A 111833-nucleotide genomic window follows, 5' to 3' on the forward strand; every position below is an offset into this window, starting at 1 on the left:
TAACGTCCTTGCCCTCGCCCGCCATCCAGTCGGTCAGGTTGCGGACCTGCTGGTAGCGCCAGTGGGTGCCGATCAGGTCGGAATCGTTGACCCAGCCGTCATAAAGGTTCTGGCCGGTCTGCATCTGGGTCTGGATCTTCTCGACGACGTCGCCTTCCTGGATGACGTCATGCGTGATCTTGATGCCAGTGATGGCGGTAAAGGCCGGCGCCAGCACCTGCGATTCATACTGGTGGGTGGCGATGGTTTCGGACACGACCTTGATGTCCATGCCGGCGAAAGGCTTCGCGGCATCGATGAACCACTGCATTTCTGCTTCCTGGCCGGCGCGGTCGAGCGTCGACAGCGGGCCGATTTCCTTGTCCAGAAACGCCTTGGCCTCATCCATTCCGGCGTAGGCGTTGCCTACCCCGAGCAACAGGACAAGGGCAGTTGTTGATGTTAAAAATTGCCGTCGCATAGGTTTCCTCCACATTTAGGTTTCAAGTGCGATCTGGAACGGCCGCCGGCACGCGGTCGATCCAACAGTTTCCCCCTCTATACGTAGCGGAACACGCCGACGGCGTAGACCACGGAGAGAGCGAGAGCCCACCACAGGTTGGATCCGACAAGACCCAGCCAAGCGAGATGGATAAAGGCGCTGCCAAGCAGCGACAGAAAAAGACGGTCGCCGCGCGTCGTCTCGAAGCGCAGGATGCCGACGCGCGGATTGCCGCCCGGCGAGGCAAATTCCCAAAACGCCATGCCGCACAGCAGCAGAAGAATGGTGCCGAAGAACGCCGCCGTCGGCCACGTCCACGCCATCCAGGTGAGGTCGAGATTCATGGTGACACCCTCCCCAGGGCAAAGCCCTTGGCGGTAGTGGTGAGGGTGAACCCGTGCTTTTGTTTCATCACACCCTCCCCAGGGCGAAGCCCTTGGCGATGTAGTTGCGGACAAACCAGATGACGAGCGCGCCGGGGATCAGCGTCAGCACGCCGGCGGCAGCGAGCAGGCCCCAATCCATGCCGGCGGCCGAAACGGTGCGGGTCATGGTGGCGGCGATGGGCTTGGCATCGGTGGTCGTCAGCGTGCGAGCGATCAAAAGCTCGACCCATGAGAACATGAAGCAGAAGAAGCAGGCGACACCGATGCCACTGGCGATCAGCGGCATGAATATCCTGACGAAGAAGCGCGGGAAGGAGTAGCCGTCAATATAGGCTGTTTCGTCGATCTCTTTGGGCACGCCCGACATGAAGCCTTCGAGGATCCACACCGCCAGCGGCACGTTGAACAGGCAGTGCGCCAGCGCCACAGCGATGTGGGTGTCGATCAGGCCGAAAGCCGAATAGAGCTGGAAGAACGGCAGCGCGAACACTGCCGGCGGCGCCATGCGGTTGGTCAGCAGCCAGAAGAACAGATGCTTGTCGCCGAGGAAGCGGTAGCGCGAAAAGGCGTAGGCCGCCGGCAGCGCCGCAGCCACGGAAATCACCATGTTCATGACAACATAGGTGATCGAGTTGATGTAGCCCGAATACCAGGACGCATCGGTGAAGATAGTGACGTAGTTGGCGATCGTAGGCTGATGCGGATAGAGCGTCAGCGAGGAGACGATCTCGGCATTGGTCTTGAAGCTCATGTTGATGAGCCAGTAGATCGGCAGCAGAAGCACGATGATGTAGATCGTCGGCACGATCCACCACCAGCGCGATTCCTCGCCGCGCTTGCGCATCAGCCGGGCGACCTGATCCTGCGAAAGCGTGCTCGCCAATTTTCCCGAAGCGGTGGTTTCGCTCACTCTGTCGGCTCTTTCGTTGGCGCCGCTCATCTCAGCGCTCCGCGTCGTAGTTGGTCATCACGGTGTAGAACACCCACGACAACAACAGGATGATCAGGAAGTAGACCAGCGACATGGCGGCCGCCGGACCGAGGTCGAACTGGCCGAGCGCGGTCTTGACGAGGTCGATCGACAGGAAGGTGGTCGAGTTGCCGGGGCCGCCGCCGGTGACGACGAAGGGCTCGGTGTAGATCATGAAGCTATCCATGAAGCGCAACAGCACGGCGATCAAAAGCACACGCTGCATCTTCGGCAGCTGGATATAACGGAACACCGCCCAGCGCGAGGCGCCGTCGATCTTGGCCGCCTGGTAGAAGGCATCCGGGATCGAAACCAGGCCGGCATAGCAGAGCAGCACGACAAGGCTGGTCCAGTGCCAGACGTCCATGATGATGATGGTGACCCAGGCGTCGAACGAATCCTGCACGTAATTGTAGTCGATGCCGAGCGCGTTGACGTAGTAGCCGAGCAGGCCGATGTCGTTGCGGCCGAAGACCTGCCAGATGGTGCCGACGACGTTCCACGGAATGAGCAGCGGCAACGACATAAGCACCAGGCAGACCGGCACGCCCCACCCCTTCTTCGGCATGTTGAGCGCGATGAATATGCCGAGCGGCACTTCGATGGCCAGGATGATGAAGGAGAAGATCAGGTTGCGCACCATCGCTTCCCAGAAGCGGCTGGACGACAGCAGTTCCTCGAACCACTGGGTGCCTGCCCAGAAGAAGACGTTGTTGCCGAAGGTGTCCTGCACCGAATAGTTGACGACCGTCATCAGCGGAATGACGGCCGAGAACGCCACCAGCACCAGCACCGGCAGCACCAGGAACCAGGCCTTGTTGTTCCAGGTCTTTTCCATCTATGCCCCCATCTCGACACGCCCCATCTCAACCAGCCAGGAATCGGCATAGATGTTGATGCCGGCCGGATCGAAGCGAACCTTTGGGTCGGCCGGCACGCTCTCGTCCTCGCCGATGACGGCAGCGATCTCGCGGCCTTCGAGGCTGGCGCGCACCACCTTGTGGCGGCCGAGATCCTCGACCTTGCTGATTTTAACCGCCATGCCGTCACGGCCGAGCCTGACATATTCGGGGCGGATGCCGAGTTCGATGGCGCCGGAGCTCCCAGCGGCGGTCTTTGGCGCGCCGGGCAGCTCGATCCGCTGGCTGCCGATGGTCGCGGTCTTGCCGTCGATCGCCACCGGCATGACGTTCATCCCGGGCGAGCCGATGAAATAACCGACGAAAGTGTGGCGCGGGCGCTCGAACAATTCGGCCGGCGTGCCGATCTGGACGATACCGCCATCATACATGACGACGACCTGGTCGGCGAAGGTCAGCGCTTCAGTCTGGTCATGGGTGACATAGACCATGGTGTAGCCGAAGCGGCGGTGAAGTTGCTTCAATTGCGAGCGCAGCACCCACTTCATATGCGGATCGATGACCGTCAGCGGTTCGTCGAACAGGATGGCATTGACATCCGAGCGCACCAGGCCGCGGCCGAGCGAGATCTTCTGCTTCTGGTCGGCGGTCAGGCCCCTCGCCTTCTTCTTCGCCCACGACGCCAGGTCGATCATCTCCAACGTCTCGCGCACCTTGCGGTCGACATCGGCCTCCGGCACGCCGCGGTTGCGCAGCGGGAAGGCCAGATTGTCGTACACCGTCATGGTGTCGTAGATGACCGGGAATTGGAACACCTGCGCAATATTGCGCTCCTGCGTCGACAGATTGGTGACGTCCTTGCCGTTGAACAGCAACTCACCGTGCGAGGGTTGCAGAAGTCCCGAAATGATGTTGAGCAGCGTGGTCTTGCCGCAACCCGAGGGCCCAAGCAGCGCATAGGCGCCGCCATCCTCGAAAGTGTGGTGCACTTCCCGCAGCGCAAAATCGGCATCCTTCTGCGGGTTGGGCAGGTAGGAGTGCCTGACATGGTTGACGTCGATGCGCGCCATCTCTTCCCCCTCAGGCCGCAAGCTTCGGCGCGGCGACGGCGCTGCCGTTGCTGTCGAAGACCATGATGTGGCGCGGATCGATAAACACCTCGATCTCGGCGTCGGGCTCGAAATCGCGGATGCCGTGGGTCAGCATGACCCAGCGCGCATCGGCAAAATCGAGATGGATGAAGCTTTCCGAGCCGGTGATCTCGGTGATCGTCACCTTGGCGCGCACCGGCACCGCGGCGGCGTTGGGCCGCTCGAGCGACAGATGATGCGGCTGGAAGCCGATCGTGTAGTTGGCGTCGGCAATGCCGGCGAGTTCGGCAGGTACCGGCAGCTTGACGCCGCCCTCGAGAAGGAAATCCGGACCTTTCTTGGCCAGCACGATGGTGTTGAGCGGCGGATCGGCAAAGGTTTTCGCCGTCACCAGGTCGATCGGCTTGCGGAAGACGTCGATGGTCGGCCCGAATTGGGTGATCCGCCCCTCGGACAGCGTCGCCGTATTGCCGCCGAGCAGCAAGGCTTCATGCGGCTCGGTCGTGGCGTAGACGAAAATGGTGCCGGCGGCGGCAAATATCTTGGGCAGCTCGGCGCGCAACTCCTCGCGCAGCTTGTAATCCAGATTGGCGAGCGGCTCGTCGAGCAGCACCAGACTGGCATTCTTGACGATGGCGCGGGCCAGCGCCGTACGCTGCTGCTGGCCGCCGGACAGGCTGAGCGGCGTGCGGTCGAGATAGGGTGTGAGCTTCAAAAGCCCTGCCGCGTTGCGGACTTCCTTGTCGATCTTGGCCTGGTCGGTGCCGGCGACGCGCAACGGCGAGGCGATGTTCTCGTAGACGGTCATCGCGGGGTAGTTGATGAACTGCTGATAGACCATGGCGATCTTGCGCTGCTGCACCGGCATGCCGGTGACATTCTGGCCGTCGAACCAGACTGAACCGGTGGTCGGCACGTCGAGTCCGGCCATCAGCCGCATCAGGCTGGTCTTGCCCGACAGTGTCGGCCCGAGCAAAACGTTGAGCGAGCCGTGCTGAAGCGTCAGCGACACGTCGCGGATATGCTCCACCGCGCCGACCATCTTCGTCACGTTTCTCAGTTCCAGCATGATGCCTCCTCCCAGGCTTTGTGCATCAATCGCCTTCCCTATTCCGCTGCCGCGACATGGCGCCGGCTGATGCCGCGCATGAATTCGTCAAGCGCCGAGGCCTGTTCGCGGCTGAGATGCAGACCCCGCTTGGTGCGACGCCACAATACATCTTCGGCGGTCAGCGCCCATTCGTTTTCGCTGAGGTAGCGTACCTCGGCCTCATAGAGATCGGCGCCGAAATTGCGGCCGAGATCGGCGTTCGACTTGGCAAGGCCGAGCAGCACTTGCGCGCGCGTGCCGTAAAGCCTGGTCAACCGACGCGCCAGGCGCTGGTCGAGGAAAGGATAGGCGCTCTTCAGCTTCGCCACCTGGACGTCGAAACCGGTGGCCGGGAAATCGCCGCCCGGCAAGGGCGCGTTCGCCGTCCACGGCTTGCCGCGCTTGCCGAGAAAACCTTCGACCTTTTCCAGCATCGATTCCGACAACCGGCGGTAGGTGGTGATCTTGCCGCCGAAAGCGTTGACGATCGGCGCCTTGCCCCCGCCGCCATCGGCTTTCAGCACATAGTCGCGGGTCGCTTCCTGCGCCTTCGAAGCGCCGTCGTCATAGAGCGGGCGCACGGCAGAATAGGTCCAGACGATATCGGGACGCGTCACGGCTTCAGCAAAATATTCGCTCGCCGCCGCGCAGAGATAGTCGATCTCGGTGTCGCTGATCTTCACGTCATGCGGATCGCCGGGATAGTCGCGATCGGTGGTGCCGATCAGCGTAAATTCTTCCTCGTAAGGGATGGCGAAGATGATGCGCCCGTCCTTGTTCTGGAAGAAGTAGGCGCGCGGATCATCGAACTTCTTTTTGATGACGATATGACTGCCCTGCACCAGGCGCACATTGTGCACGTCGTTCTGGCCCACAGTGGTCGACAGGACGTGGTCGACCCACGGACCGGCGGCATTGACCAGCAGCCGGGCCTTGACCTCCTCTGCCTCTCCCGTCTGCACGTCTTCCACGCGGATCGCCCACAGATCGCCTTCGCGCCGCGCCCCGACGACTTTCGTGCGGGTGCGGATGGTGGCGCCGCGGTCGGCGGCGTCACGCGCGTTCAATGCCACCAGCCGGGCATCGTTGACCCAGCCGTCCGAGTACTCGAAAGCCTTGTGAAACAGCGGCTTCAGCGGCTTGCCAGCCGGATCCTTGGACATGTCCAGTGTCCGGGTCGCCGGCAGCAATTTGCGGCCACCAATATGATCGTAGAGGAACAGGCCGAGCCGGATCAGCCAGGCCGGGCGCAGGCCCTTGGCGTAGGGCAGCACGAAGCGCATCGGCCAGATGATGTGCGGCGCGTTCTTCCACAGAACCTCGCGCTCCATCAGCGCCTCGCGCACCAGCCGGAACTCGTAGAATTCGAGGTAGCGCAGACCGCCGTGGATCAGCTTGGTCGAGCCGGAGGAGGTTCCGCTGGCAAGATCGTTCATCTCGGCCAGAAATACCGAAAAGCCCCGCCCAACGGCGTCGCGGGCGATGCCGCAGCCATTGATGCCGCCACCGATGACGAAGATGTCACGGACTGCGTCCACAAAGCCCTCCCGCGATTTCGCATTGCAGCATTTTTAGGTTTTTACGAAACCGTAGCGGGATTATTTCGAAATAAGAACGAATGTCAAACGAAATGTAACGGGACCGTGATCGATAGCTTAGCCGAGCGACGTTTCGATCAATTGAACCTCCGCTTCCTCGCAGATCTTGCGCACCGACGGGATGTCGCAACGGTCGGTGATGAAGGTGTTGACTTGCGAGAGATGGCCGATGCGAACCGGCGCGGTGCGTTCGAACTTGGTCTGGTCGGACACCAGGATGACATGCCTGGCATTGGCGATGATGGCTTGCGCCACTTTCACTTCGCGAAAGTCGAAATCGAGCAACGCGCCGTCATGGTCGATGGCCGAGGCGCCGATCACCGCATAGTCGACCTTGAACTGCCTGATGAAATCGACCGCGGCCTCGCCGACAACGCCGCCGTCGGAGCCGCGCACGACGCCGCCGGCGATTACCACCTCGATCGAAGGATAGATGCGCATCCTGTTGGCAACATTGATATTATTGGTGATGACCATGAGCCCGGTATGGTCGAGCAGCGCCTTGCTGACCGACTCGGTCGTGGTGCCGATATTGATGAACAAAGATGCGTTGTCGGGTATCAGCCTGGCCGCCGCGCGGCCGATCGCCTCCTTCTCGTCGGCGGCAATCTTGCGGCGCGCCTCATACTCCATGTTCTCGATGCCGGACGGGAACAAGGCCCCGCCATGAATGCGCGTCAGCAGCCGCTGATCGCAGAGATCGTTGAGGTCCTTGCGGATGGTCTGCGGCGTCACGTTGAAGTGCGTGGCGAGGCCATCGACCAGCACACGGCCATGGTCCTTCGCCATCTGGATGATTTCGGCATGGCGCGGCGACAAATACACTGAGAACCTCCCGTTTTCGTTTTTCTTGTTTGTAGCTGAAAACGAAAGCAATGAAAAGGGAGACGCCGGCTAATGAAATATCGATGATTGCAAAGGCGAACCGGGCAGATACGGCTCAGACCCGCTCCGCCACCTTGCGGGTGACAGCCGCGACTTTACCTGGCGAGCGGATCATCAGGAAATTGCCGGACCAGTATCCCGGGATTCGCCAAGTGCCTTTGATCTCGGTTGCATCACCGTTGATGATGCCGCTGTAGTGAATCGGGTGCGCCTTCAATTGGGCCTTGTCGTATGTCTTGGTAAAGGAGACGGCGTTGCCCTCTCGCTGCCCCTGCAGGCTTGCGTATCTTGCCGTGCTGGTCGCCGCCGGTTCGTGGGTCATCCCCGTCAAGCTGGTTGCCGTCTCGATCAGCGTTGCAACGAAGGAAACCGGCGGCAGTTCGCGCGGATAGAAATAGCGCCCGCTCCAGACGCCCGTCAGATTCTGGCTGACCCCTTCAGCCCTTCCGGCCATATGCTTGCTCGCAAATCCTTGCTGGCTTGCCCCGGCGGCGGCAACCACCCGGGCAATCCCTGTCAGTCCTTCGGGGATCTTGCACACTCGCAGATGACAGTGAAGGCGGTATCGACATCGGCCGCGGTTGTCTCGAACTGGCCTGCCTGGAAGCGGATGGCGACCCGCCCATCGACACGCGTCTGCGTCAGGTAGATACGGCCGTCATTGTTGATGGCGTCGACCAGACGCAGATTGTGCTCGTCGCAGTCAGCGCCGGATGCGGCGCGATGCCGGAACGAGAACAGCGACAGCATCGGCTGGCTGGCGAGCTCGAAATCCTCCTCCTCGGCCAGGCGCGCTGCTATGCCTTCGCTCCAGGCGACGTGATTGCGGATCATGGTGCGCAGCGCCTCAAGGCCATGGGCGCGCAGCAGGAACCACAGCTTCAGCGCCCGGAAGCGACGGCCGAGAGGCACCGACCATTCGGAGTAGTTGATGATGCCGTCATGGCCGCGAGTTTTCAGATAGTCCGGCTTGATCGCCAGCGTGCGCACGAGATCCTCCGGCTGGCGGACGAACTGGATCGAGCAGTCGAATTGCGCGCCCAGCCATTTGTGCGGGTTGAAGACGATCGAGTCCGCGCCCTCGACACCGGTCCAGAAATGCCGGTATTCCGGACAGATCATCGCCGATCCGGCCCAGGCGGCGTCGATATGCAGATAGAGCCCCTGGCGTTTGGCCACCGCGGCCACTTCAGCGATGTCGTCGGTGCCGCCGGTGCTGGTGCCGCCGACGCACGCGATGATGCCGGCCGGCAATAGGCCGGCGGCGCGGTCGGCAACAATCGCCGCTTCCAAAGCCGCGGTATCCATGGCGCGGTAGGTGCCAGCGACGGGAATGCGGACGAGGTTTTCCTCGCCAATGCCGGCGACCCAGATGGCGCGGTCGATCGAGGTGTGCACCTGGTCGGAGGAATAGACGCGCAGCCTGCCCTGCCCGGAAAGACCCTTCTTGTTGCCCTGCCAGTCGAGCGTGCGCTCGCGCATGGTCAACACGGCGGCCAGCGTCGCCGATGATGCGGAGTCCTGGATCACGCCGGAAAAGCCTTCGGGCAGGCCGAGCGCCTGGCGCATCCAGTCGACGATGCGCGTCTCAAGCTCTGTCGCCGCCGGCGAGGTCTGCCACAGCATGCACTGCGCGGCCATCGCAGAGACCAGATATTCGGCCACCACCGAGACGGGTGCTGCATTGGCCGGGAAATAAGCAAAGAAACGCGGATGCTGCCAATGCGTCATGCCGGGCACGATCTTGGCTTCGAAATCGGCGAAGATCGTCTCCATCGATTCCGCGGCCTCCGGCGGAGAAGCTTCGATGCTCCTGAAGATCTCGCCCGGCGCTATGGCAGGTCGCACGGGCCGATCGCGAAGGCCGGCGCGGTAATCAGCGCCCCAGTCGGCGGCGCGCCTCGACCAGTCGCGGAATTGCTCGTTGTCCATGGATCCTCCCGACGCGCCGATCAGCCAGCCGTTTGAATTTTGATTAACATGTTAAATAGAGACAGGCAACCGCGACGAAGGTTCCCGCGCTACCCCGGAAAATCCGGCAGGCTGGCAAAGGCCGTCTTCAACGCGTTCGACCAGCCTTCGGAAATAGCACGATAATATCGATCGTCCTGGCCGATGCGCTTTTTCAAACCCACCGTGAACGTGTCCTCCTCCAGGAACAGCAGGTCGAGAGGCAGGCCGACGGACAGGTTCGATTTCAGCGTCGAATCGAACGACACCAGCAAGAGCTTGACCGTTTCAGCCAGGCTCATCGTCCTTTCATAGGCACGGATGATGATCGGCTTGCCGTATTTGGTCTCGCCGATCTGGAAGAACGGCGTGTCGTCGGTCGATTCGATGAAATTGCCCTCGGGATAGATCATGAACAGCCGTGGCGGGCTGCCCTTGATCTGGCCGCCGAGGATGAAGGAGGCGTTGAAATAGGAATCCGCCTTTTCGCCGGCAGGCGACGAGCTGGCGATGACTTCCTTGACGGTGTCGCCGACCAGCCGAACCGTCTGGTACATGGATGGGGTCTCGAGCAGCGTCGCGTGGCGTTCCGCCACCGCCTTGGTGCGCTCGTCGAGCAGGCTGACCACGGCCTGCGTCGTAGCCAGATTGCCGGCCGACATCAGTACGATGACGCGCTCGCCTGGCTCTTCCCAGACATGCATCTTCTTGAAAGTGGAGATCGAATCCATCCCTGCATTGGTGCGCGTGTCCGACATGAACACGAGTCCACGATCGATCTTGAGGCCGACGCAATAAGTCATGGAATCTCTTCAGGCAGCAATCTTGCCGGAGACTACTGCTCTACCGTGACGGTGACTGCAAGCTGTTCCTCCGCCTGTCCCAGTCGAATTCCCGACACCGGCGAGGCGTCGCGATAATCACGGCCGGTGGCTACCCTGACATAGCGTTCATCGGGGGAAATGCCGTTGGCGGCGTCGAAGGCGACCCAGCCGAGACCCTGAACATGGGCTTCGGCCCAGGCATGGCTTGCCGCCTGCTCGATGGCCGCATCCATCATCAGATAGCCACTGACATAGCGGGCCGGAAAACCCATGACGCGGGCTGCGGTGACAAAGATGTGGCTGTGATCCTGGCAAACGCCGGTCTTCAGCGCCAATGCCTCTTCCGCCGGGGTCGTCACGCTGGTGGTGCCCGGCGTGTAGGCGACGCGCTCGACGATCAGGGCCATCAGCCGATGCAGCCTTTCGATGTCGGTACCTTTGCCGACCGCCGCGGCAAGCTCGCTTATGCCCTCGCCGGGGATGGTCAAAGCTGTCTCCTGGCTGAACAGCCACAGTGGCGCAAAGCCGTGATGCGGACCCGAGACGCCTGCTGTGTCGCGCGTGACAACCTCGCCGGAGGCCTCGACGGTGATGAAGTCGCGCTCGCCATCGACGCTCAACAGCCTGTTATCGTTGCCGAAATGGTCGTTAAAGCGGACTTCCTCGCGCGCGCCCTCGATCTTCAGCGCCCAGGACAAGACGGTCTGCGTCGGTCCGCTGACCGGTAACAGGCGCAGCCGCTGCAACAGATAGTGCACCGGCGCGTCGTAGCGGTATTCGGTACGGTGGGTGATCTTGAGCCGCATGCCTATTTTCCGTTTGTAAGCATGATCTTATCCGAAAACCGGGTCCCACTTGTCGCTAGCGCGGCCCTCCGGTTCGCGATCATGCTCAATTGAACCGGTAATCTTGTGCGATCTCTTCGCCAAGCTTGGTGTTGTCTTGAATGAACCTGGCCAGGAATTCGTGCAGGCCGGCGTCGAATATGTCCTTGATCGACCCTGCCTGCAGCATCGCCTGTGTCCTGTCGACGGTGGCGTGGCAGGCATGACGGTCGCCATAGTCGTCGCCCAGGAACTTCAGATGCTCGGCGAGAAAACGATAACAGAAGGTCAGCGAACGCGGCATGCGCACATTGAGGATCAGATAGTCGGCAATATTGGTCGGTTTGTAGTCGGCCTCATAGACCCAGCGATAGGAACGGTGCGCCGACACCGAGCGCAGGATCGATTCCCATTGGTAGTTGTCGAGGCTCGAGCCGACCCAGGAGATCGACGGCAGCAGCACGTAATATTTCACGTCGAGGATGCGTGCCGTGTTGTCGGCCCGCTCGACATAGGTGCCGAGCTGCGAGAAGTCGAAGATCTCGTTGCGCAGCATCGTGCCGTAGAACGAGCCGCGGATCAGCGCCGTCTCGCGTTTGATGGCGTCGAGCACACTCGGCAGGTCGCGCTCGTCGATCGGCTTTGCCAGCATGCGCTTCAGGGCCATCCAGGCTTCGTTGATGCTCTCCCAGGTCTCGCGCGTCAGCGCGGTGCGCACCATGCGGGCATTGTTGCGAGCGGTCTCGATCGCCGACATCGTGCTCGACGGGTTCGAGGTGTCGCGCAGCAGGAAGTCGGCGACGTTGGCGGCGGTATAGTCCTTGTATTTCTGCGTGAAGGTGACGTCGGAGCCGGCGCTGAGCAGCACCGAATTCCACTCTTCCGACGCGCTCTGGGTGCGGGTCAGAGCCATGCGAAGGCCGGCATCGACCAGACGCGCCATGTTTTCCGCCCGCTCGATATAGCGGTTCATCCAGTAGAGCCCGTTGGCGGTGCGGCCGAGAAGCATGTGAAGTGGCCTTCGGGCTAGTGAGTAGGGAATAGTGAGTAGGGATTAGTAAGCATTTGAATCTCTGTGGAATATGGCATTTCTTGTCCCTCTACTGCCTACTGCCTACTGCCTACCTAATCGTCCAACACCCACGTATCCTTCGTCCCGCCGCCTTGCGAGGAATTCACGACCAACGACCCCTCCTTCAGCGCCACCCGCGTCAAGCCGCCGGGCACGATCTGGATTCGGTCGGAGACCAGAACATAGGGTCGCAAGTCGACATGGCGCGGCGACAGGCCTTTTTCTGTCAGGATCGGGCAGGTCGACAGCGCCAGCGTCGGCTGGGCGATGTAGTTGGAAGGCTTCGCCTGCAGCTTCTTAGCGAAATCCTGGCATTCCTTCTTGGTCGCAGCCGGCCCCACCAGCATGCCGTAGCCGCCGGAGCCGTGCACTTCCTTGATGACCAGCTCATGGATGTGTTCGAGCACGTATTTCAGGCTGTCGGGCTCCGAGCAGCGCCAGGTCGGGATGTTGCCGAGGATGGCTTTGCGGCCGGTGTAGAACTCGACGATGTCGGGCATGTAGGAATAAATCGCCTTGTCGTCGGCGATGCCGGTTCCCGGCGCGTTGGCGATGGTGATGTTGCCGGCGCGGTAGACGTCCATGATGCCGGGCACGCCAAGGGCCGAGTCCGGCCGGAAGGTCAGCGGATCGAGGAAGGAATCGTCGACGCGCCGGTAAAGCACGTCGATCTGCTTGTAGCCTTCGGTCGTGCGCATGGCGACGTGGCCGTCTACAACGCGCAGATCCTGGCCTTCGACCAACTGCACGCCCATCTGGTCAGCGAGGAAGGCATGTTCGAAATAGGCGGAGTTGAAGCTGCCCGGCGTCAGCACGGCAATGGTCGGTGCACCCTTGGTGCTTTGCGGCCGCACTGCCGCCAGCGACTGGCGCAGCAATTGCGGATAATTCTCCACCGGCCGCACCTTGATCTGCTGGAACAGCTCGGGAAATAGCTGCATCATCGTCTCGCGATTCTCCAGCATGTAGGAGACCCCCGACGGCGTGCGCGCATTGTCCTCCAGCACGTAGAACTCGTTCTCCGAGATGCGGACGATATCGACGCCGATAATGTGGGTGTAGACGCCGGCCGGTGGCCGCACTCCGATCATTTCCGGCAGGAACGCCTCGTTCCTGGCGATCAGCTCCCTCGGCACGCGGCCGGCGCGCAGGATTTCCTGGCGGTGGTAAATGTCGTCGAGGAAAGCGTTCAGCGCCTGCACGCGCTGCTCGATGCCTTGCGTCAGCCTTCGCCATTCATTGCCGGAGATGATGCGCGGCACGATGTCGAAGGGGATCAGCCGCTCGGAGGCTTCCTGCTCGCCATAGACGGCGAAGGTAATGCCGGTCTTGCGGAAGACGCGCTCGGCGTCCTGCATCTTTTCGGTAAGCCTGGCCGGGTCCTGCTCCTTCAGCCAGCGGTCGTAAGCCGTATACGGTTGTCTAAGCCCGGAAACTTCCGGAAGCATTTCATCGAACGCTGCCAATCGCATACTCCCCTGTGACGCCATTTCACTGGCGTCGCGGGAGAAAATCAAGCGCAATCGGTGATTTGGAGGATATCGGCGATCAGTATGTTCCGACTGCCCAAAATTCGGGCAGTCGGAACAGGACCTTAATCAGGCTCTGCCTTGTCGCCGGGCAAGTGCCTGATGCGGCCATAGCAGTTCACCGTTTCATGGAAACGGCGACCTGCCATGGCTTTTTGCTTCGACGCAATTCCGGGCGGAAAACCGCTTCACACTTTTCCTGGAATTGCTTTAGAATGCGCGGAAAGTGACGACCGTGAAGGTGTCCTTGATTCCGGGAATAATCTGCACCTTCTCGTTGACGAAGTGGCCGACATCTTCCTCGTCGTCGACGTAGAATTTGGCAAGCAGGTCGTAATTGCCGGCGGTCGAGTAGATTTCCGAGGCGATTTCGGCATCGGCGAGCGCGCTGGCGACCTCATAGGACTTGCCCAGATCGCACTTTATCTGCATGAAAAACGTCTTCATTGCCGGTCCCGATCAAGCTTCAGCACACAAGCGGCCCTTGTGGCAGACTGCCGCCCGGCTTTCAAGCATCAGGCCGAGCGCGCCTTGGCGACGGCTTGTCTCAGTTCGGACACCGGCATGCCGCGCCGATACAAGTTGCCGCCGATGACCAGGGCTGGCGTGCCGCGCAGCTTGAAAGCCGTCGCCTGGGCTTCCGTGCGGACAAGGGCAGCGTCGATGTCGGGTTCACGGATGGCGAGGTCGGCACGCACCATCGCCACATCGACACCGACGGAAGAAAGGATGTCGTTGGTGCGGCGTTCCGAAAGGCCGCGCTGGTTGGTCATCAGCGCATCGACCGCCGCGGCATAGTGTTCGCCGCTCAGCAGCGTCACCCGCGCCGCGTCGCGCGACACGTCGCCGAAGATCGGCCAGTCCTTCATCACAAGCCGAATGCCGCTGTCCTCTTCCATCAACTTCTTCAGCTCGACGAAAACGAGTTTGCAGATCGGGCACTGATAGTCGACGAATTCGGCGATGGTGACATCGCCATCGGGGTTGCCGAGCGCTGGAATGGCGGGGTCGAAGGCGACTTCCGTGACGGTCGGCCCAGTGCTTGCCCAGGCGGGCAAGGGAGCCAAAACTGCGAGGCTTGCCGCGCCCTTCAGCAAAAGGCGCCGGTCGATCGGCTGCTTGAACATGGTCGTCCCCTGGTTGCGCGAACGGGTCCCCACCCGTCCCTACGATGCGCGCCCCGCGTTAAAGGAGGCTTAAGCATGATCTTGTGGCACTTGCGTGGCAAATATTGCGGTTGCTGAAACCGTGAGGCTCCGCCAAGCGTATGGTATGATGCGTCCTGGGACAGGTTTTGTTGAGGACAATGGAGACAGGCCATGCGCCGCATCGCATTCGCAGTCGTTTCATTGCTGTTCGCGTTGTTCGTCTCGGCAGCCCTTGCCGGCGACGCCGAAGTCAAGGCCGGCCAGGCCGTCATCGATGGTCAGTTGAAGGCGCTCATCGCCAATGATGGCGCCAAGGCGTACAGTTTCGCCGCTCCAAATGTGAAGCGCATCTTTCCGACCGTCGACACCTTCATGAACATGGTGACCAACGGCTATCCGCCGGTGCGCCAGCCGCAGAGCTATTCCTTCGGCAAGGTCGAGCAGATGGGGCCAACTTCGATAATCCAGCAAGTGCTGATCGTCGGACCCGACGGCAAGGACTATGAGGCGGTCTACACGCTGGAACAGCAGCCCGACGGCAGCTTTCAGATCACCGGCTGCAGCTTGCGCGCAGCGAATTCGCTCAGTACCTGAGGCCCGGCTACAGCACCGGAATATCACCCCTCGCCCATGCCTCGGAAATCTCAGCCGTGCGCGCCTCAAAGGCCCGGGCCTCGATCGCGGCGCGAATGTCCTGCATCAGCTTCTGATAGTAGGACAGGTTGTTCCAGGTCAGAAGCATCGCCCCCAGCGCCTCTTGCGAGCGCACGAGATGGTGCAGATAGGCGCGTGAGTAGTCGCGCGCGGCCGGGCAGTCGCTCTCCTCATCCAGCGGCCGCGGATCGTCCGCGTGGCGGGCATTCCTGAGATTGACCTTGCCGCGCCTGGTATAAGCCAGGCCATGGCGGCCGGCGCGGGTCGGCATGACGCAGTCGAACATGTCGATGCCGCGCGCCACCGATTTCACGATGTCGTCCGGCGTGCCGACGCCCATGAGATATCGAGGCTTGTCGTCAGGCAATTCCGGACAGGTGATCTCCAGCATATTCAGCATCACCGCTTGCGGCTCGCCGACGGCCAGGCCGCCGACGGCATAGCCCTTCAGCTCCATCGCGCTCAGCGCCTGCGCCGAGCGCACCCTGAGTGCTGCGTTGTCGCCACCCTGGACGATGCCGAACATGGCCTTGCCGGGCTGGTCGCCGAACGCTGTCTTGCAGCGCTCGGCCCAGCGCAGCGACAGCTCCATCGCGCGCTCGATCTCCTTGAGGTCGGCCGGCAGCGCTGTGCATTCGTCAAGCTGCATCTGGATGTCGGAATCGAGCAGGCCCTGGATCTCGATCGAGCGCTCCGGCGACATCTCGTAGGCAGCGCCGTCAATGTGCGAGCGAAAGGTGACGCCCTTCTCGGTCAATTTTCTGAGCTTCGACAGCGACATGACCTGAAAACCGCCACTGTCGGTCAGGATCGGCTGTGGCCAGCGGGCGAACTCATGCAGGCCGCCAAGCCGCGCCACGCGCTCGGCGCCTGGCCGCAGCATAAGATGATAGGTATTGCCCAGAATGACGTCGGCGCCGACGCCGCGCACCTGGTCCATATACATGGCCTTGACCGTGCCGCCGGTGCCGACCGGCATGAAGGCCGGCGTGCGGATTTCGCCGCGCGGCATGTCGATGACACCGCGCCGCGCCTTGCCGTCGGTGGCGAGGATCTTGAAGGTGAATGTCTCAGCCATTGAATTCCTTGTCATGGACAGGCGCGCCTGGCGCCTGCCTGTCGAGCGACTGCCGGTATTGGATGCAGCCGCGCATGAATTTCGGCCATGGCGGCACAGCAATCGATGGATCGGTCTTTTCCGGCAGCAGGTCCCACAGGTTGGGATGATGCCAGCATAAATCATGGCCGGTAGAATCTCGGTGCTGGCGAATGCCGGCACGCAATTTCTTCACTTCAGCGATCAGGCTCTCGCGATCAAAGGCTTGCAGATCATCGTCCATCGCTCATCTCCGCTCGATAAAGCAGGCTTGCGTCTCCATAAGAGTAGAATCTGTAACGGTTCTCGATGGCATGAGCATAGGCCGCACGCATCGTATCTAGGCCGCTGAAGGCCGAAACCAGCATGAACAGCGTCGAACGCGGCAGATGAAAGTTCGTCATCAGCAGGTCGGCGGTCTTGAACCGATAGCCCGGCGTGATGAAGATGTCGGTCGGGCCGGACCAGGCGGTCAGCGAGCCATCAGGCCGTGCCGCGCTCTCCAGCAGGCGCAGCGAGGTCGTGCCGACAGCGATGATACGCCCGCCCCGCGCCTTGGCGCCATTCAGAGCGTCGGCTGTTGCTTCGCTGACCGAGCCGGTCTCGGCATGCATCTTGTGGTCAGCGGTATCGTCCGCCTTGACCGGCAGGAAGGTGCCGGCGCCGACATGCAAGGTGACGAAGCGGCGTTCGATGCCTTTGGCGTCGAGCGCGGCAAACAGCTCCGGCGTGAAATGCAGGCCTGCGGTGGGGGCAGCGACTGCGCCCTCCTCCTTGGCATAGATGGTCTGGTAATCCGTCAGGTCGCGCGCGTCGTCGTTGCGCTTGGAGGCGATATAGGGCGGCAGCGGGATGTGGCCGACGGCGCGCAGCGCTTCGTCGAGAAACGGGCCGGAGAGGTCGAAGCCGAGCAACGCCTCGCCGGCCTCGCCCTTCTCGATCACCGTGGCGTCGAGTTGGCCGAGAAAACAGGAATTGCCGTCATGGCCGAAATGGATGCGGTCGCCGGCGGCGATGCGCTTGCCAGGCCGCATGAAGGCCAGCCAGCGGTCCGGCGCCATGCGCATATGCAGCGTGGCGTCCACCTGCGCCTGCGCTTCGCCGCGCCGCCTGATGCCTCTTAACTGGGCAGGAATGACCTTGGTGTCGTTGAAGACCAGAACATCGCCAGCCCTGAGCAAGGACGGAAGGTCGCCAACCGTGCGATCCGAAAGACCCTCGCCCGGCCTGACCACCAGCATTCTGGCGCTGTCGCGCGGCTCGGCCGGGCGAAGCGCGATGCGCTCCTCAGGCAGGTCGAAGTCGAAGAGGTCGACGCGCATCAGTAGAGCCGGACGAGCAGCGCTCCGGCCAACAGCAGCACCGCGCCGGCGATGCGGCCGAGCGAAATCTCGCGCACCGCCACGCCGAGAAAGCCGACGCGATCGATCAGCATGCCGGCCAGCAACTGGCCGGCAACCAGGAACGCCATCAACGCGGCTGCACCAATGCGCGGCGTAAGAATGGTTGACAGGGTAACATAGAAACCGCCGAGCATGCCGCCGGCGATGAACAGCCAAGGCGCCGGCGCCTTCCAGTCGAGCGAGATGTCCTGCAGCCGCACAACGGCAATGGAGATGATACCAAGCACGATCGCGCCCGACAGGAACGAAAACGCAGCAGCCGCGACCGGGAGCCCCAGGCCGCGCGCCAGCTGCGAGTTGATCGGCGCCTGGACGGCGATGAAGGCGCCTGACAGGATGCCGAGCAGCGACCAGACCACGCCCATCATCTTCGTTTGTCCTTACTTGACGTCGGCCGCGACCTTCAGCGACACGATCTTGTCGGGATCGACCACCGGCTCACCGCGCTTGATCTTGTCGACATTGTCCATGCCTTCGATGACCTGGCCCCAGACCGTGTACTGGCGGTTGAGGAAAGCGGCATCGTCGAAGCAGATGAAGAACTGCGAATTGGCCGAGTTCGGGTTCTGCGAACGGGCCATCGAGCAGGTGCCGCGACCATGGTTGGCGTTGGAGAACTCAGCCTTCAGGTCCGGCTTTTCCGAGCCGCCCATGCCCGCACGCGAAGGCGCGAAGGTCGGCTTCGACGAATTGCCGAACTTCACGTCGCCGGTCTGCGCCATGAAGCCTTCGATGACGCGGTGGAAGACCACGCCGTCATAGGCGCCTTCGCGGGCCAGTTCCTTGATGCGGGCGACGTGGCCGGGAGCCAAATCGGGGAACAGTTCGATGACGACCTTGCCCTTGGTCGTTTCCAGGATGAGCGCGTTCTCGCGGTCCTTGATCTCAGCCATGTCGTATATCCTTTATCTCAGAAAACAGATTGATTTGATTGGTTTACTTGTCGGCGGCGATGCGTACCTTGATCATGCGGTCGGGCTCGCTGACCGTGCCGTTGTCGGCCTCGTCGCCCTTCTTGATCTTGTCCACCAGCTCCATGCCGCTGACGACACTGCCAACGATGGTGTACTGGCCATCGAGGTTCGGCGCCGGCGCGAACATGATGAAGAACTGCGAATTGGCGGAGTTCGGGTCCTGCGAGCGGGCCATGCCGAGCGTGCCGCGCTTGAAATGTTCGCTTTGCGAGAATTCGGCCGGCAGGTCGGGCAGGTCTGAACCGCCGGTGCCGACGGCCTCGGGGCTGAACCCCTTCTTCATGTTGCCGAACTTGACGTCGCCGGTCTGCGCCATAAAGCCGTTGATGACCCGGTGGAATGCGACATCGTTATAAGCGCCTTCACGCACCAGCTTCTTGATCTGCGCGACATGCTTGGGTGCCAGGTCGGGGCGTAGCGCGATGGTGACGTCGCCGTTCTTCAAGGTGATGACCATGGTGTTTTCCGGTTCGGCGGCGAAGGCCGAAACGGATGCGGTCACGAGACCGGCAAGCACGACGAGGAACGAGGCGAGCTTTTTCAGCTGCATAAGGGATCTCCGAAGGTCTTTGTTAGGGTGCATGTCGTTGCCCCAAAAAACCGGCATCCACTTTGGGGCGACATGCACTATTTCGCGAATTTGGCGGTGAGCGCACCGGCAACGGCGGCCGGTACGAAGGGACGGATGTCTCCGCCCATCGAGGCTATCTGGCGCACAAGTGTGGCGGTAATGGTGCGTACCGATGGGCTGGCGGGCAGAAAAACCGTCTGCAGTTCCGGCGCCATGGTCTCGTTCATGCCAGCCATCTGCATCTCGTAATCGAGATCGGTGCCGTCGCGCAGGCCTCGGATCATGATCGAGGCGCCATGCTTGCGGGCCGCGTCGATGACCAGCCCGTCAAAGGCGACAACCCTAATGCGGGCTCCGTCGCGGCCGAATTCGGCGTTCGTCGCGGCCTCGATTAGCTTCACCCGTTCGTCGAAGGAAAACAGCGGCGTCTTGCCGGGATGGGTGCCGATCGCCGCATATACCGTGTCGGCGACAGCCAGCGATGCCTTCAGCACATCGAGATGGCCGTTGGTCAGCGGGTCGAAGGAGCCGGCATAAAGGGCGATGCGATCGGTCATGGGAGGTGCTTCTAGCGGGGCATTGGGCGGAAGGCAAATGCGATTGGGAACATCTGCGTGAACCTTTTCGCAGACATGAACGACAGATGAATGCCTTGATCACGAAGACTTCACGCCGCGTTCGCTAGTTTGCACTTCGGAAGATGAAACCAAAACCCGATCTAACCGTTGGATAGGCGCAGGAGAACACGCACATGCTGATCTACATGCTCGCCACCGCAATGACCGTCGCCATGCTGATCGCCACCGCATTCGGATTGCATAGCGAGGCAGAGCGCGTCCGTGTCCGCACAAAGCGGTTCGAAGGTTTCGGCGCTCGCTGGCCCCACCGTCGCCCCTGATTTATTGCTAGTTTCTTGTTTGCGCCGGCCCATCGGGCCGGCGTTGTTGCTCAAACCTATTCGGTGCTGTCCGGTACGGCATCTCCGGCGCCGGCCTCAATGACACCCTCTTCGACATCCTCGTCGGCCTGCGGCTCCGAAATCCGTTCGACCGAAACGACCTTCTCGCCTTCGGCGGTGTTGAAGATGGTCACGCCCTTGGTGGCGCGGCTGGCGAAACGGATACCGTTGACCGGCACCCGGATGACCGTGCCGCCATCCGAAACCAACATGATCTGGTCGTCATTGCCGACCGGGAAAGTCGCCACCAGCTGGCCGATCTCGGCCACCTTCGACACGTCGGTGGCTCGGATGCCTTTGCCGCCGCGTCCGGTCAGGCGGAAATCGTAGGATGACGAGCGCTTGCCGTAGCCATATTCGGTCACCGTCAGCACATACTGCTCATGCGCCTTGAGCTCTTCGTAACGGCTGTCGGAAAGCTCGGTCTCCTCGCCAATCTCCTCATTGGTGAGTGCAATCTCTTCTTCCTCGCCGGTCACCTCGGCGGCAAGCCGCCGCTCCAGTGCTGCCCGCTTGAGGTAGGCGGAGCGTTCCGCCGGTGAAGCATCGACATGCTCGATCACCGACATGGAGATGATGCGGTCGGTCTCGGCCATGCTTATGCCGCGCACGCCGACCGAATTGCGGCTCTGGAAGACGCGCACATCGCCAACGCGGAAGCGGATGCACTGGCCGGAGCTGGCGGTCAAAAGCACATCGTCATTGTCTGTGCAGGTCTCGACGCCGAGAATCTCGTCGCCCTCCTCCTCCAGCTTCATGGCGATCTTGCCATTGCGGTTGACCTGGACGAATTCGGACAGCTTGTTGCGGCGCACGGTGCCGCGAGTGGTGGCGAACATGACGTCGAGTTCGCCCCAGCTGGTCTCGTCCTCGGGCAGCGGCATGATGGTGGTGATGCGCTCGCCCTGCTCCAGCGGCAGCATGTTGATCAGCGCCTTGCCGCGCGACTGCGGATTGCCGATTGGCAGCCGCCACACCTTTTCCTTGTAGACGATGCCGCGCGAGGAGAAGAACAGCACCGGCGTATGCGTGTTGGCGACGAACAGCCGGGTGACGAAATCCTCTTCCTTGGTCGACATGCCGGAGCGGCCCTTGCCGCCGCGGCGTTGCGCCCGGTAGAGCGACAGCGGCACGCGCTTGATGTAGCCGGAATGGCTGACGGTGACGACCATGTCCTCGCGCTGGATCAGGTCCTCGTCTTCCATGTCGGCGCCGCCGTCGGTGAGCTCGGTGCGGCGCGGCGTGCCGAACTCGTCGCGCACGGCGGCAAGCTCGTCCTTGACGATCTGTTGGATGCGGGCGCGGGACGACAGAATGTCGAGGTAATCCTTGATCTCGTCGCCGATGGTGTTCAGCTCGTCGGCGATTTCGTCACGGCCGAGCGCGGTCAGGCGCTGCAGGCGCAGTTCGAGGATTGCGCGCGCCTGTTCCTCGGAGAGGTTGTAGGTGCCATCCTCATTGATGCGATGGCGCGGATCGTCGATAAGCAGAATCAATGACTCCACGTCCCCGGAGGGCCAGCGCCGCTCCATCAACTGCTCGCGCGCCGTCTGCGGATCGGGCGCGGTGCGGATCAGCTTGATCACTTCGTCGATGTTGGCGACGGCTATGGCGAGGCCGACCAGCACGTGGGCGCGGTCGCGCGCCTTGCGCAGCAGGAATTTCGTGCGCCGGCTAATCACCTCTTCGCGGAAGCTGACAAACGCCTTCAGCATGTCGGTCAGGTTCATCACTTCCGGCTTGCCGCCGTTCAGCGCCACCATATTGGCGCCGAAGGAGGTCTGCAGCGGCGTGAAGCGGTAAAGCTGGTTGAGAATGACGTCGGCGACAGCGTCGCGCTTCAGCTCGATGACGACGCGGTAGCCCTGGCGGTCGCTTTCGTCGCGAATGTCGGAAATGCCTTCGATGCGCTTGTCGCGCACCAGCTCGGCCATTTTCTCGATCATCGAGGCCTTGTTCACCTGGTACGGGACTTCCGTGATGATGATCGATTCACGGTCGTTGCCGCGCTGTTCGACATTGACCTTGCCGCGCATGACGATGGAGCCACGGCCCGTCGCATAGGCGCTGTAGATGCCGGAACGGCCGAGCACGATGCCGCCGGTCGGGAAATCGGGACCCGGAATGATCTCCATCAGCGCCGGCAAATCGATCGCCGGATTGTCGATGATGGCGATGGCGCCGTTGCAGATCTCGGCCAGATTGTGCGGCGGGATGTTGGTGGCCATGCCGACGGCGATGCCGCCGGAACCGTTGACCAGAAGATTGGGGAAGCGGGCCGGCAGCACCTTCGGTTCGGTGTCGGATGCGTCATAAGTCTCCTGGAAATCGACGGTTTCCTTGTCGATGTCCTCCAAGAGTTCATGCGCGACCTTGGTCAGCCGCGATTCGGTGTAGCGCATCGCCGCCGGCGGATCGCCGTCGATGGAGCCGAAATTACCCTGCCCGTCGATCAGCGGAACGCGCAGCGACCAGTCCTGCGCCATGCGCACCAAGGCGTCGTAGATCGAGGCGTCGCCATGCGGATGGTATTTACCCATCACGTCGGCGACCGGGCGGGCCGACTTCACATATTTGCGGTTCCAGTGGTAACCGCTCTCATGCGCCGCATAGAGAATGCGGCGGTGAACCGGCTTCAGGCCGTCGCGTACATCGGGCAGCGCACGGCTGACGATGACGCTCATGGCATAAGAGAGGTAGGAGCTCTGCATCTCCTCGATGATGGAGATGGGCTCGATGCCGGTAGGGCCGCCGTCGGCGCCGCGCGGGGGTTTTTGGTCGGTCAAATCGGATCACAATCTAATCAGGAATCACTGACCGCTTATATAGGAAGCACGGCCGAAACTCCAATATTCGTGGTGCTTTTCCAACGACAATTTTGGCGGCAATTTCAAATGGATACCTCTGATTGCGACGATTTGGCCATAACGCATTTCGCCGCCGCAAGGGCAAAAGCCTGCGATGGACCGTTTTCAAAGCAAAGAGCGTATCAGGAGGCAGGCGGACGCATCAGCGGGTAGCCACCCGCCGGGCGCGATAGTGGCCAGGCGTCTCACCCATGACGCGCCGGAAACGGCGGTTGAACGTCGACAAATCGTTGAAACCGGCCTCGAAGGCGATTGCCGAGATGGCATCGCCTGACATGCGCAGCCGCACCGCCGCGCGGTGCAGCCGGGTTCTCAGCAGAAACTGATAGGGCGTCATGCCGGCGACCTGCCGGAAGGTGCGCAGGAAATGATACGGGCTGGTCGCCGTCGCGCAGGCAAGCTCGGAAAGCGAGACCGGCCTGTCGGCATTGAGCTCGATCTGCCGCACCGCCTCGGCAACCCGTTTCTGGTCGCGGCGGCTCGGCGGTCGAACGCCAGGCACCGCATCGCTGGCCACAGGCAGTGCTGCGCCGGCAACTGCCAGTGCTGCGCCGGCAATTCGCAGGCCAAGCTCCTCAAAGGCGTCGATGTCGACCATCTCGCGCGCCGCTTCCGCCTCGGCCAGCAGCGATGCGAGCGCCGGCAAAGGCGGCATATGCGGCACGCCGAAGGCGAGCTTGCTCGCGCCGGGCACGTCGCTGGCGATGCTGTCGAGATAGGCCGGAGCGAAGTGGAAGGACAGGCAACGGTCGCCGGCGCCATGCTCATGCCCGCATTCATAGCAGGTGCCGACATTGCCGAGCAGGATCGCGCCCGGCGCCAGCATGGCGGCGCCTTGCCTCGTGCGGTAGCGGAAGGTGCCGCTGGTGACAGCGGCAACGCAGAAGGTGTCGTGCGCCTCCTCGAACGGGCGGTCGCCGGCGCCGGCCGTGCACAGCACGTCGGACACATGCCAGCCCTGCCCCGATGCCAGGTTTTGTTCGCTCGTCGTCATGGCTTGAAAGATAGCAATTTTTCCCAAGCGCGACACCCGGTCGGGGCCTATCGCTTGCAGCCTCCTGACACAACGAAGGCAGCAAGTATGATCGGTACATCCTCCTTTGCCGAAGCGCTCCACAGCGACGGCCCCAATCCCGGCCTGGCTGAAAAGCTGGATCTCTACGGCCGCTTCGTCGGCGCCTGGACATTCGATGCCACGCGCCATCTCGAGGACGGCACGGTTCTCACCGGACGCGGCGAGGTGCATTTCGGCTGGGTCCTGGAAGGCAGGGCGATCCAGGATGTATGGATCCGGCCCGCGCGCGATGCCGGCCCCTCGCCCTCGGTCGGCAGATGGACTTTCTATGGCACAACGCTGCGGGCCTATGATCCCGGCTCGGATGCCTGGCACATCTTCTGGAGCGACCCGCGAAACCAATACTACAGCCGCCAGCTTGGTCGCGCCGAAGGCGACACAATTGTGCAGGTCGGCGCCGACGGCACTGGTTCCTCGGTCCGCTGGAGCTTTTCGCGCATCACCAAAGACAGCTTCCGCTGGCTCGGCGAGCGTTCGCACGACGATGGCAAGACATGGCGTCTCGAAGTCGAGTTCCTGGCGCGCCGCGTCGCCCAGGACTGATGACGCAACATATTGCAAAAAAGGTGAAAAAACATGCTTGACCATGTCTCGATCGGTGTCCGCGACACCAACTTTTCGAACCCCTTCTACGATGCCGCGCTAAAGCCGCTCGGTTATTCCTGCCTCAGCCAGTCGCCAGGCTCACTGGGTTATGGTGCGCAAACCGTGGCGCTGTGGGTGAACGATGCGGCGCGGCCAGTGTCATCGGACGAGAAGTCCGGTCTGCATTTCTGCTTTAGCGCGCCGACGAGGCAGAGTGTCGTTGCCTTCCATGCCGCCGCCTTGCGTGCAGGCGGCAGCGACAATGGCGCGCCGGGCCTGCGCGCCGACTATGGCGAGAACTATTACGCTGCCTTCGTCGTCGATCCCGACGGCTATCGTCTGGAGGCCTATTGCAACGCTGCCGCCTAACACTGACGCCGTCTCCGGTATCGCCATGTCAGACGGTTCCCACCGGTCGGGCTTTGCTCTACCACTATGGTGGCGCAGGGGTCCGGCCCGGCGGGAGGGGTCAGCGATGCCGAGTTTCGACAGCCTGTTCAACGCCTTCGTCACCATTCTGGTGACCATCGACCCGCCAGGTCTCGCGCCGCTCTTCCTCGCGGTGACACGCGGCATGAACCGCGAGGAACGTCAGCAGGTTTCGGTGCGCGCCTCGATCATCGGCTTCCTCGTGATGGCGCTGTTTGCGGTGGCCGGGGCGTCCATCCTGTCGGTGTTCGGCATCACGCTGCCGGCTTTCCGTGTCGCCGGCGGGTTTTTGCTGTTCTTCATCGCTTTCGAAATGGTGTTCGAGCGCCGCCAAGATCGCAAGGAGAAGATCGGCGACGTCGCCATCACCAAGGACATGATCCACAACATCGCGGCCTTCCCGCTGGCGATCCCGCTGATCGCCGGCCCCGGTGCGATTTCGGCGACCGTGCTACTGTCGGGCTCGTTTCAGGGTTTTGCAGCACAAGCGGCGCTGGTCGGCATCATCTTCGTCTGCCTTGCCATCACCTATCTGGTGTTCGTGCTGTCGGAGCGCATCGACCGCATCCTCGGCCAGACCGGCCGCTCGATCCTCACCCGCCTGCTCGGCGTCATCCTGGCCGCGCTTGCGGTTCAGTTCGTCGCGGATGGGATCAAGGCGCTGATGGCGGGGTGAACGGCAGCCCCTGCTCCCTGCTCCCTGCTCCCTGCTCCCTGCTCCCTACTCCACCGCCGTATCGACGACCTCGAAATCGTGGGTGATGACAGCCGTCTTGGCCAGCATGGCCGAGGCCGAGCAGTATTTCTCGATCGACAGGTTGATGGCGCGCTGGACCTTGTCGCGCGACAGCGCGTGGCCCGTGACGATGAAATGCATGTGGATGCGGGTGAAGACTTTGGGGTCGGTTTCGGCCCGGTCGGCGTCGAGTTCGACAACACAGTCCTCGATCGCCTCGCGGCCTTTTTCGAGGATGTGGACGACATCATAGGCCGAGCAGCCGCCGGTGCCGATCAGCACCAGTTCCATCGGGCTCGGACCCGGCGTCTTGCCTTCCGGCCCGGAGGCGGTTCCCAGCACAACCTTGTGGCCGCTGCCGGACTCGCCGACGAAGGTGCGCTCCTCGACCCATTTGATCCGTGCTTTCACGGCAATCTTCCTTCAGAAAGCGTCACTGGCCGAAGACGACCGTGTGCATGATCCGCCCCGGCAGCAGCGTGAACACGCCGGCGCCGATCAGGGCGAAAACATACAGCGATATCATGACCCTGCGATGTTTGGCGACCCGATGCATATGCGCGTGCCAGACCGCCAGCGGCACGGCGATCAACACTAAAATCGACAAGAGATGGATCGGGCTGAACGGACCGACGAGGCGTATCTGCTGGATCCAGAAACTGGAGATGGCGACGACCAGCATCAGCGCCGCCCAGGTATAGCCGACGACACGATGACGCGTCGTGCCTTTCGGCAGCGCCAGTTGCGTAGCGCCAATGGCCAGCGCGGCAAGGGCCGCGAAGGCGTGCCATGGAATGGGAGGGCGCGCCGATAGAAGCGGTCCGAGCGACATCGCGCCCTCTCCTCAGATATCGCTGACTACCGTCAGCTCAGAACGGGATTTCGTCGTCCAGTTCGCGCGACGAGCCGCCGCCACCGCCGCCCTTGGAACCGCCGCCACCGCTGTTGCCGCCGCGGTTGAAGCTCTCATTGGGGCCAGACTGGCCGAAATCCGAGCCACGGCTCGCGCTGCCGCCGCCGGCGGCATAGTTGCCGACCTGACCGCCGCCCTCGCCGCGAGAATCGAGCATCTGCAGCTCGCCGCGGAATTTCTGCAACACGACTTCGGTCGTATACTTGTCGGCGCCGGTCTGATCCTGCCATTTGCGTGTCTGCAGCTGGCCTTCGACGTAAACCTTCATGCCCTTCTTCAGGTACTGCTCGGCGACCTTGGCGATCTGGTCATTGAAAATGACCACGTTGTGCCATTCGGTCTTTTCCTTGCGCTCGCCGGAGTTCTTGTCGCGCCAGCTTTCCGACGTGGCGATGCGGATGTTGACGACCGGGTCACCAGAATTCAGGCGGCGGATTTCAGGGTCCGCGCCGAGGTTACCGACCAGAATGACCTTGTTGACGCTACCCGCCATGACAATTCTCCGCGCTCATCCGAAACAAATATCAAGTCGTTCACCTTACAGGCCGCGGACAATCCTGGCTTGCCGCGGCTGGCTTTTCCCACAAGGTTTTTGTTCCCTTTTCGTTCCTATACTGTTACCCACGGATTGTCAAGGAATGGCAGCAATCGCCGACGCGGGCGCGTGGATTTAGCTGACACGCAGGGGCGAGAAGCGGTGTCGTCAGCGCCGTTTTTTAACTGGTGGCAACGGACCGAAAAAGCCGCTCCACTCCATGCCCATGCCATGGGCGCGCTGTGCGATCACGGTTGGCGCCGACATCAGCCCGACTGCAGGTTCAGATTTCAGAGCCGGGTCATTCAGCAATTTCCCGATCGCGCGCCCGTGCCACCACACCTGAGCGACGAGCGCCGCTACCACCGCGATCAGGCCCCAGGTCCCCAATCCTTCGCCGAAGATGTAAATCCCGTATGGCGGGGATAGCGCCGTACCCAGCTTGGCCAACAAGATCACGGCCACGAAACCGATGACGGCGATCGCTCCTATACCGAGTACGAGGCGGCGATAGAGCCTCAGAGCCTCGTTGAGGTTCTCGGCGGACGAAAGATCGACGTTGGAATTCATAAATACTACTCCTGCCTCGCGATGATCGGCCCATCTTGTTCCCCACGGCTTAGAGGCCCGGCAGGATCCAATCAATACGCGGCATTCAAAACACCCCTTGCCAAATCGATAAGTATCGACTTATGCTTTTGCCATGATCGAAGCAGAGATTTTTCGCGCCCTGGCCGACCCGACGCGACGCGCCGTCTACGAGCGGCTGACTTCCGGCGAGATGAGCGTGTCGGAGTTGCGCACCGGCATGAGCGTGTCGCAGCCGGCGGTGTCGCAGCACCTTGCCGTGCTGCGCGGCGCAGGCCTGGTCAGCGAAAGACGCGCCGGCCGCAACGCCTACTATCGCGCCGATCCGCAAGGGCTCGAGCCGCTGCTCGGCTGGATCGAACGCTACCGCGCATTCTGGCCGGAGCGCATCGAAAGACTGAAGGCCGTTTTGAAGGACATGGACCAATGACCGACGAAAAGCAGACGCAGACCGCCAAGGATGCCCTCGCCTTCGAATGCGATCTGCCGGACGCACCGGAAAAAGTGTGGCGGGCACTGACCGTGCCGGACCTCTTGGCGGAATGGATGATGCCGAACGACATCAATCCGGAAACCGGCAGCCGCTTTGCCTTTGCCGGGCCTGAGAAGCCGATCGAGTGCGAAGTGCTCGATGCCGAACCGGGGCGCCTGCTGCGCTATTCCTGGCGCGAGCGTTCTGAAACCGGCGATGCCAATGGGCTGGACAGTATCGTGACCTTCACGCTTGCCCGCACTGTTTCCGGTGGCACGCATTTGCGCATTGTTCATGACGGGTTTGCCGCGGCGGCAACGCCTGCGGTGGCGATGGCGGGCGCCGCCTGCCGGCTCTCGCTGCGCGCATACAAGCCCAAGCCGCCAGTCGCCGCCAACGCGCCGCGCCTGTTGCTGCGCGCTGCCTGAACCGGAAAAATCAAAACGGAGACAATGAGATGAGCGGCTTTGCCAATCTGGTGCCGATGGTGATCGAGCAATCGAGCCGCGGCGAACGCGCCTTCGACATTTTCTCGCGGCTGCTGCGCGAGCGCATCATCTTCGTCAATGGCGAGATCAATGACGGCATGTCGGCGCTGGTCTGCGCCCAGCTCCTGTCGCTGGAATCGGACAATCCCGACAAGGAGATCTCGCTCTACATCAACTCGCCGGGCGGCGTGGTGACCAGCGGTTTCGCCATCTACGACACGATGCAATATGTCAGCTGCCCGGTGTCGACCGTGTGCATGGGCTTTGCCGCGTCGATGGCCTCCTTCCTGCTGATGGCGGGAACGCCGGGGCGGCGCATCGCGCTCCCCAACGCCAGCATCGTGCTGCACCAGCCTTTGGGCGGCTTCCAGGGCCAGGCCTCCGACATCCAGCGCCATGCCGAAGGCATTTTGCGCACCAAACGGCACATGACGGAACTGTATGCGCAGCATTGCGGCCGCACCTATGAAGAGGTCGAACGCACGCTCGACCGTGATTTCTTCATGACCGCCAAGGAGGCCAAGGAGTGGGGCCTCGTCGACCATGTGTTCGACACCCGCAAAAAGGCGGCGGCCTGATCGGCGGATTGAATGCAGGCCGGTGTTCCCTCATTTCAACACCGCTGGTCTGGCCTCGCCTTGAGCGCGGCACTATAGTCTTGCCATGCGCTACCACCTGAACAGACTGACCATAGCCATTGCCATCACGGCGGCGACATCGAGCATGGCATTTGCCGGGGACAGCAGCAGCACGTCGCCGAAAGGCGCCCTGCCCGGCGTGGCCGGCGACTACCGCATCGCCAAGCCCGCGCCGCAGCCGGAGCCGGACGACGCGCTGCCTGCCGGCGAGAACGGCACGTTCAAGATCGGCGACACCGATGTCAGGATTTCCGGCAACATCACTGTCGATGTCGGCACGGGTGGGATCAAGCCGCCGCACCGGTAGCCCCTTCTCCCAGTTATTATACGGGAGAGAAACCCTGCGCCGACGACTTCCTCACAAAAGAACAGCCCCGCCGTTGCTTCCGCTAACGGTCGGGGCTTTTTTTGGATTCCAAATCCAAACTGCCGGTAGTGTTATACCGACTTTGATTTCGGATGCTACGCGGCGTTCAGCCGACGATCCGACTAGCCGTCTCTGATTTTTGTGGGATTCGGCAGGTCACGGTTTGTCGGGTGGTTTGTTGGATTGTCGCGATGCGTCCATTTGGACACATACACTTCAATGCCTCGAAACTACCTGGCACTTATGCCCGCCGCGGCTCCACTAGCAGGTGGAGCCTCAAGGGACTATCCGGTGGCGTCATGCTCCGCTCCTATGTCCGTTGCGACAGGTGTCAATCCGAAGCACAAATCGCAAAAACCTGCGGCGTCTCGCAGGCCGCTATGGGCGGCGAGGCCATCAAAGACGGCCGGCTCCGTTGACTCCGGCAGAGTGCGCCCCCGATTCGACGACGTCAACCTTGAATAGCCGGTTACGGAAAATGTGATCGCCGGGAGCTTGCGTCACGGTCAGTTTCTGAAACACCCTTGTCAGTTTCTGCACAGCTTTGTCAGGAGCGTGTTCGGCCTTTGTTCTTTCCGCTTGCCCCTTCGCGCGAAAGACGGTTAAACGGCCTTGGTCGAGAAGTGTGGCGTCTCTCGACGTGGCGGCAAAAATACCTACATAGGGAATGGCCGGGAAAACCCGCCGATCCCACTGACACCAGACCTGAGGCGGCGACCGGCGATGGCCGACCATAAATACCTTTCCATTCGCGGGGCACGCGAACACAACCTGAAGAATGTCGATCTCGACCTGCCGCGTGACAGCCTGATCGTCATGACCGGCCTGTCGGGCTCCGGCAAATCGTCGCTTGCTTTCGACACCATCTATGCCGAGGGCCAGCGCCGTTACGTCGAGAGCCTGTCGGCTTATGCGCGCCAGTTCCTCGAAATGATGCAGAAGCCGGATGTCGACCAGATCGACGGGCTGTCGCCGGCCATCTCGATCGAGCAGAAGACCACGTCGAAGAACCCACGCTCGACAGTCGGCACCGTCACCGAGATCTACGACTACATGCGCCTGCTGTTCGCGCGCGTCGGCATCCCCTATTCGCCGGCGACCGGCCTGCCGATCGAAAGCCAGACGGTCAGCCAGATGGTCGACCGGGTGCTGGCTGTCGAGGAAGGCACGCGCCTTTTCCTGCTGGCGCCGATCGTGCGCGGCCGCAAGGGCGAATATCGCAAGGAACTGCTGGAGCTGCAGAAGAAGGGCTTTCAGCGCGTCAAGGTCGACGGCGTCTTCTACGAGATCGCCGACGTGCCGGCGCTGGACAAGAAGTACAAGCACGACATCGACGTCGTCGTCGACCGCATCGTCGTGCGCGGCGACCTGGCGACACGGCTTGCCGATTCCATCGAAACGGCGCTGAAGCTCGCCGAAGGGCTGGCGGTGGCCGAGTTCGCCGACCGGCCGCTCGACGCCAGCCAGACCGGCGAGGACTCGGTCAACAAATCGAAGAACGAGACGCATGAGCGCATCCTGTTCTCGGAAAAATTCGCCTGCCCGGTTTCCGGCTTCACCATTCCGGAGATCGAGCCCAGGCTGTTCTCGTTCAACAACCCGTTCGGCGCCTGCCCGACCTGCGACGGCCTCGGCAACCAGCGCGCCATCGACGCCAGCCTGATCGTGCCGGACGAAAACGTCTCGCTGCGCGACGGCGCCGTCAGCCCGTGGGCGAAGTCGACCTCACCCTATTACGCCCAGACGCTGGAAGCGCTGGGCAAAGCCTATGGCTTCAAGCTCGGCGACAAGTTCAAAGACCTGACCGAAGAGGCCAAGGAAGCCGTCCTGCGCGGCACCGGCGAGCGCGAGGTCACCTTCCAATATAATGACGGCCTGCGCTCCTACAAGACCACCAAGACGTTCGAGGGCGTCATTCCCAATCTCGAACGGCGGTGGAAGGAAACCGAATCCGCCTGGATGCGCGAGGAGATCGAGCGCTTCATGTCGGCGACGCCCTGCCCGGTCTGCAAGGGATACCGGCTGAAGCCGGAAGCGCTGGCGGTGAAGATCGCCGGCAAGCATATCGGCGAAGTCACAGAGCTGTCGATCCGCAAGGCCGACCAGTGGATCACCGAACTGCCGCCACATCTCAACGACCAGCAGAACGAGATCGCGGTGCGCGTTCTCAAGGAAATCCGTGACCGCCTGCGCTTCCTCAACGATGTCGGCCTCGACTATCTGACGCTGTCGCGCAATTCCGGCACGCTGTCGGGCGGCGAGAGCCAGCGCATAAGGCTGGCGTCGCAGATCGGCTCCGGCCTCACCGGCGTGCTCTATGTGCTGGACGAGCCGTCGATCGGCCTGCACCAGCGCGACAATGCCCGCCTGCTCGACACGCTCAAGCATCTGCGCGACATCGGCAACACGGTGATCGTCGTCGAGCATGACGAGGACGCCATCCTGCATGCCGATTATGTCGTCGACATGGGTCCGGCCGCCGGCATTCATGGCGGCGAGATCATCGCCCAGGGCACGCCGCAGCAGGTGATGGCCAATCCCAACTCGATCACCGGTAAATATCTGTCGGGCGCGCTCGAAGTCGCCACGCCCGGTGTCAGGCGCGAGGCCAAGAAAAACCGCCGGCTGAGGATCGTCGGCGCGCGCGGCAACAATCTCAAGAACGTCACTGCCGAAATCCCGCTCGGCACTTTTACCGCCGTCACCGGCGTGTCTGGCGGCGGCAAATCGACCTTCCTGATCGAGACGCTGTTCAAGGCGGCGTCGCGCCGCATCATGGGCTCGCGCGAGCATCCGGCCGATCACGACCGCATCGAGGGCCTCGAATTCCTCGACAAGGTCATCGACATCGACCAGTCGCCGATCGGCCGCACACCGCGTTCGAACCCGGCCACCTACACCGGCGCCTTCACACCGATCCGCGACTGGTTCGCCGGTCTGCCCGAAGCCAAGGCCCGCGGCTACCAGCCGGGGCGCTTCTCCTTCAACGTCAAGGGCGGCCGCTGCGAAGCCTGCCAGGGCGACGGCGTCATCAAGATCGAGATGCACTTCCTGCCCGACGTCTACGTCACGTGCGACGTCTGCCACGGCAAGCGCTACAACCGCGAGACGCTCGACGTCCTGTTCAAGGGCAAGTCGATCGCCGACGTCCTGGACATGACGGTCGAGGAAGGCGTCGATTTCTTTGCCGCCGTGCCCGGGGTGCGCGACAAGCTGGAGACGCTGAAGCAGGTCGGCCTCGGCTACATCCATATCGGCCAGCAGGCGACGACGCTGTCGGGCGGCGAGGCGCAGCGCATCAAGCTCGCCAAGGAATTGTCGCGCAAGGCGACCGGCAAGACGCTCTACATCCTCGACGAGCCGACCACCGGCCTGCACTTCCACGACGTCGCCAAGTTGCTGGAAGTGCTTCACGAACTGGTCGACCAGGGCAACACGGTGGTGGTCATCGAGCACAATCTCGAAGTCATCAAGACCGCCGACTGGGTGCTCGACCTCGGCCCCGAAGGCGGCGATGGCGGTGGCGAACTGGTGGCACAGGGCACACCGGAAGCCATCGTGCGCGAAAAGCGCAGCTACACCGGCCAGTTCCTGAAGGAGCTTTTGGAGCGGCGGCCCGGAGGCAAGCGCGAAGCGGCGGAGTAACTGACAGACCGGTCGGGCGCCTGGAGAGCTTTGAATGACAGTCCGACAGGCGCTTGCCGGTGATCTCGACGCAGTCGTCTCGCTGACGCAGACCGCCTATGAGCACTACACGCCCCTGTTAGGCGCGCCGCCGCTCCCAGTCACCGAGGACTATGCGCCACGCATCGAGCGTGGCGAGGTCTGGCTCTTGGAGAGCGGCGCGGAACTCGCCGGGCTGATCGTTATTGAGCGCCATCCCGATCATGCGATGATCTTCAGCGTCGCGGTCTCCCCCGCTTTCCAGGGCAGGAAACTCGGCACCGCGCTGCTCGACTTCGCCCAGGAACAGGCGCGGCTATGGGGGGTGCCGGAGGTGCGGCTCTACACCAATTCGCGCATGGAGCGGAACATCGAGATCTATACGGCCTATGGCTTCCACGAAACGGGCCGCCGAGCCAATCCCCACCGTCCCGGATGGACCGTGGTCGACATGATCAAACCGGTTGGAAAAATAGCCTGACCGCATTTTTAGAACTGGGAGGAAGACGATGATCAGCCAAGGAACAATCCGCGCCGGGATGGGCGGCTGGACTTTCGAACCCTGGGATACGTCCTTCTACCCGGACAAGCTTTCCAAGGCCAAACAGCTGAGTTACGCCACCCGCCAGGTACCGAGCATCGAGGTCAACGGCACCTACTATTCCAGCTTCAAGGAGCCGACCTTCGTCAAATGGGCGGGCGAGGCGCCGGACGGTTTCGTCTATTCGCTGAAGGGCAATCGCTTCGTCACCAACCGCCGCGTGCTTGGCGAAGCCGGCGAGTCCATCACGCGCTTCCTCGGCTCCGGCATTGCCGCGCTGGGCGACAAGCTGGGCCCGATCCTGTGGCAGTTCGCGCCGACGAAAAAGTTCGACGCCGACGATTTCGAGGCCTTCCTGAAGCTGCTGCCGGAAAAGCAGGATGGCGTGGCGCTGCGCCATGCGCTGGAAGTGCGCAACGACAGTTTCAGCGTGCCGGAATTTGTGGGCCTGGCGCGCAAATACAAGGCGGCAATCGTCTATGCCGACCATGCCAAATATCCTGGTATCGCCGACATCACCGGCGATTTTATCTATGCGCGGCTGCAGACCGGCAGCGACGACAATCCGGATTGCTATACGCCGAATGGCTTGGACGAATGGGCAGCGCGGGTGAAGACCTGGGCGCAAGGCAAGCAGCCGGCCGATCTGCGGCGCGCCGATCCGACTTTCGACGCGCCGGTGAAACCGCGCGACGTGTTCGTCTACTTCATCACCGAGGGCAAGGTGCGCGCGCCGTTCGGCGCCATGGCGCTGATGAAGCGGGTGAGCTGATCGGTTAAAGCGCGTCGCGCTGAAACGGATTCATACGGCGCGATTTAAGTCTTTGTCTTGATGCATGCCGTTGTCCCAGAACCGCGGCACACTTCTGGGCGACATGCATTAGGAGCAATTCCAGGAAAAGTGCGGACCGGTTTTCCCGGAAATCCGGGTAGCGCTTTCCCTTGAAAAGGGTTTCAACCCAGAATTGCTACGATCAACCGAAGCGTGATAGCTTATGCGCATCGTAACCTTATCGATACCTCCTTCCTGCATAAATCCGGTGCGGGTCCTTTCTAGAGGCCGGCCGCCGCGCGCAAGGACGAGGGCATGTCGCTCGACTACAGTTCCCTTCTGTTGGCTGTCGGGTTTTCCGCCGCTTGCCTCGGCCTGACGCTGTTCGGCATCTGGCTTACCGCGCGCTCGGAAAAATTCCTGCTGACCTGGGCCGTCAGCGTGCTTCTTATCGTTGCCGACGTCTTCGCCTACCAGGCCTATATCGACGCGCCCGGGCGCCTGCTCGGCCTCGCCAGCTTCACGTTCCTGCTGCTCGGCTTCGCGACCATGCTGGGCGCTGCCCATCAGTTCACGACAGGGAGGTCACCGCTGCCCCGCATTGCTGTCGGCGCCGGCGTCTCGCTGGCAGTCGCCTTGCCGCCGATGGCGCTTGGCTATGACGGGCTGGGCTTCATGCTGGAGAATGCCTTCGCCGCGCTGCTTTTGTTTGCGACGGCCTATGAATACTGGAAGGGCCGCACCGAATTCCCGGCCCCGATCCTCGGCATTGCCGGGCTCTACACAGCCACCGCAATTTCCTTCGTGCTGTGCTCCGGTGCACTTGTCTGGGATGGCAGGCTGGTGCTTGGCCATGCGCCGAGCAACTGGGCCGAGGATTTCAGCCTCATCGTCGTCATCGCGTGCATGACCGGCATCGGCGCGCTCTCGCTGGCGCTCAACCAGGGACGCCTGGCGCAGTATCATCGCCGCGAAGCGCTGACCGATCCGCTGACCGGACTGCTCAACCGGCGCGCTTTGTTCGACCTGCACGGCAAAACACCTGTCCGGTCCTTCACCGCCGTGATCGTGTTCGATCTCGACGGCTTCAAGGCGATAAATGACGAGTTCGGCCATGCCACCGGCGACGAGGTGCTGAAACTGTTCGCCAAGGATTTGACCGCCAATCTCCAGCCGGGCGATGTCGCCGCGCGCATGGGCGGAGAGGAATTTGCATTGGTGCTCGATCGCACCTTGCCTGAAAAGGTGGAATTCATAGCCGAGCGGATCCGGGCCAGTTTTGCCATGCGCCGGATCGATACCGAGACCCGCCTGCTCTCCTGCACCGTCAGCGCCGGCTACGCCTTCGGCAGCGAGGGCGGCACCAAATTCGACAAGGTGCTCAGCGCCGCCGACAAGGCGCTTTACGGCGCCAAGCGCGGCGGCCGCAACCGTGTGCTCGCCTTCCGGCGCGCCGGGTAGGCTGGGCTGATATTCAGCCGGCCTGAACCTCACCACACGTAAAACAACACCCCAAAGCGCGTCGCATGAGGCCGTTCAGGCGCGACGCGCTTTTAGGCCGCTATGACGATCTCGTTGTAAGTGTCGAGGTCGACGTAGAAAACCTTGGTGATTTCGCCGATCAGCTCATCCTGCTGGTAGCCTTGCGAGCGCAGAATGTTGATGGCGGTGATGATGTCGACACGCTCTGTCAGCCGTCGTTTCTGGTGGTCCTCGACGAACCGTTCCATAGCCCTATTCTCCTGGCAAGATTATCTGAACGCATCGACCGACAATCAGAACTGCGAGGGAAGCTAGGGTGGCTTGCTTGCGTGGAACTTGCAGGCTGAGCCAGCATATTCCCTCGATCTGCTACAGAACCAGACTGATACGGAAGCGGCCGACTCACCGAGGCCTAGGAAAGACTAGCATGCAGTATTCGGCGTGCCAGAGGTGGCGGCCTCGGACGAAAGTCCGACGCAACGGGCGCGGATCTTCGCGACTTCATCATCCTTGGGCGTAGCGACCCGAAGCGGAGCGAAGACCCAGGGATCCATGCCGGGACGAAGAAGCGTCATTAACGGTGCAGAATGTGGAATGCCAATGTGCCGCAGAAGCGATCTTGTTCTGCATCGCGGCACTCTTTGGCTGATGTCGCGGCATGGATACTAGGGTCTGCGCGCGTCGCTCCGCTCCTTGGCTCCGCCCTAGAATGACGAAGTGGTTGTGGGCATTTCAGCCAATCTTCGACGTGTACGATCCGTGCAGCCGTCGACCTGCGTTAAACCGTCAGAAACTTCCTGACGTCCGCCCGGTCGAGATCTTCGGCCGGGCCGGTGTGGACGATCTGGCCGCGGTCCATGATGTTGACCTCGTCGGCGAGCTCGCGGCAGAAATCGAGATATTGCTCGACCAGAAGCACCGCAATGCCGGCCTGGTCGCGCAAATAGCGGATGGCGCGGCCGATGTCCTTGATGATCGAGGGCTGGATGCCTTCGGTCGGCTCGTCGAGCACCAGCAGTTTCGGCCGCATGACGAGCGCCCGGCCGATGGCGAGCTGCTGCTGCTGGCCGCCTGAGAGATCGCCGCCGCGCCGCCCCAGCATCTGCTTCAGCACCGGAAACAGTTCGAAGACATGCGCCGGCACGTTGCGGTCGGCGCGCTTCAACGGCGCAAAGCCGGACTCCAGGTTTTCGCGCACCGTCAGCAGCGGAAAGATCTCCCTGCCCTGCGGTACGAATGCGATGCCCGACCGGGCGCGATCATACGCCGCGCTCCGGTCGAGCGCCTTCCCCTCGAAGGCAACGCTTCCGCTCGTCAGCCGGTGGTGGCCGACGATCGATCTCATCAAACTGGTCTTGCCGACGCCGTTGCGGCCGAGCACGCAGGTGATCTTGCCGGCACCCGCCGTCAGCGACACACCGCGCAGCGCCTGAGCAGCGCCGTAATGGAGCGTGGCGTTGGAAACTTCGAGCATGTCAGCGCCTTCTCCAGAAGCGGAGGAACGAAAAGTCGAAGCGATGGAATTGCACCCGCCAGACCATGCTCATCTCCCGAGATAAACTTCGACGACCCGCTCGTCGGCCGAGACGAAATCGAGCGAGCCTTCCGACAGCACCGAGCCCTCATGCAGGCAGGTGACCTTGACGCCGAGTTCGCGCACGAAATGCATGTCGTGCTCGACGACGATGACCGAATGGTCGCGCGCTATGTCCTTGAGCAGCCGCGCGGTTTCCTCGGTCTCGGCATCGGTCATCCCTGCGACCGGCTCGTCAACCAAAAGCAGCTTCGGGTCCTGCGCCAGCAGCATGCCGATCTCCAGCCACTGTTTCTGGCCATGGCTGAGATTGGCTGCCAGATCGTGGCGCTTGTCGCCCAGCCGGATGATGCCGAGGATGTCGTCGATCTGTCTGGCTTCGGCGGCCGAGCGGCGATGGAACAGCGCCGGAAAGATCGAGCGCGGGCCCTTCAGCGCCAGCATCAGATTGTCTTCGACGCTGTGGCTTTCGAAGACGGTCGGCTTCTGGAATTTGCGGCCGATGCCCATCATGGCGATCTCCGCCTCGTCGTGCCGGGTCAGATCGACCTGGCCGTCGAAGAACACTTCGCCCTCGTCGGGCCGGGTCTTGCCGGTGACGATGTCCATCATCGTCGTCTTGCCGGCGCCGTTGGGACCGATGATGGCGCGCATCTCGCCCTTGTCGAGCACCAGCGACAGATTGTTGATGGCGCGGAAACCGTCGAAGGAGACCGAGACGCCGTCGAGATAGAGGATGGTGTTGGACTTCGACATCGCTCTATTCCGCCGGCTGCGGTTCAGGCCCGGACGCGGACCAGGCACCGGGCGTTGTTGCTGCGCTGCGCACGATCTTCAATGGCGGCGCGGCATCAGGGTCTGTGCCCGCTTCCTCTGCAATCGCTGCAGCCCGCATCGCCCGAGCGTTACCGCGCCAGGAATCCCACATGCCGACGATGCCCTTGGGCAGGAACAGGGTTACGGCGACGAACAGGCCGCCGAGCGCAAACAGCCAGAACTCCGGCAGCAGGCCGGTGAACCAGGATTTGCCGGCGTTGACCAGCAGCGCGCCGACGATCGGGCCGACAATGGTGCCGCGCCCACCGACGGCTGCCCAGATCACGACTTCGATGGAATTGGACGGCTCGAATTCGCCGGGATTGATGATACCGACCTGCGGCACATAGAGCGCGCCGGCGATGCCGGCCATGACAGCCGAGACGGTGAAGGCAAACAGCTTCACGTTCTCCGCCCGCCAGCCGAGGAAGCGGGTGCGGCTCTCGGCGTCGCGCACCGCCATCAGCAGCTTGCCGTATTTGGAGCCGACGATCGCCCAGGTGATGAAGACGGCGAGCGCGAGTATGATGGCGCTGGCGGCAAACAGGGCCGAGCGGGTGGCGTCGGCCTGCACGTTGAAGCCCAGAATATCCTTGAAATCGGTCAAGCCGTTGTTGCCGCCGAAACCCATGTCGTTGCGGAAGAAGGCGAGCAGCAGCGCGTAGGTCATCGCCTGGGTGATGATGGAGAGATAGACGCCGGTGACGCGGCTGCGAAAGGCGAACCAGCCGAAGACGAAGGCGAGCAGGCCGGGCACCGCCAGCACCATGATGGCGGCGAACCAGAAGTGGTCGAAACCGGTCCAGAACCAGGGCAATTCCTTGTAGTTCAGGAACACCATGAAATCGGGCAGGATCGGATTGCCGTAAACGCCGCGCGAGCCGATCTGGCGCATGAGGTACATGCCCATCGCATAGCCGCCGAGGGCGAAGAAGGCGCCATGGCCGAGCGAGAGGATGCCGCAATAGCCCCAGACGAGATCGAGCGCCAAGGCAAGCAATGCATAGCAGAGGTACTTGCCCGTCAACGCGACGATGTAGGACGGAATATAGAACGCGCTTTGCGGCGACACTGCGAGGTTGAGCAGCGGCACGATAATGGCGGCCGTCAGCAGGATGAAAATAGTGATGGCGATGCGACGGTCGGCACCCGCGGCGAAGAAGCGTCCCGTGATCATGTTTCCACCGCCCTGCCCTTGAGCGCGAACAGGCCGCGCGGGCGCTTCTGGATGAACAGGATGATCAGCACCAGCACGACGATCTTGCCGAGCACCGCGCCAGCATAGGGTTCGAGAACCTTGTTGACGATGCCGAGCGAGAAGGCGCCGACCAGCGTGCCCCAGAGATTGCCGACGCCGCCGAAGACCACGACCATGAAGCTGTCGATGATGTAGCCGCGGCCGAGATTGGGCGAGACATTGTCGATCTGGCTGAGCGCGACGCCGGCAATGCCGGCAATGCCGGAGCCGAGCGCAAAGGTCAGCGCATCGACCCAAGGCGTCCTGATGCCCATCGAGGCGGCCATGCGGCGGTTGGCGGTGACGGCGCGCATCTGAAGGCCCCAGGGCGTGCGCTTCATAACAAAGAGCAGCACGCCGAAGACGGTGAGCGCGAAGACCAGGATCCAGAGGCGGTTCCAGGTGACGGCGAGTTGGCCGACATCGAACGATCCCGACATCCAGGAGGGGTTGCCGACCTCCTGGTTGGTCGGTCCGAAGATCGAGCGCACCGCCTGCTGCAGGACAAGCGAGACGCCCCAGGTTGCGAGCAGCGTTTCCAGCGGCCGGCCGTAGAGGAAACGGATGACGCCGCGCTCGATGATCAGGCCGACGGAAGCGGCAACCAGGAAGGCGAGCGGCAGCGCGATCACCAGCGACCAGTCGAACAGGCCGGGGAATGAGGTTCGGATCACCTGCTGGACGACGAAGGTGGTGTAGGCGCCGAGCATCACCATCTCGCCATGCGCCATGTTGATGACGCCCATGACGCCGAAGGTGATGGCGAGGCCGATGGCGGCCAGCAGCAGCACCGAGCCAAGCGAGATGCCGTACCATATGTTCTGGCCGGCATCCCACAGCGCCAGGCTCGAATTGATACTGGCGATTGCCGCCGTCGCGGCATCCTTGACCGCGCCTTGCGCATTGGCCTCGACCGCGGTGAGCAGCGAGACCGCGTCGCGGTCGCCGCGCGCGCCGATCAGGGCAATGGCGGCAAGCTTGTCGGCCTCCGGCTTATCGGAGACCAGCACCGATGCCGCGCGCGCCTGTTCGAACAATGCCTTGACCTTGGCGTCGGTCTCGGCGGCGATGGCTGCATCGAGCGGCTCGATATTGGCGGCATCGGGGGTCTTGAACATGGTGTCGGCGGCGGCGATGCGGACAGAAGGATCTTTCGCGCGCAACGTCAGCGTTCCCAGCGCATCTCGGATGACACGGCGCAGCGTGTTGTTGACCTTGATCTTGGTGATGTCGGCCTTGGCGGCGTCGCCGGCTTTCTCGCCGCTCAGCGGGTCGAGCAGCGTGACGCCGTCGGCGGCCTCACTGCCGACGAAGACGGCTGAATCGGCTTTACGAATGTAGAGATTGCCTTCGGCGAGGGCTGCAAGCGGCCGTTCAACCAGCGGATCGCCGGTGGCGGCAAGTTCGCGCACAACAGCCTCAGTGGCGGCAAAGCCCGTGCCCGTGGCGAATTTGGCGACGATGGCGCGCAGATCGGCTTCGGCTGCGTTCGACGGCAATAGGCTTGCCACCAGGAACACCAGCATGAGGCCGAGAGTGCGCAACAGGATCATCCGTTCAGATACTCTTCTGTGGGGAAATTCCGCGCCCGGGCGGGCTGAAGCGCCCGGACGCTTGGCGGTCCCGATCGTGGAGGCGTCCACGATCGGTCAGTCCCAGGAGGGATCAGTTCGTGCCCTTGCCGCCGCATTTGCCGGTGGCAACGTTGAAGTTGCCGCAGGACAGAGGCGCGCGCCAATCCGAAATCAGGTCCTTGGAATCGGGCAGATAGTCGGACCATTCGTCGCCCATCACGAGGCCGGGCGTCTGCGACACGGTCTCGAACTGGCCGTCGGCCTGGATCTCGCCGATCAGCACCGGCTTGGTGATGTGATGGTTCGGCATCATGGTCGAATAGCCGCCGGTGAGGTTCGGCACGGACACGCCGACCATGGCGTCGATGACCTTGTCGGGATCGGTGGTGCCGGCCTTTTCGACCGCCTTCACCCACATGTTGAAGCCGATATAGTGAGCTTCCATCGGGTCGTTGGTGGTGCGCTTGTCATTCTTGATGAACTTGTGCCAGTCGGCGATGAACTTCTTGTTTTCGGGTGTGTCGACGCTCTCGAAATAGTTCCAGGCAGCGAGATGGCCGACCAGCGGCGCGGTATCGAGACCGGCCAGTTCTTCCTCACCGACCGAAAAGGCCATGACCGGGATGTCCTCGGCCTTGATGCCCTGGTTGCCGAGTTCCTTGTAGAACGGAACGTTGGCGTCGCCATTGACGGTCGAGACGACGGCGGTCTTCTTGCCGGCCGAGCCGAATTTCTTGATTGCGGAGACTTCGGTCTGCCAGTCGGAGAAGCCGAACGGCGTGTAGTTGACCATGATGTCTTCGGCGGCGACGCCCTTGGCCTTCAGATAGGCCTCGAGGATTTTGTTGGTGGTTCGGGGATAGACGTAGTCGGTGCCTTCCAGCACCCAGCGCTTCACCGAGCCACCGTCCTCGCTCATGAGATAATCGACGGCAGGAATCGCCTGCTGGTTCGGGGCGGCGCCGGTGTAGAACACGTTGCGCTCGCTTTCCTCGCCCTCATACTGGACGGGGTAGAACAGGATGTTGTCGAGTTCCGAGAACACCGGCAACACCGATTTGCGCGACACCGAGGTCCAGCAGCCGAACACGGCGGCGACCTTGTCCTTGGAGATCAGCTCGCGCGCCTTTTCGGCAAAGAGCGGCCAGTTGGAGGCCGGATCGACAACGACCGCCTCGAGCTTCTTGCCGAGCAGACCGCCCTTGGCATTCTGCTCTTCGATGAGCATCAGCATGGCGTCTTTCAGCGTCGTCTCCGAAATCGCCATGGTCCCCGACAGCGAATGCAGAATGCCGACCTTGATCGTGTCTTCGGCGGCCTGGGCCGGAGACGACATCGACAGGCCGGCGGCGACCACGCCGGCCGAAAACATTTTTGTTATTGTGGAGAAATTACCCCTCATACCGAAGACTCCCAAGCTGTTTGATTGCACCGCGATAATGCAATGCAACTGCCGTGCCAAACGCAAAGGCGCCGCTCACGAAGATGGAATAGCCGAGCGTTATCAGCCGGTTGGTATATTAGCCTCGAGAAAACAGTGGTAGCCGGCGAAAATTGATTGAGGCAAATTTGCGCAGCGCACATGGCTTTTGCCTAATTTTTGCCCAATTGAGACAAATGCCTAGTTTTTGATCTCCGGCCGTGTGTTCCGGGCTAACAATGTTGCGGTACCGCGCGAAAATAGGGCAAGCTCGCCCTTCAAAAGAGTGACGTCATGACATCTCGCACCTCATGCATTTCCGGCATCCTGCTGCTGATGGCAACGAGCGGCGCCGCGCGCGCCGATTTCAGCGAGGGCAAGCTTCCGGACGGCACCTATCATTGCGAGGTCTATTTGCTCGGCGCCTTCCTCAACCTCGGCGACATCACTATCAAGGGCAATGTCTATAGTGGTCCGGTGACATTCGGCACCGCGACGCAAGGCTACAACTATCAGATGAATGCCAATGGCGAGATCACCTGGCTCGGGCCGCTGGGCGGCTATACCACCGGTGGCAACTCCGTCTCCATGACACAGGCAACACTGGACGGCGAGACCGCCCCGTCATTCGACATCATTCTGAAGCAGCCCGACGGCGCCTTCACCGCCTCGACCTGCACCAAGGGCTGAGCGATGCGTAGTGCCGCGCCCAGTTGCGGCAAAACCTTCCTCTTATGTCATGTGAATGTTGCCTAGGCAGACTAGGGCAACGGTGCGCCGTAACATCCACCCTGAGAGGCAGACACCATGGCCAATGCACCGTCTTCATCCTCCCCCGTCATCCGCGAAATCATTGCCGAGCGCGTCTCGCGCCGGTCTCTTTTGAAAGGCAGCCTCGCCTCCGGCGCGCTGATTGCCGGCGGCAGCTTTGTCGGCTCCTTGTTTGCCGGCGAAACGCATGCCGCCACAGCGCAGTCGACGCTCGGCTTTCCCGAGCTGAAACGGGTCTACGGCAAGACCCATGCCGCCGCCGAAGGCTATGAGACGACCATCGTCGCGCGCTGGGGCGACCCGCTTGCAGCCGGCCTCGCCGAATTCGACGGCAACAAGGTCGCGGCGGAGGAACAGGAAAAGCGCTTCGGCTACAATTGCGACTACATCGCCTTCATGCCGCTGCCCAAGGGCACGGTGAATTCCGATCATGGCCTGCTCTGCGTCAACAACGAATACCTCTCGCCCAATGTGATGTTTCCGGGGATGACCGAGGGCGATGCCGGCAAGACGATGACCAGGGAACAGGTCAATCTCGGCATGGCCGCGATGGGCCATTCGATCCTCGAGGTGCAATTGAAGGACGGCAAGTGGGAAACCGTGGCGGACAGCCCGCTCAACCGCCGCATCACCGCCAACACCGAAATGACCGTTTCCGGACCGGTTGCCGGCCATGCGCTGATGAAAACTTCGGCCGACCCGACTGGCACGAAAGTGCTCGGCACCAGCTATAATTGCAGCGGCGGTTTCACCCCCTGGGGTACGGTGCTGACCTGCGAGGAAGGCGTGTCCGACATTTTCGGCGGCGACCCGAAAAAGGCGCCGACTGCCGACCTGCTCGACCGTTACGGCTTCGACGGCTCCGACATCTATGGCCGCGGCCGCTTCCATGACCGCTTCAACCTCGACAAGGAACCGAACGAGGCCAACCGCTTCGACTGGGTGGTCGAGATCGACCCTTACGATCCTCAGTCCAGGCCGGTGAAGCGCACGGCACTTGGCCGCATGTCGCATGAGGCCTCGACCGTGGTCCTCAACAAGGACGGCCGCGTTGTCGTCTATATGGGTGACGACGACTATTTCGAATATATGTACCGCTTCGTCTCGGCCAAGGCCTATGACAAGGCCAACCCGGCCTCCGGCGCCGATCTGCTCGACGATGGCGTGCTGTCGGTCGCCCGCTTCGATGCCGATGGCTCGATGACGTGGCTGCCGTTGGTGCACGGCCAGGGCAAGCTTACCGTCGAGAACGGTTTTGCCGACCAGGCCGAGGTGCTGTTGAAGACGCGGTTTGCGGCAGATGCGCTCGGCGCCACGCCGATGGACCGGCCCGAGGACATCGAGACCAATCCGGTGACCGGCCGCGTCTATGCGGTGATGACCAAGAACAAGAAGCGCGACCAGTCAAAGGTCAATCCGGCCAACACGCGGCCGGAAAATCTCTGGGGCCATATTGTCGAACTGATCCCGCCCGGCGGCCGCGGCGCGGATGCCGACCACACGGCGGAAAAGTATGCCTGGGACCTGTTCGTGCTCTGCGGCAACCCGAAAGATGCCAAGGTCGGCGCCACTTTTCATCCGGACACGTCGGACAATGGCTGGTTCGTCTGCCCCGACAACATCACCTTCGACCCGGCGGGGCGGCTGTGGGTGGCGACGGACGGCGCCAATGATTTCGACCTGCCGGACGGCGTCTATGGCGTCGACACCGAAGGTGCGGCGCGCGGCCTGCCGAAGCTGCTGTTCACCTGCCCGCACGGCGCCGAAGCGACCGGCCCGTGCTTCACGCCGGACGGCACGACTTTGTTCCTGTCGGTGCAGCACCCTGCGGAAGATGCCGAGACGCTCGACAAGGCGCAGACGCTATGGCCCGATTTCAAAGACGGCCAGTTGCCGCGACCTTCCGTCGTCGCCATCCGCCGCAGGGACGGACAGCCGGTCGGCGCATAGTGAGTCCTAGTGAAAAAGGCGGAACGCGCCATGCGCGTTCCGCGTAGCGATCCGGGAGGACGGCTCAGATCGTCTTGGCCGACATTTGCGAAGCGATGTATTCGGCCTGGCGGATAGCCAGCGACACGATCGTCAGCGTCGGATTTTCAGCCGCACCGGTCGTGAACTGGCTGCCGTCCGACACGAACAGGTTCTTGATGTCGTGCGCCTGGCCGTGCTTGTTGACGACGCCGTCTTCCGCCTTTTCGCTCATCCGGTTGGTGCCGAGATTGTGGGTTGAGGGATAGGGCGGCGTCGGGAAGGAGCGCGTCGCGCCGACCGCATCGTAAAGCGCTGTGGCCTGCTTGTAGGCATGGTTGCGCATCGCCGTGTCGTTGGGATGATCATCGAAATGCACGTCGGCGATCGGCATGCCGTGCGCGTCCTTCTCGTCCTTGTGCAGCGTGACGCGGTTTTCCGCGCGCGGCATGTCCTCGCCGACGATCCACAGGCCAGCCATGTGATCATAGTGGTCGAGCGCGGTGGTGAAGGAACGGCCCCAGCCGCCGGGATTGAGGAAGGCGGCCATGAAGGGCAAGCCGAGCGACAGCGTCTCGAATTCATAGCCGCCGACAAAGCCGCGTGAGGGATCGTGCCGCGCCTCGTCGCGGATAATGCCGGCCATGGTGGTGCCGCGATACATTCGCACCGGTTGGTCGAAAATGGCGTAGACCGAACCGGTGGTGTGGCGCATGTAGTTCTTGCCGACCTGCCCCGACGAATTGGCAAGCCCTTGCGGAAACTTCGCTGACTCGGAGTTCAGCAGCAGGCGCGGGCTTTCGATCGAGTTGCCGGCGACGGCAACGATGCGGGCCTTCTGCTCCTGCAGCTTGCCGTCCTTGTCGGCATAGACGACGCCGGTCACTTTTCCGCTAGCGTCATGGTTGATCTTGATCGCCATGGCGTTTGGCCGGACCTCGAGATGGCCGGTCGCCTCACCCTTGGGAATCTCGGTGTAGAGCGTCGACCATTTGGCGCCCCATTTGCAGCCCTGGAAGCAGAAGCCGGTCTGTTGGCAGGAGTTGCGGTCGTCGCGCTCGACCGAATTGATTGCCATGTTGCCGGTATGACATTCCTTATAGCCGAGCTTGTCGGCGCCGGCCTTGAGCACCTTGAAGTTGTTGTTGCCGGGCAGCCGCGGCCAGCCATTGGTGCCGGTGACGCCCATCTTGGCTTCCGCCTTGGCGTAGTAAGGCTCCATCTCGGCCAATGTGACCGGCCAGTCCAGCAGGTTGGCGCCTTCCAGCTTGCCGTAGGTCGAGAGCGTCTTGAACTCATGCTCCTGGAAGCGCAGCGAGGCGCCGGCCCAGTGCGTGGTCGAGCCGCCGACCGATTTGACGATCCAGGCCGGCAAACTGGGGAAATCCTTCGACACCCGCCAGTCGCCTGAGGTTGTGCGCTTGTCCGTCCAGGCGAGCTGGCTGAAGGAACCCCACTCGTCGTTGATGAAATCCTCGTATTCGTGGCGCGCGCCGGCCTCGAGGATGACGACATCGACGCCTTTCTGGGCGAGTTCGTTGCCGAGCGTGCCGCCGCCGGCGCCGGAGCCGATGATCACGACCACGCCGTCGTTGTTGAGATCAAATGAAGCTGCCATGGTTTCCTCCCATGAATTCCTGTTTGCGGGGTTTCAGAACGACGGAAGGGCTCAGAGCCACTCTATGTCGTCGAAACCGCGCGCGATGTAGCCGCCCTTGGAGTAGGATTCGCCCTCGTAGCCGAAAATCGGCCACACCTCCTGCTGGTTGTAGAGGCTGACGACGAGGCCGCCGCGGATGGACTGGAAGAACGGCGTCGCCTCGATCTGCTGCAGCACGGCAACGCGCTGCTCCTCCCAGCCGAGGCCGCGATAGCCGCCCTCGCCCGACTTCTTGTCGAGGTTGGCGATGCCGTCTTCGATCATCGTCTTGTAGGCAGCGTCCTTGCCGGCCTGCTCATCATGCCCTTTTACGGCGATGGCGTAGTATTTGTCGGGCACCTGATCGTGCGGATAGATGTCGCGCGCCATCTGGATCAGCGTTGCCATAGTTTCGGGCTTGAGCGCCGATGTCTCAAGCCCCCAGGCATTTTCAGGGCTGATGACGGCGCTGCCGGAAATGACGAGCAACGCGCCGATGCCGCCGCGTTTGAGAAGTTCACGACGTGAGAGCCTCGCGTCATAGATCGTGACCATTTGTTCCTCCCTGCTTGCTGTTTGCGCCCTTGAACAGCGCCGTTGCTGGCGCCGCGCGGCTGAATGCGGCTGATAATCCCCTACTGGAAGCGCCCTCCACGCTGCAGAACCTCGATCTTGTAGCCGTCGGGGTCCTCGATGAAGAAAAAGCGGGCGATCAGCGATCCGTCGCGGTTGAATTCGACGATCTTCTTGGGGTTGAGGCCGAGCGCGCCGATCCGGTCGTGTTCGCTGTCGAGATCGGACACCGAGACCGCCAGATGGCCGTAACCGTCGCCAAGCCCATAAGGCTCGGTGCGGCCCTTGTTCACGGTGAGTTCGAGCTCGAACCCCGTTTCGGCGTTGGCAAGGTAAATCAGCGTGAATGTCTCGAAATCCAGCCTGTCGGCGACGTCGAGCCCGAAAGCGTTTCTGTAGAAATCGACGGATCTGGCCTCTTGGAGAACCCGGATCATGGAATGGATTGCCTTCGCCAAATCAGTCTCCGCCGCTGCATGTTGGAGGCGATTATGGGCGGCACGCGCGAAAGGTGGTGGCAGCCGGTTACCACGGCTAAATTTGCAATCGCTGCTATGCCAGCGCCTAAAGACGAAAGTCCGATTGCCGATTCGGCCCACAAGGCCGAACATGCAGGGACAACCACAACTTGAAGGCGCGACACGCTGCGCCCAAAACCAACAATATCGGGAGGTAAGGATGTGCAGGGTTTTTGCCGGGCAGGATCCGGAAGGCTATCGACAGATCAACCGGTCGATCCGCATCGACGGTCACTCTACGAGTATCCAGCTTGAAGGAACGTTCTGGGCGCTGCTTGACGAAATTGCCGACAGCCAGGGCCTGACGACGCCGAAGTTCATCTCAAAACTCTATGACGAGGCGATCGAGATCAACGGCGCCATTCCCAACTTCGCGTCGATGCTGCGTACCACCTGCGCGCTCTATCTGCGCGGTCACCGGCCAGACATGGATGAGCTGACGCCGAAGCGCGAAGCGGCCTGAGGAAGCTAGCCTTCCGCCGCAACGTCGAGCCCGAGCCGCGCCATATCGGTGAACAGCGCCTGACGTTCGGAATAGGCAGTCTGTTCGCCGGTCACGATGTTGTCGACGACGGTCAGCAGCGACAGCGCGCGGGCGCCGAAATGCGCCGCGATTCGGTAGAGTGCGCTGGTTTCCATATCGACAGCGAGAGCGCCAAGCGCCTGCGCTTCGGCAAAGCGGTCGCGCCCTACAGGGTGGTAGAAGACGTCGCTGCAGATGGTCAGCCCGGCCTGGTGGTCGATGCCGAGCTGGGCGGCGCAGGCCAAAGCGTGGGCGAACAGGCCGGGATCGGGCCCGGCGGCAGCATCGTAGAGGCCGAAGACCTGGCCGCTTTGGTCGCTTTCGGCGCGCACCGACTGCGAGATCACCAAGGAGCGCAGCGGCACGCGGGGTGTCAGGCCGCCGCAGGTACCTGTGCGGATCAGCGTTTTGACGCCGTGAACATCCAGGAGTTCATGCACATAGACCAGGAAGGACGGGACACCGATGCCGGTGGCCTGGATGCTGATGGGACGGCCGCGATAGAGACCAGTGAAGCCGAGTGCGCCCCGGCGGCGGTTGACGCAGCGCGGTGCCTCAAGAAATGTCTTTGCCATCCACTCGGCGCGTTGCGGATCGCCCGGCAACAGCACCGTTGCGGCATAGTCGCCCCTGGCAGCCTCGTTGTGCGGCGTCACGACATGCTCCCGAATACCCGCCGCCCGTTTCGCCTGCAATCATGGCAGCGTCACGTCATTGCGCAAGCTTTGAATTAGGGCGCCCTAAGACTCCAACACATCCTTGACCACGGTGGCCAGCTGCTTGAGGGAGAACGGCTTCGGCAGGAAGCCGAATTGCGCGTCCGGCGGCAGGTTTCTGGCGAAAGCGTCTTCGGCATAGCCGGACACGAAGACGAACTTGATGTCGGGCTGGCGCTTGCGCAGTTCGCCGAGCAGCGTCGGTCCGTCCATTTCCGGCATCACCACGTCGGACACGACGATATCGACCTTGCCGCCGAGCGCTTCGAAGACTTCCAGCGCCTCGACGCCCGAGGAGGCCTCATGGACGGTATAGCCGCGCGAGGTCAGCGCCCGCGAGCCGCCCATGCGCACGGCGTCTTCGTCCTCGACGAGGAGCACAGTGGCCGAGCCCGACAGGTCCTTGGCGCTGTCGGCGGCTTTCACCGGCGCAGCCGGCGCCTCGCTGACGTCGCCGGGCTTCTTCGCCTCCACGATATGGCGCGGCAAGAAGATGCGGAAGGTCGAGCCCTTGCCGACTTCGGAATCGCAGAAGATGAAACCGCCGGTCTGCTTGATGATGCCATAGACCATCGACAGGCCAAGGCCGGTGCCTTTGCCGACTTCCTTGGTGGTGAAGAACGGCTCAAAAATCTTCTTCAGCACGTCCGGAGCAATGCCCGAGCCGCTATCCTCGACCTCGACCACGACATAGTCGGCAGGCGTGAGCTCGCGGTAGGAGAAGCTCTTGCATTGTTCGGCGGTGACGTTGCGGGTGCGCACGGTGAGGTCGCCGCCGGCCGGCATGGCGTCGCGCGCGTTGACGGCGAGGTTGACCACCACCTGCTCGAACTGGCCGATATCGACCTTGACCGGCCACAAATCGCGGCCGTGGTCGACCTTCAGCTTGATCTCGTTGCCGACCAGGCGGGCAAGCAGCATCCGGAGATCGGCAAGCACGTCGGTCAGGTTCAGCACTTCCGGCCGCAAAGTCTGCTTGCGCGAGAAGGCGAGCAACTGCCGCACCAGCGAGGCCGCCCGGTTGGCATTCTGCTTGATGTTCATGATGTCGGGGAAGGATGGGTCCGACGGACGGTGATTGGTCAGCAAAAGATCCGACGCCATGATGATGGCGGTCAGCACATTGTTGAAGTCGTGGGCGATGCCGCCGGCAAGCTGTCCGACAGCCTGCATCTTCTGGCTCTGCGCCATCTGGCCCTCGAGCGCCTTCTGCTCGGTGGTCTCGACGGCATAGACGATGGCCGATTCGTCGGCGCCCTCGCCGGTGCCGTCGGCGACGGCGTTGACGTAGAAGCGGATGTGACGCTCCTCATTGCCGGGCAGCAGCGTGTCGATCGGCTCGATGTCGGCCTGCCTCAGCCGCGCCTTCTCGAAGGCGGCGGCAAAGGCCGGCCGGTCGCGCTCATGGATCACGGTGTCCAGCCGCACGCGGCGGTCAACCGCGTCGCCGTCGACGACGGAGGAAAACAGCGACAGGAACGGCGCGTTGGTGCGCAGGATGCGGCCGCCATTGTCGACGGCAGCAATGGCCATCGGCGTCGAATTGAAGAAACGGGTGAAGCGCACTTCCGAAGCACGAAGGTCGGCCGATGCGTCCTCGCCCTGGGTGCGGTTGAGCACAATGGTGCGGGTCGGACCGTTGGTCCCCTCTCGGCTGGCCGAGACCCGATGCATGAAGCGCACCGGCACCGCCTCGCCGGTTGTCGTCGTCAGATCGAGATCGATGACGGCGTTGCGGGTGGTGCCGGGATCGGCCTTGACCGAGCGCACCAGCGCCATGCCGTCGCCGGCGACGATTTCCGGGAGTGTCACGGCGCCAGGGGTGAAGCTCGCCAGATCGATGCCCAGCCATTCGGCGAGCGTGGCGTTGATGTAGGTGACACGGCCTTCCTGGTCGGCCGAGAAGAAACCGGCCGGCGCATGGTCGAGATGGTCGATGGCCTTCTGCAAGTCGAGGAAGAAACGCTCCTGCTCGGCCCGTTCCTGCGAGATATCGGCAAGCTGCCAGGCAAGCATCGGCAGGCGCTGACCGGGAACGCTGAAGGTCCGGGCCCGCGCCCGGTACCAGCGCGCGCCGGGTTCGGCGCCCGGCCGGATCGACTGTGCTAGCCGGAACTCACCGTCGCCGGCCTGGCCATCGCGCAAGCCCGAGGCCAGCCGGTATATGGTCACCGAAGCTTCGGGGACATCGGAAAGCAGGCCTTCGACCGTCTTCAGATCGGCGGCCGACGCGGCACCGGTCATCTCGGCGTAGGCCCGGTTGGCGTAGACGACGCGGCCCTTGGTGTCGGTGACGATCAGGCCCTGCGACATCGAATCGACGAAGGCCTTCGACAGTTCGTCCCCGGTCGAACGCGGCGCGATCTGCACGAAGCCGATGGCCGTGGCGAACAGGAAGCCGACGCCGATCATGGCAAGCACGCCCAGCATGCCGAGCAGGAACGGATCGCCAAGACGCTCGCGGAAAATGCCGAAAACGATCGCGGCCCCAGTCAGGACGATGATGAACACGATGAGCCGGGTAACCGCGCCTGGCCGCGTGTTCTGATCGACGATCGGTACCGGATAGAAATCGCCGCGCGTTTCCCTGGCCATATGCCCCCTGCTCGTGAGTTGTCCGACACCGCCCCCGGCCGGTTGAATCACATTCTCCTAATCCGGAAAAGGCCTTGGCGGCAAATGTCGGATAAAAATGACGCGTCGGTGTTTTCAAGCTGTTCACGAAGCGTGAAGGCAACTTGCGGTGGCTGGCCGCAACGGTCTAGTGTCCCTCCACTTCAAAAGCCGATTGGGGGCACCGATGCAGTGGCTGGATAATGTGGCGGGTCCCGGATATGCCGCAGCGCTGCTGTGGACGTTTGCTGCCCTTGTCCTGCTGGTCATCGTGCTCATCATCATCAGGCTGATCCGCAACCTGACCTTCGGCACCTTCGTTGCCGGCGGCAGGAACCGCAAGACACGGCTGGCGGTCATGGACGCCACGGCAGTCGACAGCCACCGCCGGCTGGTGCTCATCCGTCGCGACGACATCGAACACCTGCTTTTGATCGGCGGCCCAACCGACGTTGTCGTCGAGCGCGATATCAGGCTTGCAGCGCCACGCCGTCCGGCATTGACCGGCGATGGCGGTGTTGGCCAGCAGCAACAGGCGCCGCGTCCGCGCGCAGCACAACCCGCTCCGGCCACGCCCGCAAGGCAGGCGCCGCCGCCGCAACCGGTAAGGGCTGCTCCGGCCGCCGTTCCGCCGCGCCAGGCCGCGCCGGCGCCGAAACCGGCTCAAATCTACCAGGCGAGCAATGTGACACCGCTGCCGGCCTATGGCTCCGCCGCCAATACTGCCCGGCAGGCCCCGCCACCGAAGCATGAGTCCATCGACGATACCCTGATGCGGGAGCTCGAGGTCTCGCTCGACGATTCGCACCCCAAACCGGCAAGCAAGCCGGCTGCGAAGGCACCGCAGTCTCTCGACGACGAGATGACCAAGCTGCTCGGCGAACTCGCCAGCCAGAAACGATAAAGCCCGGCGAACCGTCACATCTTGCCGATTCCCGATCGAACGCCGCTTAAGCGTGTCGTCCGTTTCAGCGCGACGCGCTTTAACTTGGGGGCGGACTAAACCCTTCGGCCAAAAACAGAAATGGCCGGGAAACCCGGCCATTTCTGATGAAACAGTCCTGCCTGACGGCAGCGGCTCAATCGTCGCGATAGACCTTCTCGCGGCGTTCGTGGCGCTCCTGCGCTTCGATCGACAAGGTCGCGATCGGACGCGCATCCAGCCGCTTCAGCGCGATCGGCTCGCCGGTTTCCTCGCAATAGCCGTATGTGCCTTCATCGATGCGCTGCAGCGCCGAATCGATCTTTGAAATGAGCTTGCGCTGGCGGTCGCGGGCCCGAAGCTCGATGGCGCGGTCGGTTTCCGAGGAAGCGCGATCGGCGAGATCGGGATGGTTGGCGTTTTCCTGCTGCAGGATTTCGAGGGTTTCGCGCGCTTCGCGCAGTATGTCGGTCTTCCAGGTGACGAGCTTCAGGCGAAAGTAGGATTTCTGCCGTTCGTTCATGAACGGCTCGTCTTCGGAGGGTACGTAATTGGCTGTAACGATATCGTTCATTCGACTCACCCAACAACCCCAAATTTGGCGCCTATATATTCGCGCAGAGAAGGCTGCACAAGCGTAATCCGCGCGCGTTTCACGCAATTGTTAATGCCGCGCGGGCGATCCTCAGCAAAGCCTTCCATAGCAAGGGCGCGGGCGAATTCGCACATGATTCGCTGCGCTTGGGCGTCGCCGCCCATTGTGCCTCAGGCCTTTCTCGTGGCTAATCCAGTTGTGTCATTGGTGGGCAGCACACCATTGGGGGTCCGGTGAGCAGACTGTATCTGTTGAGGCATGCGAAGGCTGGCTGGGCCCTTCCCGGCGTGCGCGACTTCGATCGCCCGCTCGACGCATCCGGCATTGCCGATGCCGAAATGATGGGGACTGCGATGCGTGCCCGCAACTACATCCCCGATATCACGCTCTGCTCCAACGCCAAGCGGGCGCGCCAGACGCTGGAAGGCATCGCCGGCCACACCGATACCGGCCGGGTGCTGTTCTTCGACACGCTCTACAGCGAGGATGCCGCCGGCTACCTCGCCATCATCCGCAGCAATGGCGGCCCCGGCTCGCTGCTGGTCATCGGCCACAATCCGATGACGGAAGACCTTGCCATGGCGGTCTCGGGCGATGGCGACGAGGCCGCGCGGGCCATCATGAACCATGGTTTCCCGACCTCCGGCCTTGCGGTCGTGCGCTTCGACGGTACCCTCACCGACGCCGCGCAAGGTTCGGGCTATCTCGAAGCCTTCCTGACGCCCGCCGATCTCTGAGCGGAAACCGGCCAGGTCCAGGCGCCATTTCAAACTGGAGATGCAAAGCCTATATCGGGCGAACGGAAGCCCCGAGAGAACAGATTTTGGCATCATCGCTGACCACTTTCACCGACGAAGCGAGAATTGCCCTGGATACGCTGTCGGGGCGTGCGAGCGGGCTTTTTTCGCCGTCGCTTCGGCTGGGCGTTACCGGCCTTTCGCGCGCCGGCAAGACAGTGTTCATCTCCGCCCTTGTCCACAATCTCATCCATGGTGGGCGCCTGCCGCTGTTCGAGGCGCAGAAGTCGGGACGGATCGCTCGCGCCTTCCTCGAGGAACAGCCGGACGATGCCGTGCCGCGTTTTCAGTACGAGGACCATATCTCCGCCCTGGTCAACGACCGTGTCTGGCCGGACTCGACGCGCGCCATTTCGGAACTCAGGCTCACCATCGAATATGAGTCTGCCTCCGGTTGGAACCGGATGTTTTCCAGCGGCCGATTGTCGGTCGACATCGTCGACTACCCCGGCGAATGGCTGCTCGACCTGCCGCTGCTCGGCAAATCCTTCGCCGATTTTTCGCGCGAGGCGTTCGAGATGGCGATGCTGCCGGTGCGGGCCGACCTGTCGCAGGACTGGCGGGCGCTGTCGGCGAGGATCGAACCCAATGCCGAAGCCGACGAGATGACGGCGCGGCGCCTCGCCGAGAGTTTTGCCGCCTACCTCAAGGCCTGCAAGCTCGACGAGCGGGCGCTTTCGACCTTGCCGCCCGGCCGTTTCCTGATGCCTGGCGACCTCGAGGGATCGCCGGCGCTGACCTTCGCGCCCTTGCTGCTCAAGGGTGAGAAACGGCCGCGCTCCGGCTCGCTGCAAGCGATGATGGAGCGCCGCTACGAGGCCTACAAGACGCATGTGGTGAAACCGTTCTTCCGCGAACACATCACCCGCCTCGACCGCCAGATCGTGGTGATCGACGCCATGCAGGCGTTGAACGCCGGCCCCGGCGCGATGGCCGACCTGGAACGCGCGGTGACCGAAATCCTCTCCTGTTTCCGTCCTGGCCGAGGCAATTTCCTCACCGACCTGTTTTCACGCCGCATCGACCGCATCCTGGTTGCCGCGACCAAGGCCGACCATTTGCATCACGAAAGCCATGACCGGCTGCAGGCAATCGTGCGGCGGCTTGCCGACCGCGCCGTGGCGCGGGCAAATTTCACCGGCGCCGATGTCGATGTGGTCGCCATGGCGGCGGTGCGCGCGACGCGCGAAGGCACGGTCAAGCAAGGCCGCGACACCCTGCCGGTGATCATCGGCACGCCGCTGAAGGGCGAGAAGATCAACGGCGAAACCTTTGATGGTAAAGCCGAAACCGCCATATTTCCCGGGGACTTGCCGGAGAAAATTGATGCGGTTTTCGACGTTTCGGAAGCCGACCACCGGCAGAGCAGCGACGATCCGGCGATCCGTTTCGTGCGCTTTCGCCCGCCAAAGCTCGAACGCACCGCTGAAGGCGTCACGCTGTCGCTGCCGCATATCAGGCTCGACCGCGCCTTGCAGTTCCTGATCGGAGACCATCTGGCATGACCGCGCCCCGCAGACCGGCAGCTTTCCGCATCGAGCCGGAGGCCGAACCGAAGCAGGAAACGCGCAGCCCCCATGCCGAGCCGCCGCGCAAGCCGCGCACCGTCGTCGTGCCGGCCGAGATCGATGTCTTCGATGAGCCGGACATTGTCGCCGCCGAACCGCCGCCGGCGACCGCGCCGCGCAGGCGCTCGCTGTTTGCCAGCCTGTTTTTCGGCGCGGTCGGCGTGCTGGTTTCGCTCGCCGTCGGCCTGTGGACCGACCAGCTCATCCGCGACCTGTTCGAGCGCGCAGAGTGGCTGGGGTGGCTGGCAGCGGGAATGGCCGCAATTGCCGTGTTGGCCCTCGCAGTCGTGCTGGTGCGCGAATTCCTGGCTATCGCCCGGCTGGCCGAGGTCGAAAAACTGCAAAAGCGGGCGCTCGATGCCGTGGCCCGCGACGATCCGAAGGCTGCAAGGGCCGTCGTCGAAGAGCTTTCGGCCTTTGTCGCTGCGAAACCCGAAACCGCGGCCGGCAGGCGCTCCCTGGCCGAATTGCGCGGCGAGATCATCGATGGCGGCAATCTGGTGCGACTGGCCGAGACCGAAATTCTCGGGCCGCTCGATGCGAGAGCCAAGGTGATGATCCTCGAAGCAGCCAAACGCGTGTCGCTGGTCACCGCCGTCAGCCCCCGCGCACTCGTAGACGTTGCCTATGTCGTGTTCGAGGCCGGGCGCCTGATCCGCCGCTTGTCCGAACTCTACGGCGGCAGGCCGGGCACGCTGGGCTTTTTCCGGCTGGCGCGCAGCGTTCTTGCCCATCTGGCGGTGACCGGCTCGATCGCCGTCGGCGACAGCTTTGTCCAGCAGATCGTCGGCCATGGCCTTGCCGCACGGCTTTCGGCGAAACTCGGCGAAGGCGTGGTCAACGGCATGATGACGGCGCGTATCGGCATTGCTGCCATGGAGACGGCGCGGCCCCTGCCCTTCATTGCCGGCAGGCGGCCGGGTATGGGCGATTTCCTGTCGGCGCTGACCTCGTTTGCGGCCAGAAAAGAGAATGAAGCACCCGCCTCGACCAAGTGAACGCCCTCTCGCGGTCACCAAGCATTAACCAATCTTGTTCATGGTCGTCCAACAACAGCCTCCTTGTTGCCGGGTGTCGTCTATGAAAAGCGTAATCTTGTCCTGCGTCCTGCCCCTGGTCGCGCTTGCAGCACCTCTGGGCCCGACCGGGAAAGCCTTTGCAGCGGAGCCCGACAAGCAGTTCTTCCGCACCGTTGAAGGCAAATGGGTCGGCCCGGGCGAAATCATCGCCGGCAAATACAAGGGCACGAAGTTCACCTGCAGCTTCGACGGCTCGACGCCGGACAACAAGACCGGCATGACGCTCGATGGCGACTGCCGCGTCGGTGTCTTCACCCAGAAAATGTCGGCGACCGTCGAGCGCAAGGGCCGCGACTACAAGGGCAATTTCATGGGCGGCGCCGCGGGGTCGGGCCTGGACATCATCGGCGGCAACGTGGTCGATGCCCGCAAAGTCGTCTTCACCATCAACCGCAACCAGCTGCGCGGCGTCATGCAGGCCCGCATTCCCGACGACAATTCGATGACGGTGACCATCGCCGTGCGCGTCGACCAGCAGCTGGTGCCGGTCATCGGCATGAGCCTCAAGCGCGTCGACGCCGTCGAAGTCGGCTCCATCGCCAAAAACTGACTCTCAAGCGGTTCCCCGAAAAAAGCGCGGAACGGGGTTGCACTGCGCGTTAGCTGAGCTGTTCCGCTCAGCTCGATGTCGGGAAGGACACGCCACCTTGCGGCCAGGTTGGCGCTCCTCAAGCACGGGCCGCTCGGGCGGCACCTTTCTGCCGCGACCGGACATGTGGCGCGCAACCGACGATGTCAGCGTCTCCGATGGCCCAAGCCACAGCAAGGCCAACGTGTCATGGTCCTGTGCGTGCCGGCGGTCCTCCGTGTCAGCGCGATGCGCTTTAAGAACACCAGCAAAAAAGGCGGCGGCTACTCGAGCCACCGCCTTCCTCAATTTCCGAACGAAGAATCAGCCCTTGATGGCGGCCGTCAGATCGTCATAGGCCTTGCAGGCGTCGGCCGGCGTGGTGGCGCCCTGATATTTGGTCGTCACAGCCTGCACCTTGGCGGTCAGGTCGGCGGCCTTGGTCGGATCCTTGGTGATCGCTTCCTGCAGCGCGGCGGTCATTTCCTGCGCCTTCTTGGCCGCGATTTCCTGCGTGCATTCAGGCGCCTTCGAACAGGCCGATGCGGCAAGCATGGCGACACCCACGCCGACGAGCAAAAACTTCTTCATGTCAGTCATTCTCCTCACGAAGGCAGAACTTGATCGTCGCTGCCTTCCAACGGCCGAAGCCTGGCGTCCCATAGCCGCCGATTGCGGCAAAACGCAACGTGTGCGGCGCATAAACCTGTGCAGCGCTGCTGCAACGGCGCGGACGGCCTGATTGAGGCCGCCCGTGTCAGACGAAGCGAGGTTTCAGCCACGAGGCTGCAGCAGCGCCAGTGCGGCCGTCGCCGCGGCAAGGACGGCGGTTAGGGTCAAAGGTCCCGTAGCGCCATAGGTGTCCACGACATAGCCGCCGACAACCGCACCGACGGTGATGGCAACCTGGAAGGAAGTGACCATCAGGCTGCCTGCTGCTTCCAGCGCATCAGGTGCCGCGCGAGACATATTGGTCGGCAGCACCACCGGCGCCATGCCGAAGGCGAAGCCCCACAGCGTAACAAAGCCGAAGGCAACGCCGGTTTGCGCGCCCCAAAGCACCAAAGCGAGTGCCGCAAACGCCATCAACGCGGCGGTAACTGCGAGGGCCATGTGGATGTTGGTGTCGGCCAGGCGGCCACCGGCAATATTGCCGATCACAGCGGCGATGCCGAACCCGAGCAGCGCCAGGGCAATCGGCCCGGTTGTGAGGAGCGTCACCTGTTCGAGGAACGGGCGCACATAGACCGAGCCGGCAAAATGCCCGGTCATCAGCAGAACAATGGCAAGCATGCCGAGTTGGATGCCACGCCGCCGTGTCAGCCGAAAGACGTCTGCAAGGCTGTTGCTTGCCGCCGCAGGCAAGGTCGGCAGGCTGAGAAGCTGCAGCAGCATGGCAAGCGCGGCCAGCCCCGCCGTCATGGCCATCGCGCTGCGCCATCCCAGCCAGTCACTGATCAACGCACCCATCGACGGCGCGGCAATGGTCGCGAGCGAGACGCCGAGGGTCACGATCGCCATGCCGCGACCTGTCGCATTGGCGCCGACCAGCCGCGCCACGACGGCAACGGAAAGTGCCCAGAAAGCGCTAAGAGCGATCCCCAACCCGGCCCGGCCCAGCAACAGCAGCCAGAAATTGGGCGCCAGCGCCGCAAGAATATTGGAACCGACCGCCAGGGCCATGAGGCCAACCAGCACCGCCTTGCGGTTCAATCGGCCGATGAGAACATTGCTCAACATGGCCGTCACGGCGCCAACGGAAGCGGTGGCGGTGACGACCTGTCCGGCAGTTCCCTCGCTGATGCCGAGATCGCGCGCCATCGGCGTCAACAGACCTGCCGGCAAGAACTCGGCTGACACCAGGGCAAAGCTGGTGGCCGCCAATGATAGGACCGCAAACCATGTGGCCGCGCTCCACGCGGCTGGTGCATCGGCATCAAGGCCGATTGCGGCGTCTTCAAGCTGTAATGTTGTGTCCGTCACGGAAAGATCTCCACAGTTGGAGATCTTAGATAGGCGAGTCCGCCCGGATGTTATGTACCTTAAAATCCGAAATTCATATCCATTCGTCCGGGAATTGTGCGACGCACAACGCCTGGCGAGACATTGGTGATGCGCTTGAACGCGCGGGCGAAGGACGCCTCGGAATCATAGCCCAAACGGGTAGCGACTTCGGCAACCGACAAGCCGTTTTGGCCCAGCAATTCGCGGGCAAGCTGCATTCGCAGGCGGGCGAGATAATGTGCGGCACCCTCCCCCAATACCGCGCTGAAGCGCTCGGCGAAAATCGAACGCGATTGGCCTGCCACGCCGGCGAGGCTTCCCAGCGTCCAGTTGTGGCCGGGGTCGCGGTGCATGGCCGCCAGAGCGCGGCCTATATGGGGGTCGCGGATGGCTGCGAGCCAACCGGTGGTCGATGCGCCGTTGCAATTGACCCAGCACCGGATGAGCCTGGCTGTCAGCAAATCCGCCATACGCGACAGGATGGTGGCGCTGCCCATCTGCGGTTGCGCGGCCTCCACCGTCATGGCCGCCAGCAAAGGGCCGACCATCGGGTCATTGCCGGCCACGTCGCAACCCTTGATGAGAGGCGGCATCAACGTGATCAACGGATTGAGCGCATAGGAGCCGAGAGACATGGAGCCGCAGAAAAGGGTGCTTGTCGCGCCCGTTCCCTGCCGTATCACTTCGCAAACGTTGCCGCCCAACTTGATCACCTGGCAGCCCTCGAGCGAATCGCCCACCACGTCCGGCGCACTCGCCAGCCGATGGGCGATGCCTTGCGGCAGCAGCACCAGATCGCCATCGCGCAACTCCTGCCAGCCTTGCGCTTCGGTGTGAATCCAGCATGGACCCTGGCCGACAAAGTGAAAACGAAGCAGTTGTTGTTGCGGAAAGTCTATGCTCCATGGGTGCCGGAGTTCGCAGCGGCCATAGTTGACGCCACTCAAGCGAAAGTCTTGCAGAACTTCGCTGAGCGCATCCATCGGGATATGTGGCAGCGGCGACGGCCGGGACGAATAATCAGGCATTTGTCAGATATAGATACCGGCCGTCCGACAGGCAAGCGCAGACTGTTGTTCCACCGGGGAATCGCTGCCACGGCACCCTACCCATCCTGGCAGGCTTCCCGCCCTTGCCTCCCGCTCCCGGTGCATGCAAGGAGTGCTGTCGGACACAGGGACAAGAGGCATGGCAGCGGAAGCATCGGGCAGCGATCTCATTCAGGTGGTGGCGCTGCTTGCCGCAGGCGTCGTCGCCGTTCCGATCTTCAAACGCATGGGGCTGGGCTCGATCCTAGGCTATCTCGCCGCGGGCGTGGTCATCGGCCCGTTCGGTATTGGCATTTTTTCCGAATCGGAAGCCATCCTGCATGTCGCCGAACTCGGCGTGGTCATGTTCCTGTTCATCATCGGGCTGGAGATGCAGCCGTCGCGGCTATGGGGCCTGCGCCGCGAGATTTTCGGCCTCGGCGCGCTGCAGGTCGGCGTCTGCGCCTTGCTGCTCACCGGTGTTGGTCTCGCCGGCGGCTTTCCGATCGCGCAATCCTTCGTTGCCGGCGCCGGCTTTGTCCTGACCTCGACGGCGATCGTCATGCAGCTTCTGGAAGAGCGTGGCGAGATGGCCAGCCCCAAGGGCCAGCGCATCGTGTCCATCCTGCTGCTCGAGGATCTGGCAATCGTGCCGCTTCTGGCGCTGGTCGCCTTCCTGGCGCCGGGCGGCAGCGAGATGACCCTGCAGCAAAGGCTGACCGAAATCGGCATCGGTCTTGGCGCCATCGTCGGGCTGGTGGTGGCCGGCCGCTATCTGCTCAACCCGTTCTTCCGCATCCTGGCCGACGCCAAGGCGCGCGAAGTCATGACGGCGGCAGCCCTTCTGGTCGTGCTGGGGTCGGCGCTGGTCATGCAGCTTTCCGGCCTCTCGATGGCGATGGGCGCCTTCCTCGCCGGCGTGCTGTTGTCGGAATCGACCTTCCGCCACCAGCTGGAGGCCGACGTCGAGCCATTCCGCGGCATCCTGCTTGGCCTTTTCTTCCTCGCCGTCGGCATGTCGCTCGACCTACATGTGGTGGCCGACAACTGGCGGCTGATCGCCGTCTATGTCGTCGCCTACATGGCGATGAATGCGCTCGGCATCTACCTCGTCGCCCGCTTGCTGAAGAGCGGTCATCGTGAAGCGCTGGAACGCGCCGTGATCATGGCGCAAGGCGGCGAATTCGCCTTCGTCCTCTATTCGGCCGCGGCGGCGGTTGGCATCATCGACAGCCGGGCCAACGCAACGCTGACCGCGATCATCATCATCTCCATGGTGCTGACGCCGCTGGCCATCATTGCGCTCAAATATGTGACGCCGCGCGACGAGCAGTCGCTTGAAGGCGTCGACATCGCCGACGGCCTTACCGGCAGTGTGCTGGTCATCGGCTTCGGCCGTTTCGGCCAGATCGCCAGCCAGCCGCTTTTGTTGCGCGGCATCGACGTGTCGATCATCGACAATGATGTCGAAATGATCCAGGCGGCCGCCGATTTCGGCTTCAAGGTCTATTATGGCGACGGCACGCGGCTCGACATTCTGCGCGCCGCAGGTGCAGGCCGCGCCCGCGCCGTGCTGATCTGCGTCGACAAGCCGGACGCCGCCGTGCGCATGGCGGAACTGATCAAGGCGGAGTTCCCGCTGCTGACTGTCCTGGCGCGTGCCTTCGATCGTGGCACCGCGCTGTCGCTCATCCGCGCCGGGGTCGACTTCCAGCTGCGCGAGACCTTCGAATCGGCCCTCGTCTTCGGCGGTTCCGCGCTCGAGGTTTTGGGCGTCGAGCCGGAAGATGTCGCCGATGTCATCGAGGATGTGCGACGGCGCGACAATGCCCGACTGGAGACGCAGCTGGCCGAAGGCGTCCGCGCCGGGCAACGTTTCCTCAGGGGCAATACCGGCACGCCGATCCCGACGCCGCTGACGCAACCGCGCCGGCCCGGCCAGGCGCTGAACGAAGAGACGGCCGGCGTGCTGCACAAGCCCGAGCCCGCCGATCAGGGGGAAAGCTGATGACCGCATCGGATGAGCGCGCGCTCGCCGTCACCAAATTCTGGCGCGAGGCCGGCGAAGACGCGTGGTTCGAGAAGAACGACGTCTTCGACGCGGATTTCCGCAGCAGGTTTCTCGACCTGCACTTTGCCGCCGCGCGGCGCGAGTGCGACGCATGGTCGGAGCATGCCGAGGGTTCGCTGGCGCTGATGATCCTGCTCGACCAGTTTCCGCGCAACTGCTTTCGCGGCTCAGGCCATATGTACGCCACCGATCCGCTGGCACGGCACTTTGCCGCCAAGGCGATTGCGGCCGGCCATGACCTTTCGCTGGAAGAAAACCTGCGCGTCTTCCTGTACCTGCCCTACGAACATTCGGAACTGCCCGCCGACCAGGACAGATCGGTCGAGCTCACCACCGCCAGGGCGCCGGAGTATGTGAAATACGCCATCGAGCACCGCGACATCATCCAGCGCTTCGGCCGCTTTCCGCACAGGAACAAGATGCTTGGCCGCGAGACGACGGCGGACGAACAGGCATTTCTCGATGGCGGCGGCTTCTCCGGTTAACCCAGCCACCAATCGCGGCCGGAAGCCAGCCGCTCTATGCCTGACGTATCGACGGCGCTGAGCCGCTCGGTCACGCTCCTGCCGCCCACCGCCAGATCCGGCGCGATCTCTGCCAAGGGCGCCAGCACGAAGGCGCGCTCCACCATTCGGGGATGCGGCACCTCCAGCCCGGTTTCGTGGATTGTGCGGTCGCCGAACACCAATATGTCGATGTCGATCAGGCGCGGACCCCAGCGCTCCTCGCGCACCCGCTTCAGCTTGCGCTCGGCCTCGAGGCAGAGGTCGAGCAGCGCCCTTGGCGCCAGCGAGGTCGAGATTTCGGCAGCGGCGTTGAGGAAATCCGGCTGGTCGAGCTTGCCCCAGGGCGGCGTGCGGTAAAGTGAGGAGACGGCGACGACGCGCGTGCTCTCGTCGGCGTCGAGCAGGCGCAGCGCCGCCGCCATCGAGGCCGAGGGATCGCCAAGATTGCCGCCAAGGCTGAGATAGACCGTGTTATTGTTACTCTGGCCAGACAACGGTCACCTCGACATAATCGAGCACGCCGGGCACCGGTGCGTTGGGCTTGCGCACGGTGATCTCGGCCTTCCTGATCTGCGGGAACCGTGAAGTCAGCGCCTTCGCCACTTCGAGCGCCAGCGCCTCGATCAGGAAGCGGCGATGTCCAGTGACGATCTTTTCAATCACCGTGAAGGCGATGCCGTAATTGACGGTGTCCTCGATGGAATCATCCTCCAGCGGGCGGCTGGGCTCGACCGTCAACTCGGCATCGACATAAAAACGCTGGCCAAGCGCCTCTTCCTCATCCAGCACGCCGTGCCGGGCAAAGAAGGCGCAGTTCTTCATGCGGATGACGTACATTTCTTAGTGTCCTGGGCTCAGCGTCCTGGCTTTTCGCGCGCCAGCATAGCATCGGCGACCGCCAGTGCGTCCACGTTGATTGCGACATCGTGGACGCGAAACAGATCGGCGCCCTTCAGCCTCAGAATGACACTGGTGGCTACCGTCCCGGCGGCGCGCGCGCCGGCTTCGCGGCCGGTGACGGTGCCGATGAAGCGTTTTCTGGAGGTGCCGGCCATCAAGGGAAAACCGAGCTCCTTAAGCTCGGAAAACCGCGCCATCAGGTCGAGGTTTTCCTCAGCCGTCTCCTTGGCGAAGCCGAAGCCGGCATCGAGTACGATATGATCGTCCGCAACGCCGCTGCGCCTGGCGACTTCCAGCGAAGCCTTGAGGAACAAAAACTGGTCGGCGATGACGTCGGGCAGTTTTTGCCGCCCGCGCCCGGTATGCATGATGACCAGTCCGGCGCCGGTCTCGGCGGCGACGCGGGCGATGCCGGGTTCACGCTGCAAGCCCCAGACATCGTTGACGATATGCGCGCCGGCGGCGACGGCGAGGCGCGCGGTTTCCTCGCGATAGGTGTCGACCGAAATCAGGGCTTCGCCTGAACTGGCGAGCGCGGCGATGACCGGCAGGATGCGGGCCTGCTCTTCTTCAGGCGTCACGGGCGAGGCGCCGGGGCGCGTCGATTCCCCGCCGATATCGACGACGGCGGCGCCTTCTTCCACCATGCGGTGCGCCTGCGCCACCGCCTGGTCAGGCGTGATGAACAGTCCGCCATCCGAAAAACTGTCGGGCGTGACGTTGAGAATGCCGACCACAATGGCTTTCTCGCCAAGGTCGAGATGGCACTTATGCGCCAGTTGCCATCGCCTTGTCGTCATTGTCCTTCAACCATGTGTCTCATTGGCATGTGGCTCATTGGCATGTGGCTCATCGAGCGCTTGCAATCCATCAACGATGCGTGATCGGTGGAAGATCAATTCGGTTGCGCCGGCAACGGCCGTAAAGCAAGGTGAGTGAAGAGGCAACATGATGAAACGACCCCTGCTCTGCGCCCTGATGCTGGCTTTGACCGTCCTGCCGGCGAATGCTGCCAATCTGGTGAAGACCTACAGCTATTTTGCCATCGGCGGCAGCACGCTCGATGACATCGAGACGCAATTGTCGAAGCATGGACCCGAGGTGAAAAGCACCGGGATGCGGCATCCAGGCGCCACCCAGATGGCGTTCACCACCCGCATCAGCTACGCGCAAACCGCAGACACCTGCCGCATCGCCAAGGCCGCCGTTACCGTCAAGGTCAAGGTCATCCTTCCGGAGTGGCGCAGGCCGCGCAAGGCCGATCCCGATGTCAGGCTGTTCTGGGACACCCTGTCGGCCGACATCAAGCGCCATGAGGAGCGTCATGTCGAGATCGCCAAGAACCACGGCCGTCTGCTCGAAGACGCGCTGAACGCGAGCTTTGCGCAAAAGACCTGCGCCGGGGCAAAGGCGAAGGCGGCGCAGATCACCGCGGCCGAACTCGCCAGGCATGACCAGGACCAATTGCGCTTCGACCGCGTGGAAGGCGTGAATTTCGAAAGCCGCATCCTGCGGCTGCTGCGCTACCGCATGCAGCGCGTCGAGAACGGCCAGCTTCCGCCCGGCTGAAACACGGCGATACCAAGCCAATTCTGCCGAAACATGAGGCCAGCCCCAGAAAATTTTCGGGCATAGGTCGAAATCGGCCTATACGGGACGACATATGTCAGGCTCGCAAGATATGTCAGGCTGGCAAGGCGCGAGCTTCGAAACACCAGATCAAGACCAATTGAGGCGGCGCGTAGCGGAGCGGCCATTTGGCGCCGCGCAATCGCTCTCAAACTTTATGGATGAAATGATATGGACCAAGCTGTCGACAAGCCGGCTAGGCTGCCTCCCGCCGCACCGCTGACGGAAAGCGAGAAGAACGTCATCATCGCCGGCATCCTTTTGTCGATGCTGTTGGCGGCGCTCGACCAGACAATCGTCGCGCCGGCCATGCCGACCATCGGGCGTTCGCTCGGCCATGCCGACTACCTGCCGTGGATCGTGACCGGCTATCTCCTGACGGCGACGGCCATGGCGCCGCTCTACGGCAAGATTTCCGACGTCTATGGCCGCCGGCCGACCGTCTATGCGGCGATCCTGATCTTCCTTCTGGGATCGCTGGTCAGCGCCATGGCCCCCAACATGTTCGTGTTGGTTGTCGGCCGGGCGATCCAGGGTGCGGGCGGCGGCGGCCTGTTCGCCCTGGCGCAGATCGTCATCGGCGACCTCGTGCCGCCGCGTGAACGCGCGCGTTATGCCGCCTGGATTTCGGGCACCTGGGCTGTCGCCAGCATCGCCGGGCCTTTGCTCGGCGGCGGATTTGCCGAACATCTGCATTGGTCGCTGATCTTCTGGATCAATATCCCGCTCGGCATCTTGGCCATGGCCATCATCAACAAGCCGCTGCGCAAACTGCCGGTCGCCGCAAAGCGGCATCGCATCGACGCGCCGGGCGCGCTGCTTCTGGTGGTGGCGACGGCATTGCTGCTTTTGGCCCTCAACTGGGGCGGCAGCGCCTATCCATGGGTCTCCCGCGAGATCGTCGGCCTGCTCGCCTGTTCGGCGGTCTTCTGGGGTGCGTTCGCGCTCAGGCTGATGCGTGCGGCCGAGCCGCTGATTTCGCTTGAAGTGCTGAGCAATCCGATCGTGCTTGCCGGCACGGCGTCGATGTTCCTGCTGCAGGCCGCCAATATCGGCCTGTCGGTGTACCTGCCGGTCTATCTGCAGTCGATCATCGGCCTGTCGGTCAGCCAGTCGGGCCTTGCCATGCTCGGCCTGCTGCTCGGAACGGTCGCCGGCGCGACCTTCAGCGGCCGCACGATACCGCGCTTCTTCCACTACAAGCGTATCGCCATGGTCGGCGTTCTCTTCGCCATTATCTGTCTTGGCGTGCTCAGCCTGGTCGCCGGCCGCGCCTCGCTGCTGGTGGTCGAGCTCTTGACCATCTGCATCGGCCTTGGAAGCGGCACCACCTTCCCGGTCGCCACCGTATCGGTGCAGAACGCCGTCGACCGCGCGCATCTCGGCGTTGCCACCGGCGTGCTGACCTTCCTGCGTTCGCTGGGCAGCGCGCTCGGCGTCGCCATGCTCGGCGCGGTCGCGCTCGGCTATGGCCTGCCGCTTGCCGGCGAAGGCGCGCCGGCTGCCGGACAGATCGTCTCGGCGACGCCCTTCATGATGATCTTCCTTGCCGCGGCCGTCACGCTCGTGCTGGCGCTGATGACGCTGGCGCTGATGCCGGAGAAGTCACTGCGCGGCCGCGACGACGCCGAGGCGCCAGTCGTTCTGGTGGAGTGATTCGGAAAGCCCTGTAGGACCTACTCCACGACGCCGAGCTTCTTCTGCAGGCTGGTCGACGACGTCGTGTACTGGAAGACGATGCGCTCACCGGGGCTGATGATGCGCTTGGCGGCCTGCGCCATCAGCGCCACCTCGTGAAAACCCGACAGGATCAGCTTCAGCTTGCCTGGGTACCAGTTGATGTCGCCGACGGCAAAGATGCCTGGCACCGAAGTCTGGAATTTCTCGGTATCGACCGGGATGAGGTTCTCATGAAGGTTGAGCCCCCATTCGGCGATCGGGCCGAGCTTCATGGTCAGGCCGAAGAACGGCAGCATGCGCGTGCACGGCACCTCGATGTCGCCGTCAGGCCCGCCCTTGATGGTAGCAGAGGCCAGCTCGCCGTCGGCGCCGGTCAGGCCGCTCACCTGGCCGACCCGGAACTCCAGCTGCTTCATCTCCTGCATGGCATACATCTTGTTGACGCTGTCGGGCGCCGCCCTGAATTCCGCGCGCCGGTGGACCAGTGTCACGCTTTTTGCCACCGGCTGCAGGTTCAGCGTCCAGTCGAGTGCGGAATCGCCGCCGCCGACGATGACGAGGTCGTGGCCGCGGAATTCCTCCATACGGCGCACCGAATAGAAGACGCTCCTGCCCTCATAGGCCTCGATGCCGGGAATGGGCGGCCGTTTGGGCTGGAACGAGCCGCCACCGGCGGCGATCACCACCACCTTGGCTTCGAACACCTCGTTCTCGTCGGTGGTGACCCGAAATGAGCCGTCGTCCAGCTTTTCCAGGCTGGAGACCATGCGGTTGAAGGTAAAATCCGGCTTGAACGGGTGAATCTGCTCCAGCAGTCTGTCGACCAGCCCTTGCGCCGAGATCGAGGGCCAGCCTGGAATGTCGTAGATCGGCTTTTCCGGATAGAGTTCGGCGCATTGGCCGCCGGGCCGGTCGAGGATATCGATCAGATGGCACTTCATGTCGAAGAGGCCGAGTTCGAACACGGCGAACAGGCCGACCGGCCCCGCCCCGACAATGAGTGCGTCCGTCTTGATTACATCGGTCATGCCAGGCGAGCCTCATTGTCAAACTGGGGCGAAACTGGCGCGAGACTGCATGAGCATTGGCCCGCTGCCAAGCGGCGGCGGGAAAAATCAGATGGTACGGGAGATCAACCCTGGCGAGCCGGCACGCGCACGACGAGGCCGTCAAGCGCGTCGCGCACCTTGATCTGGCAGGACAGGCGCGAGTTCGGCTGGACGTCATAGGCAAAGTCCAGCATGTCCTCTTCCATCGCCTCCGGCTCGCCGACCTCGGCCGTCCAGGCTTCGTCGACATAGACATGGCAGGTCGCGCAGGCGCAGGCGCCGCCGCATTCTGCCTCGATGCCCGGCACCGCGCTACGGATCGCATTCTCCATGACGGTCGAGCCGTTTTCGGCCTCGACATCGAAAGGAGTGCCGTCATGGGCAATGAAGGTCAGCTTGGTCATTTGTCACCTGAAGGGAGTCCCAGCCGAGATAATCACTCCACCGGACAAGTCAACTGCGGCGCGAAAGCGCCGCTTTGTGACGTTTTTTCGGAAAGCTGGCCAAAGCACGCCCTGGCCCCGTCGATTCATCCCGGTGGCCGCTGCCGAGCGGCAGCCATTACCGGCTGATGGCGGCGATGAAATCGCGCACTTCCTCGATCAGGGTGCCGAGGCGCTTGAGGATGCGCGCATCTTCCGGCTGCTGTTCGATCGAGGTGGCGCAGTCGGCGATGGCAAAGGCGCCGACCCCGCGCGCCGAACCTTTCAGCCCATGCGCCAGAAGCAGTCGCTCCCTGACATCGGCATCGACTATTCTGTCGCGGACGGAAAGCGCCTGCTGTACGAACAGCGCCAATACCTCCTGTTCGAGGGCGCGATCCCCCATAGTCTGACGGGCCAGGTGGGCCAGATCCACTGGGCGCGAACGGGCCGGTCCCGACGCATCGCCGCCCGGCATTGAGAAGGCAATGCCGCTTTCACCGCGTACCAATTTGAAACTCCTTGTGCCGATCGCCGAAAAAACTAGGCGATTTCCGTCGCCAACGCGTTAATGAATGGGCTGGAAAATTGTTGCCGTTGAGGCGGTTAGATCACGTTGTCGTTAACCTTATATTTAAAGTTTTACGTATCTCGCGGAATGCATGTTTTCTTTACCCCTGTGTGTCATTACGATACGAAGGTCCATTTTCAGCCTCCTGCGTGGGATAAGACGAGCCAGAATCAGGCAAAAATAAGAAGTCCCTCGGCAGCTAGTACAGGGTAGCGAAGGCATGGCGAAGAAACCAACGACGACCAGAACTCTCGACAGCGACGTAGCCAGGGAACTCGAAAAGGCACTAGACCTCGATCTCAGCGGAGACGGCAGCGGCGATCTCGATATCGCGGCGTCGATGGAAGATCTGGAAGCGCAGATATCGCAGGCCGCGGACGAACTGGCGCGCGAAGGCCGCCCCCAGAAGCCCGCCCCCGCTCAAAACGCGCCCGTCCAACAAAACCAGAGTGCGAAGCCGGCAGCCAAGCCCGCCGAGCTGCGCCCGGTCGAATCGCGCAACAGCGCGCAGCCAGCCGGCTTCAAGCCGGCAAACGATGACCGCCAGAAAGATTACAAGACGCTGCTGCACAGCCTCAACCGGCGCGCGTCTAGCACGATCTATTGGGTCGTGGCGTTCGTGTCGCTGGCCTGGATCGCCGGCGCCGGCGGCCTCGCCAATCTGCTGTTTGGCCCCAGCATCTGGAAAATTCGTACGTTCGATCAAATCCTGGCCCGCCCTGAACTGATCGGCCTGGCGATCGCGGCAATCATACCGGTCGTCCTGTTTTGGGCCTTCGCGGCGATGATCCGCCGCGCGCAGGAAATGCGCATTGCCGCGCAATCGATGACGGAGGTGGCTTTCCGCTTGGCGGAGCCGGAAAACCTCGCCCAAGACCGCGTGATGATGATCGGCCAGGCCGTTCGCCGTGAAGTGGCGGCGATGGGCGAAGGCATCGAGCGCACGCTGGCGCGCGCCGTCGAGCTCGAAACTCTGGTCCACAGCGAGGTCAACCAGATCGAACGCTCCTATTCGGAGAATGAATCGCGCATCCGGTCGCTGGTCGACGGGCTGGGCAGCGAGCGCGAAGCCGTCGTCACTCATGCCGAGCGCGTGCGCGCCTCGATCACCGGCGCGCATGAAACGCTGAAGGACGAGATCGGCGCCGCCTCCGACATTATTCGCGACTCTATCCTCAACGCGTCGACCAAGCTGTCGATGACGATCACGAATTCCGGCGACACGCTGATCGACCGCATCAATGAAAGCTCGATGTCGATCTTCGATTCCGTCGAAACCCGGCTGGATTCAATCACCGACAGGCTGTCGACATCGGGCGAAGCCTTTGCTTCGCTGCTCGACACCCGCATCGCCAAGCTGACGGACACCACAGACGGCCTGACCCGGTCGCTGACCGACCTGCTCGACGACCGCACCACCGGCATGGTGTCGCTGCTCGGCGGCGCCGCCCGCACCCTGAGCTCGGAATTCGAGTCCAGCCTGAACGGCATCGAGCGGACGCTGGCCGAGCGCGGCCAGGCGCTGATCAGCGAATTTCAGACCCGCGCCGAAGCACTCGATACCGGCACGCAGAAGCTCAACGCCGCGCTCGAGGCGCGCGCCCGCCAGATCAACGAAACGCTGGTCGAGCGCGCCCGCGAGATCGCCCACACCTTTGCCGAGAGCAAGGATCATTTGTCGGCCATGATCGATCAGGGCAAGACCCAGATCGGCGCCGACATGGCCGACATCGTCTCGTCGACCTCGTCGATGCTCGAAGCCCGCGCCAGCGATTTCGCCGGCCGCATGGAAGCGGCCCGCCATGTCGTGTCGCGCTCATTCGACACCGATATCCAGCGTCTTGCCGATGCCCGCGTCGGCATCGAGGACGCCGTCGAAAACCACAGCCGCAAGCTGTCCGAAAGCCGCGAACGCATGGCGGCTGCCATGCAGGCGGACCTGGCGAAGTTCGCCGAGGGCCGTGCCGGCATCGATGCGGCCGTAACCAACCAGGTGCAGAAGTTGGCCGAAGGCCGCAACCTGATCTCGCGCGCCCTGGAAGAGGATCTGCGCAAGGTCAACGAGTCGCGCGCCGCCATCGACGCGTCGCTGGGCAGCCATCTCGAGCGGCTTGAAGAAGGCCGCAACCGGCTCAACCAGGCTTTGCATGAAGACTCCGGAAAACTTGTGCAAGCCCGTACGATCATTGACGAAATGGTCGCCGGACATGTCGGTAAACTGGCCGAAGGCCGCAACATTCTGTCGCGCGCCCTGGAAGCCGATCTCGGCAAGCTCGCCGACAGCCGCGCCTCGATTGACGGGCTGGTCGCCGGCCAGGTTGAAAAGATCGCCGAAGGCCGCGCCATCCTGACCAAGGCGCTCGAAAACGACATTATCGGCATCAAGGGCGTGATCGAGAACCACTCGGCGAAACTGGCCGAGGACCGCACCGAACTCAGCAAGGCGCTGGAGAACGACCTATCCGGCATCAGGGGCCTGCTCTCCGACCATTCGAGCCGGCTTGCCGACGATCGTGGCCTGTTGTCACAGACGCTCGAGGCCGACCTCGCCAAGCTCGCCGAGAGCCGGTCGAGCATCGACGGGCTGGTCGCCGGCCAGGTCGAGAAGCTGGCCGAGGGGCGCGATATCCTCAAGCGCGCGCTCGAAGCCGACCTCAACACCATCAAGGGCGCCATCGCGGGTCATTCCGACAAGGTGGCGGAAGAGCGCGGTCAGCTTTCCAGGGCACTGGAGGCCGACCTGCAGAATGTGAACAGCCTGATCGCCGACCACTCGAACCGGCTTGTCCAGGATCGTTCGACGCTATCCCAGGCGCTTAAGGATGACCTTCAGAATGTTAACAGCCTGATCACCGACCACTCGAGCCGGCTTGTCCAGGATCGTTCGACGCTATCCCAGGCGCTTCAGGACGATCTGCACAATGTCAGCGGCATCATGGCCGATCATCAAAACAGGCTCGTCCAGGACCGTTCGGCGCTCTCAAAGGCACTGGAAGACGACATCGCCAAACTGGCGGAGAGCCGCTCCAGCATCGATGGGCTGGTCGCCGGACAGGTCGAGAAGCTCGCCGAGGGCCGCGACATCCTCACACGGGCGCTCGAAGCCGATCTCAATGCGATCAGGAGCGCCATTGCCGACCAGTCGCAGAAGCTGAGCGAAAACCGTGGCGAGTTCGCACGGGTGCTGGAAGCGGATTTGGAAAATGTCAACAGCCTGATCGAGGGCCACAGCGACAAGCTCGTCCGGGATCGCGCGACGCTGTCGAAGGCTCTCGAGGACGACCTCGCCAAGCTGGCCGAGAGCCGGTCGAGCATCGACGGACTGGTCGCAGGCCAGGTCGAGAAGCTGGCCGAGGGCCGAGACATCCTGAAACGTGCGCTGGAAGCCGACCTGCAGAAGCTGTCGGCAAGCCGCGGTGAGGTTGACGACATCATCGCCGGCCATGTCGGCAAGCTGGCCGAAGGCCGCAACATGTTGACCCAGGCGCTGGAAGACGATCTGGCAAAGCTCGCCGACATACGCAAGGACGTCGACCGCTCTCTGTCGGGCCATATCGACCAGATTGCCGGCAGAAGCACCGATATCTCGGCGGCAATCGCTGCCGATGTCGAGAAAATCGAGCAGGCCTTCAGCAAGCAGACCGGCATCATCGAAGAGCGCGCCGGAACCATGGAGCGCGCGTTGTCGGTGGGTGTCGACAATGTCCGCAGCGTGCTTGAAAAGAGCGCCGTCTTCGTTGCCGGCGCGCTCCGTGAGAAGGTGATGGAAGTCACCAGCGCGCTGCACGAACAGGCCGGTGCTGCCTTCAGTGATGCCGACCGCAAGATCGCCGAGCGTGCCGAGCAGACCTCGGCCGCCCTTTTGGCCCGGGCCGAGGACATCGCCCGGACCTTCGAGGACGCGGATCGCCGTCTGCACGCCCGTGCCGAGGACACATCGAGCGCCCTGCTTGCTCGCGCCGAGGATACGACGAATGCCTTGCTTGCTCGCGCCGAAGACACGACGAGCGTGCTGCTTGCCCGGCATGACGAGACGTCGAACTCGCTGCTCGCCCGCGCCGAAGAAACGGCCGGACGGCTGGCTGCCCGCGCCGGCGAGATCGCCGGCACGTTCGACGCCGCCGACCAGAAGCTGGTCGCCCGCGCGGTCGAGACGGCGCAGTCGCTGGCCGACCGCGCCGGCGACATCCTGCGTAACTTCGAGGGTGCCGACCAGCGGCTGAGCATGCGCATCGGCGAATCCGCCGAAGCGCTGGCCGCCCGCGCCTCGGACCTTGGCCGCATCTTCGACGCCGCCGACCAACAGCTGATCTCGCGCATCGCCGAGGGTTCGGACGCGCTGTCAGCCCGCGCCACCGAGATCAGCCGCATCTTCGACGAGGCCGATCACCGCCTGGTGTCGCGCATCGCCGACTCCACTTCGACGATCGGCGAGCATGCCGACAACATCGTCGGCGCCTTCGCCAGCACCGAGCAGCGTGTTGCCGAACGTGCACGCCAGACCGGCCAGGAACTTGCCGTCCACGCCCGCGAGATGGAGCAGGCTCTTGCCGGCGCCGATGAGCGGCTGGCCGCGAGCGTTGCGTCCGCAGCTTCGCGCGTCGAGGAACAGGTCGCCAACGTCGAGAACCGCCTTCTTTATACGACGGAGACGATGGGCCAGAAGCTCAACGAGCAGGTTTCCAGCGCAGAAGCTCAGCTGATCTCGCGCGCCAACACGATTGCGGAGACTTTTACCGCGGTCGGCCAGCACATCGGCCAAAGCACCAACGACGCTGCCAAGACAATCGGCACCAATACCCGCGAGCTCAACACGATGCTGGCGGCGCGTTCGGCCGAGATGGCGAAGATCCTGGACGAAACCGCGCGGCCGCTGGTCGAGCGCTTCGCCCAGGGCGGCTCGGAACTGCAAAAGAGCATGGAACAGGTCACCGAACGCGCGACCGAGAAGCTGCGCAGCGAAAATGCCGCCCTCGTCAACGCGCTCGCCAGCCGCACCGCCGAAACGCTGTCGGCCGTCGAAGGCGCGCGCTCGTCGCTCGCCGATAGCGTCGCCGACCTCATCGGCCGCATGAGCGTCTCCAGCTCGCAGCTTGGTGAGCTGATCGAACAGGCGGCGATCAACCTCGGCCAGGTTGACGAACGTCTGAGCGGCAGCACGCAAAGCTTCGCGGCAACCACCGAAAAGGCCGCGCAGACCTTCGCCAGCTCGGCACGCCTGGTCGATTCGAACACGACGCGGCTTACCGAACTGTCGTCGTCGACCCTGCGCGAAGTGGCCTCGATCGCCACCAAGTTCGACGAGCACAGCCGCTTGCTGTCCTCGGCTTCGGATCTGTTGAGCTCGGCGCAGAGCAATCTGGAGCACACGCTTGAGCGGCAATCGTCGCTCGAAGATCTCGCCGTCGGCCTGGTCAAGAAGTCGGAAGACCTCGAGAAGGTGATGCGTTCGTTCGAAAACCTTGTCGGCCAGACGATGCAGAATGCCGAAGGCAAGACGCTGGCATCAGCCGACAAGATCCGCATCGCCATAACGGAAGTGGTCGATTCGGCAACCAGCCGGTTCGCCGATGCGACCGAGGAGATGCGGCGCACCGCAAGCTCGATCAAGAGCGAGCTCGACCTCACCCGCGCCGAGCTCAAGAAGGGCGTCATCGAGATGCCGGAAGAGGCCAAGGAATCGACCTCGGCGATCCGCCGTGCCGTTGCCGAGCAGATCAACGCGCTCAAGGAACTTTCGGATATCGTTGCGAAATCGGGACGCGGCGGCGACAATGCCGAACCGCGCGCCCTGCGCCCGGCGCCGCAGGCGCCAGTGCAGCGCCCGGCCGAGCCGGTACGCCGCCCGCCGCCGGCGCCACAGCCGGAGCGCCCTGCTCCGCAGGCGCCGGTCGGCGGCCTGCGTGGCACGCTCGATATCGAACGCCCTGCCGAAGCACCGCGCCAGCGCGACGCCAACGCCCGCACGCCGCAAGGCGGCTGGGTGCGCGATCTCCTGACCGGGGCATCGCGCGAGGAGGAAGTCGCCAGGCCGGCAGCGCCCGCGGAAGCACCGCGCGCAACTCCCGCCCAGCGCTCGCCGCTGCATGTCATGGAGTCGCTCAACTCGCTCTCGGTCGATATTGCCCGGGCGATCGACCACGACGCCTCGATCGAGCTGTGGAACCGCTACCGGCGCGGCGAGCGTGACGTGTTCACGCGCCGCCTCTACACACTCAAGGGCCAGCAGACCTTTGACGAAATCCGCCGCAAATATCAGGCCGAGGCGGAGTTCCGCGCCGCCGTCGACCGCTACTGCGACGATTTCGAGAAGCTGCTCAAGGACGTCTCGCGCAACGACCGCGACAACATCATGGCGCAGACCTACCTGACGTCGGACACCGGCAAGGTCTACACCATGCTGGCCCATGCGAGCGGCCGTTTGCACTAGCTACGATTGCTGCATCAAAATGAAAAAGGCGGGAAATTTCCCGCCTTTTTCGTTTGTCATGGATCGAACAATGACGAGCGCAAAGAACTCAGGCTGCCCTTGCTGGCGCGATGGGCTGCAAGCTATGCCTCCAGCATGAGGAAATACGGTCGCACCTTTCATCTGCCGATATCGGTCGGAGCCACCAGCGACGACAAGGTCATGGCGTCGCTTGAAGGACTAAGGGTGGCTGATCTTGTGGTCACCGAGAAGATGGATGGAGAGAACACAACCCTTCATCGCGATGGCTCTCACGCGCGCAGTCCCGATAGCCGTTATCATCCATCCCGAGACTGGCTGAAGGCATTTGCAGCAAATGTTTCACCGCAACTTGCTGACGATGAACGGATTGTGGGCGAGAACCTCTATGCCCGACATTCGGTTGCGTATGATGCGCTGCCGTCATTTTTTCTTGGCTTTGCATGGATCATCGGGACCGAGATTCAACCGTGGGATTTGACCCTGGCCCGGTTTGAGGAACTGGGCATCACTCCTGTTCCCACGCTCTATCGTGGGCCTTTCAGCCCCAACCTCTTCGATAATCTGGCTGCGTCCCTGGATAAGGCCAAGCAAGAAGGCTTTGTGGCTAGGGTTGCCGAAGCATTTGCTGAGGCAGACATGCCCATTCGCATGGGCAAATATGTACGGGCAGGACATGTCCAGAGTGAAACCCACTGGATGAAGGCAGAACTGGTCACCAACCGTCTGGCAGGCGGCTAAGGTTCCTGGGTCTCAAGCGCCTCGCCGGGTTCGCTCAGATAACCGAATCCGTCCAGCCCACAATATCCTTCGCCGCCTCGCCGAAGGCGCTGTCGAGCGCGTTGACATAGGCCGGATTGCCGCTGCCGGAGACGGGAGCGGATGCGGTAAAGCTCTTCGAGGCGCGCACCTCGCCGTTGCGGTCGTTCAGGATGCGTACGAAGAGATTGACCTCGGCATGCTCGCCACCATTGACGCGGACTTCGAAGGAGCGGATCTCGACGATAATTTGGTAGTCGATCGCCAGCCCCTCGCCCGGCTTGCCGACGCCGGCAAAGCTGCCGGAGCGCTGGAAGGTTTCGGCGAGCCTCGCCTGCACGATCAGCGGCAGCCGGTCGGCCCATTGCGCGCCCTTGAGATACTGGATCGAGCGATCTGACGGCTTGATGACGATGTTCTGGCTGTCCAGCGCCTTGAGCGCGGATGGCTGGGCGATCAGGATCTGGCGGCGGCTGTGGCCATGGGCGTCGATCGACGGGGCGGACAGCTCGAACGTATCGAGTGGCGCCGGCTTGCCTCCCAATGCCGCGCAACCAGCCAGCGTCAGGCCAAGCAAAACGGCCGCCGATTTATACCCACCCAACCCGAACGTCACGCGTGATCCCCACTGTCCCCGGATCGTATGATGAATCCGCATCCGCGGTCCATGTAATTGCTGCGGGCGGGCACGGAAGTCAACGCCGTGCCCTGCCATCGAACTGCCGGACCTCGCCGTCGCCGCCCGACAGGATGCGCTGCGGGTTGCGGCTGAGATCGGTCACCGCCTCTTCGATGCGACTGATCGAACGCCGGCTGTCCTGGACCAGCGCCTCGACATTCGACAGGCCCTGGCCCGAGAAGCGCGCGATGTTGTCGGTGATCGTGCCAAGCCGGGCGTTCAGCGTGTCGGCGACCTGCTTGAACGACTTCAGCGTGTCCCTGGCATCGGCCATGACGCCGTCGGCTTGGCCCGAACCGAGCAGCGTATCGACCCTTTTCAGGATGCCGTCGACGCGCACCGAGGCATCGTTGAGGCGCGACGCAAGCTGTTTGGCGTCCTTGATCGTCTCGTCGATGTCGTCGGCCCGGTCGGCGAACTTGTCGGTCACCTTGGCGATGTCGGCGGCGGCCTTGTTGGCATTTTCGCTGGCCTTCTGAATGTTGGCGAGCGCCACGCGCACCTGCGCCGGATCGATGCCGTCGAGCACATTGTCGACCTTTGCCAGCGTGCCTTGCGTGCGCGTGGCGAAATCGTTGACCGAGCCGACCGCGGTATCGACGTTCTTGATCACGCCGTCGAGCTGTCCGCTGGTCTCCTTCAGATTGGCGGTGACGGCGTCCACATTGGCGACGATGCTCTTGATCTTGTCCTTGTCGACGGCATTGAGCAGGCCTTCGGCAGCCTTCAGCGTGCCGTCGAGCTTGCCGGAAACACCCTTCAGCTCATCCGACAGCGCGCTGACGGCGGTCAGGAACTTGTCGATGCCGTCGGCATTCCTGGCCAGCGCATCGGAAAATGTCTGGGCGTTCTTGACGGTCTGGGTCAGCGGCCCGCGCACGTCCCTGGTGAAACCTTCTAGGTCGGAAAGCACCTTGTCGGCGCGGGTGAAGATGTTCTGCGCCGTCTGCAGCAGGTTGGTGACCGCTGACGGATTGGCGATGATCTCGGCCGTCCTGCCTTCCTTTGCCGCCTCTTCCAGCAGGTTCGGTTCCTTGGGATCGGCGCCCTTCAATTCGATGTTGACCTGGCCGGCAAGGCTGGCGATGCCGATATCGGCCTGCGTCGATTTGGTGAGCGGCGTTGTCTGGTCGATCTCGGTCGTAGCAATGGCGGCATTGGGGTCATTGCGGTCGAAATAGACGCGCTTGACCACCCCGACCTTGACGCCGTTGAACAGCACCAGACTGCCGGGGCCGAGGCCGGAGGCCGAACCCTGAATGCGCACGCGCAGCTCCGCCGTCTCGCCGCGATCACCGATCTGGGCGGTCCAATAGACGAACCCGAACGCCGCCAGGATCGCAGCCAGGGTGAAAATGCCGACAATGACGTAGTTGGCTCTGGTTTCCATTGCCCCACTTATGTCTATGCGCGCGCGGCAAGATCAAGTTGCCGAGCGCGTTTTCCGCGGAAATAGGATTTGACCCACGGTTCTTCGCTTTTCAGCATGTCGTCGATCGTGCCTTCGACCAGGATTTTCTTGTTGCCGAGCACCGCCACGCGGTCGCAAGCGGTAAACAGCGTGTCGAGATCGTGCGTCACCATATAGACCGTCAGATCCATCGTATCGCGCAACTTCACCACCAATTCGTCGAATTCGGACGCGCTGATCGGGTCGAGGCCGGAAGTCGGCTCGTCGAGGAAGACGATATCGGGGTCGAGCGCCAGCGCCCGTGCCAGGGCGGCGCGCTTGATCATGCCGCCCGAAAGCTCCGAGGGAAATTTCTGCGCGGCGTCCGGCGGCAGGCCGACCAGTTCGATCTTGAGCAAGGCCAGCTCGTCCATCAGTTTCTTCGGCAGATCGAGATATTCGCGCATCGGCACCTGCACGTTTTCCTGCACGGTCAATGCCGAAAACAGGGCACCGTGCTGGAAAAGCACGCCAAGCCGCATGTCGATGCGCAACCGCTCGATGTCGCTGGCCTTTTCGAGGTCGAGACCAAACAGCTTGATCGTGCCGGACTGCTTGTGCAGCAGGCCGAGAATCGTGCGCAGCAGCACCGATTTGCCGGCGCCCGAGGCGCCGACGAAACCGAGGATTTCGCCGCGCTTGATGTCGAGCGCCAGTTTGTCGAGGATCAGCTTGTCGTCCAGGGCAACGGTGATGTCGCGCACCGACAGCACGATATCGCTTTCGCCCGTTCCCTGCATAGCCTTGGTCGCCTTTGAGTTTCTGCGCATCATGTCAGAACTCGATCGACGCGTAGAAGATGGCGAAAAGGCCATCGAGGATGATGACGACGAAGATCGACTTCACCACCGAGGCGGTGACGTGCAGACCCAGCGATTCGGCGCTGCCGCCGACCTTCATGCCTTCTACGGAAGCAATGGTGCCGATGATCATGGCCATGAACGGCGCCTTGATCAGCCCGGCGAAGATGGTGCTGATATCGATCGCGCCGCGCAGCCGGTCGATGAAGGCCGTCGGCGCAATACCGGAATAAAGCCAGGCGGCTAGGATGCCGCCGCCAAGAGCGGCAAAATTGGCGACGATGGTGAGACAGGGTAGCGCGATCACCAGCGCCACCAGGCGCGGAAACACCAGCACGCCGATCGGGTTGAGGCCGATGACCTTCAGCGCGTCGACCTCCTCGCGCATCTTCATCGAGCCGATCTCGGCGGTGATGGCGCTGCCGGAACGGCCGGCGATCATGATGGCGGTCATCAGCACGCCGAGCTCGCGCAGGATCAGCACGCCGACCAGATCGACAACGAAAATGTTGGCGCCGAAATAGTTGAGCTGGTAGGCGCCCTGCTGGGCGACGATGGCGCCGACGATCGCCGACATCAGCACCACCACGGGGATGGCGCCGACCCCCATGCGATCGATCTGGTTGAAGATCGCCGCAGGGTTGATGGCATGGCCGCGCCCGAGCTTCATCTGGGCGCCGCCGATGGTGGCGCCGAGGATGTTCATCGAGGCGAGGAAATCGTCGCGCATCTCATAGATGCGGCGGCCGACCGCCTCCAGCCCGCGGAGGATAATGTTGGGGCGCCGGACGCCGCGCGATTCGGGCTCGCGCCGGACAGCTTCGCCAACGGCGCCGAGCAGGATCGAGGCGACATCGCTTTGCCCCTGCATCTTGATCTCGACACCCTTCTTTTCGAACACGCTGACCAGGCGATCGATCAGCCAGGCGCCGGCGGTGTCCATCTTCTCGATGTGGGAAAGATCCAAAGCGAGCGTCTGGAAGCCTTTGCGCTGCTCGATCTTGCGCATCTCGGCGTCGATCAGCGCCACTGTCGTCGTCGTCCATATGCCGGAGAAAGCGCAGCCGAGGACGCCGCCCTCCTCGCCGACCGCAACGCGGGGCTGGTGGTCGGCCTCCTTGGCGGCGTTGCCGCTTGCGTCGCGTTTGCCGATGGTCAACATGGCGTCCTGTTTAGCCTGACGGGTCGTACCTGTCGATTTGCCGACGACGCGTTGTCGCATAGCCGGAGCAGAAAATTATGGCGCGTGTCATTTCGGTTGAGGCCGAGCGTTTTCCCATTGCCGGCACCTTCACCATCTCGCGCGGGTCGAAGACCGAAGCCGAAGTCATTACCTGCACGATCAGCGATGGGGACAATCGCGGATGGGGCGAATGCGTCCCCTACAAGCGCTATGGCGAGACTATGGAGGGGGTGCGCGACGCCACCGAGGCCATGCGCCGGCAGATAGAAGGCGGCATCAGCCGCAAGGACCTGCTCGATGCGATGCCGGCGGGTGCTGCCCGCAACGCCATCGATTGCGCCTTGTGGGACCTGGAGGCCAAGATCAGCGGCGTTGCGGTCGCGGACGCCATCCACGCTGTGCCCTTGTCGGCGCTGGAGACGGCCTACACGCTGTCGCTAGGCGAGCCGGAGGCAATGGCGGCGCAAGCCCGCGCCAATGCCGGGCGGCCGCTGCTCAAGGTCAAGATTGGCGGCGACAACGACATGGCCCGCATCCGCGCCGTGACCGAAGCGGCGCCCGACAGCCGCATCATCCTCGACGCCAATGAAGGCTGGACCGATGCCAACATCATCGAGAATCTCGCTTTCGCCGGCGAACATGGCATAGCCCTGATCGAACAGCCGCTTCCCGCCGGCCATGATGCCATCCTGCGCCACATCGCGCATCCGGTGCCGATCTGCGCAGACGAAAGCGTCCACGAGGCGAAGGACCTCGAAGCGCTTGTCGGCCTCTATGACGCCGTCAACATCAAGCTCGACAAATCCGGCGGCCTGACCGCCGCCCTTACCCTTCGCGACCGCGCCCGGGAGCTGGGATTCGGCGTGATGGTCGGCTGCATGGTCGGCACGTCGCTGGCGATGGCGCCGGCAGTGCTTTTGGCGCAAGGCGCCGACTTCGTCGACCTCGACGGTCCGCTGCTGCTTGCCCGCGACCGCCAGCCCGGCCTCGTGTACCAGGGGTCGCTGGTGTTACCGCCTGACAGGATGCTGTGGGGCTGAACGCGCGGCGAGCCCGATCAGCGCCAGGCCGATGATGGCGATCGGGATCATCGCCAGGAAGCCGTCGACGCCGTAGCGCTCGTAAAGCGGGCCGGACGCCAGCGTCACCGCCGCCATGAAGAAGCCGTTGAAGAAATAGGCAATGCCTTGCGCCGCACCCGTGCGTTCTTCCGAAACCGTTTCGCCGATCATCTTCTGCAGGCCGATCAACACCATCGCCACCGACACCGAATGCAGGGTCTGGACGCCGAAGAAACCGGCAACGCCAAGCCCGAGTGGCCAGATCAACGGAAAGGCGATCCAGCGCACGATGGAGCCGACGCCGGCGATCAGCATCACCTTGACGACTGAGACGGAGGCAAAAATACGGTTGAAAAACACGAACATGCAGACCTCGGCCACCACGCCCCAGGCCCACAGCAGGCCAACGACGGAATCGCTGATGCCGACCGATTTCCAGTAGATTGAGACAAAGCCGTAGAGGAAGGCATGGCTGGCGGTGATGATGCCGACGCCGAGGGTGAAATACAGGAAATACGGATTGAGAAGGCTCGGCGCCTGATGCTGGATGTCGGCGGCCGAAAGCGGCGAAGCCCGGCGCGGGCGGCCAAGCCGCGGCGCCAGCAATCCGGCGACGAGCGCGGCAGACAATGCCGCAAAGATGATTACCGGCACGGCCTGCGGGCTCGTCCAGGCCAGGATAAAGCCGCCTGCGACGTTGGCGCAGAGATAGGAGATCGAGCCCCATTTGCGCATCGCGGTGTAGTTCGAGCCGAAGCGGCGCACGCCCGACAGCGCGAGCGAATCGGCGATCGGCGAATGCGGCGTCCACACCACCGTCAGCGCCAGCGATACGGCAAGCACCGCCGCATAGGTGGGAGTGAGGAAATAGCCGGCGGAAAGCACCATCGTCGCGGCCACCAGCGCAATATAGACATCGGCCCTGTCCTTCGCCCGGTCCGCCAGCGCGGTCAGCAGCGGCGTCGTCACCACGCGCAGGAACATCGGCGCCGCCAGGATGATGGCGATCTGCTCGGCGTGGAAACCCTGGGCATGCAGCCACAGCGGGAAATAAGGCACATGCGTTCCCAGCGACACGAATAATGTCGCGAAGATCAGACTCATGCGCAGTTCGAAATGGCGCGGCTTGACGAGTTGTTCGGGCGAGAGCGGCGGCAGCGACATGAATCGATCCAATTACGCTGCACAAAGGGCTGCAACGCAGATCGATCCCTTAACATGCGCGAAAGCGGTCCGAAACTGCCTGGGCCAGTCGATTAACAGGAGGGTTATGCCGCTTCGACGACCCTGTCTTCGATCAGCAAGGGGATGAGCGGCTCGTCCGGTGCTTCGGGCAGCACCAGCGCCCAGTGGATGATCTCCATCTTGCCGTCGAAATGTTCGACCACCGCCGTGCAGCTCTCCACCCAGTCGCCAGTGTTGATGTACTGCACATCCTCATAAGTCTCGATCGCGGCGTGATGGATGTGGCCGCAGATGACGCCGTCGACATGCGAGCGGCGGGCCTCCTCGGTCAGCACCGTCTGGAACGAGCCGATGAAGTTCACCGCCTTCTTGACCTTGACCTTGGCCCAGGACGAGAACGACCAGTAGGGAAGGCCGAGCATATGGCGGAGCCTCGTCACCACGCGGTTGACCACCATCGCGGCGTCATAGGCGTAGTCGCCGAGGTAGGCCAGCCAGCGTGCATTGTGGACGACGGTATCGAACTGGTCGCCGTGGATGACCAGCAGGCGCCTGCCATCGGCGGTTTCGTGGATGGCGCGGTCGGCAACGACGATGCCGCCGAAATGCACGCCTTGGAACTGGCGCGCGAATTCGTCGTGATTGCCGGCGATATAGGTGATCGAGGTGCCCTTGCGCGCCTTGCGCAGCAGTTTCTGGACGACGTCATTGTGGCTCTGCGGCCAATGCCAGCTGCGCCGCAGACGCCAGCCGTCGACGATGTCTCCGACGAGATAGATGATATCGGCGTCGTGATACCGCAGGAAATCGATCAGGAACTCGGCCTTGGCCGCCTTCGATCCGAGATGCAGGTCGGATATGAACATGCTGCGGAAAGTGCGGGTTTCTGTACCGGACATCAGATCGTCACCGTTGCTTTCGCGCAGGCTATGCCCCGATTCATGCAACAACCGTATGACGGTTGCGATTGGGCCAGCCAAAGGGCTAGCGTGCCGCGCCATTCACAGGAGAAAATCGTCATGGATCTTGGCATCAAGGGCAAGAAAGCCATCGTCTGCGCATCGAGCAAAGGGCTGGGCCGCGGCTGCGCCATGGCGCTGGCCGAGGCCGGCTGCGATCTCGTCGTCAACGGCCGCAATGCCGAGCTGCTGGCAAAAACCGCAGCCGAACTGCGCGAACGCCACGGCGTGAAGGTGACCGAGATCGTCGGCGACGTCTCGAAACCCGACGTGCAGAACGCGCTCCTTGCCGCCTGCCCCGACCCGGATATCCTGGTCAACAACAATGGCGGCCCGCCCTTGCGCGATTTCCGCGAACTCGACCGCGCAAAGATCCTCGAAGGCGTGACGCAGAACATGGTGACGCCGATCGAACTGGTGCAGGCCGTCATCGACGGCATGGCCAAGCGCGGCTTCGGCCGCATCGTCAACATCACCTCGCTGTCGGTCTACGTCCCGATTCCCGGCCTCGATCTGTCGTCCGGCGCGCGAGCCGGGCTGACTTCGTTCCTCGCCGGCGTGGCGCGAACGGTGATCGACCGCAACGTCACCATCAACAGCCTGCTGCCGGGCAAGCTCGACACCGACCGACTGCGCGGCCCGCATGAGGCCGGCACGATGGAAGACCCGGCAGCGGCCGCAGCGCGCAAGACCCGCATCAGCGCCGACGTTCCGGCCAAGCGGCTCGGCACGCCGGAAGAGTTCGGCCAGATCTGCGCCTTTCTGTGCTCGGTCCATGCCGGCTATCTCACCGGTCAGAACATCCCGGTCGATGGCGGCCTCTATGTCAGCGCGTTCTAATGGGCTCGATGGATAATCGGCAGGATTTCAGCGCAATCATTTGAAATAGTTCGATCTTTCCGGCCCCAGTTGTTTTAGCCGCCCTTGCGTTATTTGGCGTCGCGAAAAACCATTTTTGCGTGCTAAAAGGCTGCAAAGCAGGTTTGAGGGAGCGGCCGCATGGAAGGCGAGAACAAGAAGACGGCACGTTCGGACCTCGACGAAGCCGCCCTCTACTTCCACAAGCATCCAAGGCCGGGAAAGCTCGAGATTCAGGCGACCAAGCCGCTCGGCAACCAGCGCGATCTGGCGCTGGCCTATTCGCCGGGTGTTGCCGCGCCCTGCCTCGAAATCCGCGACAATCCGGCAACCGCGGCCGATTATACAGCGCGCGCCAATCTGGTCGGCGTCGTCTCCAACGGCTCGGCCGTGCTCGGGCTCGGCAATATCGGCCCGCTCGCCTCCAAGCCGGTGATGGAAGGCAAGGCGGTGCTGTTCAAGAAATTCGCCGGCATCGACGTCTTCGACATCGAGATCGACGCGCCGGGCATAGAGCGCATGGTCGAGACGATCTCGGCGCTGGAGCCGACTTTCGGCGGCATCAATCTCGAGGACATCAAGGCGCCCGAATGCTTCGAGGTCGAGGCGCAGTTGAAGGCCCGCATGGGCATTCCCGTCTTCCATGACGACCAGCATGGCACCGCCATCATCGTCGCCGCCGCCGTGCTCAACGGGCTGGAATTCGCCGGCAAGACCATTTCCGACATCAAGATCGTCACCTCAGGCGCCGGTGCGGCAGCGCTCGCCTGCCTCAACCTGTTGGTCTCGCTTGGCGCCAAGGTAGAGAATATCTGGGTCACCGACCGCTTCGGCGTCGCCTACAAGGGCCGCACCGACGAGATGGATCGCTGGAAAGACCCATATGTGAAGGACACCGAGGCGCGCACGCTGGCCGATGTGATCCCTGGCGCCGACGTTTTTCTCGGCCTGTCGGCCGCCGGCGTGCTGAAGCCGGAATTGCTTGATCATATGGCGCCTAAGCCGTTGATCCTGGCGCTGGCCAACCCCAATCCCGAAATCATGCCGGAGGTCGCGCGCGCCGCTCGTCCCGACGCGATGATCTGCACCGGCCGTTCCGATTTCCCCAATCAGGTCAACAACGTGCTTTGTTTTCCTTACATCTTCCGCGGTGCGCTGGATTGCGGCGCCAGCGCCATCAACGAGGAGATGAAGATGGCCGCGGTCAGGGCAATTGCTGCCCTTGCCCGCGAGGAACCATCCGACGTCGCCGCCCGCGCCTATTCCGGCGAGACGCCGATCTTCGGACCCGACTTCCTTATCCCCTCGCCCTTCGATCCCCGCCTGATCCTGCGCATCGCGCCGGCAGTGGCCAAGGCTGCCTGCGACACCGGCGTCGCGACCCGGCCGATCACCGACTTCGCCGCCTATATCGACCAGCTCAACCGCTTCGTCTTCCGCTCCGGCCTGGTGATGAAGCCGGTGTTTTCGTCGGCCAAGGCTTCGAACGCCAAGCGCGTCATCTATGCCGACGGCGAGGACGAGCGCGTGCTGCGCGCAGCCCAGGTGGTGCTGGAGGAAGGCATTGCCGAGCCGATCCTGATCGGCCGCCCGCACGTCATCGAGGTCAGGCTGAAGCGCTACGGCCTGCGTATCAAGCCGGGCGTCGATTTCGGCCTGATCAACCCGGAAGACGATCCGCGCTACCGCCATTATGTCGACCTGTTGATCGAGCTTGCCGGCCGGCGCGGCGTGACGACGGAAGCCGCGCGCACCATGGTGCGCACCGACAATACGGTGATTGCCGCGCTGGCGCTGAAGCGCGGCGACGCCGACGCCATGATCTGCGGCCTCGAGGGCCGTTTCGAGCGGCATCTGCGCAATGTGACGCTGGTCATCGGACCACGCGCGGGCGTCAAGGACCGCGACCTGTCGACGCTGTCGATGCTGATCTCGCAGCGCGGCATCATCTTCCTCACCGACACCCATGTCTCGGTCGACCCGACGGCCGAGGAAATCGCCGAAATGACCATATTGGCGGCGGAGGAAATCCAGCGCTTCGGCATCGAGCCGAAGGCGGCGCTGCTGTCGCATTCGGATTTCGGCTCGCGCGATTCTCCCAGCGCGCTGAAGATGCGGCAGGCAGCGGCGATCCTGGCGCGCGTTGCGCCCGACCTGCAATGCGACGGCGAGATGCATGCCGATTCAGCCCTGTCGGAGCATCTGCGCCAGCGCGTCTATCCGCATTCGCGGCTGAAGGGCGAAGCCAATCTCCTGGTGTTCCCCAACCTCGACTCCGCCAACATCACGCTGACCGCGCTGCGCACGATGATGGATGCGCTGCATGTCGGTCCGATCCTGCTTGGCACCGACAAGCCGGCGCATATTTTGACGCCGTCGGTGACGTCGCGCGGCGTCGTCAATATGACGGCGCTGGCGGTGGTCGAGGCGGCGCACAAGGCGCAGGCGGTGGTTCATTTCGGCTGAGTTTCTCACGCAGGCGCGAAGCGGTAATGCCCGGTCTGCTTGAAGGCGAACAGCGTGTCCTCCTCGCGGGCGCCCGACCCGATATTGTGGATGACCAGCGCTCGTTCCGGCACGTCCGCCGTGCGTTCGGATGAGACGATGACGATGTGCGGCAGGTTGCCGGGCAGCATCTGGGTGACGATATCGCCCGGCTGAAAGTCGGGAGGATACTCGCTGGCGGGCAAGGAAACTCCGTTGCGCCCGAAAAAAGCGGCAAGATTGCCGACCCGTCGGTGGTCGATGTTGCGGTCGGTCGCTTTCAGGCCCCAGGTCTTGGGATAGGCGGCGAAATTGGCGGCCATATCCTCATGCACCAGTTTCTGCAGGTCGAGATTGAAGGCGCGGCGATAGGCGCGCACGATGACATCCGTGCACACGCCTCGATCCGGCGCGACGTCGCCGCCGGGATAGCCGAGGCGGACATAGGCCGGGTCGTAGAAGGTGGTGATGCCGATCTGCTCACGCGCGGCTTCGACCAATTTGCTGCGCCAGTCCGGAGCGGCTGGATTTTCCTGCGCCCGGGCGGCGGGCACCGCCAGGCACAACAGACCGAACTGCAGCGCGGTTCGACGGGTAATCGCGATCATGCCAGCTCCCCGGGGCATTGCTGGATCGTGGGATAATTCCGGGGCGATTGCGCCTTTTTCATGCAGCGGTGAGATCGCACAGTTGCCGCTCTATCCAAACGCCTCCTGCAACGCGTCTATGGGCTAAGACCATCTTTGGTTGTAGATTGAGGGAACGGTTAACCGCGAATCCGGTAGACAGGCAGGCAAGCGGGGTTCGGGCAATGACGGGCGGACGATGGAGGCTGAAGCATCTGGCTGCGCTGCTCGGCGCGCTTGTGCTTTCGGCCGTCGCCACCACTGAACCGCAGGCCGCCTCCCGCGTTTGCCGTCAACTGGAAGCCGAGCTTGCTTCTTCATCGAATGGCGGCGGCAATTCCAGCATGGTGCGGAAGTATGACAAGGCCATCTCCCGCCAGTTCGAACAGCTATCAAAGGTGCGCGGTCGTGCGAGCGATGCGAATTGCGGGTTTTCGCTGTTTTCGCGCAATGTCAGCCAATGTGCTGCGCTGAACAGCAGCATCGATCGCATGAACGCCAATCTCGATGCGTTGCAAGCCAAGCGCGCGCAGCTTGCCGGCGGCGGCTCGCGGGGCGACCGCGGCCGCATCCTGGCCGCGCTCGACGCCAATGGCTGCCGCGACGAGCCCGCGCCGCGCCGGGAGCCGCTGCAGGAAGCCAGCCGCGAACCCGACGACGGCAATCTGTTCGACCAGCTTTTCGGCGGCAACCGGCAGATCGACACGCTCGATCAGCCCGATGATCCCGGCGAGGAGCGCAATGTGCGCCGGGTGCTCAATCAGCCCGGCGTGCCGGATTTCCCGACGGTCGGCGGCGAGTTCCATACGAGCTGCGTGCGCACCTGCGACGGCTATTTCTTCCCGATGTCGAACTCGGCTTCGCTCGGCGATTTCGAGCGCGATCAGAAGAATTGCGAATCGAGCTGCCCCGGCACCGAAATGCAGGTGTTCTATTCGCGCGGCATGGAAGACGATTCGGCCAACATGACGTCGTCGGTGACCGGCAGGCCCTACAGCGAGTTGCCGACCGCCTATCTCTACAAACAGCCCAACATGTCGCGGCCGCTGGCTTGTGGCTGCAATGCGCAGGCCGGAAATTTCGAGATCATCGGCGGCAACCCGCCACCGCCCGAGCAATCGCAGCCTGATACCGAGACAACGCCATTCATTCCGGTGCCGGCGGCCAAACCCGATCCGGGCGCGGATCCGGAGACGCTGGCGAACGTACAAGGCGGGCTCGACCGCGCCGCCATCAAGCGCCTTGCCGTCAAGCCGGTGGTGTCGCCGGTGTCGCTGATCCCGCCGGACCAGCGCAAGGTCAGGGTCGTCGGGCCAGCGTTCCTTCCCGACCCAGCAGCGGCAATAGATCTGCAAGCTCCGGCCCGGAAGCAAGTCCGGTAAGGGCCAACCTGAGCGGCATGAACAGCGCCTTGCCCTTGCGGCCGCTGGCTTCCCTGATCCTGGCCGTCCAGTCTTTCCAGACCGTGCCGGTCCACGGCTCTTCCGGCAGCAGGTCGAAGGCCTGCTGCAGGAAGTCGCGATCCTCGTCGGAAAATTCCGGCGCGGGCTGCGGGCCGTCGGCAAGGATACGCCACCAGCCGACCGCGTCGCTCAGCCGGTCGAGATTGCCACGCACCGCCAGCCAGAACGGCTCGGCCTTGTCGCCGGAGATGCCGAGCACGATCAGCCGATCCCGCGCCTCGGAAAACGGCATGTGGTGCATGAGCGCACGATTGAGCACGAACAGCTCGTCCGGGTCGAATTTGGCCGCCGATTTCGACGTAGCGGCGGGATCGAAGCGCGCGGCCAGTGCCGGCATGTCATGCACCGCCGCGACATTTTCCGAGGTGCCGACAAGGACGGCCAGCGAAGCCACAGCCATCGGTTCGATGCCCTCCTCGCGCAGGCTTTCGATCGACAGCGCACCGCTGCGCTTCGACAGGCCCTCGCCCGAGGCCGTGGTCAAGAGATTGTGGTGGCCGAAGACAGGCGGCTCGGCGCCCAATGCCTTGAACAGCGCGATCTGCACGCCGGTGTTGGTGACGTGGTCGTCGCCGCGGATAACATGACTGACCCCCATCTCGATGTCGTCGACGACCGAAGGCAGCGTGTAGAGATAAGTGCCGTCCTCGCGCCGCAGCACCGGATCGGACAGTGAGGCCAGATCGACGGTTTCCTCGCCGCGCACCAGATCGTTCCAGTGCACTTCGGTGCGTTCGGGCTGCAGCGGATCGCTGGTGAAATTCGGCAGCAGAAAGCGCCAGTGCGGCCGGCGCCCGTCCGACCGGTATTCGGCGATCTGCTGCTGCGAAAGCGCCAGCGCCTCGCGACCATAGACCGGCGGCAGGCCGCGCGTGCGGCGCACCTTGCGGCGCAGGTCGAGTTCTTCGGGGGTCTCGTAGCAGGGATAGACAACGCCGGCTCTCTGCAGCCGCTCCACCGCCGCGTCGTAAGTTTCGAAGCGCCGCGACTGGTATTCGGTGGCGTCGGGAAAAATCCCCAGCCAGTGCAGGTCGTAGAGGATGGCGTCGGAAAATTCCTGCCTCGAGCGGGCAATGTCTGTGTCGTCGAAGCGCTGGATGAAACGGCCCTTGTTGTTCATGGCAAACAGCCAGTTGAACAAGGCGGTGCGGGCATTGCCGATATGAATGCGGCCAGTTGGTGAGGGGGCAAAACGGACGGTAACTGTCATGGGCGGGCGTAACGGATGCTCTTGGAATTGACAAGACGCGCCCCCGCGCGAGGCCAAAGACATAATGCACGCCAGCTAAAATGAAAAGGCTGTGAGCCAGAATCCGGCCGGGCCTGTCTCGGGTGAACCGCTCACCAGCGGTCCACGCCGGCAGAATCGGGCTTTCCTCAGCCGCTTTTTGTCCCCGTTATCCACATATGTGACACACAAGATGTTGGGGTCACAAAAGCTACGCAAACGAATCCTTGACGACGCAAACCGAGTCGCCTTTTATGTGCCATGTGCTCTTGTTGAGGGCGCGACCGGAGAGTTTCGAGCCCGGTCATTTTTCCCGGATTTTGTGCGTTTTGGCCATGATTTCCGCCTGTTTACGAGGCTGGCGGAAGCGTTGGATCGTGGGGGCTTCGGGAGCGAAAAGGGAGATTTGTCGGACTGGAATAAATTGTCTGTTAACACTATATTTAGTGTTTGCAGGCAGGTTCGACGCTAGATAGTGTGAATTTCCCTCGGTCGAGGGAATCGAGGAAAAATTCAGTTTTGAGGGACCCGCAGGGTTCGGCGCAGAGTTGGAACAGCGGCTTCGCAAGAAGCTCGACCAGCAAGGCGACGAAGACTGCCACAAGGAGAGCCGGTGTTTTCGAACGCCGGCAGACGGCGGACATGCGCGTTTCGCATTGGGGGCAGAAATCCCCGGGGAAAAGCGCTATATATAGACAAAAGGGACCGGACCAATGCGCATCGAGCGTCGCTTCACCAAGCCAGGCCAATCAGCTTACGCGGAGATCGAATTCCGCAAGGCGCTTTCGGAGATCAAGAATCCGGACGGCTCGGTGGTGTTCCGCTTGGACAATATCGATGTGCCGGCGCAGTTCTCGCAGGTTGCCGCCGACATCCTGGCGCAGAAGTATTTCCGCAAGGCCGGCGTGCCCGCGCGCCTGAAGAAGGTCGAGGAGAACGACGTCCCCTCCTTCCTGTGGCGCTCCGTCGCCGACGAGGCCGAGCTTGCCAAGCTGCCGGAAGCCGAGCGCTACGGTTCCGAAATCGACGCCCGCCAGGTCTTCGACCGGCTGGCCGGCACCTGGACCTATTGGGGCTACAAGGGCGGCTACTTCAAGTCGGAAGAAGACGCGAGCGCCTTCCGCGACGAACTCGCCTATATGCTCGCCACCCAGCGCGTTGCGCCGAACTCGCCGCAATGGTTCAACACCGGTCTGCACTGGGCCTACGGCATCGATGGTCCGAGCCAGGGCCACTATTATGTCGACCCGTTTACCGGCAAGCTGACCAAGTCGAAGTCCTCCTACGAGCATCCACAGCCGCATGCCTGTTTCATCCAGGGCGTGCAGGACGATCTCGTCAACGAAGGCGGCATCATGGACCTGTGGGTGCGCGAAGCGCGCCTGTTCAAATACGGCTCGGGCACCGGCTCCAATTTCTCCATGCTGCGCGGCGAAGGCGAAAAGCTGTCGGGCGGCGGCCGTTCGTCCGGCCTGATGAGCTTCCTCAAGATCGGCGACCGCGCGGCGGGCGCAATCAAGTCGGGCGGCACCACGCGTCGTGCGGCCAAGATGGTCATTGTCGACGCCGACCATCCCGATATCGAGGAATTCATCGACTGGAAGGTCAATGAAGAGCAGAAGGTGGCGTCGCTGGTCACCGGCTCCAAGATCGTGAAAAAACATCTCGAAGCGATCATGAAGGCCTGCATCAATTGCGAAGGCCATGATGACGATTGCTTCGACCCGTCGATCAACACCGCGCTGAAGCGCGAGATCAAGGCGGCCAAGAAGTCGGCCGTGCCGGAGAACTACATCTACCGCGTCATCCAGTTCGCCAAGCAGGGCTACACCGCGATGTCGTTCAAGACCTACGACACCGACTGGGATTCCGACGCCTACCTCACCGTTTCCGGCCAGAACTCCAACAATTCGGTGTCGCTGAAGGACAACTTCCTGCGCGCCGTCGAGGACGACGCCGACTGGCATCTGACCGCCCGCAAGGACGGCAAGGTGCTGAAGACGCTGAAGGCACGCGACCTCTGGGAAAAGATCGGCTACGCCGCCTGGGCTTCGGCCGACCCGGGCCTGCATTTCAACACGACGATGAACGACTGGCACACCTGCGCTTCGGCCGGTGCGATCCGGGCCTCCAATCCGTGCTCGGAATACATGTTCCTCGACGACACGGCCTGCAACCTGGCCTCGATCAACCTGCTGCCCTACCGCAATGCCGACGGCACGATCGACATCGCCGCCTACGAGCACACGGTGCGGCTGTGGACCGTCGTCCTCGAAATCTCGGTGATGATGGCGCAGTTCCCGTCGAAGGAGATCGGCAAGCAGTCCTACGAATACCGCACGCTCGGCCTCGGCTATGCCAACATTGGCGGCCTGCTGATGACGTCCGGCATTCCCTATGACTCCGACGAGGGCCGCGCCATCTGCGCAGCGCTCACCGCCATCATGACCGGCGTCGCCTATGCCACCTCGGCCGAGATGGCTGGCGAGCTCGGCGCCTTCGCCGATTACGACCGCAATGCGCAGAACATGCTGCGCGTCATGCGCAACCATCGCCGTGCCGCCTATGGCGAGAAACAGGGCTACGAGAAACTCGCCGTCAATCCGGTGCCGCTGGTCGCGTCCGACCTGAAGCAGCAGGAATTGGCCACGCACGCCAAGGCTGCCTGGGACCGCGCCATCGAACTCGGCGAAGAGCATGGCTACCGCAACGCGCAGGCGACCGTGATTGCGCCGACCGGCACGATCGGCCTGGTCATGGATTGCGATACCACCGGCATCGAGCCCGACTTCGCGCTGGTGAAGTTCAAGAAGCTCGCTGGCGGCGGCTACTTCAAGATCATCAACCGCGCCGTGCCGGAAGCGCTGCGCACACTGGGTTACTCAGAAAGCCAGATCGCCGAGATCGAGGCCTATGCGGTCGGTCACGGCAACATGAACCAGGCGCCGGCGGTCAACCCCGGCTCGCTCAAGGCGAAGGGCTTTACCGATGACAAGATCGCGGCGCTTAACGCAGCACTGAAGTCGGCCTTCGACATCAAGTTCGTCTTTAACCAGTGGACGCTCGGCGCCGACTGGGTGAAGGAGACGTTCGGCTTCACCGATGAGCAGCTCAACGACTTCTCGTTCGAGATGCTGCCGGCGCTCGGCTTCTCCAGGAAGGACATCGAAGCCGCCAACATCCATGTCTGCGGTGCGATGACGCTGGAAGGCGCGCCCTTCCTCAAGGCCGAGCATCTGGCGGTGTTCGACTGCGCCAGCCCGTGCGGCAAGATCGGCAAGCGCTCGCTGTCGATCAACAGCCACATCCAGATGATGGCGGCGGCACAGCCCTTCATCTCCGGCGCCATCTCCAAGACCATCAACATGCCCAACGATGCGACGGTGGAAGACGCCAAGGGCGCCTACATGCTGTCGTGGAAGCTGGCGCTGAAGGCCAACGCGCTCTATCGCGACGGCTCGAAGCTGTCGCAGCCGCTCAATTCGTCGCTGCTCGCCGACAGCGAGGATGACGAGGACGACGCGGTCGAACAGCTGATCGCTGCGCCCGCTTCACAGCGCGCCGTGCAAGTGACCGAAAAGATCGTCGAACGCGTCATCGAACGCCTCTACCGCGATCGTGAAAAACTGCCGAACCGCCGCAAGGGATACACCCAGAAGGCAGTCGTCGGCGGCCACAAGGTCTACCTGCGCACCGGCGAATTCGATGACGGCCGCATCGGCGAGATCTTCATCGACATGCACAAGGAAGGCGCCGCTTTCCGGGCGATGATGAACAACTTCGCCATCGCCATTTCGCTCGGCTTGCAATATGGCGTGCCGCTCGAGGAATTTGTCGAGGCCTTCACCTTCACCAAGTTCGAGCCGGCCGGCATGGTGCAGGGCAATGACGCGATCAAGAATGCGACGTCGATCCTCGACTACGTGTTCCGCGAGCTCGCCGTGTCCTACCTGGGCCGCCACGACCTCGCCCATGTCGACCAGTCGGATTTCGACAAGACGGCGCTCGGACGCGGCATCAACGAAGGCAAGGCGACGCCGTTCTCGAAGGGCCTTACCCGCGGCGCCTCGCCAGTCAAGTTGGTGTCTGGCCTAGGTGGCGAACCCAAGGGTTTTGCCGGATCACCTGCCGCGGCCCCTGCCCGGGTCACCCCAACTGCGTTCTCAGGCTCCAATGTGTTGGCGCTTAAACCAGCAAGCGACGAAGCCATCGCCTACAAGCGCGACTATGAGGAGCGAGCCAAGGAACTGGTCGAAGATATTGTTTCCGAGGAGGCAGCCGACCTCACCGGTTTGTTCACCGACGAAGCAGCGAAAGAAGCGGCCGAGGCAAAGGCGCTTGCCTCCACACGGCGGCAGCAATCCTTGATGCAAGGCTACACCGGCAACGAATGCTCGGAATGCCACAACTTCACCATGGTACGGAACGGCACCTGCGAGAAGTGCGATACTTGTGGTTCGACGAGCGGGTGCAGCTGAGAACTCATGCCGCCTCGGCTTACAGTCCGCGAAGTCATTCGCCTGCTGGAGACCGACGGTTGGTATCTGGTTGCAACCAAGGGCAGCCATCGCCAATATAAGCACAAAACCAAAGCCGGCCGCGTCACCGTGGCCGGCAAACCGTCTGAAGAGGTTGCGCCAGGAACACTGAACAGCATCCTCAAGCAGTCCGGTTTGAAGGAGTGATTGTATGCGTTACGCGGTGGTGATTGAAAAAGCAGGCAACAATTTCTCTGCCTATGTGCCGGACCTACCCGGCTGCATCGCAACTGGTGCTACCGTGCCAGAAGTAGAAATCGAAATTCGCGACGCTATACGCTTTCACATCGAGGGCTTGCGCGCCGATGGGCTGGAGGTGCCCAAAGGAATCAGTCTCGCTGAATATGTAGAGGCATAAGCGGTAGCCTTCAGGACAACATCCTATCCCGGCACCCGCAGCGTCTGCTCGTCAAACAACGGCTCGTCCTGCCCCGCACGCACAAACAGCAGCTTGTGCCCCTCGCCCGCCGGCACCTCGAAGTACTGGATGCCGTCGGGCATTTCGCCCCAGTCGCCGCAGGGTGGTTCGGGAACGTCACCACTCACCACCGCTTTCAGCTCTTTGGCATAGGCAGCATCGGGGCTGAATGTGTAGCGTTTGACGCCGGCGGGCACGGTGCCCTCGGTGTAGGGCGTCAGCACGCAGCGGGCGCTGACTGATTTGTCGGTCTTTTCCAGCAACAGGCGCAGCACCGCAGGCTCGGCGGTTTCGCCTGCCTTGATATCGAATACCTCGACCAGTGGATCGGGCGCGCCGCCATCGCTGTATTTGATGGCGAGCGCATTGCCGGCGAACTCGAAATGGATCTGGCGGAAGCCGAAATCGCAGCGCTGCGCCCAAGCGGCCAGCCCAACCGTCTTGTCGGCCATTTTTTCCCAGACGCATTTGTCGATCGGCGGGCGCGATGGCGCCGGCTCGTCCGCCCGCGCTGCGGCTGATATCGTAGCCGAGGCAAACAGCGTGCAGATCCAGACAATCAGTCTCATGGCGTTATTCATCGCTGCATCCTGTCAAAGTGAAGGCGTCCCAGGCCGAGCCGTCCGGATTGGCATTGGAGAAATCGGCAAATTCGGTGAAGGCCGCGCCGAAATCGGGCAGCAACAGCCCTTCGGCGCCGGTGTCGCTTCGCGCGAATTCAGCTGCTCGGCGCCGCCTCCGGTCAAGGCATAGACCTGGCCCATCCATATCCGGCAGAGACCGCTGCCATCCTCCAGCCCCGCTTCGCGGTCGTCGTCGGTGCAGGCGTGGTGGATGGTGCCGAGCGGAAGCGAATTTTTGCCATTGGTCCAGGTGATGTCGGCCGGCAAGCGCGTGTCGGTGTTGGGCACGGTCACCGAAAACACTTCGGCCGTCAGTGCCGCCGGCTCATTGTTCAGCGGCCGGAATTGCATCACCGCGCCCGAACGCGGCTCGCGGTAGGTGGCATGGCTGAGCAGACATTCTTTTGCGCTCGCTGCCTGCACGGCGCCGAGCAGAGCCAGGGAAACGACAGCCAGCCTGCGGACGATCATTGGATGTCTCGTCATGAAAGTGGGCGCCTCAGATAAAACCGACCAGCCACGCCGCGCCGCCCAGAAACGCGGCCGAACAGACCCACAGCAGCCAAAGCCCGCGCACCCTGCATTCGAGCACTGCCGAGGCGGGGTTGGCTGGGTCGTAATGCACGTCGACCTTGCCGCCCTCGGCATAGCTGCGCGCCTGGCCGCTGACGAGGCCGGGCATTGAAGCGGTGACCGTGGCGCCGAAGGTGACGCGGTCTGAGGTGTAGTGCTGGCCTGCGACGCCGTAGCTGTACACGATGCGGGATTTGAAGACGGTGCTCCAGCGTCGATGGCCGCTGTAGTTTCGCAGCGCCTGCAGACCCGAGGAGTCAATGCGGCCGGGCGCGACCGGCCATTTTGACGCCTGCTCGGCAAGCGACTTCTGGACGAAGGCCATGCGCAGGATCATCAGGCCCATGAACAGCAGCAGCGCTCCGGCGCCGAGGTTCTGCGGCTTGGGCAGGTGCGGCCGGATCGCCTCCAGCACGCCACCGAGCAAAAACACCAGCACCACCGTGCCGATCACCAGCCCGGCCGAGAGCTTGACCATGAACTTGAAGGCGCCGTCCGGCAGGGTGCGTTCGATCACCGCCTTGCCCGGATCGGCCGGATTGTAGAAGACGGTCACTTCAGCGCCGGTGGGAAACTGCGCCAGGGTTCCGGTGACTTCGAAATTCCCCAGATTCTCCTTCACGCTGTAGCGCGAGCTTTGAAATTTCTTTTTACCGACCTTGTATTCGAAGGTGATCGCCGGAAAATTGCGCATCTCGGTGGTGTCGCTGCTGTCCGAGCCGACGCCCGACCTTCTGACTTCGCGCGCCTCGACGCGCGACGAGATGATCTTGCCCGGCGCCGGCAGCCAGTGGCTCATCGCCTGCACCTCGCGCCACTTGACGAAGGTGATGAACGACAGACCGCCCGCGATCGCGCAGGCAAATCCGACAATCAGAAATTTGAGCTCTACGTCCACCGCGTCCCCCAGGAGTGCCGGAAGCTGCAAATAGATAGCACGGCGAAGGCAATGTCTTGATTATTCGCAAAGGACGAACCGCCCTTCCTCGGGTATCGAAGCCCCCTCAACTTTGTTAAGAGTCGCCCAAACTGTTAGGAGCCATGAGACCAGGATGACAGCACTGCGCGTTCTCTCGGATGCCTTCATTCCGGAACTCCCGAACCACTACAAAGGCAAGGTCCGCGAGAATTACGATCTGCCGGATGGCCGCCGCATCATCATCGCCACCGACCGGCTGAGCGCCTTCGATGTGATCCTGACCGCAATACCGCTCAAGGGAGAGCTGCTGACGCAGACGGCGCGCTACTGGTTCGAGGAAACGGCGGACATCTGCCCCAACCATGTGCTCGATTATCCCGACCCCAATGTCGTCGTCGGCACCAGGCTCGACATTCTGCCGGTGGAAATCGTCGTTCGCGACTATCTCGCCGGCACCACCAGCACTTCGGTGCTGACGAAATACAAGAACGGCGAACGCGATATGTACGGCATCCGCCTGCCGGACGGATTGCGCGACAATGAGAAGCTGCCGCAGGCCATCATCACGCCGACCAGTAAGGCGCTCGATGGCGGCCATGACGAGCCCTTGACGCGCGACGAGATCCTGACGCGCGGCCTGTTATCGGAAGAGCAATGGGACACAGTCTCGCGCTATGCGCTGGCGCTGTTTGCGCGCGGCAAAGCGTTGGCCGCCAAGCGCGGCCTGATCCTGGTCGACACCAAATACGAGTTCGGCACGGACAAGGATGGCGCCATCATCCTTGCCGATGAAATCCATACGCCCGACTCAAGCCGCTACTGGCTTGCGGCAAGCTATGAAGAGCGTTTCAAGGCAGGCGAGCGGCCGCAAAGTTTCGACAAGGACTTTATTCGCGCCTGGGTAACCGCGCGCTGCGATCCCTACAAGGACCGTATTCCGAAAATCCCCGCCGAACTCATCGAGCAGACGTCGCGTGTCTATACGCAGGCCTTTGAGACCATCACCGGCAAGACCTTCACCGCCGATATCTCGGGAAAGACGGTGCTGGACCGCATTCGCGAGAACCTGCGACCTTATTTCTGACGGCGGCTGGCGGCCGCCGGTCAACTTGCCGAGGTCGCGGACACGGACGGTTCTGGCGGAGCGCGCCACGTGCCGAGATATGATCCGCACAGGATGAGCGCGAAGGCCGCGACAATGCCGATATCGAGCGGCTCCGAAAGCACGAGCACGCCGGCTGCCACGGAGACGGCGGGCGCCACATAGGTTATGACGACCGCCCGTTCGGGGCCGATCTCCCGCACCAGCAAGAAGTAGGTGGCGAAGGCAATCGCCGTGCAAAACACGCCAAGACCGAGGATTGCGCCAACCACCGTTGTCGACGGCATGGCCGCCGGCCAGGCCAACGCCGCCGGCACGGCGTAGATCAGCGCTGCCCCTGCCAGACAGACTGCCGTCAGCGAGGTAGCCGGCACATCGTTCAGCCAGCGCGACGCGATGATCGAACCCGAGGCATAGCAGGCCGCTGCCATGAGAATCTCGACGACCGCGAGAAATCCGCCACCCAAGGTCGGCAGCGCCAGCACGAAAACACCGGCAAAACCGAGGAAAAGGCCGGTCCAGCGGCGTATCCCCAGCCGCTCATCCGAGCCCATCAGCTTTGAGAGCGCGACGGTTACGGCCGGCGTCATGGCAATCAGCAGTCCGGCGGTGGAACTGTCGATGCTGACTTCGCCATGGGTGATCAGCCCCCATGGCAGGATCATCTCGACCAGACAGAATGCGGCGACCGCCCGCCAATGTGTCTTCAGCCATCCGAAACTGCGCTGGACAAGGACGAAGGGCAGCAGCGCCAGGGCGCCGACGGCTGTTCGGGCAAAGACCAGGAAGGGCACCGACACCTCGGCAACCGCCAGCTTGATCAACAAATAGGGAATGCCCCACAGGAGGCTGAGCAGCACGAACAAAAACAGTCCGCGGCGCGTCATGACGGCCTCACAGCCAGAAAGGTGGTCCACTCTTCGCGATCGCGGCCGACGTTGAATTCGTCTCCGACAAGAACCAGCCCGGCGTTTTCGAGTCGGGCCGCGAAGTCGTCCCTGCGCCAGTAGACCGTATGATATTCGCCGCTCTTCTCGCCATCGCCAATGCGCATCGAGACGAGGAAGGCGCCGCCCGGCCGCAGCGACCCGGCAATCTTGGCAAGCACCTGGTCGGCCTGCTCGCGCGGCACGTGGATCAGGACGCACAATGCGAGCACCGCGTCGTAGGGGCCGCCGAGATCGTCGGTGATGAGATCGAGAAACTCACCATGCTTGCCGCGTGCGGCCTGCAACTCGAGAAACCGCTTCGTTGCGTCTGTGCGCCGAACCTGGACACCGAGCCCTTCGACGAAGTCCGCATCGTATCCGGGTCCCGAACCGACTTCAAGAATCCGGCCACCTTTGCCGGCGATCTTCACCAGGCGCTTCAGCCATTTCTGTTCTCTTTGGTTCGGAACGTGCCGCACCAGAGCGTCGTAGCGTTCGGCATAGTCCTCATAGGCGTTGATCGTTTGTCGGCTCTTCGCCAGATCCTCGGATAACACAGTCATCTTTCCCTCCCCTGGTCAAAGAGCTTGCTTAGCCAATGGTGCCGGGAGGCACGCGTCCGTCAAGCATGCCGATATCCCTGAGGAAATGATCCGACAGCGAGCGGCGGTCGAGCAGGCCGTGCTTGCGAGGTCTGAACGGCGCGGTGAAGAGGTCGAGCATCGGTCGGCGAAGCGTGTTGTAGAGAGCGATGGTGGTGGTCATTGCCGTATCCTCCAGGGTTTGATCCGATGAATGCAGCATGCCGTTTTCCGGGCTTGGTTTCCAATCGAACGTCGCGTAGTATGCATCAGCAGGATTGATGCGTCATGAGCTGGGAACTGCCACCATTAGGAGCCATCAGGGTCTTTGAAGCCGCGGCCCGGCTGGGCAGTTTCACCAAGGCAGCCGAAGAACTCGGCATGACCCAATCAGCTGCCAGCTATCAGATAAAGGTGCTGGAAGAACGTGCCGGAACGCCGCTTTTCGTAAGAAAAACAAGGCAGATCGCGCTGACCGAGGCCGGACAGCAGCTGGCGCCGCACGCAACAGGCGCGTTCTCGACCCTGGCCGACGCATGGGTCGCCACCAAGGGTGGAGCGACCGGCGTGCTGTCGGTGACGACGATGGAAACCTTCGCATCGAACTGGCTGGCCGTATGGCTTGGAACATTCCAGCTGATGCATCCCGACCTTGCCGTGAAGGTGAATACATCGCACGGGCTGGTCGATTTCACGCGCGGCGACATGGATGTCGGCATTCGCACCGGCAGTGGAAATTGGCCGGGACTGACGGCTCACTATCTGTTCAAGGCGGACTATACGCCGATGCTCAGCCCGAGACTCGCCGAAAGCGTCGGCGGCATCCACCGCCCCGAGGATCTCTACCAACTGCCGCTATGCTGTGCCGACGATCCCTGGTGGGAAATCTGGTTCAAGGCTGCCGGCGTGCCGTTCGAGCCCGATCGCGTCATCGCTGGCCCGAAACTGGGTACGCAGGCCTATGATGCGATGGCGGCGCTAACCGACAAGGGCGCCGCGATCCTGACCAAAAACCTTTACAGCGCCCTGTTGGAAAAGGGCCAGTTGATACAGCCATTCGGCGTGCTTGGATCGGACGGCGACGGCTATTGGCTGGTGCATCTGGAGAGCCGCCGCAACGCGCCCAAAATCAAGGTGTTTCGCGACTGGGTGCTGGCGCAGACGGCAGAGATACGCGAACGCGAAAAGCGCGACAGCCCTCTAGGCCCGCGATAAAACTCGCCCGCGCCTCAACCCTCAGTCCTTGAAGGTCAACCCGTACTTTGCAACCTGCTCCTTCGGCATATCCGCAAGCGCCTGGCGCGTGGTGTAGCCGCCGTAGATCACCTTGCCGTTCTTGATCATCCAGTCCTCGACGTCGGCCTCGGTTACCGTCATCCTGTCGCCCATCTTGTACTTGTTGCCATTGACCGGCACGTCAGCAAGCAGGCCGATATAGGAGCCTTCGCTGTAGCCCACCAGCTGCAGCCAAATATGCTCGGTGGCGCCGTTCTGGGTCAGCGGGAATTTTACCGTGTAGGTGCCCGGCGTGCCGGCGTCCATCAGTTCGTGGAAGCGCTTGAGGGTCGAGCGGCCGCTGTCCTTGGCGGCCTGCATCGCCTTGTCCTCGGTGGAATAGGACACGACGTTCTGCTTCGACTCCGCCAGCGAAGCGCCACTTCCGCCCGGCATGTGGCCGAGCGAACTGAAAAACCCGTAGCCGACGGCGGCGGCAAGTGCGACAGCCACAACTGGATTGCGCATGGATCCCTCCGAAAACCCGATCACGGGCACGTTACCGGAAGGCTGTTGCGATACCGCTAAAGGACACAGTGAGCGGATCGTTAGCGAGACGCTGAAAATTCAACCCAAGGCGCAGCGGCAGGCAGCGCAGGCGCACCGGCACCGGGCCTGACGTTCAATCGGCGTCGGCGACGGTCGTCTGCCCGCCTGCCCATGCCCGCCAGGCGCGCTCGTCGCCATGGAAGACGTTGAGGTCGATGCGGCCGGTCACGCCGTGCGACAGGCCGGAGCCGGAGTACTGCCAGAATAGCCATTTGCGGCCGGGATAGACTTTTGAGGGATGCCGCGCCACGGCGCGCAGCCAGAACGGATAATCGAGAAACGCACCCTTGAGATTGTCGCGATAGAAATCCGGTGCGGTGTAGATGATGGGCCGCTGGCCGTAATGGCGCTCCAGCTTGTCCATGAACACCTTCATCTTTTCCAGCACGGTGGCCCGCGACGGCCGCCGCTTGCAGGAAGATTCGCCGTTCCACTCGACATCGATTACCGGTGGCAGCGCGCCTTCGACCCTCGGCACATTGCGGATGAACCAGTCGGCCTGCTCGCCCGCAGTGCGGCACCAGTAGAAGAAATGATAGGCGCCGCGCTTCAGCCCGGCGGCGTCGGCATTGCGCCAGTTCTTCATGAACATCGGGTCGAGATGGTCGCCGCCATCGGTCGCCTTGATATAGGCGAAGTTGGCGCCCTGGGTACGCAGCTTGCCCCAGTTGACATTGCCCTGCCAGCGCGAGACGTCGACGCCGTGGACGGCAAGGTAGCGTGGCGAAGCCTTGCCGAAATTGATCGGCTTGGCGTCGCGGAAACCGTAGCGGGTGACCGGCGAGGCCAGCATGGCCGGCGCCGCGCGCGTCAACCGCTTCGGCGCAGACATCAGAGCGGCGGGCTCGAGCTGTGGTCTGGTGCTCCCCTGCGGCGTGCCCGCGACGATGGCCTCTTCTTCCTCGACCATGGAAAAGGGCGGCGCATTGTCGGCCACAGCGTTGTCGGCCACCATGTCGGACCGCATCGGCGCGAGGTCGGCGGTCTCCGCCGGAGCCGCTGCGACCGGCGCGCTCGGACGCACGACCGAACTGGTCGTCTCGTTCGACGGTTGCAAGCCATCGACGCCCGCTGTGGACGAACAGCCGGCAAGCCACAGCGATGCCAACATGAAACTGACGACGGCTGAAATCCGCATCTGGACCTGTACGCAAAACACAACAGACCGAAGGCAAACAGACGCCGCCGGACAAACCGGCCTCGATTACTAACGAGAAATTACCAACAAAGTTTGAATCAAGTTGTTAGGAATTGGCCCTCTTGTCTTCTCCCCCTGTGGGAGAAGGTGGATCGGCGCGTAGCGCCGAGACGGATGAGGGGTGTTCCAGCGGAGTGAGGCGTTGGCGTTCCCTGGAACACCCCTCATCCGACCGAGCTTCGCTCGGCCACCTTCTCCCACAAGGGGAGAAGGGGAAGCCCTTACCTTCCCAGCCATTGCTGCATGCAGCTTTTCGCCACCACATGCGCCGGTGGCACGGCGTCGGCCGCCGGGCGGCGGGCACGTTCGAGCAGCAGGCGAACCTGTTCGGGGCGCACGCGGTCACGCTCCATGACGAGGAGGACCATCGGATCGCTCAAAAGCTCGTCCAGGGTGCTGATTCTGTCGCTCATCGGTCGTCTCCTCGATACCGGCCCGCAGACGATAGATAGGCAGCCAATCATGGCCCGCCAATGACGCTTTGCCGGCTATGTCGTGGTTTCGGGATTAATTTCCGGTAAGGCCGGCGTCAGTTCGGAGGCGGCGCGCCTTCATGGTGCGGCAGGCCGTCATCGAGCTGCAGCCAGGGCTGCTTCGAGGCGGTCCACATATGCATCTCCGGCTTGAACAGCGAGGGATCGTCGAGCGAGCCGGTGGTGATGCCGACGATGCCGGCGGAGTCGCGTCGGGAAAACAGCGTGGTGCCGCAAGCGGCGCAAAAGCCGCGCTTGAGGTCCGGAGAGGTGTTGACCGTCGCCACCTCTCCCTCGACGGTGACATCGTCGATGCGAAACAAAAGGCGGGCGTTGAAGGCCGCGCCGATCACCTTCTGGCAGCGCCGGCAATGGCAGACGCGCTGATTGAGCGGCGCCGCCTCGGTGCCGTAGCGCACTGCCCCGCAATGGCATCCGCCCTGGTATTTCGTCATCATTCGAACCCATCACACTGAAGGTCTCTTGATGATATCGACAGGTACCTTTCGGTCAATTGAAAAGCCCTGATGGCGCCATCGATTGCGCCGATAGGACTAATGGCTGCGCCAGGGCTTCGTGGTTTCGCAGGCACAAAAAAGCCGGCCGCCTCTTCGAGACGGCCGGCATGTATCTCAGGCAAGCTATTTCGTTTCGCTGAGGACTTCGTCCCAGGTCTTCACCTTGGTTTCGCCATTGAGGAAGGGCAGTGCCGCGGCCGTCAGCTCCGGTGCGAAGAAGACGTCGTAGTGGGTGCGATTGGGAATGATGGCCAGCCGGTTCTGCGACAGGTTCTCACGCATCCAGCCGGCATCCTTCAGCCCGCCGCCGATCATCTGGTAGAACCTGATCTCGTGCTCGGGCTTGTACATGTCGCTGTCGCCATAGGCCAGCATAACTGGCATCTTCAGCTTCGCCACATCGGTGGAATAGTCGTAATCCTTGCGCATGAAATTGCCCAGCGCGTCGAGCAGTTTGGGGAAATCGTCGGGACGTGGGGCGACGGCGACGTAGGATTTGTACATCGGCGTGTCCTTCATGAAATCGGCGGCGGCCGCGCTCACCTGCGCCTGCTGGCCGCGCATCTCGTCATAGAAGCCATTGGCGGCGAAGCCGGTCGAGACCAGGACCAGACGTCTCACCGTCTCGGGATGCTGAACGGCCATACGGAAGGCGACGCCGCCGCCCAGCGAATAGCCAAGCACGTCGACCTTGTCATAGCCGAGCGCCTTGACGATACCAGCCATGTCGTCGCCCATCCCCTCCAGGCTGAAGGGTCGCTCGCCGAGCGCGGTGCGGCCATGGCCCTGCAGGTCGACGGCAATGATGGTGCGGTTTTCCGCCAGCTTCGGCAGCAGCGGCGCGAACATGTCCGACGTGCCAAGGCCGCCATGCAGCAGAAGCAGCGGTTCTCCCTTGCCATAGACGGCATAGTAGTAATTCAGGCCGTCGATCGGCAGCAAGCCGGACTTTTCCGGCTTCGGCATGGCTGTTGCTTCGGTGGTCATGGCGGGCTTGGTCTCCTCTGCATTGGCTGGGCCGGGCGCTGCAAACAAGGCAGCGACCGAGGCAAGAATGGCGAAATAGATTCGTCTGGACATGTCGGTCTCCTCAGGTTCCCCCCAAGGACGAGCGAGCACGCCGCGTGCCGACATGCCCTGCGAAAAAATCCGCGGAAGAATGATCGGTTTGGCTGTTGTCGATCGGTCGCGCGCCTCAGTGGCGCTTGGCTTGCACCAGATAGGCGTCGATCTCGGTCTCGCCGAGCCATTTGGCGGCTTCCAGCCGGTGCAGGCCCTCGACCAGGATGTGGCGCTTGCCGTCATGGCGAACCTGGATCGGCGTCTTCATGCCGTTTTCCAGTATGTCTTCGGCCAGATGCCGGACCGTTTCGGGATGCAGCGTCTTCTTGCGCGCCGTCGGCACGTAGATGTCGTCGACCTTGACCTTCTGCACTCTCAGCATGCCGGCTCCCGAGGCGGAACATACCGCCTCGCCTGAGATAGTCGGTTTGCCGGGTGCGGCCAAGAGCGGCCAAGCAATTGTGTCGTATGCAATTGCTGGCCCGATCGTTTCCATTTGACGCTTGGCCGGCAGATGGCCGAAATGGCGGCCTGTCACTTTTCCGGTGTTCATGACCCATCTGCCAACCGAATTTCCCGATTTCGGACTGACGCCCGAGCAGCGCCGCGAGGCAGTGCGCGGCCATTACTATGAATGGCCGGGAATGGACGGCGAGCGCGGCGAGATCTGGTGTTATTCCAACCGCTTTTCCTACCGCGCCGGCGAGACCGTGACGCTGCATGTCAGTTCGACAGTGCCGCGCTTCAGCATTGTCATTGTCCGCGACGGCGGCAGCGAGACAAAAGTCTTCGAGCAAACGGGGCTTTCGGCGCGCTGGCAGGATACGCCCGACCAGTGCTCGGTCGAAGGCTGCGGCTGGGAGGCGTCTTTCGAATTTCGCATCGGCAAGGATTGGCCATCCGGCGCCTATCGGCTGACGCTGACGGCAGACGGGCGCGACGGCAAAGCTATCCTTTGCCATCACCTCATCATCGTCGCGCTCCTGCCCGGCAGCAAACCCGGTCGCGTGCTGCAGGTGGCGGCGACCGGCACCTGGCTGTCCTACAACACATGGGGCGGCTCCAACGCCTATCAGGGCATCACCGGCCCGGGCCGCGACCAGTATGCGCGCATGGTGTCGACGCAGCGGCCTTGGTGCCGTGGCTTCGTGGTGTTGCCCAAGGACGCGCCGCGCGTGCCGCTGGAGGTTGCCGTGCCGCCGAAAACAGTGCCGCGCTATCCGCACATGGAATGGGCGTACGCCACGGGACATTCGAAGAAATACACCTCCTCCGGCTGGGCGAGCTATGACAGCCACTTCTTCCGCTTTGCCGAGCGCGCCGGCTATGGCGTCGATCTCGCCAGCCAGCACGATTTGCACTTCTCGCCCGAAATCCTCGATGGTTATGACTGTGTGGTCTTCGTCGGCCATGACGAGTACTGGACCTGGGAGATGCGGGACGCCGTCGACAGCTACGTCGAGCGCGGCGGCCATGCGGCGCGCTTTGCCGGCAATTTCATGTGGCAGACAAGGCTCGAGGACGAAGGCCGCCGGCAGGTCTGTTACAAATACCGCGCGCGGGCCGAAGACCCGGCCTATGGCGGCGACGTCACCCGCGCCACCAACTCCTGGGAAGCGCCGGAGATCGGCCGTCCCGGCGCTCTGACCTTCGGCCTTAACGCAACGAGGGGCGTCTATGCCGGCTGGGGCGGCTGCGCGCCGCGCGGCGTGCGCGGCTTTCCGGTCTATCGGCCCGAGCATTGGGCCTTTGCCGGCACCGGAATCTATTATGGCGACCTGCTTGGCGCCGACAGTCATGTCTATGGCTATGAGGTCGACGGGCTCGATTTCGAGATCCGCGGCGGCCTGCCCTATCCGACACCGGACAGCGGTGCGCCTGACGGGCTGCAGGTGCTGGCCGTCGGCATGGCGAGCCAGGTCGAGGAAAGCGCCGATATCCCGATCGAGGACCAGTTTCTCGCCGACGAGGATGGCCGCTTTACGGCCGAAACGCTGTTTGGCGAGGCGACCGACGCCAATCTGGAAAAGGTCAAACGCGGCAACGGCATGATCGTCAATTTTCCGCGCGGCAAGGGCGAGGTTTTCCACGCCGGAAGCTGCGAATGGGTCGCCGGCCTGCTCAGGCAGGATCCCATGGTCGAGCGCGTGACCAGGAATGTAATCGACCGCTATCTCGGAAAGACCTGACATGCAGAAGCCCTCATCAACTGGTTCAGAAACGCGCGCGCCATCGCACCTGTTCTACCTCTCCAGCCTGCGCCGGCCGCTGATCGACCGCGCCGAAGGCATCTATATGTGGACGCAGGACGGCCGCCGCTTCATCGACGGATCGAGCGGGCCGATGGTCGCCAATATCGGTCACTCCAACCGCAATGTGCTGGACGCCATGAAGCGGCAGATGGACCGCGCCACCTTCGCCTACCGGCTGCATTTCGAGAACGAGCAGGCGGAAGAACTGGCGCGGGAGCTCGCCGGCAAACTGCCGGAGGGCATGGACCGAATCTTCTTCGTCTCCGGCGGTTCGGAGGCGACGGAATCCTGCATCAAGCTGGCGCGGCAATGGGCGGTCGCGACCGGCCAGCCGAAGCGCTGGAAGGTTATCACGCGTTTTCCCTCCTATCATGGCGGCACGCTGGGTTCGCTTTCGATAACCGGCGACGATGCGCTGGCCGAAACGTTCACACCGATGATGCGGGTGATGCCGACCGTGCCGGCGCCGACGGCATGGCGCGACCGCGACAATCTTTCGATGGAGCAGCGCGGCGTCCGTTATGCCGACATGCTGGAGGAGAAGATCCAGGCCGAGGGCCCGGACAGCGTGCTCGCCTTCATCATGGAGCCGATCGGCGGTGCGGCGACTTCGGCCCTCGTCGCACCGGACAGCTATTATCCGCGTATACGCGAGATCTGCGACCGCTACGGCATCCTGCTCATCCATGATGAAGTGATGAGCGGCGCCGGCCGCACCGGAAAATTCCTTGGCGGCGACCATTGGAACTGCAAGCCCGACATCGTCGCGCTGTCGAAGGGGCTTGGCTCCGGCTATGCGCCGCTCGGCGCGCTGGCCGCCCCGATGCGGCTGGTCGAGCCGCTGCTGGCGTCGGGCGGCTTCCAGCATGGCCACACCTATGCTGGCAATCCGCTCGCCTGCGCGGCCGGGCTCGCCGTGCTCGGCGAGATGGACCGCCTCGACCTGATCGCCAATGCCGCCGCGATGGGCGACGTGCTGATGGACGGGCTGAAAGCGCTGGCGAAGCGTTTTCCGTTCATCGCCGATGTCCGAGGCAAAGGCCTGCTCACCGGCGCCGAGATGGTTGCCGATCCCGAAACTCTACGGCCGATCGAACAGGGCAAGAAAGCCACGCAGCGCCTGCTCGACCTCGCCTACGAGCGCGGGCTGATCATCTACGGCCGCAGGGTCAAGGGCGGTGTCGACGGCGACAATTTCATGGTGGCGCCGCCGATGATCGTCACGGCTGAAGAGGTCGGCGAGATCATTTCCATCATCGGCGATTCGCTGGAAGTTCTGGCCGCCGAACTCGACCTGCCGGTCGAAGGCTGAGGGCTAAAGAATGGCGCCGAGGAAAGTCATCATCACCTGCGCGGTCACTGGCTCGGTGCACACCCCGTCCATGTCGCCCTATCTGCCGGTGACGCCGGACCAGATCGCGACCGACGCCATCGCGGCGGCCGAGGCTGGCGCCTCAATCCTGCATCTCCACGCCCGCGATCCCAAAGACGGCCGGCCGACCGCCGATCCTGAGGTGTTCATGCAGTTCCTGCCGCGCATCAAGCAAGCGACCGATGCGGTGATCAACATCACCACCGGCGGTTCGTCGCTGATGACGCTCGACCAGCGGCTGGCGGCACCACTGCGGGCCGAGCCGGAAATGTGTTCGCTGAACATGGGCTCGATGAATTTCGCGCTGTTCCCGATGCTCGACAAGCCAAGGGAATGGCAGCACGAGTGGGAACCAAAGCTGCTCGAAGCCACCCGCGACACCATCTTCAAGAACACCTTTGCCGATATGGAAGGCGTGCTCGAAAAGCTCGGCAAGGGCTGCGGCACGCGCTTCGAGTTCGAATGCTACGATGTCGGCCATCTCTATTCGCTGGCGCATTTCCGCGACCGCGGGCTGGTGTCGGGGCCGCTGTTCATTCAATTCGTGCTCGGCATTCTGGGTGGCATCGGTGCCGATCCCGACAATCTCATCCACATGAAGCGCATTGCCGACAAGCTGTTCGGCGACAGCTACCAGTTCTCGGTGCTCGCCGCCGGCCGCCACCAGATGCCGCTGATCTCGATCGCAGCGGCGATGGGCGGCAATGTCCGCGTCGGGCTGGAGGACAGTCTCTACGACGGACGCCAGCTGGCGAAATCCAACGCCGACCAGGTGCGCAGGATACGTGGCATTCTCGATGGCCTGTCGTTGGAGGTGGCCACACCGGCGGAGGCGCGGGAGATGCTGGCGCTGAAGGGTGGGGACCGGGTGGCGTTTTGAGATGATTGATCTGCGATGATGGCGTTCTGGCACACCCCCCTCTGGCCTGCCGGACATCTCACCCCCAAGGGGGGAGATCAGCAGTTTCTGCGCTGCCGTCCATCCTGCAACGTTGGAAGTTTGCGAAGGCCGTGGCGACGTCCAATCTCCCCCCTTGAGGGTGAGATGTCCGGCAGGACAGAGGGGGGTGCCTGGGCGCCTTGCCTATCGTGAGTACAGTCACCCTCCGCCCCGGCACCATCGACGACGTCGACACCATCCATGCCGCGCTGCTCAAGCTCGGCACCCATATCGGCGCGCATCAGGAGATCACGTCCACTGCCGACGATCTCCGCCGCTACGGCTTTGGCGACAAACCCGCCTTCTCCACCCTGATCGCCGAGATCGGCGGCGATTTTGCGGGGCTCTGCCTGCATTTCCCGATCTTCTCGACATGGATGGGGCGGCCAGGCGTCTATATCCAGGACCTCTATGTCGAGGACCGGTTTCGCGGCCGCAAGGTCGGCGAAAGACTGCTGCGCCGGGTCGCGCGCGACTGCCGCCGGGATGGCGGCGCCTATCTCAGGCTGTCCGTCGATACCGACAATGACGGCGCCAAGGCTTTTTATGAGAGGCTGGGCATCGCCTGGTCGAGCTACGAGCAGACGCATAAGATTGTTGGCGATGCCTTTTTCGCCTTTGCCGATGCAGCGCAGGATGGGGACGCGGAATGAAAACCTTCTTTGCCGAGGAGCAGAAACGCCACGACCCGAAGGCCTTTCTGTCGAGCGGCGCCCCGCAGCCCAATCCCGAACAGCCGGAGCGGGTAGAGCGATTGTTAGCCGGCGCAAAATCCGCCGGATTGATGATCGGGCGGCCCAGGGAACATGGCCTAGGCCCGGTGGCGGCCGTGCATACGCCGGAGTATCTCGCCTTCCTCGAACACATTTTTGCGCGCTGGCAGCGCATCGAGGGCGCATCCGCGGAAGTCATCCCCAACATCCATCCACTGGCCCGCACAGGGTCCTATCCGGCCTCGGCGGTCGGCCAGGCCGGCTACCACATGGCCGACACCGCTTGCCCGATCTCGGCCGAAACCTGGCACAGCGCGCTGTGGAGCGCCTGGAGTGCAGTCGAAGCGGCGGAAGCTGTCATGGCAGGCGCGCCTGCCGCTTATGCGCTCTGCCGGCCGCCCGGCCACCACGCCTTTGCCGATGTCGCCGGTGGCTTCTGCTTCATCAACAATTCGGCGGTCGCGGCCCAGGTGTTGCGCAAGCAGGCGGCGCGGGTGGCGATCCTCGATGTCGACCTGCATCACGGCAACGGCACGCAAGGCATCTTTTATACGCGTTCCGACGTCCTGACGGTGTCGCTGCACGCCGATCCGGTGCGCTTCTATCCGTTCTTCTGGGGCCATGCCGATGAGCGCGGCGAAGGTCCAGGCCTCGGCTATAATTTCAACCTGCCATTGCCGCGCAAATCAGCCGACGCGGCGTTTCTGGAGGCCCTCGAAGTGGCGTTCCAGCGTATCCGCGCCTTTTCGCCGGACGCGCTGGTCGTGGCGCTCGGTCTCGATGCGTTCGAGGGCGATCCGTTCGGCGGG

At 62.9% G+C, this 111833-nt stretch carries 113 protein-coding genes (2 of these 113 cut by a window edge); 41 read left to right on the top strand and 72 right to left on the bottom strand.

Annotation, left to right across the window (positions count from 1 at the left end; translation table 11 throughout):
- From ACYG9R_RS26685 to ACYG9R_RS26760, 16 genes are all read right to left on the bottom strand, one after another.
- Nucleotides 1–460: the beginning of an ABC transporter substrate-binding protein gene (locus tag ACYG9R_RS26685; protein ID WP_023670978.1), read on the bottom strand. 1268 nt of this gene lie to the left of the window's left edge; the window shows 460 of its 1728 coding nt (coding positions 1–460); the start codon lies at nucleotides 458–460; its stop codon lies off the left edge, out of view.
- A 77-nt stretch (nucleotides 461–537) separates the two neighbouring features.
- Nucleotides 538–825 (bottom strand): DUF2160 domain-containing protein, encoded by a 288-nt coding sequence (locus ACYG9R_RS26690; RefSeq protein WP_023670977.1) that lies wholly within the window; start codon nucleotides 823–825, stop codon nucleotides 538–540.
- Between the two features lie 67 nt (nucleotides 826–892).
- The gene (locus ACYG9R_RS26695) at nucleotides 893–1807 is read right to left on the bottom strand and encodes a carbohydrate ABC transporter permease (RefSeq protein ID WP_023670976.1); all 915 of its coding nucleotides are present in this window, start codon (nucleotides 1805–1807) and stop codon (nucleotides 893–895) included.
- Nucleotide 1808: 1 nt separating this feature from the next.
- Nucleotides 1809–2675, bottom strand: coding sequence for a carbohydrate ABC transporter permease (locus ACYG9R_RS26700; protein WP_023712374.1), 867 nt, complete (start codon nucleotides 2673–2675; stop codon nucleotides 1809–1811).
- The gene (locus ACYG9R_RS26705) at nucleotides 2676–3767 is read right to left on the bottom strand and encodes an ABC transporter ATP-binding protein (protein WP_023696519.1); all 1092 of its coding nucleotides are present in this window, start codon (nucleotides 3765–3767) and stop codon (nucleotides 2676–2678) included.
- Between the two features lie 10 nt (nucleotides 3768–3777).
- Nucleotides 3778–4857: an ABC transporter ATP-binding protein gene (locus tag ACYG9R_RS26710; protein ID WP_023684650.1), complete on the bottom strand. Its 1080-nt coding sequence runs from the start codon at nucleotides 4855–4857 to the stop codon at nucleotides 3778–3780.
- Between the two features lie 38 nt (nucleotides 4858–4895).
- The gene (glpD, locus tag ACYG9R_RS26715) at nucleotides 4896–6416 is read right to left on the bottom strand and encodes a glycerol-3-phosphate dehydrogenase (RefSeq protein ID WP_023712375.1); all 1521 of its coding nucleotides are present in this window, start codon (nucleotides 6414–6416) and stop codon (nucleotides 4896–4898) included.
- 117 nt (nucleotides 6417–6533) lie between these two features.
- On the bottom strand, nucleotides 6534–7301 hold the full coding sequence (locus ACYG9R_RS26720; protein WP_023734329.1) for a DeoR/GlpR family DNA-binding transcription regulator: 768 nt from the start codon (nucleotides 7299–7301) through the stop codon (nucleotides 6534–6536).
- Between the two features lie 115 nt (nucleotides 7302–7416).
- The gene (locus ACYG9R_RS26725) at nucleotides 7417–7863 is read right to left on the bottom strand and encodes a hypothetical protein (protein WP_155923318.1); all 447 of its coding nucleotides are present in this window, start codon (nucleotides 7861–7863) and stop codon (nucleotides 7417–7419) included.
- Between the two features lie 14 nt (nucleotides 7864–7877).
- Nucleotides 7878–9293, bottom strand: coding sequence for a pyridoxal phosphate-dependent decarboxylase family protein (locus tag ACYG9R_RS26730; RefSeq protein ID WP_023688617.1), 1416 nt, complete (start codon nucleotides 9291–9293; stop codon nucleotides 7878–7880).
- Nucleotides 9294–9382: 89 nt separating this feature from the next.
- Nucleotides 9383–10114, bottom strand: coding sequence for a peptidase (locus tag ACYG9R_RS26735; RefSeq protein ID WP_023684646.1), 732 nt, complete (start codon nucleotides 10112–10114; stop codon nucleotides 9383–9385).
- Nucleotides 10115–10146: 32 nt separating this feature from the next.
- Nucleotides 10147–10941: a transglutaminase family protein gene (locus tag ACYG9R_RS26740; RefSeq protein WP_023739978.1), complete on the bottom strand. Its 795-nt coding sequence runs from the start codon at nucleotides 10939–10941 to the stop codon at nucleotides 10147–10149.
- Nucleotides 10942–11026: 85 nt separating this feature from the next.
- Nucleotides 11027–11968, bottom strand: a complete 942-nt coding sequence (locus ACYG9R_RS26745) for an alpha-E domain-containing protein (RefSeq protein ID WP_023693403.1) — start codon at nucleotides 11966–11968, stop codon at nucleotides 11027–11029.
- A gap of 116 nt (nucleotides 11969–12084) precedes the next feature.
- Nucleotides 12085–13497 carry a circularly permuted type 2 ATP-grasp protein gene (locus ACYG9R_RS26750; RefSeq protein WP_023670964.1) on the bottom strand — a complete coding sequence of 471 codons (1413 nt, stop codon included), beginning with the start codon at nucleotides 13495–13497 and terminating at the stop codon, nucleotides 12085–12087.
- A gap of 273 nt (nucleotides 13498–13770) precedes the next feature.
- Nucleotides 13771–14007 (bottom strand): Lrp/AsnC family transcriptional regulator, encoded by a 237-nt coding sequence (locus tag ACYG9R_RS26755; protein WP_023670963.1) that lies wholly within the window; start codon nucleotides 14005–14007, stop codon nucleotides 13771–13773.
- A gap of 68 nt (nucleotides 14008–14075) precedes the next feature.
- Entirely contained in the window at nucleotides 14076–14687 is a 612-nt protein-coding gene (locus ACYG9R_RS26760) for a DsbA family protein (protein ID WP_023824853.1), read from the bottom strand.
- 192 nt (nucleotides 14688–14879) lie between these two features.
- Here ACYG9R_RS26760 and ACYG9R_RS26765 point away from each other — a divergent pair, with 192 nt between their 5' ends.
- On the top strand, nucleotides 14880–15302 hold the full coding sequence (locus ACYG9R_RS26765; RefSeq protein ID WP_023730151.1) for a DUF4864 domain-containing protein: 423 nt from the start codon (nucleotides 14880–14882) through the stop codon (nucleotides 15300–15302).
- A gap of 7 nt (nucleotides 15303–15309) precedes the next feature.
- Here ACYG9R_RS26765 and tgt read toward each other — a convergent pair whose 3' ends face one another.
- The 7 genes from tgt to coaD form a co-directional block, all read right to left on the bottom strand.
- Complete coding sequence (tgt, locus tag ACYG9R_RS26770) at nucleotides 15310–16440, bottom strand: tRNA guanosine(34) transglycosylase Tgt (protein ID WP_023824852.1); 1131 nt, start codon at nucleotides 16438–16440, stop codon at nucleotides 15310–15312.
- Nucleotides 16433–16702: a hypothetical protein gene (locus ACYG9R_RS26775; protein WP_023684641.1), complete on the bottom strand. Its 270-nt coding sequence runs from the start codon at nucleotides 16700–16702 to the stop codon at nucleotides 16433–16435. Before ACYG9R_RS26775 ends, tgt begins: the two co-directional genes overlap by 8 nt.
- Nucleotides 16692–17780, bottom strand: a complete 1089-nt coding sequence (gene queA / locus ACYG9R_RS26780) for a tRNA preQ1(34) S-adenosylmethionine ribosyltransferase-isomerase QueA (protein WP_023824851.1) — start codon at nucleotides 17778–17780, stop codon at nucleotides 16692–16694. The genes ACYG9R_RS26775 and queA overlap by 11 nt, the downstream gene beginning before the upstream one ends.
- A complete protein-coding gene (locus ACYG9R_RS26785; protein WP_023693398.1) occupies nucleotides 17780–18229 on the bottom strand; it encodes a DMT family transporter in 450 nt (149 codons plus the stop codon). The genes queA and ACYG9R_RS26785 overlap by 1 nt, the downstream gene beginning before the upstream one ends.
- Nucleotides 18230–18241: 12 nt before the next feature.
- Nucleotides 18242–18754, bottom strand: coding sequence for a peptidylprolyl isomerase (locus ACYG9R_RS26790; RefSeq protein WP_023696509.1), 513 nt, complete (start codon nucleotides 18752–18754; stop codon nucleotides 18242–18244).
- Nucleotides 18755–18797: 43 nt separating this feature from the next.
- The gene (locus ACYG9R_RS26795; RefSeq protein WP_245260126.1) at nucleotides 18798–19292 is read right to left on the bottom strand and encodes a peptidylprolyl isomerase; all 495 of its coding nucleotides are present in this window, start codon (nucleotides 19290–19292) and stop codon (nucleotides 18798–18800) included.
- A gap of 170 nt (nucleotides 19293–19462) precedes the next feature.
- Nucleotides 19463–19963 carry a pantetheine-phosphate adenylyltransferase gene (gene coaD / locus ACYG9R_RS26800; RefSeq protein WP_023726681.1) on the bottom strand — a complete coding sequence of 167 codons (501 nt, stop codon included), beginning with the start codon at nucleotides 19961–19963 and terminating at the stop codon, nucleotides 19463–19465.
- Between the two features lie 194 nt (nucleotides 19964–20157).
- On the opposite strand from coaD, the gene ACYG9R_RS26805 reads away from it, so the two are divergent.
- Nucleotides 20158–20304: a hypothetical protein gene (locus tag ACYG9R_RS26805; protein ID WP_023670953.1), complete on the top strand. Its 147-nt coding sequence runs from the start codon at nucleotides 20158–20160 to the stop codon at nucleotides 20302–20304.
- 56 nt (nucleotides 20305–20360) lie between these two features.
- Here ACYG9R_RS26805 and gyrA read toward each other — a convergent pair whose 3' ends face one another.
- Both gyrA and ACYG9R_RS26815 read right to left on the bottom strand, forming a co-directional pair.
- Nucleotides 20361–23150, bottom strand: a complete 2790-nt coding sequence (gene gyrA, locus ACYG9R_RS26810; protein ID WP_023696506.1) for a DNA gyrase subunit A — start codon at nucleotides 23148–23150, stop codon at nucleotides 20361–20363.
- A 223-nt stretch (nucleotides 23151–23373) separates the two neighbouring features.
- Nucleotides 23374–24225, bottom strand: coding sequence for a helix-turn-helix transcriptional regulator (locus ACYG9R_RS26815; protein ID WP_023824850.1), 852 nt, complete (start codon nucleotides 24223–24225; stop codon nucleotides 23374–23376).
- An 87-nt stretch (nucleotides 24226–24312) separates the two neighbouring features.
- Between ACYG9R_RS26815 and ACYG9R_RS26820 the strand changes: the two genes are divergently transcribed.
- From ACYG9R_RS26820 to ACYG9R_RS26830, 3 genes are all read left to right on the top strand, one after another.
- Complete coding sequence (locus ACYG9R_RS26820; RefSeq protein WP_023824849.1) at nucleotides 24313–24849, top strand: hypothetical protein; 537 nt, start codon at nucleotides 24313–24315, stop codon at nucleotides 24847–24849.
- Between the two features lie 33 nt (nucleotides 24850–24882).
- Nucleotides 24883–25260 (top strand): VOC family protein, encoded by a 378-nt coding sequence (locus ACYG9R_RS26825; RefSeq protein ID WP_023824848.1) that lies wholly within the window; start codon nucleotides 24883–24885, stop codon nucleotides 25258–25260.
- A gap of 106 nt (nucleotides 25261–25366) precedes the next feature.
- Nucleotides 25367–25996, top strand: coding sequence for a MarC family protein (locus tag ACYG9R_RS26830; protein WP_023670949.1), 630 nt, complete (start codon nucleotides 25367–25369; stop codon nucleotides 25994–25996).
- Nucleotides 25997–26041: 45 nt separating this feature from the next.
- Here the strand turns inward: ACYG9R_RS26830 and ACYG9R_RS26835 are convergent, their stop codons facing one another.
- The 4 genes from ACYG9R_RS26835 to ACYG9R_RS26850 form a co-directional block, all read right to left on the bottom strand.
- The gene (locus ACYG9R_RS26835) at nucleotides 26042–26467 is read right to left on the bottom strand and encodes an OsmC family protein (RefSeq protein ID WP_023693390.1); all 426 of its coding nucleotides are present in this window, start codon (nucleotides 26465–26467) and stop codon (nucleotides 26042–26044) included.
- A 22-nt stretch (nucleotides 26468–26489) separates the two neighbouring features.
- Entirely contained in the window at nucleotides 26490–26888 is a 399-nt protein-coding gene (locus tag ACYG9R_RS26840) for a DUF2306 domain-containing protein (RefSeq protein WP_023752202.1), read from the bottom strand.
- 37 nt (nucleotides 26889–26925) lie between these two features.
- Entirely contained in the window at nucleotides 26926–27462 is a 537-nt protein-coding gene (ssb, locus tag ACYG9R_RS26845) for a single-stranded DNA-binding protein (RefSeq protein ID WP_023746156.1), read from the bottom strand.
- 210 nt (nucleotides 27463–27672) lie between these two features.
- A complete protein-coding gene (locus ACYG9R_RS26850) occupies nucleotides 27673–28074 on the bottom strand; it encodes a hypothetical protein (protein ID WP_023824847.1) in 402 nt (133 codons plus the stop codon).
- Nucleotides 28075–28207: 133 nt separating this feature from the next.
- On the opposite strand from ACYG9R_RS26850, the gene ACYG9R_RS26855 reads away from it, so the two are divergent.
- From ACYG9R_RS26855 to ACYG9R_RS26870, 4 genes are all read left to right on the top strand, one after another.
- Complete coding sequence (locus tag ACYG9R_RS26855; RefSeq protein WP_023670944.1) at nucleotides 28208–28522, top strand: ArsR/SmtB family transcription factor; 315 nt, start codon at nucleotides 28208–28210, stop codon at nucleotides 28520–28522.
- Entirely contained in the window at nucleotides 28519–28992 is a 474-nt protein-coding gene (locus ACYG9R_RS26860) for an SRPBCC family protein (protein WP_023824846.1), read from the top strand. The genes ACYG9R_RS26855 and ACYG9R_RS26860 overlap by 4 nt, the downstream gene beginning before the upstream one ends.
- Before the next feature lie 29 nt (nucleotides 28993–29021).
- Nucleotides 29022–29630 (top strand): ATP-dependent Clp protease proteolytic subunit, encoded by a 609-nt coding sequence (locus ACYG9R_RS26865; protein ID WP_023712389.1) that lies wholly within the window; start codon nucleotides 29022–29024, stop codon nucleotides 29628–29630.
- Between the two features lie 85 nt (nucleotides 29631–29715).
- On the top strand, nucleotides 29716–29997 hold the full coding sequence (locus ACYG9R_RS26870; protein ID WP_031199587.1) for a hypothetical protein: 282 nt from the start codon (nucleotides 29716–29718) through the stop codon (nucleotides 29995–29997).
- 456 nt (nucleotides 29998–30453) lie between these two features.
- On the opposite strand, the gene ACYG9R_RS26875 is transcribed toward ACYG9R_RS26870, so the two are convergent.
- The gene (locus ACYG9R_RS26875; protein WP_155923317.1) at nucleotides 30454–30792 is read right to left on the bottom strand and encodes a hypothetical protein; all 339 of its coding nucleotides are present in this window, start codon (nucleotides 30790–30792) and stop codon (nucleotides 30454–30456) included.
- On the opposite strand from ACYG9R_RS26875, the gene uvrA reads away from it, so the two are divergent.
- The 4 genes from uvrA (at nucleotide 30781) to ACYG9R_RS26895 (ending at nucleotide 36494) form a co-directional block, all read left to right on the top strand.
- The gene (uvrA, locus tag ACYG9R_RS26880; protein ID WP_023824845.1) at nucleotides 30781–33702 is read left to right on the top strand and encodes an excinuclease ABC subunit UvrA; all 2922 of its coding nucleotides are present in this window, start codon (nucleotides 30781–30783) and stop codon (nucleotides 33700–33702) included. The two genes, ACYG9R_RS26875 and uvrA, sit on opposite strands and share 12 nt — an antisense overlap.
- Nucleotides 33703–33736: 34 nt before the next feature.
- Nucleotides 33737–34201 (top strand): GNAT family N-acetyltransferase, encoded by a 465-nt coding sequence (locus tag ACYG9R_RS26885; RefSeq protein WP_023706185.1) that lies wholly within the window; start codon nucleotides 33737–33739, stop codon nucleotides 34199–34201.
- Nucleotides 34202–34229: 28 nt separating this feature from the next.
- Nucleotides 34230–35033, top strand: a complete 804-nt coding sequence (locus tag ACYG9R_RS26890; RefSeq protein ID WP_023696502.1) for a DUF72 domain-containing protein — start codon at nucleotides 34230–34232, stop codon at nucleotides 35031–35033.
- Between the two features lie 315 nt (nucleotides 35034–35348).
- Nucleotides 35349–36494: a GGDEF domain-containing protein gene (locus ACYG9R_RS26895; protein ID WP_023688638.1), complete on the top strand. Its 1146-nt coding sequence runs from the start codon at nucleotides 35349–35351 to the stop codon at nucleotides 36492–36494.
- Between the two features lie 92 nt (nucleotides 36495–36586).
- Here the strand turns inward: ACYG9R_RS26895 and ACYG9R_RS26900 are convergent, their stop codons facing one another.
- The 6 genes from ACYG9R_RS26900 to urtA all read right to left on the bottom strand — a co-directional run bounded on the left by ACYG9R_RS26900 (nucleotide 36587) and on the right by urtA (nucleotide 43078).
- Complete coding sequence (locus ACYG9R_RS26900) at nucleotides 36587–36763, bottom strand: hypothetical protein (RefSeq protein WP_023670936.1); 177 nt, start codon at nucleotides 36761–36763, stop codon at nucleotides 36587–36589.
- A 530-nt stretch (nucleotides 36764–37293) separates the two neighbouring features.
- Nucleotides 37294–37989, bottom strand: a complete 696-nt coding sequence (urtE, locus tag ACYG9R_RS26905; RefSeq protein ID WP_023688639.1) for an urea ABC transporter ATP-binding subunit UrtE — start codon at nucleotides 37987–37989, stop codon at nucleotides 37294–37296.
- A gap of 69 nt (nucleotides 37990–38058) precedes the next feature.
- Nucleotides 38059–38805: an urea ABC transporter ATP-binding protein UrtD gene (gene urtD, locus ACYG9R_RS26910; RefSeq protein ID WP_023696501.1), complete on the bottom strand. Its 747-nt coding sequence runs from the start codon at nucleotides 38803–38805 to the stop codon at nucleotides 38059–38061.
- Nucleotides 38806–38809: 4 nt separating this feature from the next.
- The gene (gene urtC, locus ACYG9R_RS26915) at nucleotides 38810–40042 is read right to left on the bottom strand and encodes an urea ABC transporter permease subunit UrtC (RefSeq protein WP_023688641.1); all 1233 of its coding nucleotides are present in this window, start codon (nucleotides 40040–40042) and stop codon (nucleotides 38810–38812) included.
- Entirely contained in the window at nucleotides 40039–41655 is a 1617-nt protein-coding gene (gene urtB / locus ACYG9R_RS26920; protein WP_023824844.1) for an urea ABC transporter permease subunit UrtB, read from the bottom strand. The genes urtC and urtB overlap by 4 nt, the downstream gene beginning before the upstream one ends.
- A gap of 112 nt (nucleotides 41656–41767) precedes the next feature.
- Complete coding sequence (gene urtA, locus ACYG9R_RS26925) at nucleotides 41768–43078, bottom strand: urea ABC transporter substrate-binding protein (RefSeq protein WP_023688643.1); 1311 nt, start codon at nucleotides 43076–43078, stop codon at nucleotides 41768–41770.
- A 312-nt stretch (nucleotides 43079–43390) separates the two neighbouring features.
- On the opposite strand from urtA, the gene ACYG9R_RS26930 reads away from it, so the two are divergent.
- Together ACYG9R_RS26930 and ACYG9R_RS26935 are read left to right on the top strand one after the other, a co-directional pair.
- Nucleotides 43391–43786: a hypothetical protein gene (locus ACYG9R_RS26930; protein ID WP_023688644.1), complete on the top strand. Its 396-nt coding sequence runs from the start codon at nucleotides 43391–43393 to the stop codon at nucleotides 43784–43786.
- Between the two features lie 117 nt (nucleotides 43787–43903).
- The gene (locus ACYG9R_RS26935) at nucleotides 43904–45817 is read left to right on the top strand and encodes a PhoX family protein (protein ID WP_023824843.1); all 1914 of its coding nucleotides are present in this window, start codon (nucleotides 43904–43906) and stop codon (nucleotides 45815–45817) included.
- Nucleotides 45818–45881: 64 nt separating this feature from the next.
- On the opposite strand, the gene ACYG9R_RS26940 is transcribed toward ACYG9R_RS26935, so the two are convergent.
- The 3 genes from ACYG9R_RS26940 to ACYG9R_RS26950 form a co-directional block, all read right to left on the bottom strand.
- Nucleotides 45882–47453, bottom strand: a complete 1572-nt coding sequence (locus ACYG9R_RS26940) for a GMC family oxidoreductase (RefSeq protein WP_023824842.1) — start codon at nucleotides 47451–47453, stop codon at nucleotides 45882–45884.
- A gap of 51 nt (nucleotides 47454–47504) precedes the next feature.
- Entirely contained in the window at nucleotides 47505–48029 is a 525-nt protein-coding gene (locus ACYG9R_RS26945; RefSeq protein WP_023684617.1) for a twin-arginine translocation pathway signal, read from the bottom strand.
- 80 nt (nucleotides 48030–48109) lie between these two features.
- Entirely contained in the window at nucleotides 48110–48505 is a 396-nt protein-coding gene (locus ACYG9R_RS26950; protein WP_023684616.1) for a VOC family protein, read from the bottom strand.
- Between the two features lie 220 nt (nucleotides 48506–48725).
- Here ACYG9R_RS26950 and ACYG9R_RS26955 point away from each other — a divergent pair, with 220 nt between their 5' ends.
- Nucleotides 48726–49028, top strand: a complete 303-nt coding sequence (locus ACYG9R_RS26955) for a ribbon-helix-helix domain-containing protein (protein WP_023670924.1) — start codon at nucleotides 48726–48728, stop codon at nucleotides 49026–49028.
- 5 nt (nucleotides 49029–49033) lie between these two features.
- Here the strand turns inward: ACYG9R_RS26955 and ACYG9R_RS26960 are convergent, their stop codons facing one another.
- Nucleotides 49034–49744 carry a purine-nucleoside phosphorylase gene (locus tag ACYG9R_RS26960; RefSeq protein WP_023712397.1) on the bottom strand — a complete coding sequence of 237 codons (711 nt, stop codon included), beginning with the start codon at nucleotides 49742–49744 and terminating at the stop codon, nucleotides 49034–49036.
- Between the two features lie 84 nt (nucleotides 49745–49828).
- A complete protein-coding gene (cckA, locus tag ACYG9R_RS26965) occupies nucleotides 49829–52399 on the bottom strand; it encodes a cell cycle histidine kinase CckA (RefSeq protein ID WP_023707485.1) in 2571 nt (856 codons plus the stop codon).
- Nucleotides 52400–52604: 205 nt separating this feature from the next.
- Here cckA and ACYG9R_RS26970 point away from each other — a divergent pair, with 205 nt between their 5' ends.
- Entirely contained in the window at nucleotides 52605–53321 is a 717-nt protein-coding gene (locus ACYG9R_RS26970) for a flagellar biosynthetic protein FliO (RefSeq protein WP_023706175.1), read from the top strand.
- 175 nt (nucleotides 53322–53496) lie between these two features.
- Here ACYG9R_RS26970 and dksA read toward each other — a convergent pair whose 3' ends face one another.
- Nucleotides 53497–53913 carry an RNA polymerase-binding protein DksA gene (gene dksA / locus ACYG9R_RS26975; RefSeq protein WP_023673491.1) on the bottom strand — a complete coding sequence of 139 codons (417 nt, stop codon included), beginning with the start codon at nucleotides 53911–53913 and terminating at the stop codon, nucleotides 53497–53499.
- A gap of 5 nt (nucleotides 53914–53918) precedes the next feature.
- The gene (locus ACYG9R_RS26980; RefSeq protein ID WP_023696495.1) at nucleotides 53919–54098 is read right to left on the bottom strand and encodes a hypothetical protein; all 180 of its coding nucleotides are present in this window, start codon (nucleotides 54096–54098) and stop codon (nucleotides 53919–53921) included.
- Between the two features lie 69 nt (nucleotides 54099–54167).
- On the opposite strand from ACYG9R_RS26980, the gene ACYG9R_RS26985 reads away from it, so the two are divergent.
- The 4 genes from ACYG9R_RS26985 (at nucleotide 54168) to ACYG9R_RS27000 (ending at nucleotide 57928) form a co-directional block, all read left to right on the top strand.
- On the top strand, nucleotides 54168–54671 hold the full coding sequence (locus tag ACYG9R_RS26985; RefSeq protein WP_023696494.1) for a SixA phosphatase family protein: 504 nt from the start codon (nucleotides 54168–54170) through the stop codon (nucleotides 54669–54671).
- A gap of 86 nt (nucleotides 54672–54757) precedes the next feature.
- Nucleotides 54758–56236 (top strand): YcjX family GTP-binding protein, encoded by a 1479-nt coding sequence (locus ACYG9R_RS26990; RefSeq protein WP_023673493.1) that lies wholly within the window; start codon nucleotides 54758–54760, stop codon nucleotides 56234–56236.
- The gene (locus tag ACYG9R_RS26995; RefSeq protein ID WP_023693368.1) at nucleotides 56233–57297 is read left to right on the top strand and encodes a YcjF family protein; all 1065 of its coding nucleotides are present in this window, start codon (nucleotides 56233–56235) and stop codon (nucleotides 57295–57297) included. Before ACYG9R_RS26990 ends, ACYG9R_RS26995 begins: the two co-directional genes overlap by 4 nt.
- Nucleotides 57298–57379: 82 nt before the next feature.
- Nucleotides 57380–57928 (top strand): hypothetical protein, encoded by a 549-nt coding sequence (locus ACYG9R_RS27000; protein WP_023673495.1) that lies wholly within the window; start codon nucleotides 57380–57382, stop codon nucleotides 57926–57928.
- A 342-nt stretch (nucleotides 57929–58270) separates the two neighbouring features.
- Here the strand turns inward: ACYG9R_RS27000 and ACYG9R_RS27005 are convergent, their stop codons facing one another.
- From ACYG9R_RS27005 to ACYG9R_RS27015, 3 genes are all read right to left on the bottom strand, one after another.
- Nucleotides 58271–58537, bottom strand: coding sequence for a hypothetical protein (locus ACYG9R_RS27005; protein ID WP_023685989.1), 267 nt, complete (start codon nucleotides 58535–58537; stop codon nucleotides 58271–58273).
- Nucleotides 58538–58720: 183 nt separating this feature from the next.
- Nucleotides 58721–59929, bottom strand: coding sequence for an MFS transporter (locus ACYG9R_RS27010; protein WP_023688655.1), 1209 nt, complete (start codon nucleotides 59927–59929; stop codon nucleotides 58721–58723).
- A gap of 59 nt (nucleotides 59930–59988) precedes the next feature.
- Nucleotides 59989–60978, bottom strand: a complete 990-nt coding sequence (locus ACYG9R_RS27015; protein ID WP_023673498.1) for an AraC family transcriptional regulator — start codon at nucleotides 60976–60978, stop codon at nucleotides 59989–59991.
- Between the two features lie 160 nt (nucleotides 60979–61138).
- Here ACYG9R_RS27015 and ACYG9R_RS27020 point away from each other — a divergent pair, with 160 nt between their 5' ends.
- Nucleotides 61139–62986: a monovalent cation:proton antiporter-2 (CPA2) family protein gene (locus tag ACYG9R_RS27020; RefSeq protein WP_023673499.1), complete on the top strand. Its 1848-nt coding sequence runs from the start codon at nucleotides 61139–61141 to the stop codon at nucleotides 62984–62986.
- On the top strand, nucleotides 62986–63534 hold the full coding sequence (locus tag ACYG9R_RS27025) for a DUF924 family protein (protein ID WP_023673500.1): 549 nt from the start codon (nucleotides 62986–62988) through the stop codon (nucleotides 63532–63534). The genes ACYG9R_RS27020 and ACYG9R_RS27025 overlap by 1 nt, the downstream gene beginning before the upstream one ends.
- On the opposite strand, the gene folK is transcribed toward ACYG9R_RS27025, so the two are convergent.
- From folK to folP, 3 genes are read right to left on the bottom strand one after another with little or no spacing between them, the layout of a single operon-like run.
- On the bottom strand, nucleotides 63531–64049 hold the full coding sequence (gene folK, locus ACYG9R_RS27030; RefSeq protein ID WP_023685987.1) for a 2-amino-4-hydroxy-6-hydroxymethyldihydropteridine diphosphokinase: 519 nt from the start codon (nucleotides 64047–64049) through the stop codon (nucleotides 63531–63533). The genes ACYG9R_RS27025 and folK overlap by 4 nt on opposite strands.
- Nucleotides 64033–64392 carry a dihydroneopterin aldolase gene (folB, locus tag ACYG9R_RS27035; protein WP_023673502.1) on the bottom strand — a complete coding sequence of 120 codons (360 nt, stop codon included), beginning with the start codon at nucleotides 64390–64392 and terminating at the stop codon, nucleotides 64033–64035. The genes folK and folB overlap by 17 nt, the downstream gene beginning before the upstream one ends.
- Before the next feature lie 17 nt (nucleotides 64393–64409).
- A complete protein-coding gene (gene folP, locus ACYG9R_RS27040) occupies nucleotides 64410–65255 on the bottom strand; it encodes a dihydropteroate synthase (RefSeq protein ID WP_023673503.1) in 846 nt (281 codons plus the stop codon).
- A 148-nt stretch (nucleotides 65256–65403) separates the two neighbouring features.
- On the opposite strand from folP, the gene ACYG9R_RS27045 reads away from it, so the two are divergent.
- Both ACYG9R_RS27045 and ACYG9R_RS27050 read left to right on the top strand, forming a co-directional pair.
- Complete coding sequence (locus tag ACYG9R_RS27045; RefSeq protein ID WP_023728091.1) at nucleotides 65404–66024, top strand: DUF922 domain-containing Zn-dependent protease; 621 nt, start codon at nucleotides 65404–65406, stop codon at nucleotides 66022–66024.
- Nucleotides 66025–66255: 231 nt separating this feature from the next.
- A complete protein-coding gene (locus tag ACYG9R_RS27050; RefSeq protein ID WP_023685984.1) occupies nucleotides 66256–67740 on the top strand; it encodes an MDR family MFS transporter in 1485 nt (494 codons plus the stop codon).
- A 20-nt stretch (nucleotides 67741–67760) separates the two neighbouring features.
- On the opposite strand, the gene ACYG9R_RS27055 is transcribed toward ACYG9R_RS27050, so the two are convergent.
- From ACYG9R_RS27055 to ACYG9R_RS27065, 3 genes are all read right to left on the bottom strand, one after another.
- Nucleotides 67761–68792, bottom strand: a complete 1032-nt coding sequence (locus tag ACYG9R_RS27055; RefSeq protein WP_023673506.1) for an NAD(P)/FAD-dependent oxidoreductase — start codon at nucleotides 68790–68792, stop codon at nucleotides 67761–67763.
- Between the two features lie 104 nt (nucleotides 68793–68896).
- The gene (locus ACYG9R_RS27060) at nucleotides 68897–69217 is read right to left on the bottom strand and encodes a 2Fe-2S iron-sulfur cluster-binding protein (protein WP_023673507.1); all 321 of its coding nucleotides are present in this window, start codon (nucleotides 69215–69217) and stop codon (nucleotides 68897–68899) included.
- A 157-nt stretch (nucleotides 69218–69374) separates the two neighbouring features.
- Nucleotides 69375–69713, bottom strand: a complete 339-nt coding sequence (locus ACYG9R_RS27065; RefSeq protein WP_023688665.1) for an Hpt domain-containing protein — start codon at nucleotides 69711–69713, stop codon at nucleotides 69375–69377.
- Nucleotides 69714–70026: 313 nt separating this feature from the next.
- On the opposite strand from ACYG9R_RS27065, the gene ACYG9R_RS27070 reads away from it, so the two are divergent.
- Both ACYG9R_RS27070 and ACYG9R_RS27075 read left to right on the top strand, forming a co-directional pair.
- Nucleotides 70027–76236, top strand: coding sequence for an apolipoprotein A-IV repeat region-like domain-containing protein (locus ACYG9R_RS27070; protein WP_352444742.1), 6210 nt, complete (start codon nucleotides 70027–70029; stop codon nucleotides 76234–76236).
- Nucleotides 76237–76242: 6 nt separating this feature from the next.
- Nucleotides 76243–76995 (top strand): RNA ligase family protein, encoded by a 753-nt coding sequence (locus ACYG9R_RS27075; protein ID WP_245260146.1) that lies wholly within the window; start codon nucleotides 76243–76245, stop codon nucleotides 76993–76995.
- 34 nt (nucleotides 76996–77029) lie between these two features.
- On the opposite strand, the gene ACYG9R_RS27080 is transcribed toward ACYG9R_RS27075, so the two are convergent.
- Genes ACYG9R_RS27080 through ACYG9R_RS27095 form a run of 4 tightly spaced genes read right to left on the bottom strand, consistent with a single transcriptional unit; the run spans nucleotide 77030 to nucleotide 81104 of the window.
- The gene (locus tag ACYG9R_RS27080; RefSeq protein WP_460221856.1) at nucleotides 77030–77671 is read right to left on the bottom strand and encodes an ABC-type transport auxiliary lipoprotein family protein; all 642 of its coding nucleotides are present in this window, start codon (nucleotides 77669–77671) and stop codon (nucleotides 77030–77032) included.
- 37 nt (nucleotides 77672–77708) lie between these two features.
- Nucleotides 77709–79082, bottom strand: a complete 1374-nt coding sequence (locus tag ACYG9R_RS27085; RefSeq protein WP_023690141.1) for an MlaD family protein — start codon at nucleotides 79080–79082, stop codon at nucleotides 77709–77711.
- A 14-nt stretch (nucleotides 79083–79096) separates the two neighbouring features.
- Entirely contained in the window at nucleotides 79097–79915 is an 819-nt protein-coding gene (locus ACYG9R_RS27090; RefSeq protein WP_023694175.1) for an ABC transporter ATP-binding protein, read from the bottom strand.
- 1 nt (nucleotide 79916) lies between these two features.
- On the bottom strand, nucleotides 79917–81104 hold the full coding sequence (locus ACYG9R_RS27095) for an MlaE family ABC transporter permease (protein WP_023708615.1): 1188 nt from the start codon (nucleotides 81102–81104) through the stop codon (nucleotides 79917–79919).
- A 77-nt stretch (nucleotides 81105–81181) separates the two neighbouring features.
- Here ACYG9R_RS27095 and dgcA point away from each other — a divergent pair, with 77 nt between their 5' ends.
- The gene (gene dgcA, locus ACYG9R_RS27100) at nucleotides 81182–82165 is read left to right on the top strand and encodes an N-acetyl-D-Glu racemase DgcA (RefSeq protein WP_023825087.1); all 984 of its coding nucleotides are present in this window, start codon (nucleotides 81182–81184) and stop codon (nucleotides 82163–82165) included.
- On the opposite strand, the gene ACYG9R_RS27105 is transcribed toward dgcA, so the two are convergent.
- Nucleotides 82136–83350, bottom strand: coding sequence for an MFS transporter (locus ACYG9R_RS27105; RefSeq protein ID WP_023715970.1), 1215 nt, complete (start codon nucleotides 83348–83350; stop codon nucleotides 82136–82138). The two genes, dgcA and ACYG9R_RS27105, sit on opposite strands and share 30 nt — an antisense overlap.
- A gap of 104 nt (nucleotides 83351–83454) precedes the next feature.
- Nucleotides 83455–84270: a UDP-2,3-diacylglucosamine diphosphatase gene (locus tag ACYG9R_RS27110; RefSeq protein ID WP_023739351.1), complete on the bottom strand. Its 816-nt coding sequence runs from the start codon at nucleotides 84268–84270 to the stop codon at nucleotides 83455–83457.
- 120 nt (nucleotides 84271–84390) lie between these two features.
- Between ACYG9R_RS27110 and ACYG9R_RS27115 the strand changes: the two genes are divergently transcribed.
- Nucleotides 84391–85170 (top strand): SDR family oxidoreductase, encoded by a 780-nt coding sequence (locus tag ACYG9R_RS27115; protein ID WP_023825088.1) that lies wholly within the window; start codon nucleotides 84391–84393, stop codon nucleotides 85168–85170.
- Between the two features lie 159 nt (nucleotides 85171–85329).
- On the top strand, nucleotides 85330–87654 hold the full coding sequence (locus tag ACYG9R_RS27120) for an NADP-dependent malic enzyme (protein ID WP_023825089.1): 2325 nt from the start codon (nucleotides 85330–85332) through the stop codon (nucleotides 87652–87654).
- 5 nt (nucleotides 87655–87659) lie between these two features.
- On the opposite strand, the gene ACYG9R_RS27125 is transcribed toward ACYG9R_RS27120, so the two are convergent.
- Nucleotides 87660–88280, bottom strand: a complete 621-nt coding sequence (locus ACYG9R_RS27125) for a DUF1287 domain-containing protein (RefSeq protein WP_050590581.1) — start codon at nucleotides 88278–88280, stop codon at nucleotides 87660–87662.
- 203 nt (nucleotides 88281–88483) lie between these two features.
- Between ACYG9R_RS27125 and ACYG9R_RS27130 the strand changes: the two genes are divergently transcribed.
- Nucleotides 88484–89680: a DUF2865 domain-containing protein gene (locus ACYG9R_RS27130; RefSeq protein ID WP_023690148.1), complete on the top strand. Its 1197-nt coding sequence runs from the start codon at nucleotides 88484–88486 to the stop codon at nucleotides 89678–89680.
- Here the strand turns inward: ACYG9R_RS27130 and gltX are convergent.
- Nucleotides 89598–90971 carry a glutamate--tRNA ligase gene (gene gltX / locus ACYG9R_RS27135; protein ID WP_023684934.1) on the bottom strand — a complete coding sequence of 458 codons (1374 nt, stop codon included), beginning with the start codon at nucleotides 90969–90971 and terminating at the stop codon, nucleotides 89598–89600. The two genes, ACYG9R_RS27130 and gltX, sit on opposite strands and share 83 nt — an antisense overlap.
- A 731-nt stretch (nucleotides 90972–91702) precedes the next feature.
- On the opposite strand from gltX, the gene ACYG9R_RS27140 reads away from it, so the two are divergent.
- The 3 genes from ACYG9R_RS27140 to ACYG9R_RS27150 are packed head-to-tail and all read left to right on the top strand — an operon-like array spanning nucleotide 91703 to nucleotide 95885.
- Nucleotides 91703–95467, top strand: a complete 3765-nt coding sequence (locus ACYG9R_RS27140) for a vitamin B12-dependent ribonucleotide reductase (protein ID WP_023825092.1) — start codon at nucleotides 91703–91705, stop codon at nucleotides 95465–95467.
- Between the two features lie 6 nt (nucleotides 95468–95473).
- Complete coding sequence (locus ACYG9R_RS27145; RefSeq protein WP_023669047.1) at nucleotides 95474–95674, top strand: type II toxin-antitoxin system HicA family toxin; 201 nt, start codon at nucleotides 95474–95476, stop codon at nucleotides 95672–95674.
- Between the two features lie 4 nt (nucleotides 95675–95678).
- Nucleotides 95679–95885: a type II toxin-antitoxin system HicB family antitoxin gene (locus tag ACYG9R_RS27150; RefSeq protein WP_023669048.1), complete on the top strand. Its 207-nt coding sequence runs from the start codon at nucleotides 95679–95681 to the stop codon at nucleotides 95883–95885.
- 23 nt (nucleotides 95886–95908) lie between these two features.
- Here ACYG9R_RS27150 and ACYG9R_RS27155 read toward each other — a convergent pair whose 3' ends face one another.
- The 3 genes from ACYG9R_RS27155 to ACYG9R_RS27165 are packed head-to-tail and all read right to left on the bottom strand — an operon-like array spanning nucleotide 95909 to nucleotide 98039.
- Entirely contained in the window at nucleotides 95909–96514 is a 606-nt protein-coding gene (locus ACYG9R_RS27155) for a hypothetical protein (protein ID WP_245260147.1), read from the bottom strand.
- A gap of 24 nt (nucleotides 96515–96538) precedes the next feature.
- Nucleotides 96539–97054: a hypothetical protein gene (locus ACYG9R_RS27160; RefSeq protein WP_245260148.1), complete on the bottom strand. Its 516-nt coding sequence runs from the start codon at nucleotides 97052–97054 to the stop codon at nucleotides 96539–96541.
- Between the two features lie 13 nt (nucleotides 97055–97067).
- Nucleotides 97068–98039: a DUF3592 domain-containing protein gene (locus ACYG9R_RS27165; protein ID WP_023825094.1), complete on the bottom strand. Its 972-nt coding sequence runs from the start codon at nucleotides 98037–98039 to the stop codon at nucleotides 97068–97070.
- Nucleotides 98040–98202: 163 nt separating this feature from the next.
- Between ACYG9R_RS27165 and ACYG9R_RS27170 the strand changes: the two genes are divergently transcribed.
- A complete protein-coding gene (locus ACYG9R_RS27170; protein ID WP_023739359.1) occupies nucleotides 98203–99144 on the top strand; it encodes a phosphoribosylaminoimidazolesuccinocarboxamide synthase in 942 nt (313 codons plus the stop codon).
- A 20-nt stretch (nucleotides 99145–99164) separates the two neighbouring features.
- Here ACYG9R_RS27170 and ACYG9R_RS27175 read toward each other — a convergent pair whose 3' ends face one another.
- From ACYG9R_RS27175 to ACYG9R_RS27185, 3 genes are read right to left on the bottom strand one after another with little or no spacing between them, the layout of a single operon-like run.
- Nucleotides 99165–100049 (bottom strand): DMT family transporter, encoded by an 885-nt coding sequence (locus ACYG9R_RS27175; RefSeq protein ID WP_023697600.1) that lies wholly within the window; start codon nucleotides 100047–100049, stop codon nucleotides 99165–99167.
- Nucleotides 100046–100654, bottom strand: coding sequence for a class I SAM-dependent DNA methyltransferase (locus ACYG9R_RS27180; RefSeq protein ID WP_023694158.1), 609 nt, complete (start codon nucleotides 100652–100654; stop codon nucleotides 100046–100048). Before ACYG9R_RS27180 ends, ACYG9R_RS27175 begins: the two co-directional genes overlap by 4 nt.
- Nucleotides 100655–100682: 28 nt before the next feature.
- A complete protein-coding gene (locus ACYG9R_RS27185; protein ID WP_023731195.1) occupies nucleotides 100683–100895 on the bottom strand; it encodes a hypothetical protein in 213 nt (70 codons plus the stop codon).
- A gap of 65 nt (nucleotides 100896–100960) precedes the next feature.
- Here ACYG9R_RS27185 and ACYG9R_RS27190 point away from each other — a divergent pair, with 65 nt between their 5' ends.
- Nucleotides 100961–101887, top strand: coding sequence for a LysR family transcriptional regulator (locus tag ACYG9R_RS27190; protein ID WP_023731194.1), 927 nt, complete (start codon nucleotides 100961–100963; stop codon nucleotides 101885–101887).
- A 21-nt stretch (nucleotides 101888–101908) separates the two neighbouring features.
- On the opposite strand, the gene ACYG9R_RS27195 is transcribed toward ACYG9R_RS27190, so the two are convergent.
- The 6 genes from ACYG9R_RS27195 to ACYG9R_RS27220 all read right to left on the bottom strand — a co-directional run bounded on the left by ACYG9R_RS27195 (nucleotide 101909) and on the right by ACYG9R_RS27220 (nucleotide 106129).
- The gene (locus ACYG9R_RS27195) at nucleotides 101909–102415 is read right to left on the bottom strand and encodes a DUF2314 domain-containing protein (RefSeq protein ID WP_023700830.1); all 507 of its coding nucleotides are present in this window, start codon (nucleotides 102413–102415) and stop codon (nucleotides 101909–101911) included.
- Nucleotides 102416–102569: 154 nt separating this feature from the next.
- Nucleotides 102570–103634 (bottom strand): glycoside hydrolase family 25 protein, encoded by a 1065-nt coding sequence (locus tag ACYG9R_RS27200; protein WP_023825095.1) that lies wholly within the window; start codon nucleotides 103632–103634, stop codon nucleotides 102570–102572.
- A 281-nt stretch (nucleotides 103635–103915) separates the two neighbouring features.
- Complete coding sequence (locus ACYG9R_RS27205) at nucleotides 103916–104107, bottom strand: hypothetical protein (RefSeq protein WP_023669058.1); 192 nt, start codon at nucleotides 104105–104107, stop codon at nucleotides 103916–103918.
- Between the two features lie 116 nt (nucleotides 104108–104223).
- Complete coding sequence (locus ACYG9R_RS27210) at nucleotides 104224–104622, bottom strand: GFA family protein (protein WP_023684918.1); 399 nt, start codon at nucleotides 104620–104622, stop codon at nucleotides 104224–104226.
- Between the two features lie 186 nt (nucleotides 104623–104808).
- Nucleotides 104809–105765, bottom strand: coding sequence for an alpha/beta fold hydrolase (locus ACYG9R_RS27215; protein ID WP_023829935.1), 957 nt, complete (start codon nucleotides 105763–105765; stop codon nucleotides 104809–104811).
- A gap of 115 nt (nucleotides 105766–105880) precedes the next feature.
- A complete protein-coding gene (locus ACYG9R_RS27220; RefSeq protein ID WP_008875526.1) occupies nucleotides 105881–106129 on the bottom strand; it encodes a ParB N-terminal domain-containing protein in 249 nt (82 codons plus the stop codon).
- 169 nt (nucleotides 106130–106298) lie between these two features.
- On the opposite strand from ACYG9R_RS27220, the gene ACYG9R_RS27225 reads away from it, so the two are divergent.
- From ACYG9R_RS27225 to ACYG9R_RS27245, 5 genes are all read left to right on the top strand, one after another.
- Nucleotides 106299–107936, top strand: coding sequence for a N,N-dimethylformamidase beta subunit family domain-containing protein (locus ACYG9R_RS27225; protein WP_023825096.1), 1638 nt, complete (start codon nucleotides 106299–106301; stop codon nucleotides 107934–107936).
- A gap of 1 nt (nucleotide 107937) precedes the next feature.
- The gene (locus tag ACYG9R_RS27230; RefSeq protein WP_023825097.1) at nucleotides 107938–109311 is read left to right on the top strand and encodes an aminotransferase family protein; all 1374 of its coding nucleotides are present in this window, start codon (nucleotides 107938–107940) and stop codon (nucleotides 109309–109311) included.
- Between the two features lie 10 nt (nucleotides 109312–109321).
- On the top strand, nucleotides 109322–110251 hold the full coding sequence (locus ACYG9R_RS27235) for a beta-keto acid cleavage family enzyme (protein WP_023816557.1): 930 nt from the start codon (nucleotides 109322–109324) through the stop codon (nucleotides 110249–110251).
- A 209-nt stretch (nucleotides 110252–110460) separates the two neighbouring features.
- On the top strand, nucleotides 110461–110964 hold the full coding sequence (locus ACYG9R_RS27240; protein ID WP_031199926.1) for a GNAT family N-acetyltransferase: 504 nt from the start codon (nucleotides 110461–110463) through the stop codon (nucleotides 110962–110964).
- Nucleotides 110961–111833 carry the 5' portion of a histone deacetylase family protein gene (locus ACYG9R_RS27245; RefSeq protein WP_023825099.1) on the top strand. It continues 156 nt past the right edge of the window, so the window shows 873 of its 1029 coding nt (coding positions 1–873); its start codon is at nucleotides 110961–110963; the stop codon falls past the right edge of the window. The genes ACYG9R_RS27240 and ACYG9R_RS27245 overlap by 4 nt, the downstream gene beginning before the upstream one ends.

The organism is Mesorhizobium sp. RSR565B (assembly GCF_054719465.1).

Bases quoted from the DNA above. Each gene is read 5' to 3' on its own strand.
- ACYG9R_RS26690 (WP_023670977.1), bottom strand. From the start codon at position 825: ATGAATCTCGACCTCACCTGGATGGCGTGGACGTGGCCGACGGCGGCG.
- ACYG9R_RS26695 (WP_023670976.1), bottom strand. From the start codon at position 1,807: ATGAGCGGCGCCAACGAAAGAGCCGACAGAGTGAGCGAAACCACCGCT.
- ACYG9R_RS26700 (WP_023712374.1), bottom strand. From the start codon at position 2,675: ATGGAAAAGACCTGGAACAACAAGGCCTGGTTCCTGGTGCTGCCGGTG.
- ACYG9R_RS26705 (WP_023696519.1), bottom strand. From the start codon at position 3,767: ATGGCGCGCATCGACGTCAACCATGTCAGGCACTCCTACCTGCCCAAC.
- ACYG9R_RS26710 (WP_023684650.1), bottom strand. From the start codon at position 4,857: ATGCTGGAACTGAGAAACGTGACGAAGATGGTCGGCGCGGTGGAGCAT.
- ACYG9R_RS26730 (WP_023688617.1), bottom strand. From the start codon at position 9,293: ATGGACAACGAGCAATTCCGCGACTGGTCGAGGCGCGCCGCCGACTGG.
- ACYG9R_RS26735 (WP_023684646.1), bottom strand. From the start codon at position 10,114: ATGACTTATTGCGTCGGCCTCAAGATCGATCGTGGACTCGTGTTCATG.
- ACYG9R_RS26740 (WP_023739978.1), bottom strand. From the start codon at position 10,941: ATGCGGCTCAAGATCACCCACCGTACCGAATACCGCTACGACGCGCCG.
- ACYG9R_RS26745 (WP_023693403.1), bottom strand. From the start codon at position 11,968: ATGCTTCTCGGCCGCACCGCCAACGGGCTCTACTGGATGAACCGCTAT.
- ACYG9R_RS26755 (WP_023670963.1), bottom strand. From the start codon at position 14,007: ATGAAGACGTTTTTCATGCAGATAAAGTGCGATCTGGGCAAGTCCTAT.
- ACYG9R_RS26760 (WP_023824853.1), bottom strand. From the start codon at position 14,687: ATGTTCAAGCAGCCGATCGACCGGCGCCTTTTGCTGAAGGGCGCGGCA.
- ACYG9R_RS26765 (WP_023730151.1), top strand. From the start codon at position 14,880: ATGCGCCGCATCGCATTCGCAGTCGTTTCATTGCTGTTCGCGTTGTTC.
- tgt (WP_023824852.1), bottom strand. From the start codon at position 16,440: ATGGCTGAGACATTCACCTTCAAGATCCTCGCCACCGACGGCAAGGCG.
- ACYG9R_RS26775 (WP_023684641.1), bottom strand. From the start codon at position 16,702: ATGGACGATGATCTGCAAGCCTTTGATCGCGAGAGCCTGATCGCTGAA.
- queA (WP_023824851.1), bottom strand. From the start codon at position 17,780: ATGCGCGTCGACCTCTTCGACTTCGACCTGCCTGAGGAGCGCATCGCG.
- ACYG9R_RS26785 (WP_023693398.1), bottom strand. From the start codon at position 18,229: ATGATGGGCGTGGTCTGGTCGCTGCTCGGCATCCTGTCAGGCGCCTTC.
- ACYG9R_RS26790 (WP_023696509.1), bottom strand. From the start codon at position 18,754: ATGGCTGAGATCAAGGACCGCGAGAACGCGCTCATCCTGGAAACGACC.
- ACYG9R_RS26795 (WP_245260126.1), bottom strand. From the start codon at position 19,292: ATGGTCATCACCTTGAAGAACGGCGACGTCACCATCGCGCTACGCCCC.
- coaD (WP_023726681.1), bottom strand. From the start codon at position 19,963: ATGACCGATCGCATCGCCCTTTATGCCGGCTCCTTCGACCCGCTGACC.
- ACYG9R_RS26805 (WP_023670953.1), top strand. From the start codon at position 20,158: ATGCTGATCTACATGCTCGCCACCGCAATGACCGTCGCCATGCTGATC.
- ACYG9R_RS26815 (WP_023824850.1), bottom strand. From the start codon at position 24,225: ATGACGACGAGCGAACAAAACCTGGCATCGGGGCAGGGCTGGCATGTG.
- ACYG9R_RS26820 (WP_023824849.1), top strand. From the start codon at position 24,313: ATGATCGGTACATCCTCCTTTGCCGAAGCGCTCCACAGCGACGGCCCC.
- ACYG9R_RS26825 (WP_023824848.1), top strand. From the start codon at position 24,883: ATGCTTGACCATGTCTCGATCGGTGTCCGCGACACCAACTTTTCGAAC.
- ACYG9R_RS26830 (WP_023670949.1), top strand. From the start codon at position 25,367: ATGCCGAGTTTCGACAGCCTGTTCAACGCCTTCGTCACCATTCTGGTG.
- ACYG9R_RS26840 (WP_023752202.1), bottom strand. From the start codon at position 26,888: ATGTCGCTCGGACCGCTTCTATCGGCGCGCCCTCCCATTCCATGGCAC.
- ssb (WP_023746156.1), bottom strand. From the start codon at position 27,462: ATGGCGGGTAGCGTCAACAAGGTCATTCTGGTCGGTAACCTCGGCGCG.
- ACYG9R_RS26850 (WP_023824847.1), bottom strand. From the start codon at position 28,074: ATGAATTCCAACGTCGATCTTTCGTCCGCCGAGAACCTCAACGAGGCT.
- ACYG9R_RS26855 (WP_023670944.1), top strand. From the start codon at position 28,208: ATGATCGAAGCAGAGATTTTTCGCGCCCTGGCCGACCCGACGCGACGC.
- ACYG9R_RS26860 (WP_023824846.1), top strand. From the start codon at position 28,519: ATGACCGACGAAAAGCAGACGCAGACCGCCAAGGATGCCCTCGCCTTC.
- ACYG9R_RS26865 (WP_023712389.1), top strand. From the start codon at position 29,022: ATGAGCGGCTTTGCCAATCTGGTGCCGATGGTGATCGAGCAATCGAGC.
- ACYG9R_RS26870 (WP_031199587.1), top strand. From the start codon at position 29,716: ATGCGCTACCACCTGAACAGACTGACCATAGCCATTGCCATCACGGCG.
- uvrA (WP_023824845.1), top strand. From the start codon at position 30,781: ATGGCCGACCATAAATACCTTTCCATTCGCGGGGCACGCGAACACAAC.
- ACYG9R_RS26875 (WP_155923317.1), bottom strand. From the start codon at position 30,792: ATGGTCGGCCATCGCCGGTCGCCGCCTCAGGTCTGGTGTCAGTGGGAT.
- ACYG9R_RS26885 (WP_023706185.1), top strand. From the start codon at position 33,737: ATGACAGTCCGACAGGCGCTTGCCGGTGATCTCGACGCAGTCGTCTCG.
- ACYG9R_RS26890 (WP_023696502.1), top strand. From the start codon at position 34,230: ATGATCAGCCAAGGAACAATCCGCGCCGGGATGGGCGGCTGGACTTTC.
- ACYG9R_RS26895 (WP_023688638.1), top strand. From the start codon at position 35,349: ATGTCGCTCGACTACAGTTCCCTTCTGTTGGCTGTCGGGTTTTCCGCC.
- ACYG9R_RS26900 (WP_023670936.1), bottom strand. From the start codon at position 36,763: ATGGAACGGTTCGTCGAGGACCACCAGAAACGACGGCTGACAGAGCGT.
- urtE (WP_023688639.1), bottom strand. From the start codon at position 37,989: ATGCTCGAAGTTTCCAACGCCACGCTCCATTACGGCGCTGCTCAGGCG.
- urtD (WP_023696501.1), bottom strand. From the start codon at position 38,805: ATGTCGAAGTCCAACACCATCCTCTATCTCGACGGCGTCTCGGTCTCC.
- urtC (WP_023688641.1), bottom strand. From the start codon at position 40,042: ATGATCACGGGACGCTTCTTCGCCGCGGGTGCCGACCGTCGCATCGCC.
- urtB (WP_023824844.1), bottom strand. From the start codon at position 41,655: ATGATCCTGTTGCGCACTCTCGGCCTCATGCTGGTGTTCCTGGTGGCA.
- urtA (WP_023688643.1), bottom strand. From the start codon at position 43,078: ATGAGGGGTAATTTCTCCACAATAACAAAAATGTTTTCGGCCGGCGTG.
- ACYG9R_RS26930 (WP_023688644.1), top strand. From the start codon at position 43,391: ATGACATCTCGCACCTCATGCATTTCCGGCATCCTGCTGCTGATGGCA.
- ACYG9R_RS26935 (WP_023824843.1), top strand. From the start codon at position 43,904: ATGGCCAATGCACCGTCTTCATCCTCCCCCGTCATCCGCGAAATCATT.
- ACYG9R_RS26940 (WP_023824842.1), bottom strand. From the start codon at position 47,453: ATGGCAGCTTCATTTGATCTCAACAACGACGGCGTGGTCGTGATCATC.
- ACYG9R_RS26945 (WP_023684617.1), bottom strand. From the start codon at position 48,029: ATGGTCACGATCTATGACGCGAGGCTCTCACGTCGTGAACTTCTCAAA.
- ACYG9R_RS26955 (WP_023670924.1), top strand. From the start codon at position 48,726: ATGTGCAGGGTTTTTGCCGGGCAGGATCCGGAAGGCTATCGACAGATC.
- cckA (WP_023707485.1), bottom strand. From the start codon at position 52,399: ATGGCCAGGGAAACGCGCGGCGATTTCTATCCGGTACCGATCGTCGAT.
- ACYG9R_RS26970 (WP_023706175.1), top strand. From the start codon at position 52,605: ATGCAGTGGCTGGATAATGTGGCGGGTCCCGGATATGCCGCAGCGCTG.
- dksA (WP_023673491.1), bottom strand. From the start codon at position 53,913: ATGAACGATATCGTTACAGCCAATTACGTACCCTCCGAAGACGAGCCG.
- ACYG9R_RS26980 (WP_023696495.1), bottom strand. From the start codon at position 54,098: ATGGGCGGCGACGCCCAAGCGCAGCGAATCATGTGCGAATTCGCCCGC.
- ACYG9R_RS26995 (WP_023693368.1), top strand. From the start codon at position 56,233: ATGACCGCGCCCCGCAGACCGGCAGCTTTCCGCATCGAGCCGGAGGCC.
- ACYG9R_RS27000 (WP_023673495.1), top strand. From the start codon at position 57,380: ATGAAAAGCGTAATCTTGTCCTGCGTCCTGCCCCTGGTCGCGCTTGCA.
- ACYG9R_RS27005 (WP_023685989.1), bottom strand. From the start codon at position 58,537: ATGAAGAAGTTTTTGCTCGTCGGCGTGGGTGTCGCCATGCTTGCCGCA.
- ACYG9R_RS27015 (WP_023673498.1), bottom strand. From the start codon at position 60,978: ATGCCTGATTATTCGTCCCGGCCGTCGCCGCTGCCACATATCCCGATG.
- ACYG9R_RS27020 (WP_023673499.1), top strand. From the start codon at position 61,139: ATGGCAGCGGAAGCATCGGGCAGCGATCTCATTCAGGTGGTGGCGCTG.
- ACYG9R_RS27025 (WP_023673500.1), top strand. From the start codon at position 62,986: ATGACCGCATCGGATGAGCGCGCGCTCGCCGTCACCAAATTCTGGCGC.
- folB (WP_023673502.1), bottom strand. From the start codon at position 64,392: ATGTACGTCATCCGCATGAAGAACTGCGCCTTCTTTGCCCGGCACGGC.
- folP (WP_023673503.1), bottom strand. From the start codon at position 65,255: ATGACGACAAGGCGATGGCAACTGGCGCATAAGTGCCATCTCGACCTT.
- ACYG9R_RS27045 (WP_023728091.1), top strand. From the start codon at position 65,404: ATGATGAAACGACCCCTGCTCTGCGCCCTGATGCTGGCTTTGACCGTC.
- ACYG9R_RS27050 (WP_023685984.1), top strand. From the start codon at position 66,256: ATGGACCAAGCTGTCGACAAGCCGGCTAGGCTGCCTCCCGCCGCACCG.
- ACYG9R_RS27055 (WP_023673506.1), bottom strand. From the start codon at position 68,792: ATGACCGATGTAATCAAGACGGACGCACTCATTGTCGGGGCGGGGCCG.
- ACYG9R_RS27060 (WP_023673507.1), bottom strand. From the start codon at position 69,217: ATGACCAAGCTGACCTTCATTGCCCATGACGGCACTCCTTTCGATGTC.
- ACYG9R_RS27065 (WP_023688665.1), bottom strand. From the start codon at position 69,713: ATGCCGGGCGGCGATGCGTCGGGACCGGCCCGTTCGCGCCCAGTGGAT.
- ACYG9R_RS27070 (WP_352444742.1), top strand. From the start codon at position 70,027: ATGGCGAAGAAACCAACGACGACCAGAACTCTCGACAGCGACGTAGCC.
- ACYG9R_RS27080 (WP_460221856.1), bottom strand. From the start codon at position 77,671: ATGCGGATTCATCATACGATCCGGGGACAGTGGGGATCACGCGTGACG.
- ACYG9R_RS27085 (WP_023690141.1), bottom strand. From the start codon at position 79,082: ATGGAAACCAGAGCCAACTACGTCATTGTCGGCATTTTCACCCTGGCT.
- ACYG9R_RS27090 (WP_023694175.1), bottom strand. From the start codon at position 79,915: ATGATGCGCAGAAACTCAAAGGCGACCAAGGCTATGCAGGGAACGGGC.
- ACYG9R_RS27095 (WP_023708615.1), bottom strand. From the start codon at position 81,104: ATGTTGACCATCGGCAAACGCGACGCAAGCGGCAACGCCGCCAAGGAG.
- dgcA (WP_023825087.1), top strand. From the start codon at position 81,182: ATGGCGCGTGTCATTTCGGTTGAGGCCGAGCGTTTTCCCATTGCCGGC.
- ACYG9R_RS27105 (WP_023715970.1), bottom strand. From the start codon at position 83,350: ATGTCGCTGCCGCCGCTCTCGCCCGAACAACTCGTCAAGCCGCGCCAT.
- ACYG9R_RS27110 (WP_023739351.1), bottom strand. From the start codon at position 84,270: ATGTCCGGTACAGAAACCCGCACTTTCCGCAGCATGTTCATATCCGAC.
- ACYG9R_RS27115 (WP_023825088.1), top strand. From the start codon at position 84,391: ATGGATCTTGGCATCAAGGGCAAGAAAGCCATCGTCTGCGCATCGAGC.
- ACYG9R_RS27120 (WP_023825089.1), top strand. From the start codon at position 85,330: ATGGAAGGCGAGAACAAGAAGACGGCACGTTCGGACCTCGACGAAGCC.
- ACYG9R_RS27125 (WP_050590581.1), bottom strand. From the start codon at position 88,280: ATGATCGCGATTACCCGTCGAACCGCGCTGCAGTTCGGTCTGTTGTGC.
- ACYG9R_RS27130 (WP_023690148.1), top strand. From the start codon at position 88,484: ATGACGGGCGGACGATGGAGGCTGAAGCATCTGGCTGCGCTGCTCGGC.
- gltX (WP_023684934.1), bottom strand. From the start codon at position 90,971: ATGACAGTTACCGTCCGTTTTGCCCCCTCACCAACTGGCCGCATTCAT.
- ACYG9R_RS27140 (WP_023825092.1), top strand. From the start codon at position 91,703: ATGCGCATCGAGCGTCGCTTCACCAAGCCAGGCCAATCAGCTTACGCG.
- ACYG9R_RS27145 (WP_023669047.1), top strand. From the start codon at position 95,474: ATGCCGCCTCGGCTTACAGTCCGCGAAGTCATTCGCCTGCTGGAGACC.
- ACYG9R_RS27150 (WP_023669048.1), top strand. From the start codon at position 95,679: ATGCGTTACGCGGTGGTGATTGAAAAAGCAGGCAACAATTTCTCTGCC.
- ACYG9R_RS27155 (WP_245260147.1), bottom strand. From the start codon at position 96,514: ATGAGACTGATTGTCTGGATCTGCACGCTGTTTGCCTCGGCTACGATA.
- ACYG9R_RS27160 (WP_245260148.1), bottom strand. From the start codon at position 97,054: ATGACGAGACATCCAATGATCGTCCGCAGGCTGGCTGTCGTTTCCCTG.
- ACYG9R_RS27175 (WP_023697600.1), bottom strand. From the start codon at position 100,049: ATGACGCGCCGCGGACTGTTTTTGTTCGTGCTGCTCAGCCTCCTGTGG.
- ACYG9R_RS27180 (WP_023694158.1), bottom strand. From the start codon at position 100,654: ATGACTGTGTTATCCGAGGATCTGGCGAAGAGCCGACAAACGATCAAC.
- ACYG9R_RS27185 (WP_023731195.1), bottom strand. From the start codon at position 100,895: ATGCTGCATTCATCGGATCAAACCCTGGAGGATACGGCAATGACCACC.
- ACYG9R_RS27190 (WP_023731194.1), top strand. From the start codon at position 100,961: ATGAGCTGGGAACTGCCACCATTAGGAGCCATCAGGGTCTTTGAAGCC.
- ACYG9R_RS27195 (WP_023700830.1), bottom strand. From the start codon at position 102,415: ATGCGCAATCCAGTTGTGGCTGTCGCACTTGCCGCCGCCGTCGGCTAC.
- ACYG9R_RS27200 (WP_023825095.1), bottom strand. From the start codon at position 103,634: ATGCGGATTTCAGCCGTCGTCAGTTTCATGTTGGCATCGCTGTGGCTT.
- ACYG9R_RS27205 (WP_023669058.1), bottom strand. From the start codon at position 104,107: ATGAGCGACAGAATCAGCACCCTGGACGAGCTTTTGAGCGATCCGATG.
- ACYG9R_RS27210 (WP_023684918.1), bottom strand. From the start codon at position 104,622: ATGACGAAATACCAGGGCGGATGCCATTGCGGGGCAGTGCGCTACGGC.
- ACYG9R_RS27215 (WP_023829935.1), bottom strand. From the start codon at position 105,765: ATGTCCAGACGAATCTATTTCGCCATTCTTGCCTCGGTCGCTGCCTTG.
- ACYG9R_RS27220 (WP_008875526.1), bottom strand. From the start codon at position 106,129: ATGCTGAGAGTGCAGAAGGTCAAGGTCGACGACATCTACGTGCCGACG.
- ACYG9R_RS27225 (WP_023825096.1), top strand. From the start codon at position 106,299: ATGACCCATCTGCCAACCGAATTTCCCGATTTCGGACTGACGCCCGAG.
- ACYG9R_RS27230 (WP_023825097.1), top strand. From the start codon at position 107,938: ATGCAGAAGCCCTCATCAACTGGTTCAGAAACGCGCGCGCCATCGCAC.
- ACYG9R_RS27235 (WP_023816557.1), top strand. From the start codon at position 109,322: ATGGCGCCGAGGAAAGTCATCATCACCTGCGCGGTCACTGGCTCGGTG.